Annotated in this window: 104 protein-coding genes and 2 pseudogenes (1 of these 106 cut by a window edge); 50 read left to right on the top strand and 56 right to left on the bottom strand. The window is 68.8% G+C overall.

All coding sequences use genetic code 11. From position 1 onward, the window contains the following. Window positions 1-18: 18 nt before the first annotated feature. Window positions 19-1671, top strand: a complete 1653-nt coding sequence (locus EV648_RS24335; RefSeq protein WP_132296096.1) for a bifunctional 3'-5' exonuclease/DNA polymerase — start codon at window positions 19-21, stop codon at window positions 1669-1671. Here the strand turns inward: EV648_RS24335 and EV648_RS24330 are convergent. Further along, entirely contained in the window at window positions 1653-2642 is a 990-nt protein-coding gene (locus EV648_RS24330) for a sigma-70 family RNA polymerase sigma factor (protein ID WP_241995560.1), read from the bottom strand. The two genes, EV648_RS24335 and EV648_RS24330, sit on opposite strands and share 19 nt — an antisense overlap. Then, window positions 2642-3127 carry a hypothetical protein gene (locus EV648_RS24325; RefSeq protein WP_132296093.1) on the bottom strand — a complete coding sequence of 162 codons (486 nt, stop codon included), beginning with the start codon at window positions 3125-3127 and terminating at the stop codon, window positions 2642-2644. The genes EV648_RS24330 and EV648_RS24325 overlap by 1 nt, the downstream gene beginning before the upstream one ends. An 86-nt stretch (window positions 3128-3213) precedes the next feature. On the opposite strand from EV648_RS24325, the gene EV648_RS24320 reads away from it, so the two are divergent. Together EV648_RS24320 and EV648_RS24315 are read left to right on the top strand one after the other, a co-directional pair. Further along, entirely contained in the window at window positions 3214-4023 is an 810-nt protein-coding gene (locus EV648_RS24320) for an S-methyl-5'-thioadenosine phosphorylase (protein WP_132296090.1), read from the top strand. Beyond that, entirely contained in the window at window positions 4020-5036 is a 1017-nt protein-coding gene (locus EV648_RS24315; RefSeq protein ID WP_132296088.1) for an NAD(P)-dependent oxidoreductase, read from the top strand. Before EV648_RS24320 ends, EV648_RS24315 begins: the two co-directional genes overlap by 4 nt. Window positions 5037-5039: 3 nt before the next feature. Here the strand turns inward: EV648_RS24315 and EV648_RS24310 are convergent, their stop codons facing one another. Both EV648_RS24310 and EV648_RS24305 read right to left on the bottom strand, forming a co-directional pair. Then, on the bottom strand, window positions 5040-6206 hold the full coding sequence (locus tag EV648_RS24310; RefSeq protein ID WP_132296086.1) for a cell wall metabolism sensor histidine kinase WalK: 1167 nt from the start codon (window positions 6204-6206) through the stop codon (window positions 5040-5042). After that, window positions 6203-6901 carry a response regulator transcription factor gene (locus EV648_RS24305; protein ID WP_199234789.1) on the bottom strand — a complete coding sequence of 233 codons (699 nt, stop codon included), beginning with the start codon at window positions 6899-6901 and terminating at the stop codon, window positions 6203-6205. Before EV648_RS24305 ends, EV648_RS24310 begins: the two co-directional genes overlap by 4 nt. A 122-nt stretch (window positions 6902-7023) precedes the next feature. Here EV648_RS24305 and EV648_RS24300 point away from each other — a divergent pair, with 122 nt between their 5' ends. The 4 genes from EV648_RS24300 (at window position 7024) to EV648_RS24285 (ending at window position 11216) form a co-directional block, all read left to right on the top strand. Beyond that, complete coding sequence (locus tag EV648_RS24300; RefSeq protein WP_132296083.1) at window positions 7024-7683, top strand: glycosyltransferase family 2 protein; 660 nt, start codon at window positions 7024-7026, stop codon at window positions 7681-7683. Then, complete coding sequence (locus tag EV648_RS24295) at window positions 7680-8960, top strand: DUF2064 domain-containing protein (RefSeq protein ID WP_132296080.1); 1281 nt, start codon at window positions 7680-7682, stop codon at window positions 8958-8960. The genes EV648_RS24300 and EV648_RS24295 overlap by 4 nt, the downstream gene beginning before the upstream one ends. A 68-nt stretch (window positions 8961-9028) precedes the next feature. Beyond that, window positions 9029-10393: a glycosyltransferase family 87 protein gene (locus tag EV648_RS24290; RefSeq protein ID WP_158294057.1), complete on the top strand. Its 1365-nt coding sequence runs from the start codon at window positions 9029-9031 to the stop codon at window positions 10391-10393. Beyond that, window positions 10359-11216 (top strand): RimK family alpha-L-glutamate ligase, encoded by an 858-nt coding sequence (locus EV648_RS24285; protein ID WP_132296074.1) that lies wholly within the window; start codon window positions 10359-10361, stop codon window positions 11214-11216. Before EV648_RS24290 ends, EV648_RS24285 begins: the two co-directional genes overlap by 35 nt. On the opposite strand, the gene EV648_RS24280 is transcribed toward EV648_RS24285, so the two are convergent. After that, window positions 11144-11794 (bottom strand): DUF998 domain-containing protein, encoded by a 651-nt coding sequence (locus tag EV648_RS24280; RefSeq protein ID WP_132296071.1) that lies wholly within the window; start codon window positions 11792-11794, stop codon window positions 11144-11146. The two genes, EV648_RS24285 and EV648_RS24280, sit on opposite strands and share 73 nt — an antisense overlap. Before the next feature lie 157 nt (window positions 11795-11951). On the opposite strand from EV648_RS24280, the gene EV648_RS24275 reads away from it, so the two are divergent. Both EV648_RS24275 and EV648_RS24270 read left to right on the top strand, forming a co-directional pair. Then, window positions 11952-12227, top strand: a complete 276-nt coding sequence (locus EV648_RS24275) for a WhiB family transcriptional regulator (RefSeq protein WP_132296068.1) — start codon at window positions 11952-11954, stop codon at window positions 12225-12227. Window positions 12228-12288: 61 nt separating this feature from the next. Beyond that, the gene (locus tag EV648_RS24270; RefSeq protein WP_132296065.1) at window positions 12289-12903 is read left to right on the top strand and encodes a substrate-binding domain-containing protein; all 615 of its coding nucleotides are present in this window, start codon (window positions 12289-12291) and stop codon (window positions 12901-12903) included. A gap of 15 nt (window positions 12904-12918) precedes the next feature. On the opposite strand, the gene EV648_RS24265 is transcribed toward EV648_RS24270, so the two are convergent. Beyond that, on the bottom strand, window positions 12919-14124 hold the full coding sequence (locus tag EV648_RS24265) for an MFS transporter (protein ID WP_241995559.1): 1206 nt from the start codon (window positions 14122-14124) through the stop codon (window positions 12919-12921). A gap of 70 nt (window positions 14125-14194) precedes the next feature. Between EV648_RS24265 and EV648_RS24260 the strand changes: the two genes are divergently transcribed. The 4 genes from EV648_RS24260 (at window position 14195) to EV648_RS24245 (ending at window position 18450) form a co-directional block, all read left to right on the top strand. Then, window positions 14195-15172, top strand: a complete 978-nt coding sequence (locus EV648_RS24260) for a DUF5937 family protein (RefSeq protein WP_199234788.1) — start codon at window positions 14195-14197, stop codon at window positions 15170-15172. Window positions 15173-15182: 10 nt separating this feature from the next. Next, window positions 15183-15845, top strand: coding sequence for a DUF1345 domain-containing protein (locus EV648_RS24255; protein WP_199234787.1), 663 nt, complete (start codon window positions 15183-15185; stop codon window positions 15843-15845). A 120-nt stretch (window positions 15846-15965) separates the two neighbouring features. Then, a complete protein-coding gene (locus EV648_RS24250; protein ID WP_132296059.1) occupies window positions 15966-16967 on the top strand; it encodes a DMT family transporter in 1002 nt (333 codons plus the stop codon). 10 nt (window positions 16968-16977) lie between these two features. Further along, window positions 16978-18450, top strand: coding sequence for a carboxylesterase/lipase family protein (locus EV648_RS24245; RefSeq protein WP_132296056.1), 1473 nt, complete (start codon window positions 16978-16980; stop codon window positions 18448-18450). Here the strand turns inward: EV648_RS24245 and EV648_RS24240 are convergent. The 7 genes from EV648_RS24240 to EV648_RS24210 all read right to left on the bottom strand — a co-directional run bounded on the left by EV648_RS24240 (window position 18447) and on the right by EV648_RS24210 (window position 26799). Then, complete coding sequence (locus EV648_RS24240) at window positions 18447-19601, bottom strand: alanine--tRNA ligase-related protein (protein WP_132296053.1); 1155 nt, start codon at window positions 19599-19601, stop codon at window positions 18447-18449. The two genes, EV648_RS24245 and EV648_RS24240, sit on opposite strands and share 4 nt — an antisense overlap. A gap of 215 nt (window positions 19602-19816) precedes the next feature. Beyond that, on the bottom strand, window positions 19817-20938 hold the full coding sequence (locus EV648_RS24235; protein WP_132296050.1) for a glycosyltransferase family 4 protein: 1122 nt from the start codon (window positions 20936-20938) through the stop codon (window positions 19817-19819). Then, window positions 20935-22179, bottom strand: coding sequence for a M48 family metalloprotease (locus EV648_RS24230; protein ID WP_132296047.1), 1245 nt, complete (start codon window positions 22177-22179; stop codon window positions 20935-20937). The genes EV648_RS24235 and EV648_RS24230 overlap by 4 nt, the downstream gene beginning before the upstream one ends. Next, a complete protein-coding gene (locus EV648_RS24225; protein ID WP_132296044.1) occupies window positions 22172-23704 on the bottom strand; it encodes a hypothetical protein in 1533 nt (510 codons plus the stop codon). Before EV648_RS24225 ends, EV648_RS24230 begins: the two co-directional genes overlap by 8 nt. 105 nt (window positions 23705-23809) lie before the next feature. Next, window positions 23810-24862 (bottom strand): NlpC/P60 family protein, encoded by a 1053-nt coding sequence (locus EV648_RS24220; RefSeq protein WP_132296041.1) that lies wholly within the window; start codon window positions 24860-24862, stop codon window positions 23810-23812. A gap of 251 nt (window positions 24863-25113) precedes the next feature. Then, window positions 25114-25353, bottom strand: a complete 240-nt coding sequence (locus EV648_RS24215; RefSeq protein WP_132296038.1) for a hypothetical protein — start codon at window positions 25351-25353, stop codon at window positions 25114-25116. Window positions 25354-25491: 138 nt separating this feature from the next. Then, window positions 25492-26799 carry an NYN domain-containing protein gene (locus tag EV648_RS24210; protein WP_132296035.1) on the bottom strand — a complete coding sequence of 436 codons (1308 nt, stop codon included), beginning with the start codon at window positions 26797-26799 and terminating at the stop codon, window positions 25492-25494. 216 nt (window positions 26800-27015) lie between these two features. Here EV648_RS24210 and EV648_RS24205 point away from each other — a divergent pair, with 216 nt between their 5' ends. The 4 genes from EV648_RS24205 to EV648_RS24190 all read left to right on the top strand — a co-directional run bounded on the left by EV648_RS24205 (window position 27016) and on the right by EV648_RS24190 (window position 33123). After that, a complete protein-coding gene (locus EV648_RS24205) occupies window positions 27016-28824 on the top strand; it encodes a DEDD exonuclease domain-containing protein (RefSeq protein WP_132296031.1) in 1809 nt (602 codons plus the stop codon). Window positions 28825-28889: 65 nt separating this feature from the next. Then, a complete protein-coding gene (locus tag EV648_RS24200) occupies window positions 28890-29177 on the top strand; it encodes an Lrp/AsnC family transcriptional regulator (protein WP_132187909.1) in 288 nt (95 codons plus the stop codon). 51 nt (window positions 29178-29228) lie between these two features. Continuing rightward, window positions 29229-31169, top strand: coding sequence for a DUF2510 domain-containing protein (locus EV648_RS43350; protein ID WP_199234786.1), 1941 nt, complete (start codon window positions 29229-29231; stop codon window positions 31167-31169). A gap of 1261 nt (window positions 31170-32430) precedes the next feature. Beyond that, window positions 32431-33123 carry a hypothetical protein gene (locus tag EV648_RS24190; protein ID WP_132296711.1) on the top strand — a complete coding sequence of 231 codons (693 nt, stop codon included), beginning with the start codon at window positions 32431-32433 and terminating at the stop codon, window positions 33121-33123. Between the two features lie 110 nt (window positions 33124-33233). Here EV648_RS24190 and trpD read toward each other — a convergent pair whose 3' ends face one another. The 3 genes from trpD to EV648_RS24175 are packed head-to-tail and all read right to left on the bottom strand — an operon-like array spanning window position 33234 to window position 35687. Further along, complete coding sequence (trpD, locus tag EV648_RS24185; RefSeq protein ID WP_199234807.1) at window positions 33234-34292, bottom strand: anthranilate phosphoribosyltransferase; 1059 nt, start codon at window positions 34290-34292, stop codon at window positions 33234-33236. 13 nt (window positions 34293-34305) lie between these two features. Continuing rightward, a complete protein-coding gene (locus tag EV648_RS24180; protein ID WP_132296025.1) occupies window positions 34306-34722 on the bottom strand; it encodes a response regulator transcription factor in 417 nt (138 codons plus the stop codon). Between the two features lie 47 nt (window positions 34723-34769). Continuing rightward, window positions 34770-35687, bottom strand: coding sequence for a cytochrome c oxidase assembly protein (locus EV648_RS24175; RefSeq protein WP_132296021.1), 918 nt, complete (start codon window positions 35685-35687; stop codon window positions 34770-34772). A gap of 82 nt (window positions 35688-35769) precedes the next feature. Between EV648_RS24175 and EV648_RS24170 the strand changes: the two genes are divergently transcribed. The 4 genes from EV648_RS24170 to EV648_RS24155 are packed head-to-tail and all read left to right on the top strand — an operon-like array spanning window position 35770 to window position 40044. Further along, window positions 35770-36432, top strand: coding sequence for a heme-copper oxidase subunit III (locus tag EV648_RS24170; RefSeq protein WP_132296018.1), 663 nt, complete (start codon window positions 35770-35772; stop codon window positions 36430-36432). After that, a complete protein-coding gene (locus tag EV648_RS24165) occupies window positions 36429-37295 on the top strand; it encodes a c-type cytochrome (RefSeq protein WP_132296015.1) in 867 nt (288 codons plus the stop codon). The genes EV648_RS24170 and EV648_RS24165 overlap by 4 nt, the downstream gene beginning before the upstream one ends. Continuing rightward, window positions 37292-38347 (top strand): ubiquinol-cytochrome c reductase iron-sulfur subunit, encoded by a 1056-nt coding sequence (locus tag EV648_RS24160; RefSeq protein WP_132296012.1) that lies wholly within the window; start codon window positions 37292-37294, stop codon window positions 38345-38347. Before EV648_RS24165 ends, EV648_RS24160 begins: the two co-directional genes overlap by 4 nt. Window positions 38348-38352: 5 nt before the next feature. Further along, entirely contained in the window at window positions 38353-40044 is a 1692-nt protein-coding gene (locus tag EV648_RS24155) for a cytochrome bc complex cytochrome b subunit (protein ID WP_241995556.1), read from the top strand. Between the two features lie 84 nt (window positions 40045-40128). Here the strand turns inward: EV648_RS24155 and EV648_RS24150 are convergent, their stop codons facing one another. Next, window positions 40129-40611, bottom strand: a complete 483-nt coding sequence (locus EV648_RS24150) for a MarR family winged helix-turn-helix transcriptional regulator (RefSeq protein ID WP_158294056.1) — start codon at window positions 40609-40611, stop codon at window positions 40129-40131. A 40-nt stretch (window positions 40612-40651) separates the two neighbouring features. Between EV648_RS24150 and EV648_RS24145 the strand changes: the two genes are divergently transcribed. After that, window positions 40652-41482 (top strand): alpha/beta fold hydrolase, encoded by an 831-nt coding sequence (locus EV648_RS24145; RefSeq protein WP_132296003.1) that lies wholly within the window; start codon window positions 40652-40654, stop codon window positions 41480-41482. Between the two features lie 72 nt (window positions 41483-41554). Here EV648_RS24145 and EV648_RS24140 read toward each other — a convergent pair whose 3' ends face one another. The 5 genes from EV648_RS24140 to coxB all read right to left on the bottom strand — a co-directional run bounded on the left by EV648_RS24140 (window position 41555) and on the right by coxB (window position 47046). Further along, window positions 41555-42448, bottom strand: coding sequence for an alpha/beta fold hydrolase (locus EV648_RS24140; RefSeq protein ID WP_132296000.1), 894 nt, complete (start codon window positions 42446-42448; stop codon window positions 41555-41557). Between the two features lie 67 nt (window positions 42449-42515). Beyond that, the gene (locus EV648_RS24135) at window positions 42516-43757 is read right to left on the bottom strand and encodes an Ig-like domain-containing protein (protein WP_241995555.1); all 1242 of its coding nucleotides are present in this window, start codon (window positions 43755-43757) and stop codon (window positions 42516-42518) included. A 225-nt stretch (window positions 43758-43982) separates the two neighbouring features. Beyond that, a complete protein-coding gene (locus tag EV648_RS24130; RefSeq protein WP_132295997.1) occupies window positions 43983-44378 on the bottom strand; it encodes a cytochrome c oxidase subunit 4 in 396 nt (131 codons plus the stop codon). Beyond that, on the bottom strand, window positions 44375-46153 hold the full coding sequence (gene ctaD / locus EV648_RS24125) for a cytochrome c oxidase subunit I (RefSeq protein WP_132295994.1): 1779 nt from the start codon (window positions 46151-46153) through the stop codon (window positions 44375-44377). The genes EV648_RS24130 and ctaD overlap by 4 nt, the downstream gene beginning before the upstream one ends. Continuing rightward, a complete protein-coding gene (gene coxB / locus EV648_RS24120) occupies window positions 46150-47046 on the bottom strand; it encodes a cytochrome c oxidase subunit II (RefSeq protein WP_132295991.1) in 897 nt (298 codons plus the stop codon). The genes ctaD and coxB overlap by 4 nt, the downstream gene beginning before the upstream one ends. A 151-nt stretch (window positions 47047-47197) precedes the next feature. Between coxB and EV648_RS24115 the strand changes: the two genes are divergently transcribed. The 6 genes from EV648_RS24115 (at window position 47198) to pulA (ending at window position 57062) form a co-directional block, all read left to right on the top strand. Next, window positions 47198-48325: a cysteine desulfurase family protein gene (locus EV648_RS24115; RefSeq protein WP_132295988.1), complete on the top strand. Its 1128-nt coding sequence runs from the start codon at window positions 47198-47200 to the stop codon at window positions 48323-48325. Beyond that, window positions 48322-48534, top strand: a complete 213-nt coding sequence (locus tag EV648_RS24110) for a sulfurtransferase TusA family protein (RefSeq protein ID WP_132295985.1) — start codon at window positions 48322-48324, stop codon at window positions 48532-48534. Before EV648_RS24115 ends, EV648_RS24110 begins: the two co-directional genes overlap by 4 nt. Window positions 48535-48577: 43 nt before the next feature. After that, window positions 48578-49141, top strand: coding sequence for a GNAT family N-acetyltransferase (locus EV648_RS24105; RefSeq protein ID WP_132295982.1), 564 nt, complete (start codon window positions 48578-48580; stop codon window positions 49139-49141). After that, window positions 49138-49878 (top strand): Sir2 family NAD-dependent protein deacetylase, encoded by a 741-nt coding sequence (locus EV648_RS24100; RefSeq protein ID WP_132295979.1) that lies wholly within the window; start codon window positions 49138-49140, stop codon window positions 49876-49878. Before EV648_RS24105 ends, EV648_RS24100 begins: the two co-directional genes overlap by 4 nt. 127 nt (window positions 49879-50005) lie before the next feature. After that, a complete protein-coding gene (locus EV648_RS24095) occupies window positions 50006-51247 on the top strand; it encodes an ATP-binding protein (RefSeq protein ID WP_132295976.1) in 1242 nt (413 codons plus the stop codon). 82 nt (window positions 51248-51329) lie between these two features. After that, window positions 51330-57062 carry a pullulanase-type alpha-1,6-glucosidase gene (pulA, locus tag EV648_RS24090; RefSeq protein ID WP_132295973.1) on the top strand — a complete coding sequence of 1911 codons (5733 nt, stop codon included), beginning with the start codon at window positions 51330-51332 and terminating at the stop codon, window positions 57060-57062. Between the two features lie 107 nt (window positions 57063-57169). Here pulA and EV648_RS24085 read toward each other — a convergent pair whose 3' ends face one another. After that, entirely contained in the window at window positions 57170-57541 is a 372-nt protein-coding gene (locus EV648_RS24085) for a DoxX family protein (RefSeq protein ID WP_132295970.1), read from the bottom strand. A gap of 54 nt (window positions 57542-57595) precedes the next feature. Here EV648_RS24085 and EV648_RS24080 point away from each other — a divergent pair, with 54 nt between their 5' ends. Next, a complete protein-coding gene (locus tag EV648_RS24080) occupies window positions 57596-58537 on the top strand; it encodes an RNA polymerase sigma-70 factor (RefSeq protein ID WP_241995553.1) in 942 nt (313 codons plus the stop codon). Here the strand turns inward: EV648_RS24080 and EV648_RS24075 are convergent. Beyond that, window positions 58511-59407 (bottom strand): diacylglycerol kinase family protein, encoded by an 897-nt coding sequence (locus EV648_RS24075; RefSeq protein WP_132295967.1) that lies wholly within the window; start codon window positions 59405-59407, stop codon window positions 58511-58513. The genes EV648_RS24080 and EV648_RS24075 overlap by 27 nt on opposite strands. A gap of 37 nt (window positions 59408-59444) precedes the next feature. On the opposite strand from EV648_RS24075, the gene EV648_RS24070 reads away from it, so the two are divergent. The 4 genes from EV648_RS24070 (at window position 59445) to EV648_RS44235 (ending at window position 62319) form a co-directional block, all read left to right on the top strand. Next, a complete protein-coding gene (locus EV648_RS24070) occupies window positions 59445-60839 on the top strand; it encodes a serine hydrolase (protein ID WP_241995552.1) in 1395 nt (464 codons plus the stop codon). 76 nt (window positions 60840-60915) lie between these two features. After that, window positions 60916-61854 (top strand): NAD(P)-dependent oxidoreductase, encoded by a 939-nt coding sequence (locus EV648_RS24065; RefSeq protein ID WP_132295961.1) that lies wholly within the window; start codon window positions 60916-60918, stop codon window positions 61852-61854. 46 nt (window positions 61855-61900) lie between these two features. Then, window positions 61901-62101, top strand: a complete 201-nt coding sequence (locus EV648_RS44240) for a class I SAM-dependent methyltransferase (protein WP_241995551.1) — start codon at window positions 61901-61903, stop codon at window positions 62099-62101. After that, complete coding sequence (locus EV648_RS44235; protein ID WP_241995550.1) at window positions 62098-62319, top strand: hypothetical protein; 222 nt, start codon at window positions 62098-62100, stop codon at window positions 62317-62319. The genes EV648_RS44240 and EV648_RS44235 overlap by 4 nt, the downstream gene beginning before the upstream one ends. A gap of 255 nt (window positions 62320-62574) precedes the next feature. On the opposite strand, the gene EV648_RS44230 is transcribed toward EV648_RS44235, so the two are convergent. After that, the gene (locus EV648_RS44230; protein ID WP_370452740.1) at window positions 62575-62769 is read right to left on the bottom strand and encodes an NAD(P)-dependent oxidoreductase; all 195 of its coding nucleotides are present in this window, start codon (window positions 62767-62769) and stop codon (window positions 62575-62577) included. Between EV648_RS44230 and EV648_RS24045 the strand changes: the two genes are divergently transcribed. The 3 genes from EV648_RS24045 to EV648_RS24035 all read left to right on the top strand — a co-directional run bounded on the left by EV648_RS24045 (window position 62752) and on the right by EV648_RS24035 (window position 64692). After that, window positions 62752-62925: a hypothetical protein gene (locus tag EV648_RS24045; protein ID WP_199234818.1), complete on the top strand. Its 174-nt coding sequence runs from the start codon at window positions 62752-62754 to the stop codon at window positions 62923-62925. The genes EV648_RS44230 and EV648_RS24045 overlap by 18 nt on opposite strands. Before the next feature lie 149 nt (window positions 62926-63074). Continuing rightward, window positions 63075-63503 carry a hypothetical protein gene (locus EV648_RS24040; RefSeq protein WP_132295958.1) on the top strand — a complete coding sequence of 143 codons (429 nt, stop codon included), beginning with the start codon at window positions 63075-63077 and terminating at the stop codon, window positions 63501-63503. A gap of 10 nt (window positions 63504-63513) precedes the next feature. Further along, window positions 63514-64692: a M20 family metallopeptidase gene (locus EV648_RS24035; protein ID WP_132295955.1), complete on the top strand. Its 1179-nt coding sequence runs from the start codon at window positions 63514-63516 to the stop codon at window positions 64690-64692. A gap of 26 nt (window positions 64693-64718) precedes the next feature. On the opposite strand, the gene EV648_RS24030 is transcribed toward EV648_RS24035, so the two are convergent. After that, complete coding sequence (locus tag EV648_RS24030) at window positions 64719-68789, bottom strand: patatin-like protein (protein WP_132295952.1); 4071 nt, start codon at window positions 68787-68789, stop codon at window positions 64719-64721. A 117-nt stretch (window positions 68790-68906) separates the two neighbouring features. Then, a pseudogene (locus EV648_RS24025) lies at window positions 68907-71723 on the bottom strand (FAD-binding and (Fe-S)-binding domain-containing protein). 137 nt (window positions 71724-71860) lie between these two features. Here EV648_RS24025 and EV648_RS45265 point away from each other — a divergent pair. Then, window positions 71861-72088, top strand: a pseudogene (locus EV648_RS45265) (maleate cis-trans isomerase); the annotation flags it as partial. Window positions 72089-72138: 50 nt separating this feature from the next. Beyond that, window positions 72139-72282, top strand: a complete 144-nt coding sequence (locus EV648_RS45260) for an FCD domain-containing protein (protein WP_370452739.1) — start codon at window positions 72139-72141, stop codon at window positions 72280-72282. Window positions 72283-72319: 37 nt separating this feature from the next. Here the strand turns inward: EV648_RS45260 and EV648_RS24010 are convergent, their stop codons facing one another. Further along, the gene (locus EV648_RS24010) at window positions 72320-72754 is read right to left on the bottom strand and encodes a VOC family protein (RefSeq protein WP_132295945.1); all 435 of its coding nucleotides are present in this window, start codon (window positions 72752-72754) and stop codon (window positions 72320-72322) included. Window positions 72755-72779: 25 nt separating this feature from the next. After that, window positions 72780-73370, bottom strand: coding sequence for a TetR/AcrR family transcriptional regulator (locus tag EV648_RS24005; protein ID WP_241995545.1), 591 nt, complete (start codon window positions 73368-73370; stop codon window positions 72780-72782). Window positions 73371-73617: 247 nt separating this feature from the next. Between EV648_RS24005 and EV648_RS24000 the strand changes: the two genes are divergently transcribed. After that, complete coding sequence (locus EV648_RS24000) at window positions 73618-73854, top strand: aminotransferase class III-fold pyridoxal phosphate-dependent enzyme (protein WP_255512866.1); 237 nt, start codon at window positions 73618-73620, stop codon at window positions 73852-73854. A gap of 40 nt (window positions 73855-73894) precedes the next feature. Continuing rightward, window positions 73895-74836 (top strand): N-acetyltransferase, encoded by a 942-nt coding sequence (locus EV648_RS23995; RefSeq protein ID WP_132295942.1) that lies wholly within the window; start codon window positions 73895-73897, stop codon window positions 74834-74836. Here EV648_RS23995 and EV648_RS23990 read toward each other — a convergent pair. From EV648_RS23990 to EV648_RS23980, 3 genes are read right to left on the bottom strand one after another with little or no spacing between them, the layout of a single operon-like run. Then, window positions 74799-75680 (bottom strand): SDR family oxidoreductase, encoded by an 882-nt coding sequence (locus EV648_RS23990; RefSeq protein ID WP_132295939.1) that lies wholly within the window; start codon window positions 75678-75680, stop codon window positions 74799-74801. The two genes, EV648_RS23995 and EV648_RS23990, sit on opposite strands and share 38 nt — an antisense overlap. 17 nt (window positions 75681-75697) lie before the next feature. After that, window positions 75698-76687 (bottom strand): NAD(P)-dependent alcohol dehydrogenase, encoded by a 990-nt coding sequence (locus EV648_RS23985; protein ID WP_132295936.1) that lies wholly within the window; start codon window positions 76685-76687, stop codon window positions 75698-75700. A 45-nt stretch (window positions 76688-76732) separates the two neighbouring features. After that, window positions 76733-77392: a TetR/AcrR family transcriptional regulator gene (locus EV648_RS23980; RefSeq protein ID WP_132295933.1), complete on the bottom strand. Its 660-nt coding sequence runs from the start codon at window positions 77390-77392 to the stop codon at window positions 76733-76735. Window positions 77393-77521: 129 nt separating this feature from the next. Here EV648_RS23980 and EV648_RS23975 point away from each other — a divergent pair, with 129 nt between their 5' ends. From EV648_RS23975 to EV648_RS23960, 4 genes are all read left to right on the top strand, one after another. Continuing rightward, window positions 77522-78418, top strand: coding sequence for an ATP-binding cassette domain-containing protein (locus tag EV648_RS23975; RefSeq protein WP_132295930.1), 897 nt, complete (start codon window positions 77522-77524; stop codon window positions 78416-78418). Window positions 78419-78493: 75 nt separating this feature from the next. Further along, window positions 78494-79321, top strand: a complete 828-nt coding sequence (locus tag EV648_RS23970; RefSeq protein WP_132295927.1) for an ABC transporter permease subunit — start codon at window positions 78494-78496, stop codon at window positions 79319-79321. Between the two features lie 99 nt (window positions 79322-79420). Beyond that, window positions 79421-80779: an amidase family protein gene (locus EV648_RS23965; protein ID WP_132295924.1), complete on the top strand. Its 1359-nt coding sequence runs from the start codon at window positions 79421-79423 to the stop codon at window positions 80777-80779. Window positions 80780-80806: 27 nt separating this feature from the next. After that, complete coding sequence (locus EV648_RS23960) at window positions 80807-81616, top strand: MerR family transcriptional regulator (protein WP_132295921.1); 810 nt, start codon at window positions 80807-80809, stop codon at window positions 81614-81616. 90 nt (window positions 81617-81706) lie between these two features. On the opposite strand, the gene EV648_RS23950 is transcribed toward EV648_RS23960, so the two are convergent. Beyond that, the gene (locus tag EV648_RS23950) at window positions 81707-82426 is read right to left on the bottom strand and encodes a TetR/AcrR family transcriptional regulator (RefSeq protein WP_132295918.1); all 720 of its coding nucleotides are present in this window, start codon (window positions 82424-82426) and stop codon (window positions 81707-81709) included. 103 nt (window positions 82427-82529) lie between these two features. Between EV648_RS23950 and EV648_RS23945 the strand changes: the two genes are divergently transcribed. Beyond that, window positions 82530-83981, top strand: a complete 1452-nt coding sequence (locus EV648_RS23945; protein WP_199234784.1) for a DHA2 family efflux MFS transporter permease subunit — start codon at window positions 82530-82532, stop codon at window positions 83979-83981. A gap of 526 nt (window positions 83982-84507) precedes the next feature. Here EV648_RS23945 and EV648_RS23940 read toward each other — a convergent pair. The 9 genes from EV648_RS23940 to EV648_RS23900 form a co-directional block, all read right to left on the bottom strand. Next, on the bottom strand, window positions 84508-84870 hold the full coding sequence (locus EV648_RS23940) for an iron-sulfur cluster assembly accessory protein (RefSeq protein WP_132187864.1): 363 nt from the start codon (window positions 84868-84870) through the stop codon (window positions 84508-84510). A 228-nt stretch (window positions 84871-85098) separates the two neighbouring features. After that, a complete protein-coding gene (locus EV648_RS23935; protein WP_132295915.1) occupies window positions 85099-86193 on the bottom strand; it encodes a glycerate kinase in 1095 nt (364 codons plus the stop codon). Window positions 86194-86267: 74 nt separating this feature from the next. Further along, window positions 86268-86948: an SRPBCC family protein gene (locus EV648_RS23930; protein ID WP_132295912.1), complete on the bottom strand. Its 681-nt coding sequence runs from the start codon at window positions 86946-86948 to the stop codon at window positions 86268-86270. Continuing rightward, on the bottom strand, window positions 86945-87799 hold the full coding sequence (locus tag EV648_RS23925) for a xanthine dehydrogenase family protein subunit M (RefSeq protein ID WP_132295909.1): 855 nt from the start codon (window positions 87797-87799) through the stop codon (window positions 86945-86947). Before EV648_RS23925 ends, EV648_RS23930 begins: the two co-directional genes overlap by 4 nt. Next, window positions 87796-90180 (bottom strand): xanthine dehydrogenase family protein molybdopterin-binding subunit, encoded by a 2385-nt coding sequence (locus EV648_RS23920; RefSeq protein WP_132295906.1) that lies wholly within the window; start codon window positions 90178-90180, stop codon window positions 87796-87798. The genes EV648_RS23925 and EV648_RS23920 overlap by 4 nt, the downstream gene beginning before the upstream one ends. Continuing rightward, window positions 90177-90647, bottom strand: coding sequence for a (2Fe-2S)-binding protein (locus tag EV648_RS23915; RefSeq protein ID WP_132295903.1), 471 nt, complete (start codon window positions 90645-90647; stop codon window positions 90177-90179). Before EV648_RS23915 ends, EV648_RS23920 begins: the two co-directional genes overlap by 4 nt. An 83-nt stretch (window positions 90648-90730) precedes the next feature. Next, window positions 90731-91852, bottom strand: coding sequence for an XdhC/CoxI family protein (locus tag EV648_RS23910; protein ID WP_132295900.1), 1122 nt, complete (start codon window positions 91850-91852; stop codon window positions 90731-90733). Further along, window positions 91845-92954 (bottom strand): VWA domain-containing protein, encoded by a 1110-nt coding sequence (locus tag EV648_RS23905; RefSeq protein ID WP_132295897.1) that lies wholly within the window; start codon window positions 92952-92954, stop codon window positions 91845-91847. Before EV648_RS23905 ends, EV648_RS23910 begins: the two co-directional genes overlap by 8 nt. Window positions 92955-92959: 5 nt before the next feature. Continuing rightward, window positions 92960-93835, bottom strand: a complete 876-nt coding sequence (locus EV648_RS23900; protein WP_132187856.1) for a MoxR family ATPase — start codon at window positions 93833-93835, stop codon at window positions 92960-92962. 123 nt (window positions 93836-93958) lie between these two features. On the opposite strand from EV648_RS23900, the gene nadA reads away from it, so the two are divergent. Next, window positions 93959-95140 carry a quinolinate synthase NadA gene (gene nadA / locus EV648_RS23895; RefSeq protein ID WP_132295894.1) on the top strand — a complete coding sequence of 394 codons (1182 nt, stop codon included), beginning with the start codon at window positions 93959-93961 and terminating at the stop codon, window positions 95138-95140. Window positions 95141-95239: 99 nt separating this feature from the next. On the opposite strand, the gene EV648_RS23890 is transcribed toward nadA, so the two are convergent. The 5 genes from EV648_RS23890 to EV648_RS23870 form a co-directional block, all read right to left on the bottom strand. Then, entirely contained in the window at window positions 95240-96433 is a 1194-nt protein-coding gene (locus EV648_RS23890) for a glycosyltransferase (RefSeq protein WP_132295891.1), read from the bottom strand. Further along, window positions 96430-96843 (bottom strand): adenylyltransferase/cytidyltransferase family protein, encoded by a 414-nt coding sequence (locus tag EV648_RS23885; protein WP_132295888.1) that lies wholly within the window; start codon window positions 96841-96843, stop codon window positions 96430-96432. Before EV648_RS23885 ends, EV648_RS23890 begins: the two co-directional genes overlap by 4 nt. Beyond that, on the bottom strand, window positions 96843-97589 hold the full coding sequence (locus EV648_RS23880) for a CDP-alcohol phosphatidyltransferase family protein (RefSeq protein ID WP_132295885.1): 747 nt from the start codon (window positions 97587-97589) through the stop codon (window positions 96843-96845). Before EV648_RS23880 ends, EV648_RS23885 begins: the two co-directional genes overlap by 1 nt. Beyond that, window positions 97586-98014 (bottom strand): adenylyltransferase/cytidyltransferase family protein, encoded by a 429-nt coding sequence (locus EV648_RS23875; RefSeq protein ID WP_132295882.1) that lies wholly within the window; start codon window positions 98012-98014, stop codon window positions 97586-97588. Before EV648_RS23875 ends, EV648_RS23880 begins: the two co-directional genes overlap by 4 nt. Window positions 98015-98174: 160 nt before the next feature. Beyond that, a complete protein-coding gene (locus tag EV648_RS23870) occupies window positions 98175-99353 on the bottom strand; it encodes a glycosyltransferase family 4 protein (RefSeq protein WP_241995591.1) in 1179 nt (392 codons plus the stop codon). A 138-nt stretch (window positions 99354-99491) separates the two neighbouring features. Here EV648_RS23870 and EV648_RS23865 point away from each other — a divergent pair, with 138 nt between their 5' ends. Then, a complete protein-coding gene (locus tag EV648_RS23865; protein WP_241995542.1) occupies window positions 99492-101150 on the top strand; it encodes a right-handed parallel beta-helix repeat-containing protein in 1659 nt (552 codons plus the stop codon). 320 nt (window positions 101151-101470) lie between these two features. After that, window positions 101471-103174, top strand: coding sequence for a right-handed parallel beta-helix repeat-containing protein (locus tag EV648_RS23860; protein WP_132295876.1), 1704 nt, complete (start codon window positions 101471-101473; stop codon window positions 103172-103174). On the opposite strand, the gene EV648_RS23855 is transcribed toward EV648_RS23860, so the two are convergent. The 7 genes from EV648_RS23855 to EV648_RS23825 are packed head-to-tail and all read right to left on the bottom strand — an operon-like array spanning window position 103175 to window position 110918. Further along, complete coding sequence (locus EV648_RS23855; protein ID WP_132295873.1) at window positions 103175-104611, bottom strand: mannitol dehydrogenase family protein; 1437 nt, start codon at window positions 104609-104611, stop codon at window positions 103175-103177. Next, window positions 104605-105831 carry a D-mannonate dehydratase ManD gene (manD, locus tag EV648_RS23850; RefSeq protein WP_132295870.1) on the bottom strand — a complete coding sequence of 409 codons (1227 nt, stop codon included), beginning with the start codon at window positions 105829-105831 and terminating at the stop codon, window positions 104605-104607. Before manD ends, EV648_RS23855 begins: the two co-directional genes overlap by 7 nt. Then, a complete protein-coding gene (locus EV648_RS23845; RefSeq protein WP_132295867.1) occupies window positions 105828-106691 on the bottom strand; it encodes an ABC transporter permease in 864 nt (287 codons plus the stop codon). Before EV648_RS23845 ends, manD begins: the two co-directional genes overlap by 4 nt. Next, entirely contained in the window at window positions 106688-107590 is a 903-nt protein-coding gene (locus tag EV648_RS23840) for an ABC transporter permease (RefSeq protein ID WP_132295864.1), read from the bottom strand. The genes EV648_RS23845 and EV648_RS23840 overlap by 4 nt, the downstream gene beginning before the upstream one ends. After that, a complete protein-coding gene (locus tag EV648_RS23835) occupies window positions 107587-108696 on the bottom strand; it encodes an ABC transporter ATP-binding protein (protein ID WP_132295861.1) in 1110 nt (369 codons plus the stop codon). The genes EV648_RS23840 and EV648_RS23835 overlap by 4 nt, the downstream gene beginning before the upstream one ends. Further along, window positions 108693-109898: an ABC transporter substrate-binding protein gene (locus tag EV648_RS23830; protein WP_199234783.1), complete on the bottom strand. Its 1206-nt coding sequence runs from the start codon at window positions 109896-109898 to the stop codon at window positions 108693-108695. Before EV648_RS23830 ends, EV648_RS23835 begins: the two co-directional genes overlap by 4 nt. Before the next feature lie 15 nt (window positions 109899-109913). After that, on the bottom strand, window positions 109914-110918 hold the full coding sequence (locus EV648_RS23825) for a LacI family DNA-binding transcriptional regulator (RefSeq protein ID WP_132295858.1): 1005 nt from the start codon (window positions 110916-110918) through the stop codon (window positions 109914-109916). 178 nt (window positions 110919-111096) lie between these two features. Between EV648_RS23825 and uxaC the strand changes: the two genes are divergently transcribed. After that, window positions 111097-112503, top strand: coding sequence for a glucuronate isomerase (gene uxaC / locus EV648_RS23820; protein WP_132295855.1), 1407 nt, complete (start codon window positions 111097-111099; stop codon window positions 112501-112503). Here the strand turns inward: uxaC and EV648_RS23815 are convergent. Further along, the gene (locus EV648_RS23815) at window positions 112491-112901 is read right to left on the bottom strand and encodes a hypothetical protein (RefSeq protein WP_199234782.1); all 411 of its coding nucleotides are present in this window, start codon (window positions 112899-112901) and stop codon (window positions 112491-112493) included. The two genes, uxaC and EV648_RS23815, sit on opposite strands and share 13 nt — an antisense overlap. Window positions 112902-113012: 111 nt before the next feature. On the opposite strand from EV648_RS23815, the gene EV648_RS23810 reads away from it, so the two are divergent. Further along, window positions 113013-114551 (top strand): right-handed parallel beta-helix repeat-containing protein, encoded by a 1539-nt coding sequence (locus EV648_RS23810; protein ID WP_241995541.1) that lies wholly within the window; start codon window positions 113013-113015, stop codon window positions 114549-114551. Window positions 114552-114598: 47 nt separating this feature from the next. Here EV648_RS23810 and EV648_RS23805 read toward each other — a convergent pair whose 3' ends face one another. Beyond that, window positions 114599-114981: the 3' end of an O-antigen ligase gene (locus tag EV648_RS23805; RefSeq protein ID WP_132295852.1), read on the bottom strand. 919 nt of this gene lie beyond the right edge of the window; only the last 383 of its 1302 coding nucleotides appear in the window; the start codon falls outside the window, past its right edge — the gene reads right to left on this strand; its stop codon occupies window positions 114599-114601.

Raw genomic sequence — 114981 nt, 5'->3', positions numbered from 1 at the left:
AAGTGTGAGGATTCAGCCATGGACGAGCGGTGGGCGATCGCGCCGGCGGAGGGTGGTGGGGCGCTGCTCGTCGCCCTGCACCCGGACGGTCAGCCGGCCGGCGAGATCCTCCGCGAGCCCGATCTCGCGGCCGCGGTGGGATCACGCCCGCACGTCACCCGCTGGGTGTGGCGGTGGACCCCGGAGATCTACCCGCGCCTGCTCGCGTCCGGCGTACGGGTGGAGCGGTGCTTCGACATCGAGTGCGCCGAGGTGCTGCTCCTCGGGCATGAGGGGCGGCTCGGCGAGCCACGGTCGGCCGCGGCCGCCTGGGCCCGGCTGACGAACAAGCCGGTGCCGGCCGATCCACCCCTGCGCGCGGCGAACCCGGGCGAGCAGTCGTCGCTGTTCGAGATCCAGGACGAGCCGATCTCCTTCGAGGCGCTGCTCCGGGTCTATGCCGACCAACTGCGAAGGCACCAGGAAGCGGAGTACCCGGAGCGCATGCGGTTGCTCACGGCATCGGAATCCTCCGGGATGCTGGTGGCCGCCGAGATGGACCGCGCCGGGTTGCCGTGGAGTGCAGAGACGCATCGCGCCCTGCTGACCGAATTGCTCGGCGAACGCTTCGCGGGCTCCGGCGAGCCGCGACGGCTGACCGAGCTGGCCGATCAGGTGTCGGAGGCGTTCGGTCGACGCGTGCGGCCGGACCTGCCGGCGGATGTCCTCAAGGCCTTCAAGCAGGCGGGACATCAGGTCACCTCGACCAGGAAGTGGGAGCTCGAGCATGTCGACCATCCGGCAGTGGCGCCCCTGCTCGAGTACAAGACGCTCTACCGGATCTACACGGCCAACGGCTGGGCGTGGCTGAACGACTGGGTCCACGACGGCCGCTTCCGCCCCGGCTTCATCCCTGGCGGCACGGTCTCCGGGCGCTGGGTGACTAATGGTGGCGGCGGCCTGCAGATCCCGAAGGTGATCCGCCGCGCCGTGGTCGCCGATCCGGGTTGGCGCCTGGTGGTCGCCGACGCCTCGCAACTGGAGCCCAGGGTGCTGGCCGCGATCTCGCGGGATCCTGGGCTGATGGAGGTCGCGGGCGACGCGGGTGACCTCTACAAGGCCGTTTCGGACAAGGCGTTCTCCGGCGATCGCGCGATGGCCAAACTCGCAGTACTGGGCGCTGTCTACGGGCAGACGTCAGGTGACGGGCTGAAGAATCTGGCGGCGCTGCGGAAGCGGTTCCCCAAGGCTGTCGCGTATGTGGACGATGCGGCGAGGGCCGGCGAGGAAGGCCGGCTGGTTCGCACCTGGCTCGGCCGGACCTGTCCGCCGTCGGGCTCGCCGATGGACGAGGCGATGCTGGAAGGCCCGTCCGAGGAGCCGAAGACCGACGCGCGGCACGCCCGGGCCCGAGGCCGCTTCACCAGGAACTTCGTCGTCCAGGGCAGCGCCGCCGACTGGGCTCTGCTGATGATGGCCGCGCTGCGTCAGTCGATCACGAACCTGAAGGCCGAGCTCGTGTTCTTCCAGCACGACGAGGTGATCGTGCACTGCCCGGCCGAGGAGGCCGACGAGGTCGCCGCCGCGATCCAGACCGCCGGCGACCTGGCCGGCCGGATCACCTTCGGCGACACCCCGACTCGGTTCCCGTTCACCACCGCGATCGTGGAGTGCTATGCCGACGCCAAGTGATCCGGGAGTCCGTAGAGCGGGAAGTCGGTGATCTCGAAGGCGACCATCTCGGCGACCAGGCCGTCCTCGATCCGGAAGACGTCGAAGCCGAACGGGCGGTAGATCGTGTCGCCCGGCACCCGGAGGTAGGCGGCCAGCGCGGGCTGCCGGTTGACGCCCGCGACCAGGAACTGCCACTCCCCTCGGTACGCCGCGCCGTCGGGGTGCAGGTTCGCCCCGAGGATCTCCTCGGCGGCATCCCGGCCGGAGAACCAGAACGGGTACGGCGGCATGGTGATCCGCACGTCCTCGTGCATCAGCGCGGCCAGCCCGGCGGCATCGGCCCGCTCGAACGCCTCCATGTACTTCGCGAGCAACTCCTGCTCGGCCGCGGTCGGATCACCCGACGGGGTCCACTCAGTACGCCGGGGCGGCAGGTGCTCGCGCAGTACCGGCCGGGCTCGTTGCAGGGCGCTGTTGACCGAGGCGACGGTCAGGTCCATCACCGCGGCGGTCTCCTTGGCGGACCAGCCGAGCACGTCGCGGAAGATCAACACAGCGCGTTGCCGGGCGGGCAGGTGCTGGATCGCGATGAGGAAGGCGAGCTCGATCGTCTCGCGCCGGACCACCTGGGCGTCGGGCTCCTCGGCGCGGTCGAGCAGCACGTCCGGGAACGGCTGCAGCCACGGCACGTCGTCCCGCGCCGGAATCGCCTCGGTCGGGAACGACGCGGGCTCCAACTGGTGCGGCAATACCCGCTGCGGCCGGCGGACGTCGTCGATGCAGGCGTTGGTCGCGATCCGGTACAGCCAGGCCCGGAAGCTGGACCTGCCCTCGAAGTCCTCGCGCCGGCGCCAGGCCCGCAGGAAGGTCTCCTGCACCAGGTCCTCGGCGTCGTCGTACGAGCCGAGCATCCGGTAGCAGTGCACGCGCAGCTCGTGCCGGTACTTCTCGACCTCGGCGGTGAAGGTCGCCTCGTCGGTCACGGTCATCAGCTGCCGTCCTCCAGTTCGATCGTGCCCGGCATCGGCGCGTGCCCGGCCAGCCGGAACCAGGTCACCAGACGCCGCCGGCGCAACTCCCGCGTCGACACCACGATGTCGTTGTGGAACCGCCGGGCCAACTGCACCCGCCGTACCGCGAGTCCCAGCTCCCCTGCCCACGGTTCCACATCGGTCGAGGTGGCGCCGATCGCGCGAGTCAGGGCCGACTCGCGCTTCTCCCGCTCGTCCGGGGTCGCCGTACGGGCGCGGTGAGCCGCGTCCAGCAGCAGTAAAGACGACGCGGGGTCCAGTACGCCGCTGCTCGCGAGCTCGGCCACCAGCGCCGAGCGGCGGGCCAGCTCCGTCTCGAGGGACGCCCGGGCGGTCGCGACGCGGTGGTGGAGGCGGTCCAGCCGACCGGCGGTCCAGCTGCAGTAGGCGCCGAGCAGGAGCACCAGCACGGCCACGACGGCCAGCACCCACGGAAGCGTCACGGGGCCATTCGACCACCGATTACGGAGCGCTGACGGTCCGGGCAGATCGGGTAGTCGGCGGCGGCCGCGCTTCTAGGGTCGAGTACATGGCTGAAATCGGCGTGATCGGTGGATCCGGCTTCTACTCCTTCCTCTCCGATGCCCGCGTGGTCGAGGTGGAGACTCCGTTCGGGCCACCGAGCGAACCACCCGTGGTCGGCGAGGTGAGCGGGCGCGAGGTCGCCTTCATCCCGCGTCACGGTGCCGACCACCGCTTCCCGCCACACCGGGTCGACTACCGCGCCAACCTGTGGGCACTGCGTCACCTCGGTGTGCGCCAGGTGCTCGGCCCGTGCGCGGTCGGGTCACTCAAACCCGAGCTGACCCCTGGCACGTTCGTCGTCCCCGACCAGTTCGTCGACCGCACCTGGGGCCGCGAGCACACCGTGTACGACGGAGCGCCGGTCGTCCACGTCTCCTCCGCCGACCCGTACTGCGCCGCCGGCCGCGCGACCGTGCTTGCCGCAGGCAACAGCTTCCACGACGAGCAGGACGGCCAGGTGGTCGACGGGGGAACCATGGTGGTGATCAACGGGCCGCGATTCTCCACCAGAGCAGAGTCCCGGTGGCATGCGGCCCAGGGGTGGTCGATCGTCGGCATGACCGGCGCGCCGGAAGCCTCGATCGCCCGGGAACTCGCGCTCTGCTACACCTCCGTTGCCGTCGTCACCGATCACGACGCCGGTGTCGACGCCGGTGAGGGCGTCACCCAGGCCGAGGTGCTCGCAGTCTTCGGCCGCAGCATCGATCGTCTGAAAGGCCTGTTGACCGAGGTGATCGGCCAGCTCCCGAAACCGGACGCCGACTGCGGCTGCCGGCATGCGTTGGACGGCACCGCCGGAGAGGGCCACTGGTGAAGATCCTGCTCACCGGTGGAGCCGGTTTCATCGGGCGGCACGTGCACGCCCAGTTGCTCGCAGATGGTCACGAGGTCAGGGTTCTCGACTCCCTGAGACCAGATGTCCATCAGACGATGCCGGCCGTCGACAACCTGATCGTCGCCGACATCCGCGACGGCGAGGCGGTCGATCGGGCGTTGGTTGGCATCGACGCGGTCGTCCATCTGGCCGCCAAGGTCGGGCTGGGTGTCGACCTCGATGACATGGATGACTATGTCAGCAGCAATAGCCTCGGCACCGCCGTCCTGCTTCGCCAGCTTGGCCGACGGAAGGTGCGACGGCTGGTTTATGCAAGCTCGATGGTGATCTACGGCGAAGGCCACTACGAGTGCGACCGGCATGGCGAGGTCGCGCCTGGTCCGCGCAGGATCGAGGACCTCGACGCCGGACAGTTCGAGCCACCCTGCCCGATCTGTAGCGAGCCATTGCGCCCGGGGCTGGTCACCGAGGACGCCGCTGCCGATCCGCGCAACATCTACGCCGCCAGCAAGCTGAACGGCGAACACCTGGCCACCGCCTGGGTCAGGGAGACCGGCGGCCGGGTGGCGGCGATGCGCTTCCACAACGTCTACGGACCAGGCATGCCCCGCAATACGCCGTACGCGGGAGTGGCGGCGATCTTCCGGTCGGCGCTGGAACGCGGTGAGGCGCCGAAGGTGTTCGAGGACGGGCGGCAGCGCCGCGACTTCGTCCACGTGAGCGACGTCGCCGCAGCGGTTTCCACCGCGGCCGTTGCCGACCACCCGCAGTTCGCGGCGTACAACGTGGGCAGCGGGACCGTCCGCACCATCGGCGACCTCGCCGGCGAACTCTCCCGCGCCTACGGCGGCCCGGACCCAGTCATCACCGGCGACTACCGGCTCGGCGACGTCCGCCACATCACCGCCTCCTCCGACCGCCTCCGCGCAGACCTCGGCTGGGAACCCGACTACGACCTCACCACCGGAATCGCCGACCTCCTGAGGAACTAGGACTCAAGAACTGGAGCCGGTCGGGACGGGTGGGAGGTCGATCTCGAAGGCGCAGCCGCCGTCGATGTTGGTGACGCCGATGGTGCCTTCGTGGGACTCGACGACGCCGCGGGCGATCGCGAGACCGAGGCCGCCGCCGCTGCTGGTGGAGGAGGAACCGCTGGTGGGGGTGCGTTGTTCGTCGCCGCGCCAGCCGATGTCGAAGACTCGTTCCAGGTCGTTGTCCGGGATCCCGCCGCAGCCATCGGTCACGGCCAGGCGGACGCGTCCGTCGGTATCGCGGTCCACCGTCAGCTTCACCGTTCCGCCGGGCTCGGTATGACGGATCGCGTTGCCGACCAGGTTGGTCACCGCGCGAGTGAGCTCGTCCGCGTCGCCGTGCACCGCGAGCCGGTCGTCGTCCGGCGGCGTCGACACCTTCAACGAGACACCTTCGGACCGGGCGTGCTCGCACGTCTCCCCCGCCACGTCCTCGGCGAGCTCCCGCAGGCTGACGGCCGTCCGCCGCCGGGGAGGCGGAGCCGCCGACAGCCGCGACAGCTCGAACAGGTCGTCCACCAGCCCGGTCATCCGATCCACTGTCGTCCGCATCTGCCGCAGCGCCCCGGGGACGTCATCGATCACCCCGTCCTCCAGTCCTTCCGAGACCGCCCGCAGACCGGCGAGCGGCGTACGGAGGTCGTGGGACATGAAGGCGACCAGTTCGCGCCGGCTGGCTTCGAGTGCACGCTCGCGGTCGTGGGACGCGGCCAGCCGCTTCCGCGTCATCTCCAGCTCGTCGGTGATCGCGGCCAGCTCCGCCGGCACGTTGCCGTTGCTGCCACCCGCCACCGGCTCGTACGACGTACCGAGGTGGCGCAGGCGGCGTCCGACGTCGCGGGAGCTGGTGGTGATCCACTGACCGAGCAGGACCGAGATCGCCAGGCCGAGCAGGCCCGAGAACGCCAGGGTCCACAGCACGACGAGCGAGTCGTGCGCGGAGATGAACATCGCCCGGACGCTCTGGGTCACGGCGGCCAGGGCTGCGAGCATCGGCACCAGGCTCGCCACGATCATCGTGGTCCGCAGCGAGCGCCGGCGGAACCGCCACAGGACGGCCACCCCGATCGCGGCGACCACGAGGGTCCAGACAGCCGTCAGGCCGAGGATCGTGAGCTGGTCGCGGTTCATTCGGCCTCACCTGCGAAGCGGTAGCCGGTCCGCGGCACGGTGAGCACCAGCTGTGGATCGGACGGATCGACCTCGATCTTCTCCCGCAACCGGCGGACGTGCACGGTCACCGTCGAGGAGTCCCCGAAGTCCCAGCCCCAGACCCGGCGGAGCAGTTCGGCCTTCGTGTAGGCCTTGCCCGGATGCGCGACGAAGAAGGCGAGCAAATCGAACTCCCGATGCGTGAGCGACAGCTCGGCGCCGTCCAGGAAGGCCGTGTGGGCGGCGGTGTCGACGGTGACCGGGCCCGCGGTGAGCTTGGTCGGGGTGAGGTCCAGCCCGGCCAACCGCTCCTCGCGCCGGAGCATCGCCTGCACCCGCAGGGTGAGCTCACGCGGGCTGAACGGCTTCACCACGTAGTCGTCCGCGCCGAACTCGAGCCCGACCAGCCGGTCCTCCTCCTCGCCGCGGGCCGACAGCATGATCACCGCGGCACCGTCGTCGGCCGCGCGCATCCGGCGCAGTACCTCCAGCCCCGACAGGCCGGGCAGCATCACGTCCAGCACCACGACCGAGGGCTTCCACTGCTGCCACACCTCGACGGCCGTCGCACCGTCGGCGACCACCCGAGCGTCGTACCCGGCCTTGGTCAGGTACGCCGAGACGACGTTCGACACGGTCGGGTCGTCGTCCACCACGAGCACACGAGTAGCCACGGGTCGAGCGTAGATCTTCCGGTGACCCCGGACCGCCTTCCGCTGCGGTCCGGGGTGGGACGTAAGCGAGCCGTATCCGCGTTCGGTCCCGCTCGGCATGGGAATCTCCCTACGGTCGAAAGGTGCCTCCTGCTGAAGTCGATCTCGTCCTCCCGTGCCTCAACGAGGCCGCGGCCCTGCCGTGGGTGCTCGGCCGGTTGCCCGCCGGGGTGCGTGCCGTTGTCGTCGACAACGGCTCGACCGACGACTCAGCCGAGCTCGCCGCCCGTCTCGGCGCTCTGGTGGTTCCTTGCGAGGTTCGTGGGTACGGCGCCGCCTGCCATGCCGGGCTCGAGGCCTCGACGGCGCCGGTGGTCGCCTTCCTCGATGCGGACGCGTCGCTGGATCCGCGACAGCTCTTGCGCGTCACCGCCCCCGTGCTGGCGGACGAGTTCGACCTGATGCTCGGCCGACGACGCCCGATCTCGCGGGAGGCCTGGCCGTGGCACCTGCGCCTGGCCAATGCGGAACTCTCGCGCCGGATCCGTCGGCGTACCGGGGTTCGGCTGCACGATCTCGGGCCGATGCGTGCCGCACGACGCGAAGCCCTGCTGGCGTTGGCCTTGGCCGACCGGCGATCGGGCTATCCGTTGGAGACCGTGGTGAAGGCTGCCGAAGCTGGCTGGCGGATCGCCGAGGTCGACGTCGACTACCTGCCGCGCTCGGGGCGCTCGAAGGTGACCGGTACTCCGCTCGGCGCTGCTCGTGCCGTCAAGGACATGACGAAGGTGCTCTCCGCATGACGACTGCCGAGACTCTGATCGTCATTGCCAAGGAGCCTGTGCCGGGCCGGGTCAAGACGCGGCTGCAGTCCGAGTTCACCCCCGCCGAGGCCGCCGCGCTTGCCCGCGCTTCGCTGACCGACACCCTCGCCGCCGTCCGCTCCACCCCGGTACGCCGGTACGTCCTCGCGTTGGAAGGTGGGCCCGGGTCCTGGCTGCCACCGGGATTCGACGTCGTTCCCCAGCGCGGCGACGGCCTCGACGAGAGGCTCGCGGCCGCCTTCGAGGACGCCTACTCCGGTACTCCGATGTTGCTCGTGGGCATGGATACTCCGCAGCTGACGAGTGACCTGCTGAGGGTGGACTGGTCCGGGCATGACGCAGTACTGGGGTTGACCGAGGATGGCGGGTATTGGTGTCTGGGGTTGCGTGAGCCGGACCGGCGCGTGCTCATCGGCGTACCGATGTCGACGGACCACACCGGGGTGGATCAGTTGGCGCGGCTGCGGTTGCTCGGCTACCAGGTGTTGCTGCTGCCGACCCTGCGGGACATGGATACCTCGGCGGATGCAGCGGCATTGGCGCAGCGGTTCCCGGCGCTGCGGATGTCTCGATTGCACCGGAGATTGCAGCATTCGGCGCATCCGGGACTGCTGTTCGAGAAGGCGCTGCAGGGTGCGCGGGTGGTTGCCACGGGCATCGATGGGCGAGTCGTGCCGTCGATCGCCGAGGTCGATCGCTGGCGGGCGCCGGCAGACGCGGTGGACCGGTTGGCGCTGAGCCGCTGTGAAGGCCCGGTGCTCGACATCGGTTGTGGGCCGGGGCGGATCGTGACGGCGCTGGCGGAGCGCGGCATTCCGGCGCTGGGCGTGGACATCTCCGCGCAGGCGGTCCTGCAGACCACGAAGCGCGGTGCGCCGGCCTTGCGTCGGCCGGTCCAGGAGCCGTTGCCGGGCGAGGGACGGTGGGGCAGCGTGCTCCTGATGGACGGCAACATCGGCATCGGCGGTGCGCCCGACGTCCTGCTCCGGCGCTGCGCCGAACTGGTCCGCCCTGACGGTCTGGTCCTCGTCGAGGTAGACCCCGACGACAACCTGGACGACTCCGCGCCGATCGTCCTGCACAGCGACGGCGGCCGCCGCTCCAGGCCGTTGCCCTGGGCAAGGGTGGGTGCGCGCGCCGTACTCCGTCACGCCCTCGGCACGGACCTCGTCGCCACCGAGGAGTGGCGAGCCGACAGTCGAGCCTTCCTGACCTTCCGCCGCATCGCCACTCCTGCCCGCCTGGCCCGGGCATGATGCTCGGCCGAGGGCTTCCAGTGGTGGTTGGCGGGGCGATTGCTGCCGCGGCCTGTGGCGGGGTCATCGTGGCGGAGGCGGCTCAATGGTGGCCGAACCTGACCTTGCTGGGCGCCTGTCTGGTGGTGGCGGGTCTCGGTTGGTTGGTGGTGCGGCGGCCGGTGGGGTCTCGGGCTGGGTGGACGGTGGTTGCGTGTGCGGTGCTGTGTCAGTTGCCGGGGCTGGTCAGTGCGCCGATCACCAGTACGGATGCCTATCGGTATGTGTGGGACGGGCGGGTGCAACTGTCGGGGAGTTCGCCGTACTCGCATGTGCCGCTCGATGATGCGCTTGCTCGCTTGCGGGATCCGCTGCTCTTCCCAGGTCTGTCGGCGGAGGATCGCTCGGGAGTTGCCGGGCCGCCGCGGGTGCCTCACGATCCAGCCACCGTCGCGGCGCTGAGCGCGGACGACCCTCGGACACTGATCAACCGGCCGCGCGTGCCGACCATCTATCCGCCGGTGGCCCAGGCCTATTTCACCGTGGTCGCCTTCTTCACGCCCTGGTCAGCGGGGACTTTCGGACTCCAGGTAGCCGGCGCCGCACTCGCTGTGGCGTTGACCGGCTTGCTTGTGGTCGAACTCCGGCGCCGCGGCCGCGATCCCCGGTGGGCCTTGCTGTGGGGTTGGTCACCGATCGTGGCGCTGGAGGCCGGCAACGCAGCCCATGTCGACGTGCTCGCGGCACTCCTGATCGTCGCCGCCGTGGTCCTCGCCGCGCGCCGCCGACCGGTCTGGGCCGGCGTCCTCCTCGGAGCCGCCGCCTCGGTCAAACTCCTTCCCCTGCTGCTCCTCCCCGCCTTCATCGCGATCCGCCGTCGCGACCTCCGTACGCCGCTGGCCGCCGTCGCCACCTTCGCCGGGTCCTACCTGCCGCACGTGCTTGCCGCAGGCACCTTGGTGATCGGCTTCCTGCCCGGCTACCTGACCCAGGAGGGGTTCTCCGACGGGAGCTCCCGCTCGGCGATTCTCGCGCTGGTGTTGCCTCCTGAGGCCCGGCAACTCGCCGCCGGCCTCCTCGCGGTCGGGCTCGCGCTGCTGGCGATCCACCGGCACGGACGAGAGCCGATCGCCGTCACCTGCTGCTGGTTGTACGGCGCCGCGCTGCTCGTCACCACCCCGACCTACCCGTGGTACGGGCTCCCGCTGATCGCGCTCGCAGTACTGGCCGGGCGGTTCGAGTGGCTCGCCGTACCGGTCGCCGCTTACCTGGCCTACGCGAGCTTCGGGCACGACGTCCGGCAGGGGCTGATCCACCTGACCGCCGCTGTCATCGTTGTCATCGCGATCACCGTACGTCACCGTCCGATCCTGGGAAGCCGTTTGACGAACGGGTCGAGGCGTGCCAACACTGATCCGCGTGTCTCCTCGTATCGCACTGGCAACCTCCGCTGACCACGCGGAACTGCACCCGCACGACCTGCCGCTGGCCGACGCCCTGCGCGTCGCCGGTCTCGACCCGGTGGCCGAGGTCTGGACCGACCCGTCGGTCGACTGGTCCTCGTACGACGCCGTCCTGCTCCGCTCGGTCTGGGACTACCACGTCCGGTACCTCGAGTTCACCGAGTGGCTCGGGCAGCTCGACAAGGCCGGGGTGCCGGTGCTCAACGAGACCGACCTGGTCCGCTGGAACGCCGACAAGCAGTACCTGATGGAACTGCGCGAGCGCGGTGTCGCGATCGTGCCGTCCCAGGTGGCGGCCGGACCCTGCCTGCGGGACGTGGTCAACGGGCTGAACGGCCAGGAAGTCGTGATCAAGCCGACCGTCAGCGCGACCGCCCACCTCACGATCCGTGGGACCGCGGGCTCCGAGGAGCTGAGCCGGGCGATCGACGACCTGCCGGACATCGTGTACCTGGTGCAGCCGTTCCAGCCGGAGATCCAGTCCGAGGGCGAGTGGTCGCTGATCTTCATCGACGGCGAGTTCACCCACGCGGTGCTGAAGCGCCCGGCCGACGGCGACTACCGGGTCCAGGACGACTTCGGCGGAACCGCCGAGCTGCTGGAGGCGCCGGCCGCAGTACTGGAAGGTGCGGCCGCGGCGCTCGCCGCAGCCGACACCCGCCGCTCCCCCGTGTACGCCCGCGTCGACGGCATCCTGGCCAACGGCCGCTTCCTGCTGATGGAGCTCGAACTCATCGAGCCCTACCTCTTCCTCCCCCAGTCCCCCGAAGCCACCACCAAACTCGCCTCCGCAGTAGCCACCCGCCTCGGCTGACAGGTCCGGCACAGGACCGCCACGAAGGCGAACTGGATGGCGGAGGCGATCACCAGGCGGATGCTCAGGCTGTCGAGATCAGGCCAGGCGGCTACGGCCAGTGCGGCCGCGATGGTGCCGACTGTTGCCCAGCGGGCTCGGCCCTTGAACCGCCGCGCGAAGACAATCGCCGCTGCCGTCCAGGCGAGTTGAGCGATACCGAAGCCGACCTCGTGCAGCACCCCGTGCCAGCTCAGCTCCCCCGCCCCCTCGGGCGCGCCTTCCGGGAACCCGGCGCCAGGGTCGGTGACGAACACCCCAGCCACGATCAGCCCGACCCCGAAGGCGCCGATGAGCCGTGGCCCCCAAGTACCTTGGCCTGCCCGCTTCAGCCCGACCGCGGCCGCGACGTACAGGCTTCCGGTCAGGACGAAGTTCGCGATCTGCACCCAGCCCGCGCCGCCCAACGCGAGCAGGCTGATCGGATGCCTGCCCGGGTCGAATCCTTCCCGGGTGAATGCCTGCACCGCCCAGACCGCCAGGAACAACGGTCCAGCCACCACCCCACCCGCCACCAGTCGATCAGTGGTCACCTTCATGATCCCGCACCTCTCTGCTGATTGGCCTTCTCAGCAGAGACGTCGCACCCGTCGGCAAGAACCGGACAGGGCGCTTAAATGCAGTAGTCCAGTCAACTAACTCTCATATAGCAAGACGCGCCACGAAGTATGTGTGAGGGCGCATACCGTCAGCGTTATGAGGCCGACCCTGACAGTGATCGCAGACCCCGCGGACCGCTGGATGAGCAAGGCAGCCTGCATCGGACACGCACCCGCCTACGACGAGACCGCGACGGCTTGGGAACAACGCAAGGCGCGCGAGCTCTGCCTGACCAGTTGCCCCGTCATCGCCGAGTGCCACGAGTGGGCGCAGCGCGAGAAGTACACCGGTACCGCGGCCGGCCAGCGCCTGACCCGCTGCAGCGACAAGGCCTCGTACTCCGCATCACCGACGCGGAGTACGAGGCATTGACTCGCCAGACGGGCCATGAGCGCGGTGGCAGGTAGTCCCGGCGCATGGAACGCCTTTCGAAGTGGTGGCACCGGCCGGCGAGTTCTGTCCGTTCGCTCTCCGGATCGCGGGTGTCAGTGCGTCGACCGTCAGGCCCGGTACGACGAGCGACAACCTCATCGTCACCGGCGCGGTGACCGCGACGGTGACGAACCTCGAGACCGACGAGTCGCGTCGCTACAACATCTCGGGGCCCACCTTCATCGATGCCGAGACTGGCCGACTGGTCCTGACCGGTACCGCGCTCGTCGGACAGCCCGCGAACCAGAACGTCGGCAGCACCGTCCTGATCGTGACCCGAGGCCGCGTCACCTTCACCGCCGCCAACACCATCGAGTCCAACCACGGCACCATCGCCCGCAACGTCTGTGTTCGTCGCCGACAACGACGCCTTCGCCGTGGTGGCGATGCGCACCTGCAACGGCACGGGGTGAAGGTCGGGCAGGACATCGCGGTCACCGGGTTCAACGACTTTCCGTTCGCGAGCATGCTGGACACCCCGCTGACGACGGCGCGGATCCCGCTGCGGGACATCGCCGTCTGTCTGTTCGACCGGGCGCTGCGCGAGATCAGCGGCGACCCCGACCAGCCCAGCCGCCTTGTCACCGCTCCCCTGGTCGTCCGCGCCAGCGCCTAGTCCCACAAGCAGCTTCTACGATGCCGAGAGCTCGACCTCTGTTTCTTGGGGAGTGAGCGCTCTCCGGGCCAGGACCATAGTGACGATCGTGCCGAGGACACCGGCCAGGCAGATGGTGAGGCTGGGGCGAAGCAACGTGCCAATGGCACCGGCCAGCGCGATGCTCACGCCCTGCACCGCCATCAGCCCACTGGTCTGCACCGTGAACAACCTCCCCCGGTACGCCGGGTCGCTGGCGGCCAGGATCATCGGATCGATGCCCTGGTTGAACGCATAGCCGCTGCCCGAAAGCGCCAGCAGCACAGCAGCCAGCGGGATCCCGGGAGTCGCGAGGAACGCGATCGCGGGGACCTGGCTCAGCAGGATGAGCGGAACCACCAGGCGTCGCCGGGTGGCCGGCGTGAGCCGGGCTGCGGCGATCTCACCGAGCACGGACCCGACCGCGTACCCGGCTAACAGGACGCCGGCGGTCGAGGCTGCGGCGCCGGTCTGCGCGGTGTAGGCCACCGCGAGTCCATCGGGCATCGACGAGAACGCCGGAACGATCCAGGACAACAGGATCAGCCGACGGAGCCGGACGGAGCCGAAGATGTAGCCGAGGCCGCTGAGCGAATCCCGCACCGTGTTACGACCCATCCCCGTGGCCGGGGTGAACGGCGTACCGAAGCCGATCAGGGCGGCCGAGGCGAGGAAGCTCGCGACGTCGAGGGCGAGCAACCAGGTCGGGCCGATCGCGGCGACGGCGACCGCGCCGAGGGCGAACCCGGTCAGCACCGTCAGCTGCCCGATTGCCCTCAGCAACGACCGGCCGATCGGGAACAGGTCGGCGTCGAGCAGGTGAGCCAGGCTGGCGGCGCGGGCGCCCGCGAAGATCGGGGCGACGATGCCGGCCAGCAGGAGCAGTCCGAGCAGACCGCCGACAGGGATACCGGGGATCAGCATCACCGCGATGCAGGCGGCGCTGATCAGGTCGCAGCAGACGAGTACCCGGCGCGCCGGGAAACGGTCCGAGATCGAAGAGAGCGCGATCCCGCCGAGAGCGTAGGGCAGGAAGGAGCAGACCAGCACCAGCGCGGACAGCAGCGGAGACCCGGTCCGCTCGAAGATCAGGATGGAGAGCGCGACCTGCGCCGCCACGGTGCCGATCATGGAGACGGCGTGCGCGACGAACACGTTGCGCAGGCCGGGAACGCGCAGGACAGCTCGATAGCCGTTGGTCACGGGCCGAGGTTGCCTCGGAGCGCCATCGACGCGATAGATTTTCGGTTGTGACCGAAAGTCGGGGATCGGCGTGACGGTACTGCGGTTCACCCAGGCCGACGCGTTGCGCTGCCGGTTCGGCCTGTCGCCGCTGTGGGAGACGATGTCCGCGGTGCGGGTCCTGCACGGCCACAAGCACCGACCGCTCTACTCCCCTTGGATCGCGGCCAAGAGCGAGGCGGCCGCCGGGCTGGATCTGCGGATGCTGCGGGCGGTCCAGCCGCGCGTCGGCTTCACGCCGGACTTCCTGACACCTCCGCCGAAGGCCTCGCGAGCCAGGTTCGCGACCGAGATCGCCCGGGTTCGCAGTACCCCGTTGGACCTCGTCCGGGCGGAACTGATCCGCTCGCGGGACGAGCTGAACAACCCGGCGGCCCCAGAGATCAACCGGATGCTCGCCGATCCGGCCGGCACCCGCGAGCGGATGGCGGACGAGATCGAGAGCGCCTGGATCACGCTGATCCAGCCGGACTGGCCGCTGATCAGCCGGGTCCTCGAGGACGACATCGCCTATCGCGGCGAACAACTCACCTCCGGCGGGCTGGCGAAGCTGTTCGACGATCTCCACCCGACGCTGAGCTGGGAGGACGACCGCCTCATCGCCTCGCGGTACCGCGGGCAGGATCGCGAGCTGACCGGCCAGGGGCTGCTCCTGGTGCCCGGGGTGTTCGCCTGGCCGTTCCTCGTCCTGGTCGTCGACCCTGGCTATCAACCGACCTTGGTGTACCCCGCTCGCGGGGCTGCCCGGCTCTGGTCCGACGCACCCGCGCCGCCCGATCCCCTTGCTCGGTTGCTCGGGCGGACCCGGGCGACACTGCTTGTCGCGTTGGATCCACCCGCCACGACGAGCGCCCTCGCAGCGCAGTACGGGCTGGCTTTGGCGACTGTTGCGGAGCACCTCGCCGCGCTGCACGGAGCGGGGCTCGCCACGCGTCGCCGTACGGGTCACCAGGTCCACTATCGGCGTACGGACGTCGGGCAGGCGGTCGTTGATGCCTCAGTCGGGTGAGAATGCTGGGGTGACCAAAGTGGCAGCGCCTGGCACCGGGCATACCCGTAGGTGGCCGGCCTCGTTGGCGGTGATCGTCGTCCTCGCGCTGCAGGTCGCCGTGCCCGCGCAGATCATGGACGCACCGCGGTGGATCATGCCCGCCCTCGGAGCACTGCTGCTGCTGCCGCTGGTGTGGGCGAACCCCTTCCATCTGAAGCGGGACGAGCCCTGGCTGCGGTGGATCGAACTGGCGCTGCTCGCGGTGCTCGTGCTGGTCAACGCCGTCTATCTGACCGGGTTGATCCTGCTGCTGAGCGACGGTGACGCTTCCGACGGCAAGGTGCTGGTGAAGTCGGCGCTGCTGATCTGGGTGACGAACGTGGTCGCCTTCGCGGTCTGGTACTGGGAGGTCGACCGCGGTGGCCCGTTCGCGCGGATGCCCGAGCACGAGCACCAGGAGGAACGGCCGGACCTGCTCTTTCCGCAGATGACCGTCGACATCCCCGGCTGGCAGGGCTGGATCCCCGGCTTCACCGACTACCTCTTCGTCGCCTTCACCGCCGCGACCGCCTTCAGCCCCACCGACACGATGCCCCTCACCGCCCGGTTGAAGACCCTGATGGGCATCCAGTCCGCGATCTCTCTCCTCACGATCGCCATCGTCGCCGCCCGCGCCATCAACGTTCTCTGATCACCCAACCGACCAGGAAAGGGGCGCGCGGCGTCGGTCTGGATAGGGAGCCACCCGGCTGTCCATCTACTGACATATCCCTATCGACGCCGTTGTAATGAGTGTGAGAGCGTTATGCCCATGTACAAGCAGGTAGAGCAGGACGCCGCCCGGACCAAGTCCGTCGGGCTCGGATTCGCGGTGTTCTCGGCGATCACGTTCGGTGGATCGGGTCCGTTCGCGAAGGCGCTGATCGGGGCCGGGATCTCGCCCGAGCAGGCGGCCTGGATCCGGATCCTCGGCGCCGCCGCCCTGCTCGTCCCGCTCGTGCTGATCTTCCGCGGCAGCGCCGGCCTGCGTGCGGCCCGCGCATCGTGGCCGCCGCTCGTGCTCTACGGACTCACCGGGATCGCCGGCTGCCAGACGCTGTTCTTCATCGCCGCGAGCCGGCTCCCCGTCGGCGTGGCGATCCTGCTGGAGTTCTCCGGACCGGTCCTCGTGGTCGCCTGGCTCAAGTTCGGGCGCAAGGTCGCCGTGCCGCGGTCGGCCGCGCTGGGGGTGGCGATCGCACTGGTCGGGCTGGCGACAGTGGTCGAGATCTGGTCGGGCCTGCAACTCGATCTGATCGGGCTGCTCGCGGGCCTCGGCGCGGCGGCCTGCCAGGCGACGTACTTCATCCTGATCGACAAGCTCACCGGCGTTGCCGACCCGCTCGTGATGACGGCGGCGGGCAGCGTGGTCGGGGCAGTCGTGCTGACGGCCGTGTCCGCGCCCTGGGCCATTCCGTGGAACGCGCTGACGGACACCATCGCGATCGGTGAGCGGTCCGCGCCGGGCTGGGTGTTCGCCGCCTGGCTGATCGTGATCAGCACCGTGGTCGCCTACCTCGCCGGAGCGGCCGCGGTACAGCGGCTCTCCGCTGCGATCGGTGGAGCGGTCGCGTACGTCGAGGTCGTGGCAGCGAGCCTGTTCGCCTGGATCCTGCTGAACGAGACACTCTCGACGAACCAGGTGATCGGCGGCGTGATCGTGCTGCTCGGCGCCTTCGTGGCCCAGTCCTCGGTCGGCAAGGTGGCGCCGCCGGAGATCCCCGACGCCGATCCCCCGGCGCGCGACCTCGACCTGGACACCGCCGGCATCTGAAGATAGGCGCATGGATCCGATCGCGGTGACGTCGAGTGGACAGCTGAGAGGCCGGACGACCGAAGGGATCACCGCCTTCCTCGGGATCCCCTATGCGGGGGATCCCGTCGGACCGGCCGCGTTCGAGGCACCCGCGGTGGTGAAGCCCTGGGACGGAGTACGGGAGGCGACCACGCTTGGGCCGACCGCGCCGCAACCGCCGTACGAGCCGCCGATGGACGTGCTGCTGACCAACCCGATCGAGCTCGGGCCCGACTTCCTCAACCTCAACGTCTGGACACCGGGAGGGACAGGGCTCCCGGTGCTCGTGTGGTTCCCCGGCGGGGCCTTCCGCAACGGTTCCAACGCGATCCCGGCGTACGACGGGAGCGCGTTCGCCCGGGACGGCGTGGTCACCGTCGGGGTGAACTACCGGCTGGGGGTGCAGGGGTTCGGCGTGATCGCGGACGGACCGAGCAACCGTGGCCTGCTCGACCAGGTGGCCGCGCTTCGGTGGGTGCAGGAGAACATCGCCGCGTTCGGCGGCGACCCGAGTCGCGTGACGATCGCGGGCCAGTCGGCGGGCGGGATGAGCGTCGCGACGCTGATGTCGATCCCGGCCGCGCAAGGGCTCTTCCAGCGCGCGATCGTGCAGAGCGGATCGGCCGAGGCCACCGCGCTGGCTAGTGACGGCGCCCTGGTCACCGCCGAGCTCGCCAAGCGCCTGGATGTCCCGCCAACCGCGGCCGGGCTCGGCTCGGTCGAGATCCCCGAACTGATCGCCGCCCAACGAGCGGTGGCGATAGAGCTGCGGCAGTTCCCGGACCCGCAGCGCTGGGGCGTCACGACGGTCAAAGCCGGCGGCGGCATCATGCCGTTCTTCCCGATCATCGATGGTGAGCTGATCCACGAACGACCGCTCGACGCGATCGCGGCCGGTGCCGCGCGAGGTGTCGAGCTGCTGATGGGGGTCACCAGCGACGAGTTCCGGCTGTTCTCGGTCCCCAGCGGCCAATCGGCGGCCGTCACCGCGGAAGCACTCCCGCTCCTCCTTCGGGGCCAGGGCATCGACCCCGCGATCGCGGACACCTACGCGACCAACCGCCCGGGCGAGTCCCCCGGTGAGGTGCTCAGCGCGATCATCAGCGACGGCTTCTTCGTGCTCCCGACGATCCGCCTGCTCGAGGCGCAGTCGGCCCACGCGGCGACGTACCGGTACGAGTTCTGCTGGCGGTCGCCGCTCGCCGGACTGGGCTCGTGCCACGCGCTGGAGCTGCCGTTCGTGTTCGACACCCTCGGTACGGCGACGTCCCCGCTGTTCCAGCCGGATCCGCCGCAGGAACTGGCCGACCGGATGCACGCCGCCTGGGTGAGCTTCGTGACCACCGGGAGCCCGGGCTGGTCGCAGTACGACGCGACCGCCCGGCCGGTGATGACGTTCGGACATCCGGAGTCCCGGGTGCTGGAGAACCCGCGGGCCGACGAACTCGCCCTCTGGGGTTAGCCGACCAGCGACAGGACGAGCTCGCGCGGGAGGCCGTGGGTCTCGTGCAGGTACTCGAAGTCGTTCTGGTCGAGCGTCTTCTGGAAGCGTTCGTGGCTGAGGATCCGCCGGCCCCGTTCGAGCAGGTTGGTGAACCGGATCTCCTCGTCGATCAGCATCCGCCGCACCAGCGTGACGACCTCACCCTGGTGGAAGTGGTGCAGCGTGTGCTCGAACAGCTCCAGCGGCAGGTCCGACAGCGTCCTCGAGTCGTCGGTCCGCCACAGCAGGGTCAGCACCCGGCGGATCAGCCGGCGCAGCACGTAGCCGCGACCGGTGTTCGACGGGTGGACGCCGTCGCCGATGATGACCATGCTCGAGCGGAGGTGGTCGATCACGATCCGCTCGGACTCCTCGTCCAGCTTCCACAGCTCGGGGATGATCCGCATCCACGGCTCGAACAACTCGGTCTCGTAGACGGACTTCTTGCCCTCGAGCAGCATGCTCAGCCGCTCGAGACCGAGGCCGGTGTCGATGTTGCGCTGCTGTAGGGGTTCCAGCGAACCGTCGTCGTACCGGCGGTAGCGCATCATCACGTGGTTCCACACCTCGACCCAGCGGTCGTCGGTGGTCGGCGTGCCCTCCGGTGAGCCGTCGCCGGTCCACAGGAAGATCTCCGAGTCCGGGCCGCACGGACCGGTCGGGCCGTTGGACCACCAGTTGTCGTCGGTGGTCAGCTCGACCGGCACGCCGAGGGACTGCCAGGTGCGCAGCGACTCCCGGTCCAGCTCGACCTGGTCGTCACCACCGAAGACGGTGACGTACATCCGGCCGGGGTCGATGCCGAACCCGTCGCGGAGCAGCTCGAACCCCCACCGCAGGGTCTGCTCGCTGCCGTAGTCGCCCAGCGACCAGGAGCCGAGCATCTCGAACACTGTCAGGTGGGTCGGATCACCGACCTCGTCCAGATCGGTGGTGCGCAGGCATCGCTGCACCCCGACCAGCCGGCGGCCGAGTGGATGGGGTTCGCCCTCCAGATAGGGCGTCAGCGGATGCATGCCCGAGGTGGTGAAGAGGACGGGGTCGCCTGGTCGTGGGATCAGCGAGGATCCCGTGGTGGGGATGTGACCGCGCTGGACGAAGAAGTCGATGAAGGTCTTGTCGAGGCTCATGGGAGTGGTCCTTTCGGAGGAAGACCGGAAAGGGACCGCTGGCCAGGCTGAACAGCAAAACACCGGCGGACCGTTTCCGGTCGCCGGTGTGGGAGAAGAAGATGTCAGGCAGCGGCAGCCGGAGAGCGGAAAGCTCGTACGGCTGCTGCAAGTCGGGACATCTGATGCATGTCGTCAACAGTACATGATCTGTCACGGCCTTTTCAGACACCCGGTCAGCGGATGTCCAGCAGTTGTCGCAACACCGCACCGGACCGCGACCAGGTCCACTCCTCGCTGACCCAGGCCCGCCCCGCCGCGCCCATCGCCCGAGCCTTGCCGGGATCCGTCAGCAACTCGACCAGCCGTACTGCGGTCGCGACCGGGTTGTAGGGATCGACCAGGTACCCCGTCTCGCCGTGCCGCACGGTGTCGCCGGCCCCGCCGGAATCGCCGACCACCACCGGTTTCCCCGTCGCCGAGGCCTCGAGTGTGACGATGCCGAGCGCCTCCGGCTCCAGGCCGAATCGCCTTGTTCTGCAGGGCATCGCGAACACGTCCGCGGCATCGACGTACGGCGGGATCTCCTCCCACGGCATCGCGCCGGTGAAATGGACCGACCGGGCGACACCGATGTCTGCGGCGAGTCGTTCGAGCCGATCGCGATCCGGTCCGCCGCCCACGATCAGCAGGACCGCCTGGGGGACGGCGGCGAGCACCCGCGGCCAGGCCCGGATCAAGGTGTCCTGCCCCTTGCGGGCGACCAGCCGCGACACGCACGCCACCACTGGCACGCCTTCGAGTCCGAGGCCCTTGCGCACCTGCTCTCCCCCGCACTCCGGGAAGAACCGCGATGTGTCGACTCCCGGCGTGAGCCGCCGCATGCGCTCGGCCGCGGCCGTCGACAGGGCCGGGGCGATCTGCTCCGCGCACCACGAGGACACCGTCGTCATCGTGTCCGCCGCCTCGCCGATCCGCCGCAGCGCCTGGCGTGCTCCCGGAGTTCCGGCCCACCACGTCTCGTGCCCGTGCGTCAGCGCGACGATCCGCCTTGCTCCCGCCTTGCGCAGCGCGGGTCCCATCAGCCCGAGCGGAGCGGCCGCACCGAAGACAACCCGGTCAGCGCCGTACCGCCTCATCACCTGTACGGCGTACCGGGTGACCCGGGGCGTCGGCAGGAGCATCGTCGTACGGTCGCGTTCGACCGGGAAGGACAACCCCGCGTCGTACTGCGCGTCGCCGGGCATCCGGGCGGTCAGCACCACCAGATCGGGGAGCTCGTCGCACAGGGAGCGCACGAACGTCTCGATGCCGCCCTGGCGGGGTGGGAAGTCGTTCGTGACGACCAGGACGGTCATCGGTGGACCAGTGGCGGGATCGTCTGGCCGTGGGCCTCGGCCCAGGCCCGGCCCATCGCGATCCGCTCGGGTGTCGTCGGATGGGTCGCGAACAACCAGTACCGCCAGCGGCTCGGCGTCAGGCCGGAGAGATTCGTCACCGCCAGCTGATGCTGCATCGCGACGAAGGTCGTCGGATCGTTCGTCAGCCGCAGCGAGTGGTAGTCCGCGCGGGCCTCGATCTTGCGGCTGACCAGGTTCTGCACCGGTGATGCCAGGAACGTCCCGGCCACGATCAGCGCGAGCAGCAACGCGGTCCGGCGCGGATCGGCCAACCGGGCGCCGAGCAACAACTTCAGCAGGACGACGGCGAAGGCGGCGCCCAGTGCTCCGATCAGCGTGCCGTGCAGGACGTCGTTCTCAGCGGCATGGCCGAGCTCGTGCGCGACCACCAGCCGGACCTGGCCGGGTGGCGCGGTCTTCAGCAACGTGTCGTAGACGACCAGCCGGCGGGTCGAGCCGAATCCGGAGACGTAGGCGTTCAGCGTGGTCGTCCGCTTCGACGCGTCCGCGACGAGAACGTCCTTGACCGGCACCCCGTCCTCGCGGGCGAGCTGCATGAACTCGTCGCGCTGCGGACCGGGCGCCATAGAGGTGAAGTCGTTGAATCGCGGCTCGACCAGCACTGGATACGCGAACGAGACGCCAAGCACCAGCACCGCCGCGGCGATCGCCGCCGGCACCCACCACCACGTCCGCCACTTCTTGGCCAAGGCGATCAACCCGACGGCCACGGCGATCAGCGCGACCGACGTCAGCACCCAGCTCACCAGCCGGTCCCGGAACCACAGGTCCCACGCCTCGGTCGAGAGACCGTACTTCCGGGTGACCCGCTCGGCCATGATGTCCGTCGGCAAGGTGATCACGCTGGTCAGCAGGCCGATCTCGGCCACCAGCACCGGGACCGCGAGGTACCAGCGGCGCAGCTTGATCGCGTCGTACAGGCGCCGGCCGAGCGGGCTGAAGCCGATCACCAGCGGGACCAGCAGCGACAACACCCAGGAGGTCGTTGACCATGGCAACAACTCGCGCCGGAACTGCTCCTGCCGGGCGATCTCGGCCGCGGTGAAGTCCAGCGCCGGGTCCGGTTTCGGCAGGTCGATCAGGTGCCACGGCGTCGTGGTGACGATGACGACGACCAGAGCGGCGGCGAGCACGAGAGCGGCACCCCGGGGCGCCCACTTCTCGGCCCGCTCAGACACCGGCGAGCCTCTTGAGGTACTTCTGCCAGTCGGCGGTGAACTCCGCCTCGGTGGTGCCGAGCACGGTCCGGAAGGCGTCGGCCAGGCCGGTCGGACTCTTCGACGCGTGCACGGCCCGGTAGAACTTCACCAACTTGCTCTGCCCTTCCCGCTCGCTGATCAGCCGGCAGGCCAGCCAGCCCGACTCGTAGGCCTGGGGCAGGTCCGCCGACGACGCGGCGAACGCCTCCGGCGGGGGCAGCGTCTTCGGCACCTTGCCTGCGCGGACCGCCTTGAACAGCTCCTTCGCCGCCGATTCGTCCTGCACGGACACGGCGGTGAAGGCGACGTAGTCGGCGAAACCCTCGGCCAGCCACAACGGTACCGGCGAGGCGGTAGCGGTCGATGCGACGTGGGTGGTCTCGTGCGTCAGGACGATCCGGCGGCCCTGCTTGCCGAGTTCCTCGAATAGCTTCGGGTTGGCCACGATCCGCACCGGCGCCCCGACCTGCGGGCTGTCCAGCTCGGCCATCGTGACCGCGGCGATCTGGGTGTAGGTGTTCGGCTGGGCGCCGAGCACGTACTCCATCTCGGACTGCTTGGCAGGCAGGTAGACGACCGCCTTCTGCTTCCAGTTCTTGCCCCACACCCTGCTGACAGAGTCGACCGCGCGATCGGCCACCACGGCGTAGTCGTCCGCGTCCTTCTGCGAGTCGAGGCTGATCACCAGGCTGTCGTCGCCCTTGGCCACGTCGATGCTGCCCAGCGCCCAGATCGGCCGCCGCTGCCCCACCACGAACCGCTCCGAGAAGGACGCCGCGTACGTCATACCGTCGCGGGTGACAAACGTCACGGGCAGGGTCTCCCGGGCCGGCTTGGTGTCGTAGCCGGTGAGCTGCCAGGACACCTCGACCTGGGCGAGCCAGGACTCCGTGCCACCCAGCTGGGCCTGCCGGTCCGGCGCCAGCGCGCCTGTGTCGTCGCTCACGTAGCGCAGCTGAAACGTGGCCAACGGCAACTTGCCGAGGTTCGTGTAGATGATGCGCGCCTGCTCGTCGAACGCCTTCGCCTCCGGGTCGACGGTGCTGAGGAAGCTGCCGCGGCTCTCGTTCAGGACCGCGTCCGCCATCTTCTGCAGCACCGACTGGCCGGCCGCGGCCCGGCGTACTCCCTCGGCGGCCTCGTCCGGGGTCGAGGACGTCTGCGGCTGCGCGGTGTTGCCCGGGGCACCCGGCTCGGCGGGCGCGTCGGCGAGCTTCTGCAGACCGACGTACCCGGTGACGGCGACCACGCTGATCGCGACGCCCAGGGCCACCCGGCGGAGCAACGTGCCGTGAGCAAGCGTCCAGGTGCCGAGCGCCTCGAACGTCGGCGGCCGCTTGGGCGCGTCCGCCGCGGCGTGCTGGGCGGGGATCTGGATCGTGGTCTGCTCGGACGGCGAGGCCTGCTCCGGGAAACCATCCACCGGGGAATGAGACCGCGCGCCGCTCTGCTCGTCGATCACCTCGGCCCCTCGCTGCTCACCTGCCCCAGTCAGGGGAGTCACGTCAGGTGCCTCCTCAGACAAGTCAAACACAAGTTGGCGGGGGAAACGACTCGGCTCCGGGGAAAGGATCCCCGGAGCCGTCGAGCATGTCTGAACGGGCGTGCTTCAGCCCGGGCGGACCGCGGTGTTGTACGGCATCAGGTCGATCGGGTCGGTCTTGACCGGCTTGCCCGGGCGGCTCGCGTGCACGATCCGGCCGTTGCCGATGTACATCCCGACGTGGCTGATCGGCGAGTAGTAGAAGACCAGGTCGCCGGGCATCAGATCACCCTTGCTGACCCGGCGGCCCTCGCTGGCCTGCGCCTTGGAGGAGTGCGACAGCGAGACGCCCGCCTTGCCCCAGGCGTACATCATCAGGCCGGAGCAGTCGAACGAGTCGGGTCCGTCGGCGCCCCAGACGTAGCTGTCACCCAGCTGTGCCATCGCGGCCTGGACCGCGGTGCCCGCGCGGCCGTTGGCCGGCACCGGCAGGTTGTCGTCCATCCGGTCGCCGTCGCGGCTCGGGCGCTCGGCCCGGGCCTCCTGCGCTTCCTTCTCGTTCTCGGCCTCGATCTTGGCCCGCTCGGCGTCACTCAGCTTGTCGAGGACCTTCTCGGCGGCGTTGAGGTTCGTCTGGATCTGCTTCTTCAGCGCGTCCTGCTGGGCCTGCACGGACTGCAGTGCGGCGAGTTCGGTCTGCTCGCTGGCCTGCAGGTCGGTGAGCTTGCCCTGCGCCGACTGGAAGCGGCGGAGCGCCGAGTTCTGCTGGCCGGCGAAGGCCTGCGCGGTGGAGGCCTGGCTGAGGAACTGGTCGGGGTTCGTCGACAGCAGCAACTGCGCCGTCGTCGTCATCCCGGAGGTCTGGTAGCCGGCCACCGCGAGGGAGCCGATCTGCCGCTTCACCACGTCCACCTGGGACTGCTGCTTGGCTATGCCGGCCTTCAGCGCGTTCACCCGGGCGTTGGAGGCCTGGATCTTGCCGCGCAGGTCGTTGGCCGCTTCACCGGCGGTCTCGGCCTTGTGCTGCAGGTCCTGGACCTGGGCCCTCGCCTGAGCCAGCGTCGGCTTGGGGTCCGCGTCCGCGGATGCCTGGATGAAAATCACCCCCGTCGCAACGGCGGTGGTGGTGATGGCGGCGAGGGCAATCCCTTTGAAGCGGTTCGTGCGGCCGATGGACACAGCCCGGTCGGTCCCTTCCTCTGCTCGACGCCGTCCCCGTCAACTCGCCCGGCGATGCCCGGAGTACCAGGTACTCCTGCACGCCCGGCGGGTCACACCTCGGCTTGAATCGGTGCTGCCCGGGCCGGTCTGGTCAACCGGCGCTCCGTGGCAACGAGAGGTAACAGTAGTAACCGATTCGTGACCGGTGCAATCCGCCCCTCTGGTTTGATCCAAACTTAACGTCGGGAAAGGCCTTGCAGGACTCGGGATCAGACCGCGTCGGCCGCGGGTCCGTGGTCACCAGCTGTGTTCGGCTCGACACTGCTGACGGCGTGCACCAGCCGCAGCGGCGGCACCAGACCGGACTGGGCCAGTACGTCGAGCGCGGCCAGCTCCTCGTCGTCGACCCGCAGCGAACTCTGCTCGGGCGGCATCCCGAGCACCACGCTGACCACGCAGTCCGGGCAGCCCGGCCCTCTCATCACACACGCGTCGCAGTCGATCAGCACAACGTCCTCCAAAGTGGGGAAGCACCCGGACTTGCATCCGGCTGAGAAGGACGCTAAAGACTCCCACCGACAGTTTCCGCCGACCATGTGTCACCGACCCCGTACGGCGAGCCGCCGCGCCGCGGACCGCAGTACCGTTCAGGCGCGGGCGATGCGGGCGATCAGGCTGGCCGCGGACAGGGCCCGGCCACCCATCGCGATGATGCTCTCGGCAACTTCGCGGTCGGTGGAGACGACCACCACCGGACGCCCCGGCGGCTCCGCGCGGACAAGTTGCCGGATCACCTCATCGGCGATCACGCCGGCCGGGCTGAACCGGACCCGGACACCGCGCGGCGGGTTCAGCTGGACCGGACCGGACAGCTCGGCCCCGTCGAACACCACTGTCACCTCGATCCGCCGCTGCGCCACCAACGCGCCGAGTGCGGTGACGAGCCGCTGCCGCTGGGAGTGCAGCGGGGAGTTCGGCCAGGCGGTCTTTGTGACGTTGTAGCCGTCGATGATCAGGTGCACCTGCGGCAGCGCGAGCAGCTCGTCGAACAAGGCCGGATCGTCGTCCGGCGCGGACCGCCCGATCGGCGCGGCGGACGGCTCCACTCCGGCGACGGTATCGGCTGGGCGCAGCTCTCCCCCGGGCGGCAGCGCCAGTTCGCGACGGAGTCCTCCCGCTGCCTCGACCAACGTATCCAGCAGCAGCCTTGTCCTCGTGGACGCCAGCTCGCGCTCCTGCCCCGCAGTACGGCGTGCCGCGTGCTCGACCGCTTCCAGCTCGGTGATGCGGGCGCGGAGCTTGCGCAGCTCGCGTTCGACCTCGGCGCGGGCGGCGTCGACGCGTTCGTCGGCGGTCTCCGCCTCGACGGTGCGCTTCTCGAGATCGGTCTGCAGGCCGGCGATCCGCTGGCGGGCCTCGTTCAGCTTGCGCCGGAGGGTGACGTTCTCGGCCTTGAGTTCGGAGACCTGCTCGCGCAGGCGTTCGCGCACCTGGCGGGTCTCCGTGCGGGCCTGATCAAGCTGATCCGTCAGGCGTCCGAGGGCCTCGTCGTCCACCCGCGGCTTCTCGGGCGGCAACTGGGCGGCGTCGGCGACCCGCTGCTCCCACTCCTCGGGCCGGAGCAGGTAGGCCAGCGCGGCCACCTCGATCGGTTCCGCGGCCGGCACCGGCACTCCCTCGGCCACGGCGTCACCGAGCTCGGGGTGCTCCCGGCGTACCTCGAAGGCGACCAGGCGGCGGAAGTGCTCGTCGGTGTCCAGGATCGGGCCGAGCACCGACGCCGAGAGCTTCGCACGCTTGCCGGGCGCGAAGCTGGCGAACCGCCGCAGCGGGGCTGGGATGTCGGTCGCGGGCAGCTGCCCCAGAGCCTGGGCGGCCAGGTTCAGAACTCTTTGCCGCACGGGTTCGGGCAAGGTGGTAGCAGCAGAGCCGGCGGCGGTGCCTGCCTCAGTCACCGGTCCGCAGTCCGGCCGGAACGGTGGTCTGGCTCAGCCAGTGACGCAGACCACAGCGACCGGGCGCGGGGCCCGGATTCGCGGTGATCGCTTGTGTACGCATACACAGAGACTAGTCGGTAGCGCCCCGTTAGCCATGTTGTTTCAGCGTGGGCGAGACGCCGGCGGCCGCGTGTCAGCCACGAATTGTCGGTGCGGGCTTCTAGCGTCGTGGGCATGAGCAGTTCATTGCCGGATCCCGCCGCTGCCCCGGCGTCCGGACCGGTGACGCCGATCCGCGGCGTGCAGCCGAGTTTCGACGACCTCGGTACGCCGCTGCGCGATGTCACCTTCTGCGTGGTCGACCTCGAGACCACCGGCGGCGCGCCCGGCGATTCCGGCATCACCGAGATCGGCGCGGTCAAGGTGCGCGGCGGCGAACTGCTCGGCGAGTTCCAGACCCTGGTCAATCCGGCCGAGCCGATCCCGCCGTTCATCGCCGTGCTGACCGGGATCACCGACCGGATGGTTGCCTCGTCACCCCGGATCGACTCGGTGCTGCCGGCCTTCCTCGAGTTCGCCCGCGGCTGCGTGCTGGTGGCGCACAACGCCCCCTTCGACGTGGGATTCCTCAAGCACGACAGCCAGGTGCACGGCTACGACTGGCCCGACTTCGCCGTCGTCGACACCGCGCTGCTGGCCCGCCGGGTGCTGACCCCGGACGAGACGCCGAACTGCAAGCTCGGCACGCTGGCGAAGTTGTTCCGCACCACGACGACGCCGAACCACCGCGCGTTGTCCGACGCGCGCGCCACGGTCGACGTACTGCACGGGCTTTTCGAGCGGGTCGGATCGCTCGGGGTGCAGACGCTCGAGGACCTGCAGACGTACTCCTCTCGGGTCGCACCACAGGTGCGGGCGAAGCGGCATCTGGCCGAGTCGTTGCCTCACGCACCTGGCGTCTATCTGTTCACCGACGACCGCGGCGAAGTGCTCTACGTCGGCAAGTCGAAGGACCTGCGCAACCGGGTCCGGTCGTACTTCACCGCCTCCGAGACCCGCACTCGGATCGGCGAGATGATCGGCATCGCGTCCGGCGTCCGCGGCATCGAGTGCGGCACGTCGCTGGAGGCCGAGGTACGGGAACTGCGGCTGATCGCCGAGCACAAACCGCGGTACAACCGGCGCTCCAAGTTCCCCGAACGCCAGCACTGGTTGAAGGTCACGGTCGAGCCCTTTCCACGGCTCTCGCTGGTGAAACAGGTCCGCGACGACGACGCGGGATACCTCGGGCCCTTCACCTCGCGCAAGACGGCGGAGCGGGCGATGGCCGCGCTGCACGAGGCGTTCCCGATTCGGCAGTGCACGGACCGGATGTCGCGTACGCCGCGGATGTCGCCCTGCGTGCTCGCCGAGATGGGCAAGTGCGTCGCGCCCTGCGACGGGCGGATTGCCCCGGAGACCTACGGCGAATTCGTCACCGCGCTGCGATCGGCGCTGACGGTGGATCCGGCGCCGGTCGTCAAGGCACTGGACCGGCGGATCGACCTGTTGTCCGCGGACGAGCGGTTCGAGGACGCGGCGGTACATCGTGATCGGCTGAGCGCCTTCGTCCGGAGCAGCGCGAAGATGCAGCGGATGGCCTCGGTCACCGGGTGCGCGGAGATCTGTGCCGCCCGGCGGACCGAGGACGGCGGCTGGGAGTTGCACGTGATCCGGCGCGGTCGGCTCGCCGCGGCCGGGATCAGCCCACGCGGGACGGATCCCCGCAAGTACCTGGAGATGCTGCGCGCCTCCGCCGAGACCGTTCTGCCCGGAATCGGACCGGTCGCGTCCGCGTCGCCGGAGGAGATCGAGTTGGTCCTCCGCTGGCTCGACTCCCCCGGCATCCGGCTGGTCGAGATGGAGGGCACCTGGACCTGCCCGGTGAGCGGGGCGGGCCGCCACATCAGCCGCCTGGACAACGCGCACGCCTCCGAGGACCACCGAGCCCCGAGCGAACGCCGCCGCCGGCTCCGGCCGCTCGGAGCCACCCGCGCCAGCTGACTCGTCAGGCACGGCCCGGCACTATGCTTCAGCGGGTAGGCGCTGATATTCGAGGAGAGGACGACATGGTCACCGCGATCGTGTTCATCAAGGCCGACGTCGCACGCATCCCGGAGGTCGCCGAACAGGTGGCGGCGATCGACGGCGTCAGCGAGGTGTACTCCGTGACCGGCGCGCTCGACCTGATCGCGATGGTCCGGGTGGCCCACCACGACGACCTCGCCCGGGTGATTCCCGACCACGTGAACCGCGTGCCGGGAGTGGTCAGCACCGAGACCCACATCGCCTTCCGCGCCTACTCCACGCACGACCTAGAGGCGGCCTTCAGCCTCGGTCAGGACGAGGGTGTCTGAAGGCCGGAATTCGAAGGCCTGACTGACACGCGCTGAAGTTACGGTGAACGCATGAGCAACCCTCCGGTCGGCTGGTATCCGGATCCCACCGGACAGCCGAACACCCTGCGGTGGTGGAACGGGACCCAGTGGACCAACAAGACCGAGAAGGAAGACGTCACTCCGGACGCGGCTGAGGCGGAAACCGAGGCTGCCGCGATCAGTGCCGCGGAGAAGGCGAAGTCGACCTGGATGGAGCCGGCCACGATCCCGTCGGCCGCGAACCACTGGACCCAGCAACCTGCACCGGACGAGCCGGACACCGCTCCGGAGCCGGTCATTGAGCCCGTCACTGAACCTGTTCAGACTGGCTGGACCCTCAAGCTCGCTGACGCTGGTGCTGCTGGATCGGATGCAGGGGCTCAGGGTAAGGACGGGCAAGAGAACTCCTGGACAGAGCCGATCAGCGCTGCCCAGCAGGCGGAAGGCTGGGGACCTACGAGCTGGACGCAGCAGCCCAGCCAGCCTGTGAGCCAGGAGCCGACGCAGGCAACCAACAGCCAGACGCCAGCCAACACCTGGGGCCTACCCGACGAGCAGCAGACGACCGCCGCTACTACCTGGGGTATCCCGGACGAGCAGCAGACGGCCGCCGCCAATACCTGGGGTCTGCCCGACGAGCAGGCGAATGCCGCGAACACCCAGGCTGTCCCCGACGAGGAGCAGACGGCAGTCAACACCTGGGGCTTGCCTGACGAGCAGGCGGTTCCGGACCACGGCGACCTGCAAACTCCACCGCCGCCGTGGCGGCCGACTCCCAACCAATGGGAGGTTTCGGGCGACCAGCAGACCGCGCCCAACCAATGGGAGGTCTCGGCCGACCAGCAGCAGACCGCCGGCAACCAGTGGCAAGCCTCCGGCGAGCAGGCGGCGCCTAACCAGTGGGAGGCGTCGGCGGGACAGCAGACAGCTCCGACTCAGTGGGAGGCGGCTGTTGCGCAGCAGCAGCACGGCGGGAACCAGTGGCAGGGCTCCGGAGACGGGCAGGCTGCTGCCGATCCGTGGCAGGTCAACCAGGCTGGTGCGGGACCGTGGCAGGCCGGCGGTGGTGGTCAGACTGCGACCGAGCCTTGGCAGGGCGGTCAGCAGGGCGGGGGTCAGCAGCAGGGCGTTGGTCAGGAGCAGGGTGCTGGGCAGTGGCAGTCCGGTGGGGCCGGTCAGTGGCCGGTGGAGCAGGGCGGCGGGCCTGGAAGGATCAAGCCGGACAACGGTGGCAAGGAAGGCAAGGGCGGCGGGAGCAAGCTGCCGCTGATCGTCGCGGCGGTGGTGGCGTTCGTACTGATCGTCGCGGCGGGTGTGTTCTTCCTCTCGCAACGCGACGACAAGACGGCCGGCCCGGACCCGACACCTCCGCCCACCTCCGCACCGCCGTCGCCGACCAACGCTCCGACGACGCCCGGCAACCAGACCACCGGCGCGCCCGGCCAGTCGAAGAACCCCAAGCTGCACGAGGCTCCGCGCGTCGCCTCCGAGGCGATCTCCTTCCCGCGCCAGGGTCAGCCGTGGTCCGAACGCAAGCGGCTGATCGCGCAACTGATCAACTCCAGCGGGCAGTACGTCCGGTTGCAGGAGAACTTCGACGGCGAGAACGACTGGTACGCGGACATGTTCGTCGGCGCGCTCGGTACCGGCACGCCGTTCAACGGCAACCCGCAGGCGACCGCGTCGGACCTGATGCTGCAGGCCCGCAGTTCGATGTACGGCGACATCCCGGTCACGTTCAAGCCGCGGGCGAACGGCCCGGTGAAGCGTTCGGGCAAGGCGGGCTGGTTCTACCAGCAGACCGTGACGGTGAACTCGACGAAAGTGACATCACGGGTACTGACGTTGACCGTTGCGGTCTTCGACCTGGGCGACGGCATCGCGGTCGCCTACATCAGTGACATCCCCGTGAACCGGCCGGATCTGAGGACGGCCGAGGCCCAGGTCTACAAGGGAATCAACGTTGGCTGAGAACGAGAACCCCCACCCGCCCCGCCCCCCGGCCCGGCACAGCGCCCCCCCGCGCCAACCGCAGCCCCAACCCCAGTCCACCCAAACACCATCCGCTGAAGACCCCCTGTCGAGTCGCCCAGCGGAAGCGCGGTCAGACCAGCCTTCGGGCCCCCTGTCGGGTGGCCAGGGCCCGTTGTCTTCCGGGGATCCCCTGTTCGGCGATTTCCGCGCGCCGGCACCACCGCCTCCTCCCCCGCCGCGGGCACAGCACTCCGCCCGGCCAGTCGTCGACGCACAGCCTGCGAGCGAGCAGCCGGGAAGGCAGCCGGCCGGCCAGTCGTGGTTCGAGCAAGAGCAGCAACCACCGCAGCCAGCCGAAGCAGGGTGGTGGCCGCAGCCCGAACCCCGTGCCCCGGCGGCCCAACAGCCCAGGAGGCAGCCACCAGCGGAGCCACGTCCCCAAGCACAACAACCACAAGCCCCCCAGCGGCCGGCTCCCCAGGGACCAACTGCTCAGAGACCAGTTGCTCAGGGGCCGGCTACTCACGGGCCAACTGCTCAGGGGCCAGGTCCTCACGTATCCGCTGCTCCTGGCGCTGCTGGCGGACCTCCGCAGGGACCCCGGCCGCAGACGCCCGGGACTCAACCGCAAGGTCCAGGTGCGCCGGGTCCATGGCAGCAGGCCCCGCAGCACGCTGGCCAGCAGCCGTATGGCCGACCCCAGGTGGGTGGTCCTCAGGGGCCGCGGCCGCACGGGGAGCCGCAGGCGAGTGGCCCCCACGGCTCGCAGCCGTATGGGCAGCATCAGGCCGGCCCGTCTCAGGGACAGCAGCCATACGGCCGATCCCAGGCGGGCGGACCCCACGCGCCGCAGTCGTACGGGCAAGGCCAGCCTGGACAGCAGCCGTATGGGCAAACGCCGGGCGCGCAGTCTCAGCCCGGGCAGCAGTGGGCCGGGCAGCCGGGACCATACGGGCAGCCTGGGCAGCCGTTTGGAGCCGGGCCGCAGGGTGGGGCGCAGCAGCAAGGGCTGCCGGAGTACGCGCGACCTCAGCACGGCGGACCCCAGCAAAGCGCACCGCGGCACGGGGCACCTCAGCACGGTGGACCCGGGCATGGTGGACCCGCGCACGGTGGGGCGGAGTACGGGGCGTATGGGCAGGCTCCGCACGGTGGGGGGCAGCCGTATGGGGTTACTGATGCTGGGCCGTATGAGGAGGCGGAGCACGCGGTTCGTGGGGGTGGCGGGGATCAGGGGCAGCGGGCTCGGTTGATCGGAGTGGTCGGGCTGGTGGCGGCTGCTCTGCTGACTACCGGGTTGAGCGCGAACTGGATCTGGGACAAGGCAAACGCGGTGACGCCGATCGCCCTGCCGTCGGCCAACCCCGAGCCGTTGACGACGATCAGCCCGTCTATGAAGCCGACGCCGACCCCGCCGCCGATGGGCAAGGTGGTCGGCTCCAACTTGGTTGCCTCCAACAACGACATGATGCCGTTGATGGGTTCGGCCTGGTCGGACAACGGCGAGAACTCGGGCCTGTACGGCGGTGCGGCGATCTGGTTGACCGTGCACAGGAACTACGACGGCAAGACCGCGAGCTGGGGCAACTACGTCGCGTTCGGCGGCCTGGCCAAGAACATCCCGTACGCGAACACCCCGGCCGGCCGGAAGGAGGCGACGATCCAGGCCGCGTCCCGGGCGATCATCCGGCTGTACGACGAGAACGTGAAGTTCATCGGCAAGGCGGTGCACAAGCCGATCACGGTCGACGGCCACCCGGGCCACGAGCTCAGCATCAAGGTCGTGGTGAGCCAGCCGAAGCTGAAGGAGACGTTCTCCACCGTCATGGTCGCGGTGATCGACCGCGGCGACGGTACTGCGGACGTGGCGGTCGGCGACATCGCCGGCTCGACTCCGCAATGGATCCCGATCTGGCGCGCCAAGGTCTCCGAGATCAAGATCGGCCAGTGAGCTAGCCGACAAAAACCCGCCCCGAACCGGGGCGGGTTTTGCACGTTCGGCAGAACCAGACGTCGAGGGGCAAGCGGACACTCGCTCACTGGCCGTGGACGGCCAGTGAGCTAGGCGCGGACCTCGACGCAGGCTGCGACCCAGCGGTCCAGCACGTCCTTGGCGGCGCCGGAGTCGATGGCCTCGGCCGCACGATCCATCCCGGCCCGGATCCGCGCGACCAGCGGCCCGGTGCTCGCGTCATGCGCGGCCAGCGCAGCGCCCGCGTTCAGCAGCACGACATCCCGCACCGCCCCGGACTCCCCGTCCAGCAGCGTCCGGACGACTTTCGCGTTGTACGTCGCGTCCGCACCGCGCAGCGAATCCGCCGGAACCGGGGTGATCCCCAGCTCCCGCGGATCCAGCGTCTCGGGACCCTCGACGAGGCCGCGCCCCACCGTCCACACCTGCGACGTGGTCATCGTGGTCAGCTCGTCCAGCCCGTCGTCGCCGTGGAACACCAGCGCGTCGATCCCCCGCCGCGCCAGTACTCCGGCCATCAGCCCGGCGATCCGCCCATCCCCCACACCAACCGCCTGCGCGGAAGGATTGCCCGGATTCGCCAACGGCCCGAGGAAGTTGAAGGTGGTCGGCACGCCCAGCTCGCGGCGCGGTACGGCGGCATGCCGCAGCGCAGGGTGGAACGCGGGGGCGAAGCAGAAGGTGATCCCGGCCAGCTCCCCCACCGCGGCGACCTGGTCCGCGCGCAGGTCGAGCGGAATGCCCAGCTCCTCGAGCACGTCGGCCGCACCACAGGCAGAGGAGGCCGCGCGGTTGCCGTGCTTGAGCACCTTCGCACCGGCGCCCGCGGCAACGATCGCCGACATCGTGGAGATGTTGACGGTGTGCGCTTGGTCACCTCCGGTACCGACGACGTCCAGGGTGCGGCCGGGAACCTCGATCCGGGTGGCGAAGTCGCGCATGGTGGCGACCAGCCCCTCGACCTCGGTCACCGTCTCGCCCTTGGAACGCAGCGCGATCACGAACCCGGCCAGCTGCGCCGGAGACGCCGCTCCGGACAGGATCTGCTCCATCGCCCACGCGGTCGCCGACGCGTCCAGGTCCTCGTGGCGCAGCAACGGGTTGAGTACCTGTGACCAGGTCAGCTCGCGCGCCGGGTCACCCGACAAGCCGGTCACGGGATCAGGTGGTCGCGGGCAGCGAGGCGACCCGCTGCCGGAGGAGTCCGGCGGTGGCCTCGGCCAGCCGGATCGGGTCGATCGGGTGCGAGACGGCTGCCTCGGCCCGGGACCAGGTGGCCAGCCACGCGTCCTGCGGACGACCGGTGATCACCAGCACCGGAGGGCACTGGAAGATCTCGTCCTTCAACTGCCGGGCGATCCCGAGTCCACCGGCGGGCACGGCCTCGCCGTCCAGGATGGCCAGGTCGACGTCACCCTTGTCCATGGTCTTGATCACGGCCGGCTCGGTGGCGCACTCGACGTACTCGAGTTCGGGCAGATCGGCGGCGGGCCGCTTCCCCAGCGACAGCCGGACGGACTCCCGCGTGGTGCGGTCGTCGCTGTAGACCAGCACCTTCAGAGGACGCTCTGAACTCATCGATTCATCCCAAGCTGTATGTCTGTGACGAGTGGACATCGCGAATGCTACCGGGGAGCCCGCCCGGCTCTGCGCGCCTGTTCCTCCAACCGGTCCAGCCGGCGGTCCTCGCGCCGGGCCTCGCGCTGCGACTGCTTCACCCACTGGACGAACAGGACGGCGAAGAAGACCAGGCCGACGATGTCACCGGATCCCCAGAGCAAGCCACCGGCGATGTACTGGTCGTGCAGGGGCGAGGGCGGCCAGGACCGGCCGAAGCTGGTGTACCAGTCCTCCGCGATCAGCTTGTTCGCGGACATGATCGTGATGCCGAGGAACGCGTGGAACGGCAGCGTCAGGAAGACCAGCATCAGCCGGAACGGGTAGATCACCCGGCCCGGGACCGGGTCCAGCCCGAGCAGCGGCCAGAAGAACAACGCGCCGACGGCGATGAAGTGGACGTGAAGAAGATCATGCAGCGGCGCCGAGCGCAGCGTCGCGTCGTACCAGCCGCTGAAGTAGAGCGCCCAGGGGCTCAGCACGAACAGCGTGAAGCCGATCATCGGGAAGCAGATGACCTTGGCGAACCGCGAATGCAACACGGAGAGCAACCAGTGCCGCGGCCGACCCGGGAGGGTGCGCAGGGCAAGGGTCACCGGCGCGCCGAGGGCCATTGCCAACGGGGTCATCATCGACAGGATCATGTGCTGGGCCATGTGCACGCTCAGAAGCACGGTGTCATAGGTTCCCAGAGCCGACTGGGTGGCGATCACCGCGCTGCCGAGACCCAGTCCGACGAAGGAGAAAGTCCTGCCGCGGGACCACTTGTCACCCCGCGCGCGGAGCTTGTGCACGCCGTACAGATAGACGGCTCCGACGACCACGATCACAGTCAGTAACACCGGCTCGAAGGTCCACGCGGTCAGCAGACGCGACGGCGTGAAGGGCTCGATCTGGTCGCCGGGTCCGGCGTGAAGGGGAAGCACGCTTCCACAGTAGAAAGCATTGGTCGCCGACATGCATGGGGGTGGGCGTGCTGTCTGATCCCGGGACCGACATAATGACCGCGTGGCCACTGCAACCGCGCTCCCAGCGTCTCGTGAACACGGACACCACGACCGTCCCAGCATGGTCAGTGTCGGCACGATCGTCTGGCTCTCGAGCGAACTGATGTTCTTCGCCGCCCTCTTCGCGGCCTACTTCACGATCCGGTCGGTGACGACCGCCGCGGCGGCACCTGGGGCGGATTCGCTCTGGGCGACCTCCACGGAGATGCTGAACGTGCCGTTCGCCTCGGTGAACACGTTCATCCTGGTCGCGTCGTCGTTCACCTGCCAGGCCGGCGTCTTCGCCGCGGAGCACGGCAAGGTCGGACGGTCCGGCTCGCTGGCGAACGTCCGCGCCTGGGGCATGCGCGAGTGGTTCATCCTGACCTACCTGATGGGCGCGGTGTTCATCGCCGGCCAGGTGACGGAGTACGCCGCCCTGGTCCACGAGGGCATGACGATCTCGTCGTCGCCGTACGGATCGGTCTTCTTCCTGACCACCGGGTTCCACGGTCTGCACGTGACCGGCGGTCTCATCGCTTTCGTGTTCGTCCTCGCCAGGACGTTCATGGCTCGCAAGTTCACCCACGAACAGGCCGTCTCCGCGATCGTCGTGTCCTACTACTGGCACTTCGTCGATGTGGTCTGGATCGCCCTGTTCGCGACCATCTACCTGCTCCAATGAGTGAGAAGAGACTTTCCTTGTCACCGGCGCGTTTCCTTTCCGCGCGACGACGGCATCGGTCAGCCGGCCTCGTCGTGCTTCTTTTCGGCCTCCTGGCGGTGGGCTCCGCGTACGCCGCGTTCGCCCCTGACAACGCGGTGGCGGACACCTCGGCCCAGTCCCAGCAGATCGAAGAGGGCAAGAAGCTCTTCGCGGTCGGCTGTGCCAGCTGCCACGGCCTGAACGCCGAAGGCGGCGGCAACGGCGAAGGCAAGATGGCCGGACCCTCGCTGATCGGCGTCGGCGCGGCCGCGGTCGACTTCCAGGTCGGCACCGGCCGGATGCCCGCGATGCAGCCCGGCGCGCAGATCCCGCGCAAGACCCCGTCGTACACGCCGGCGGAGATCGAGGCGCTGGCCGCGTACGTCGCGTCGCTGGCCCCCGGCCCGGCCGTCCCGGCCGAGGAGTCGTACGACATCAGCAAGGCCACCGACAAGCAGGTCACCCGCGGTGGCGAGCTGTTCCGGACGAACTGCACGGCGTGCCACAACTTCGCCGGCAAGGGCGGTGCGCTGCCGAACGGCCGCTACGCCCCGTCCCTGATGGGTGTCGACCCCAAGCACATCTACGAGGCGATGCTCACCGGTCCGCAGCAGATGCCGGTCTTCTCCGACCAGGTGCTGCAGCCTGAGGACAAGCGCGACATCATCGCGTACCTGAACGCGTTGCAGGAGCAGAAGGACCCCGGTGGCTTCGGCCTCGGCCGGCTCGGCCCGGTCTCCGAGGGTCTGTGGGGCTGGCTGGTCGGTATCGGCCTGCTGGTGTGCGTAGCGGTCTGGATCGGCGCCAAGGGCGTCAAGGCCAAGGGAGTGAGGGCCGAATGAGCGACGAGAAGGCGAACCTTCCCGCCGTGACGGCGGAAGAGGACCACGGTCAGGTCCAGGTGGCTGAGCCGATCCCGGACCCGGGCATCGAGCCGCACGAGAACCGGATCACCGACATCGACCCGAAGGCGGCCGACCGGGTCGAGCGCCAGGTGGCCACCATGTTCAGCCTCGCGGGCCTGCTCGCGGTGCTCGCCTGCGTCGGGTACTTCGCGATCCCCCGCGACAGCGAGGTCACCGTCGGGCCGCTCACCGGCAACGCGAACAACCTCACCCTGGGCCTGTGCCTCGGGTTCGGGCTGTTCTTGATCGGTGCCGGCGCGATCCAGTGGGCGAAGAAGCTGATGGTCGACGTCGAGATCTCCGAGGACCGGCACCCGGCGTACTCCTCGCCGGAGCAGAAGACCGAGATCACGGAGGCCTTCCAGGTCGGGGTCGAGGAGTCGGGCTTCACCCGCCGCAAGCTGATCCGCCGCTCGCTGATCGGCGCGATGGCGCTGCTCGGCCTGCCGGCCATCGTCCTGCTGCGCGACCTCGGCCCGGCGCCCGGCCGCAAGCTCTTCGGCACCATCTGGGCCGAGGGCATCCGGGTCGTCAACGACGTCACGCTGCGCCCGATCAAGCCCTCCGACCTGGTCGTCGGCCAGCTGGTCAACGGGGCGCCGGCGAACCTGGCCGCGATGCAGGAGGACAGCCCGGTCGAGTACCAGAACGCCAAGGCCAAGGCCGCGGTGATCATGGTCCGGATCCCACCGGCCGAGATCCAGGTGCCTCCCGGCCGGGAGAACTGGGGCATCGACGGGATCCTGTGCTACTCGAAGATCTGCACCCATGTCGGTTGCCCGATCTCGCTGTACGAGCAGACCACGCACCACGTCCTCTGCCCGTGCCACCAGTCGACCTTCGACCTGGCCGACGGCGCCAAGGTCATTTTCGGGCCGGCTGCCCGTCCGCTGCCCCAGCTACCCTTGGCAGTGGATGCGGAAGGCTACATCGTCGCGCAGAGCGGCTTCCATGAGCCGGTCGGCCCGAGCTTCTTCGAACGAGGGTGACACCAGTGGCTACGAAAGAGTTCCCCCCACCGGTCAAGTGGGCCGATGACCGCCTCGGCATCGGCAAGATCGGCAAGAACAACCTCCGCAAGGTCTTCCCGGACCACTGGTCCTTCATGCTCGGTGAGATCGCCCTCTACAGCTTCATCATCCTGCTCCTGACCGGCGTCTTCCTGACGTTCTGGTTCAAGCCGTCGATGGCCGAGGTCGAGTACCAGGGCTCGTACAGCCTGCTCAAGGGCCTGCACATGTCCGAGGCCTACGCCTCGACGCTGGACATCTCGTTCGACGTCCGCGGCGGTCTGCTGATGCGGCAAATCCACCACTGGGCGGCGATCCTGTTCGTCGCCTCGATGATGGTCCACCTGCTCCGGACCTTCTTCACCGGCGCGTTTCGCAAGCCGCGTGAGCTGAACTGGGTGATCGGCTTCGCGATGCTGTTCCTCGGCATCATCGAGGGCTTCATCGGCTACGGCCTCCCCGACGACCTGCTGTCCGGTACCGGTCTGCGGATCACCCAGGGCATGATCCAGGCGTCACCGGTGATCGGTACCTGGCTGAGCTTCTTCATCTTCGGTGGCGAGTTCCCGGGTGACGACATGGTCTCCCGCTTCTTCACCATCCATGTGCTACTCATCCCGGGTTTGATCCTGGCGCTGGTCACGGCCCACTTGTTCCTGGTCGTGTACCACAAGCACACCCAGTACCCGGGCCCCGGCCGCACCCAGAAGAACGTCATCGGCTACCCGCTGTGGCCGGTCTACACGGCCAAGGCCGGTGGCTTCTTCTTCGTCGTGTTCGGCATCACCGCGCTGATGGGCGCGCTGCTCCAGATCAACCCGGTCTGGCTGTACGGCCCGTACAACCCGGCCGAGGTGACAGCCGGCTCACAGCCCGACTGGTACATGGGCTGGCTGGAGGGCTCCGTGCGCCTGATGCCGGGGTTTGAGTCCACCTTCTGGGGCATCACGCTCAGCTGGAACCTGATCATCCCGGCCCTGCTGATACCGCCCGCGTTCGTCACGCTGGTCGCGGCGTACCCGTTCATCGAGCAATGGATCACCGGCGACCACCGCGACCACCACCTGCTCGACCGGCCGCGCAACATGCCGACCCGGACGGGTATCGGCGCCGCGTTCATCACGTTCTACGGCCTGCTCTGGATCGGCGGTGGCAACGACCTGATCGCCACCCACTTCGGGATCTCGCTGAACAACGTGACGTGGTTCCTGCGGTTCGCGGTCTTCCTCGGCCCGGTGCTCGCCTTCTGGGTCACCCGGCGGATCGCGATCTCGCTGCAGCGCGCCGACAACGAGCGGCTCCTGCACGGGCTGGAATCCGGCATCATCGTGCGGTCTCCCGACGGCGAGTACTACGAGAAGCACAGCCCGATCTCGAAGTACGAGGCCTACTCGCTCACTGCCCGCGACCGCACCCTGCCGCTCGAGATCGGTCCCGAGACCGACGACAACGGCGTCCGGGCACCCCGCCGGGCACTCAAGAAGGTCCGCGCGAGCCTGTCGCGGTTCTACTTCGCCGACGCGGTCCAGAAGCCCACGGCCGCCGAGATCGAAGAAGCCCACGCCCACGCCCACGCCGCCCACGGCCACGAGGACGACCACCACGAGGCAGTCGAAGGCGTCACCGGCACCGTCGAGGTAGACGACGCCACGGCCCACAAGGTCGTAGAGCACTAACCACGGCACCACCCGAAAGGCCCCGGCTACCAAGCCGGGGCCTTTCGCTTGTACTCCGCCCCACGCGGCTCCTCGTTTTGGGGGTCAGGTGGAGGTGGGGTTTGTGGCGGCGGTTATGGCGGTTAGGTAGGTGGTGATGGTGCTGCGGGCTGTGGGGGTGAGGGGGGTGGTGACGGTGATCAGGCGGTCTAGGAGGGGGCCGAAAAAGTCCCAGCCGAGGGCTATTGCGGACTCGGTGACGGCTAGGTGGGTGCTGCGGGCGTCTGTCGGGCTTTTGCGGCGTTCTACGTGGCCGGCGACCTCCAGGCGGTGGATTACTGCTGTGGTCGCCTGAGAGGTCATTCCAAGCTGTTGGGAGAGCCATGTGGGCGTCGCCTCCACCCCGGCTCTCTCGGCGTCCAGGAGCCTGATCAGCGCCCGTACGTCGGTCGCATGCAGCCCGGTACTCCGTGCGAACTCCCCCGCGGCCAACTCCAGCCGTACGACGACCTCCCGCAACTGGTGGATCAGCTCGAGCGCCGCCTTGCGCTCGGGATCCGACGGGGTGACTCCTTCACGGGTATCCACAGACTGCAGATTACCTCACTCAGTGAGGTAATCTGCCAGCATGGACCCAGCCTTCCGCGCCGCGTACGCCGAACTCCTCCACCACTGGACGCTCCCGGTGGAGTCGCTGACGCTGGAGTCCGAGTTCGGCTCCACCCACGTGAACGCCTGCGGCCCACCGGATGCCCCTCCTCTGGTCCTGCTGGCCGGGCATGGCGCGACCTCCGCGGTCTGGTTCGGCCTGGCCAACCACCTCGGGCAGAACCATCGGATCTACGCGATCGACCTGATCATCGATGCCGGGCTGAGCGTGAATTCCGGGCGCAAGATCACCAAGCCCGAAGACCTCCACCAGTGGCTGACCGCAGTACTCGACGGCCTGCAACTCCCCCGGACTCACCTGTGCGGCCATTCGTACGGCTCCTGGCTGGCACTCAGCTACGCGCTCCACGCCCCGGACCGGGTCGACAAGCTCGCCCTGATCGACCCCACCGACTGCTTCACCCCACTGCGAACTTCCTACGTGCTGCGAGCGCTCCCGTCCCTCCTCAAACCCACCAGAGCGCGCACCAAGTCCTTCCTCCTGTGGGAAACCCAGGGCGTCCCCATCAACCCCGCCTGGCTCGAGTTAGCCGGCCTGGCCGCCGAGTTCCCCAAGCCCCGCCCGGTCCGCCCCAAGCGCCCCACCGACGAGGCCCTCCGCACCCTCCACCCAGACCTCCTCGTAGTCATCGCCGACCACAGCAAGTCCCAGAACCCAGCTCGCCTCGCGACCCGAGTCCAGACCCTCATCCCCACAGCCACCATCGCCCACCTCCCAACCACCCACCACTCCCTTCCCGCAGCCCAAACCGAAGAACTAGCAGCAGCCCTCGAGAAGCACCTCAGTTGACCAACGCCCGTACGTCGCGACGCCGACCGCGGGTGATGCCGTTGGGCTCGGCGTCGTCGTCCCACCAGGGGGTCAGCGGGTTACCTGATCTCGGAGGGTGGTGAGCATGTCGTCCCAGTACTCGAAGAGGGTGCTGCCGTGGCCGATACCAGACCGGGTGACGAGGGTGGCGTTCGGGATTCGCTCGGCGTACCAACGGCCGTGCGACGGCGGCACCATCAGATCCAGATCTCCGAACCAGAGCCAGGTGGGCACCTCGAGACGGGCCGGATCGATGTCCCACTCGCCGCCCCAGGCGACGTTGTCGCGGGCGTAGCCGTCGAGAGTCCGCAGGGTGTCGCGAAGATCCAGGCCGAAGAGCCGCTTGTTCTCCGCAGTGAGCCAGATGGCGTCGTTCTCGGGCACGCCGTCGAAGAACTCCTCCGTCATCGCAGGATCCGGCAGCGCTAGGAGCTTCTCGTACCTACCGCCCGCCTCCGCCCGGAAACCCCTCAACGCGCCCTCGATGTCGCCGGCATCCGCGAGGGCGAGGATGGGTAGATCGGGATCCAGAGGGTCGGGCGGCTCGACCAGCCGCCACGGGCCGACCCCACCGGCGATCCCGACCGCCCGCACCCTCGCCTGGTCGGCAAGCCCCGTGGCCAGCGCGTACGGACCGCCTCCCGAGGCACCCAGTACGGCGAACTCTCCGATGCCCAGGGCATCAGCCACTGCGAGCGTGTCGACGCCGACGGAGGCCAGACTCGGCGGCGTGTCAGTCGAACGCCCATAGCCCGGCCGATTGAACGAGACCAGCCGCACACCCGACCGCCGCGCAGCCTCCTCGCCAAGCCGCGCCTGAAGCCGCCCCGACGGCGTCCCATGATGAAACACCACCGGTACGCCGTCCGCGTCCCCGCCCTCCCACACCTCAACCGCCCGGCCCCCGGCCAGCCCGATCAGGCGACTCCCCACCTCATCCGCCATCCCACGAACATAGACCTGGAGCCTGCCTCCCTACGAGCCCTCGTGGGGAGGCAGCGCCAGGAGTGGGTCAGGCGAGGGCTGAGCCGGCCTTGTAGGCGGCCCAGGGCTGGTTCCAGTCGGTCCAGCCGTTGCCGGTCTCCATCTTGCGGGCGGTGCCGGTGACGACGACCGGGTCGCCACGGAGGGTCTGGGAGAAGTACCAGGCGCCGTCCTTGAGGCTCATGCCGACGCAGCCGTGGCTGACGTTGTCACGCCCCTGCGCACCACCGGACCAGGGAGCGCCGTGGATGAACTCGCCGGAGCTCGTCACCCGTTGGGCCCACTTGACGTCGTGGATGTCGTAGTACTCCGGGTCGCCCGGCTTGATGCCGACGGTCCGGGCGTCCATCCGCTTGGTGGCGTACTTCTCCATGATCACCTTCACGCCGCTGCGGGTGGTGAAGCCGTCCTTGCCGGCGGTGATCGGGATGGTGCGGGCCAACTTGCCGTTGATCGCGACCGTCATCACGTGGCGCTTCACGTCGATATTGGTGACGACGGACTTGCCGATGGTGAAGTCGATCTTGCGGCTGGCGGCGCCCCAGACGTTGGCGCCGGCGTTGACGCCCTGGGTGTCGATGCTGACGGACACCTTGGTGCCGGCCGGCCAATAGGTCTTCGGGCGGTAGTTGACCTGCCTGCTGTTCAACCAGTGCCAGGTGCCCTCGACCGGGACCGAGGTCTTCACCGACAGCCGCTTCTCGACCGCGGCGCGGTCCTTCACGGTGTGGTTCCAGAAGATCTGGATCGGCATCGCGACGCCGACGGTCTCACCGTTCAGCGGGGCGACCGAGGCCTTCAGGTTGCTCGCGGCGGCCAGCGTCCGGAAGGTCGAGCTGATCGGCACGTCGTGGCCGTCGCTGCCCTTGGCGGTGCCGGAGAGGGTGTACTTCTCGCCGGGCTTGAGCCCCTGCTCGGAGGTCCACTGGGACTTCTGGTCGTTGAGGCTGCCGTCGACCTTGTCGCCGTCGGAGTCCTTCAACGTTACGTTCTCGATCGTTCCGGAAGAGGTCGCGACGGTGACCGGCTTGTCCGGACGGACCGCGGAGGCACCCTTGGCCGGGACGATCTGGAGGTTCGCGGCGGCCGGGTCCTGCGAGGGCGTGCTGCCGGGACTGCTGGACGCGCCAGGCGTGGAGTTGCTCTGCGTCGTACTCGCCGAGGGCGCCGGATCCGCCGCTTCCGAGTCACTGCAGGCGGCGCCGACCAGCAGCATCGCGCAAACCCCAGCCACGGCAAGGCCGTGCTTCCGCACCGAACTACTCAACACCTGAGCTCCCCTGAGAAACGATCTGCCGCCCGGGCAACGGTACCCCGCCCGGCCGGTCGTACCTGCGCACTGCACAAAATCACCAGTACGGCGAGGCCCCCACGGGCCCGCAGTACTGGTGACGTTCGATCACACGTTTTAGTTGACGTCGCGCCGGCCGAAAACGTTACGGCCGGCGCGACAAGGATCACATCCGATCGGTGAAACCGATCGGTTTCAAGCAGCTCAGTGGGCGTGGTCCCCGCGGTAGTACTCGAAGACGAAACCGGACAGCGCGATGATGCCCAGGCCACTGCCGACGATGAACAGCCACCAGCCGAACACCAGGCCGAGCACGATCACCGACAGGGTCAGCCCGCACCACAGCGGCCACCACGAGTACGGCGGGAAGAAGCCGAGCTCACCGGCGCCCTCCACGATCTCGGCTTCCTTGCGATCCTCCGGCCGGGTGTCCATCCGCCGGCCGGTGACGCTCAGGTAGAACGCCACCAGCAGCGACAGGAAGAACGTCATCACCAGCGCGGTGGTGCCGGTGGGATCCTCGGACATGATCCAGTAGATCGGCGTGACGATCAGAACGAACAGCGTCAGGATGCCGAAGATCCAGGCTTCGACCTTCATGCCTTGTCCTCCGTGTCCACACCGGTGCCGGCGTTCAGGTTGCGCTCCAGGTTCTCCACCCGGCCCTTGTCCTCACCCGCGTCGAGCAGGTTGTCCCGGGGTGCACCGGAGTCCGGGTACTCCGACATCGCGATGTCCGGATGGTGCAGGTCGAACGCGGGGCTTTCGGACCGGATCCGCGGCAGGCTGACGAAGTTGTGCCGCGGCGGCGGGGACGAAGTGGCCCACTCCAGCGACCGGCCCCAGCCCCACGGGTCATCGACCCCGACCAGCGGCGACTTACGCGACTTGTAGACGTTGTAGAAGAACGGCAACATCGACAGCCCGAGGATGAACGCCCCGATGCTGGACACCTGGTTGAGGGTAGTGAAGCCCTCGTTGGCCCCGTACGACGCGTAGCGGCGCGGCATACCCTCGACACCCAGCCAGTGCTGCACCAGGAACGTCGTGTGGAAGCCGATGAACAGCAACCAGAAGTGCAGCTTGCCCAGTCGCTCGTCGAGCATCCGGCCGGTCATCTTCGGCCACCAGAAGTAGAAGCCCGCGAACATCGCGAACACCACGGTCCCGAAGACGACGTAGTGGAAGTGCGCGACCACGAAGTACGAGTCGGACAGCTGGTAGTCCAGCGCCGGCGAGGCCAGGATGACGCCGGTCAGACCGCCGAAGAGGAAGGTGGTCAAGAAGCCCACCGCCCACAGCATGGGGGTGTCGAACGACACCGAGCCGCCCCACATCGTGCCGATCCAGTTGAAGAACTTCACCCCGGTCGGCACCGCGATCAGGAACGTCATGAACGAGAAGAACGGCAGGTTGACCGCTCCCGTGACGAACATGTGGTGCGCCCACACCGCCACCGAGAGGACCGCGATGGACAGCGTCGCGGCGACCAGGCCGATGTAGCCGAAGATCGGTTTGCGGCTGAAGACCGGCAGGATCTCGGTGATGATGCCGAAGAACGGCAGCGCGATGATGTAGACCTCGGGATGCCCGAAGAACCAGAACAGGTGTTGCCACAGCAATGGCCCGCCGTTCGCGGCGTCGAAGACGTGAGCCCCTAGAGCTCGATCCGCCTCCAGCATCAGCAGCGCGCCGGCCAGGATCGGGAACGCGATCAGCACGAGCAGCGACGTGATCAGGATGTTCCACACGAAGATCGGCATCCGGAACATCGTCATCCCCGGCGCGCGCATGGTGATGATCGTGGTGACGAAGTTGACCGCACCCAGGATCGTGCCCAGGCCGGCCATCCACAGACCCATGATCCACAGGTCGCCGCCGATACCCGGGGAGCGGACCGCGTTGGACAGCGGGGCGTAGGCGAACCAGCCGAAGTCGGCCGCGCCGCCCGGGGTGAAGAAGCCGCTGAGGGTGATCAGACCACCGAACAGGAACAGCCAGAAGCTGAACATGTTGAGCCGCGGGAACGCCACATCGGGGGCGCCGATCTGCACCGGCATGATCACGTTGGCGAACCCGACGAACAGCGGCGTCGCGAACAGCAGCAGCATGATCGTGCCGTGCATGGTGAACAGCTGGTTGTAGACCTCTTCGTTCACGATCTGCAAGCCCGGCTTGGCGAGCTCGGCGCGGATCAGCAGCGCCATCACACCGCCGATCAGGAAGAACACGAACGAGGTGATCAGATACAGGTGGCCGATCAGCTTGTGGTCGGTGGTGGTGAGCCACTTGACCGCGATCTGGCCCTTGCTGCGCCGCCTGGGCAGCGCCGTCGTCGCACCGACTGTGCCGGTGCGCTCGGCGTACTCCGTCACTTCTCGCCCTCCTGCTCACCGTGACCGGGGATGGTGGTCGCGTCCTGGCCACCGGTGGCGGCGCCGGTCTGGCCCTTGGCGGCCAGATCCCTGAGGTGCGCCTGGTACTCGTCGGGGGTGACCACCTTGACGGTGAACACCATCCGGCTGTGGTACAGGCCGCACAGCTCCGCGCACTTGCCGGCGAAGGTGCCGGTCTTGGTCGGGGTCAGCTCGAACTTGTTGGTCCGGCCCGGGATGACGTCGAGCTTGAAGTAGAACGAGGGCACCCAGAAGGAGTGGATGACGTCCGGCGAGGTCAGGTCGAACTGCACCGACTCGTTCATCGGCAGCCAGAGCTCGGCCGGCTTCTCGAGGGTGCCGGTCTCCCAGACCCCCTCCTGCCCGTCGACCGTCTCCTTGTAGTTGAAGGTCCACTGCCACTGCTGACCGACCACATTGATGGTGTGGGACGGGTCGTCCGACATGTGAGTGATCTCGTTGCCGTGCTCGATCGTGTAGAAGAAGAGCACCCCGATGATCGCGAACGGTGCCAGCGTGTAGAGCACCTCGAGCGGCAGGTTGTACCTCGTCTGCCGCGGGGCGTCCTCGTTGCGCTTGAGATACCGCACGGACACCCACAGGATCAGTCCCCAGACGAGCACGCCGACGAGCAGCGCGGCGATCCAGGCGCCGATCCAGAGACTCTCCATCGCCTCGGTCCGGTCAGATGCCCCCACGGGCAGGCCGAGTCGTTTCCACTGCTCTTTGTTCGCCTGCGAACAGCCGGTCAGCAACAATGTGCCGACCACCACTGCCGCCGGAACCAGCAGGCGTCGCTTCGCCGGACGTGCTCCCGCACCGGTCCTCTTCAGACCTGCTGCGCGCACTCCGGGCGTGCCGTTCGAACCCACGGGGCGCCTTTCCCTTCCCAGGTGAGACTGACGACAGAACACTACTGGACACCTTCCTCGGTTCTGCGCATAGGTAGGGCTAGAGCATGTCCGCCCATCCGCTGCGTGCTGCGCGGCACCGGATGGGCGGACATGCTCTAGCGTTTCCCCTGTGAGCGAGCGTGCGTATCTGGATGCGGCATCGGCCGAATCGTTGCATCCGGCAGCGCGGGAGATCCTGCTGTCGGCACTGGATTCCGGCTGGGCCGATCCGGCCCGGCTGCACCATGAAGGACGCAACGCCAGACTGCTGCTGGACAACGCTCGCGCGGTGCTCGCGGACGCCCTCGGAGTACGGCCTGACGAGGTCTATCTGACCTCCTCCGGCACCGCCGCGATCCACTCCGGACTACCCGCTGTAGCGGCCGCCCGCCGCCGGGTCGGCTCGACGATCGTGCACTCCGCGGTGGAGCACTCGGCAGTCCTGCACGCCGCGGCAGCAACCGGTACCGCGGCCGAGGTGGGCGTCGACTCCCTGGGACGGATCGACCAGGACGCATTCTCCGCCCAGGTCACCCAGCCAGGAGTCGCCCTGGCAGCAATCCAGGCGGCGAACCACGAAGTAGGGACGCGGCAACCAATCGCCTGGGCGGCCGAGATCTGCGCCCAGGCAGGCGTCCCCCTCTTCGTCGACGCGGCCGCCTCGATCGGGCGCGACGCAGTACCCGGTGGGTGGTCAGTGCTGGCAGCCAGTGCGCACAAGTGGGGTGGACCGGCCGGCGTGGGCCTGCTCGCAGTGCGGAAGGGGACGCGGCTGTCTCCTGCCTGGCCGGTGGATGAGCGGGAGGACGGCCTCTCCCCCGGGCATCCCAACGTCCCGGCGGCCCTGGCCGCGGCGGCCGCCTTGCAGGCGCGGCTCCAGGAGGCCGAGGCGCTGGACAAGCAGCACCGCGCCTGGATCGACGAACTGCGCCGGCGCGTGGCGGCGGACATCGCCGACGTCGAGGTGGTCGGCGATCCGGACGACCGGCTGCCGCACGTGCTGACCTTCTCCTGCCTGTACGTCGACGGCGAGGCGCTGGTCACCGCGCTCGACGCCGAGGGCTTCTCCGTCTCCAGCGGTTCGGCCTGTACTGCGAGCACGCTGCGGCCGTCGCACGTCCTGGCGGCGATGGGGGTTCTCACGCATGGCAACGTTCGGGTCTCCCTCGGCCGGACCACGACGTACGAAGAGATCGACCGGTTCGCCCAGGTGCTGCCCGGGCTGGTCCGGCGGATCCGTGCTGAAGTGGGGATGTGAACCTCGACCTGGACTGCCGCGGCCTGCTCTGCCCACTCCCGGTGATCAAACTGGCCCAGGCGCTACCCGCGGTGGCGGTCGGGGACACCATCACCATCCTGGCCGACGACCCGGCCGCCGCCACCGACATCCCCGCCTGGTGCCGGATGCGCGCCCAGGAACTCGTCTCCGCCCTCGACCACCAGTACGTCGTACGCCGGCTGACCTAAATCCGTTGGCCGGGCGGGGTGGTTCGTTGGGAGACTCCGGGGCGTGAGCGACTTCTCGGACAAGCCGACGTTGGTCGGTGAGCTGGTGATCCTTCGGCCGTTGGACGAAGGCGACTACGACGCGTTGATGGCGGCGATGCTGGATCCGGACGTCACCCGGTTCACCGGGTCGCGCGGAGAGATCACGGAGCCGGAGTACCGCGAGTGGCTGCGGACCCGCAAGGACCAGATCGACCGGCTGGATCTGGCCATCGTCGACAAGGCGACCGGTGAGACCGTCGGCGAGGCCGTGCTGAACGAGTGGAGCAAGGACGACGAGTCCTGCAGCTTCCGGATCCTGATCGGCCCGGCCGGTCAGGGCCGCGGGCTCGGCAGCGAAGCGACCAGGCTGATCGTCGGCTACGGCATCGAGGAGCTCGGCCTGCACCGGATCGAGCTCGGCGTCTTCAGTTTCAACCCGCGGGCCCGGCGTGCCTACGAGAAGGCGGGATTCGTCGTCGAAGGCGTCCGGCGCGAGGCGCTGCTGTGGGAGGGCGAGCGCTACGACGACATCGTGATGGCCGTCTTGGCCCCGGACTGGGAGGCTGCGTTACGTTCGGAGGCGTGACCCTCGAACTCGTGGCCAAGGCCGAGCGGATCGCTGTCCTGACCGGTGCGGGGATCTCCACCGCGTCGGGCATCCCGGACTTCCGCGGTCCAGAGGGAGTGTGGACGAAGAACCCAGCGGCTCAGGTGATGTTCGACATCGACGAGTACGTCGCGTCGGCCGCGGTACGGATCGAGGCCTGGAAGTTCCGTCTGGCCGCACCGACCTGGACCGCCGAGCCGAACGCCGGCCACCGAGCCCTGGTCGACCTCGAGCGCCAGGGCCGCCTGACCGGGCTGATCACCCAGAACATCGACGGTCTCCACCAGAAGGCCGGCTCCTCTCCCGCACTCGTGCACGAACTCCACGGCACCGTCTGGTACGTCGACTGCCTGAACTGCGCCCGCCGGATCCCGATGGCCGACGTACTCCCCCGTCTCGATGCAGGCGACGAAGATCCGGCCTGCGAGGTCTGCGGCGGCATCCTCAAGTCCGCGACGGTCTCCTTCGGCCAGTCCCTCGACCAGGCGGTCCTGGACGCCGCAGTCGCCGCCACCGAGCAAGCCGACCTCTTCATCGCGATCGGCACGTCTCTCCAGGTCCACCCGGCCGCCGGCCTCTGCGACGTCGCCTTGTCAGCCGGCGCAGACCTCCTCATCCTGAATGCCGAGCCGACGCCGTACGACGAGCAAGCGGCCGCCGTCCTCAGGACTCCCATCGAACAGAGCCTCCCCGCCCTCGTCACCTCGCCCGACTGATCACCCGCAGCAGATCCACGATGGATCAACCGGACGAATCCTCCCTGAACGATGGGACGATTCCGCAGCAGCTCGTGGGACGAATCGGCGACGCACCTTGGGACAAATCCGCAATACAATCCGTCTCATGACTCTTCTGGACCGGTCGGCCGCCACGGTTGCCCAAGCTGCGCTCGCCGATACGCCGGTCGTCGTCGTCAACGGTCCGCGTCAAGTCGGCAAGACCACTCTGACGCGAAACCTCCGCTACCCGGGCACGGTGGAGTTCGCGAATCTCGACGAGGAGATCAGCAGACAGGCCGCGCGGCACGACCCGCGAAACTTCGTCACCCGCTCGGTCGACACCTTCGTGATCGACGAAGCGCAGTTGGAGTCCGGGCTCTTCCGGGCGGTGAAAGCGGAGATCGACCGGGACCGGCGGCCGGGGCGATTCCTGCTGACCGGCTCATCCCGACTGCTGTCAGCGCACGACATGGCGCCGTCGCTTGTGGGGAGGGTCGAAACGATCGACCTGTGGCCGTTCTCCCAGGGCGAGATGGCCGGTGTCACGGAGACATTCGTCGACCGGCTCTTCGATGCGCCCGTCGATCTGATCCGCAACAGCTCCGTCACCCGAGCCGACGTCGTGGACCGGATCGTCGCCGGCGGGTACCCCGAGGTCGTCAACCGGCAGCCCGGCCGTCGCAGGGCCTGGTTCGACAGCTACGTGAAGACGATCACCCAGTCGGTGATCCGGGACCTCTCCTCAATCGAGCGGCTCGCAGAGATTCCCCGCCTTCTCCAGCTCTGTGCTGCCCGAACCGGCAACGAACTCAACGTGAGCGCGATCGCCAGCGACCTGGGCTTTCCGGCGCGCACTGTGGACGGATACCTCGGCTTGCTGACCGAAGCCTTCTTGATCGACCGCATTCCGGCGTGGTCCACGAATCTGAGCAGCAAGGTGGTGAGACGACCGAAGCTCGTGGTCACCGATACCGGGCTAGCGGCACATCTCGTCGGCGCGACCAGTGCGACGGTCGATCGCAACGGTGGGCCTTTCGGTCAACTGCTCGAGACCTTCGTCGCCAACGAGATCCGCAAGCAGCTGACCTGGTCTGCCTCCCGTCCGACGTTGTGGCATTTCCGCGATCGCAGCGGCGCCGAGGTCGACCTTGTGCTGGAGCACCCCGATGGGCGGGTGATCGGTATCGAGGTCAAGGCGACCAGTACTCCGTCTTCGGATGACCTGCGCGGACTTCGGTTCCTGGCTGACCGGCTGGGAGATCGCTTCGCCTTCGGTCTGCTGCTGCACACCGCCCCCGAGGCAACCCGGTTCGGGCCCAGGCTCGCGGCGTTGCCGGTCGACGTCTTGTGGACCGCAGTGACCTGACCGCGACCTTCGAGGCCTTCCGCTGGATGGGTGCGCGGGTTAGCGTCCCCGCAGGTTGTCCTGCCTTGGGAGGGGTCCCGTGATGTTCAGATTGCGCCATGCCCATGCACGTCTGACCGCAGCGGTGACGGCGGTGGCCGTGGTCGCGCTCGGCCTCGGTACGCCGGTCGCCGCGCCCGCGGACGTCGCCGCCGACCGGGTGATCACCGTCGCCGGGTCTCTGCAGAGCGAGCTCGGTTGCCCCGGCGACTGGACTCCGTCCTGCTCCCAGAGCGAGCTCACCAAGAGCACCACGGGCACGCAGTACAGCAAGGTCTTCGACGTGCCCGCGGGTGGCTATGAGTACAAGGTCACCGTCAACGGCAGTTGGGATGAGAACTACGGCGCAGGTGGAGTCCTGAACGGGCCCAACATCCCGCTGCGGCTCGAAGGACCGGCCAAGGTGCAGTTCAGCTACGACGACACCAGCCACGTGGTGTCGGTGAAGCCGGTCGACCTGGCCGGCGGGCTGGCCCCGGCCGACAAGGCGCTGGCGAGCCCGAGTCTGCGCCAGGACCTCACCAAGGAGCGGTTCTACTTCCTGATGGCGGACCGGTTCGCCAACGGTGACAAGTCCAACGACGCGGGCGGCCTGACCGGCGACCGGCTCACCACCGGCCTCGACCCGACCGACAAGGGCTTCTACCACGGTGGGGACCTGGCCGGCGTGATGCAGAAGCTCGACTACATCAAGTCGCTCGGGACCACGTCCATCTGGCTGACGCCGTCGTTCAAGAACCGGCCGGTGCAGGGTGAGGGCGCGAACGTCAGCGCCGGGTACCACGGCTACTGGATCACCGACTTCACCCAGATCGACCCGCACCTGGGCACCAACGCGGACATGCAGCAGTTGATCGACCTCGCCCACCAGAAGGGCATGAAGGTCTTCTTCGACATCATCACCAACCACACCGCGGACGTGATCGCCTACCAGTCCGGCCAGTACGGCTACATCCCGAAGTCGACGAGTCCCTACAAGGACGCGAACGGCAACGTCTTCGACGACAAGCAGTACGCCGGTGGCGACACCTTCCCGCCGCTGGACCGCAACACCTCGTTCCCGAACGTGCCGGTCTTCAAGACTCCGGCCGACGAGACGGTGAAGCAGCCGGCCTGGCTGAACGACCCGACGCTCTACCACAACCGCGGCGACTCGACCTTCGCCGGCGAATCGGCCGAGTACGGCGACTTCGTCGGGCTGGACGACCTGTTCACCGAGCAGCCGAAGGTGCGCGACGGGATGATCGACGTCTACAAGACGTGGGCCGAGCTGGGCATCGACGGGTTCCGGATCGACACCGTCAAGCACGTGAACATGGAGTTCTGGCAGAAGTTCTCGCCGAAGATCCTGGAAGCCGCCAAGGCCACGGGCAAGAAGGACTTCTTCATGTTCGGCGAGGTATTCGACGCCGACCCGAAGTTCATGTCGACCTACACGACCCAGGGCGCGCTGCAGGCGACGCTGGACTTCGGCTTCCAGCAGAACGCGGTCGCGTTCGCGCAGGGCAAGCCGAGCACCCAGCTCCGCGACTTCTACGCGAACGACGACTACTACACCGACGCCGACTCGAACGCGTACCAGCTGCCGACCTTCCTCGGCAACCACGACATGGGCCGCATCGGCCTGTTCCTCAAGCAGGGCGGCGCGGCCGGGCAAGAACTCCTGGCCCGGGACAAGCTCGCGCACTCGCTGATGTTCCTGACCCGCGGCCAGCCGGTGATCTACTACGGCGACGAGCAGGGCTTCACCGGTCCGGGTGGTGACAAGGACGCCCGGCAGGACATGTTCGCGACGAAGACCGCCGACTACACCGACGACGAGGTGGTCGACGGCACCGGCACGACCACGATCGGCAGCCAGGACCGCTTCGACGTCAACGCGCCGATGTACAAGCACATCGCCGCGCTGCAGAAGCTGCGGGCGCAGTACCCGACGCTTGCCGACGGCACCCAGGTGCACCGCTACTCGTCGAACGCGGGAGGACTGTACGCGTTCAGCCGCTTCGGGAACGACAAGACGGAGTACGTGGTCGTCGCCAACAACGCGACCACCGCGAAGTCGGCGACCATCCCGACGTACCTGAAGAACAGCCGGTTCAAGCCGATCTACGGCGGTGGCGGTGACCTCAGGACTGATCGCGAGGGACGCGTGTCGGTTACGGCAGATCCGCTGTCCGTGACTGTCTACCGTGCGACGTCGACGCTGCCGCACCGCTCGGAGGCACCCGCTGTCTACATGAGCTCGCCCGAGGCCGGCGCGACGGTCGGCGGCCGTGCGGAGATCGCCGCGGCCGTGCCGGAGAACACCCCCGTCACCGTCACCTTCGGCTACCGCCCGGTCGGTACGACGGCGTGGCAGCGGCTCGGGGCGGACGACAACGCGCCGTACCGGGTGTTCCACGACGTGAGCGGCCTGCCGAAGGGGACGCTGCTCGAGTACCGGGCGGTCCTGAAGGATGCGTCCGGCAACTACTCGGTCTCCGGTTCGTACGGGATCGTCGGTGACGCTCCGACACCCGGCGGCGGTGGCGGCGGCGGCACGGACCCGGTCACCCAGCCCGCGAACGTGAGCGTGCCCGGCGACCACAACAGTGAGATGGGCTGTCCCGCGGACTGGTCCCCGGACTGCGACCAGGCCCAGTTGACGCTCGACCCGAAGGACAACGTCTGGAAGGGCACCTTCACCGGGCTGCAGGGCGAGCACGCCTACAAGGCCGCGATCAACAAGACCTGGGACGAGAACTACGGAGCCGGCGGCGCCGCGAACGGCGCCAACATCTCCTACACCGGACCCACGGGACCGGTGACGTTCTACTACGAGCACGGCCGGCACTTCGTCACGTCGACCGCGCAGGGACCGATCGTCACCGTGCCGGGCTCGTTCCAGTCCGAGCTGGGCTGTCCGGCCGACTGGTCACCCGACTGCATGCGACCCTGGTTGACCGACCAGGACGGAGACGGCACGTTCACCTGGTCGACGAGCAAGATCGGAGCGGGCAGCTATGAGGCGAAGGTCGCGCACGGCCTGTCCTGGGACGAGAGCTACGGCGCCGGCGGCAGCCCGACCGGCGGCAACATCCCCATCACCGTGCCCGGAGACGGACTCGTCGTCACCTTCTCCTACGTCCTGGCGACGCACGTGCTGACGGTGACGACGGCCAAGCCGGGCGCACAACCAGACCTCAAGCAGGCCAAGGCGCACTGGCTCGGCAAGGACCTCCTCGCAGTACCGGCCGTCGCTCATCCCGAGCGGTCCCGCTGGCGGCTGCACTGGTCGGCGACGGGCTCGCTGGCGGTGGATGCCGACGACATCGGTGGATCCTCTGCCGGGCTGCGGGTCGACCCGGCCGGGATCCCACCGAAGGTGCTCGCCAAGTTCCCCGCGTTGAAGGGATACACGGCGCTCCGGCTCGATCATGGCGACGCCCGGAAGATCCTCACGGGACAGCTCGGGCTCGCGCAGTACGACGATTCGGGGCGGTTGCTCGACGCGACCGGGGTACAGATCCCTGGCGTCCTGGACGACCTGTACGGCGCGTCGGCCGCCGGGCGCTCGTACGGCGTGGCGTGGCGTGGGGGTGCTCCGACCTTCACGCTCTGGGCGCCTACCGCACAGAAGGTCACGTTGCTCGTCGGGTCGCAGCGGGTGCCGATGCAGGCCACCGACGACGGCTCGTGGTATGTGAACGGGTCGCGGTCCTGGAAGAACGCGACCTACCGCTATGAGGTGGTGGTCTTCGCGCCGAGCACCGGCAAGGTGGAGACCAACGTCGTCACCGATCCGTACTCGCTCGCGCTCGCCACGGACTCGGCGTACTCGGTGGCGGTGGATCTCAACGATCCGGCCGGTATGCCGTCGCAGTGGTCGCGCACGCCGTCGCCGAAGCTGGCTCGGGCGGTGGACTCGACGATCTACGAGTTGCACGTGCGGGACTTCTCGATCAGCGACTCCACCGTCCCGGCCGCACACCGCGGGACGTATCTGGCGTTCGCGGACGAGGGCAACGGTACGAAGCACCTGCGCAAGCTCGCGGCTGCCGGGTTGAACACGGTGCATCTGCTGCCGACGTTCGACATCGCCTCGATCCCGGAGACCGGGCAGCAGACTCCCGCGTGTGATCTCAAGTCGTTCCCGCCAGACTCCGAGCAACAGCAGGCGTGCGTCACCGCGGTGGCGGCGAAGGACGGCTTCAACTGGGGCTACGACCCGTACCACTGGCTCGTGCCGGAGGGTTCCTACGCGACGGCCAAGGACGGCCTGGCGCGGGTGGCCGAGTTCCGCACGATGGTCGGCGGGCTGCACAAGTCCGGCCTGCGGGTCGTGCTCGACCAGGTCTACAACCACACGCCGGCGGCCGGGCAGACACCGACCTCCGTGCTCGACAAGGTCGTGCCCGGCTACTACCAGCGGCTGAACTCGACCGGTGGCGTCGAGACCTCGACCTGCTGCAGCAACATCGCGACCGAGCACGCGATGGCGGAGAAGATCATGGTCGACAGCACCGTGTCGTGGGCGAAGAACTACCGCGTCGACGGCTTCCGGTTCGACCTGATGGGCCACCACAGCAAGGCGAACATGCTCAAGGTGCGCGCCGCGCTCGACAAGCTCACACTGGCGCGCGACGGGGTGGACGGTCAGAAGATCTACCTGTACGGCGAGGGCTGGAACTTCGGCGAGGTCGCCAACAACGCGCTGTTCGTCCAGGCAACTCAGGGCCAGCTCGGCGGCACCGGGATCGGCACCTTCTCCGACCGGCTCCGCGACGCGGTGCGCGGCGGCGGGCCGTTCGACGAGGACCCGCGGGTGCAGGGCTTCGGCTCCGGCGCGGCCAGCGACCCGAACGGTGCCCCGGTCAACGGTTCGCCGGAGGACCGGGCGAAGCGGCTCGCGCACGACACGGATCTGGTCCAGCTCGGGCTGGCGGGGAATCTGCGGGCGTTCTCGTTCAGGTCCGCGGAGACCGGAGCCGTCGTACGAGGTGACGGCGTGGACTACAACGGATCACCCGCCGGGTACGCCGATCAGCCGGTCGAGGTGATCACCTATGTGGATGCCCACGACAACGAGACGCTCTGGGACTCGCTCACCTTCAAGCTGCCGGCGAATCTGCCGATGGCTGATCGGGTCCGGATGAACACGTTGTCGCTGGCAACCACCGCGCTGGCGCAGACGCCGTCGTTCTGGCACGCCGGCGCGGACCTGCTGCGGAGCAAGTCGCTCGACCGGAACTCGTACGACTCGGGCGACTGGTTCAACACGCTGGACTGGACCGGCGCGGACAACGGGTTCGGCCACGGCCTGCCGCCGAAGCCGGACAACGAGGCGAAGTGGTCGTTCATGAAGCCGCTCCTCGGCAACGCGGCGCTGAAGCCGTCTGCCGCGGACGTGGCGACGGCGAACAACCAGGCCGTCGATCTGCTGAAGCTGCGGTTCTCCACTCCGCTCTTCCGGCTTGGCTCGGCCGACCTGATCAACCAGAAGGTCTCCTACCCGTTGAGCGGTACGCCGGCCGCCGTGCCCGGCGTTGTCGTGATGCGGATCGACGACACCATCGGCCCGAACGTCGACCCCGCCCTCAAGGGCGCCCTGGTCGTCTTCAACTCCACCGGCGCTCCGGTCACCCAGCAGGTCCAGGCCCTGACCGGCGCCAACCTGTCCTTGTCCCCCATCCAAGCCGCCGGCTCGGACCCGGTCGTCAAGCAGACCACCTGGACCGCGTCAACCGGCACAGTGTCAGTCCCGGCCCGCACGGTCGCAGTACTGGTCCAGAAGTAGTCGGCGCGACCTGCTCGTCAGGCGAACACCCTGGCGAGCAGGTCATCCACCTCGACCTCGTCGGCCCCCGCTGCTGTGGGACAACGTGACCTGCGATGGTCTCTTGGTCAGTTCAGGGCGGCGAAGCGTTGGGCTGCTACGAAGGCGCAGGCCGAGAGGAGTAGGACGTTCGCCGCCACCGGCCCCGGCTCCTTCAGGGATGCGTGGGACGTGGCGGCGCCCATCATGACGATGCCGAGACCGACTGCTGCTGCTGGTGTCAGGAAGCGGGCGGTGTCCGTCAGCCAGGGCGCGAGCAGGCCCACGACGGCCATGAGTTCGCAGAGTGCGACCACGCGGACGAGCGGCATCGGGAAGGGGGCGATACCGGTCTGTCCGGTGGCGATCAGGCGGTCGCGGGACATCGTCGACTTGGCCACGCCGGACACCGTGAACACGGCCACGAGCAGTCCGGTGACGATCCAGGCTGCGACATTCATCTTCAGTCCTCCAACTCTTCGGTTACGGTCGGAGACGAACGACGACGGTCTCCCGTGACTGTCACAGGAAGCTGTCACAAGCAGGGGGCCTCGATCGTCCTAGAGGACGTGATGGAGCACACCAGCAACACGCTCAGGCCGCTGCTGCTGTCGATCGCGTACCGGATGCTCGGCAGCTTCGGCGACGCGGAGGACGTCGTGCAGGAGGCGTACCTGCGCCTGCACCGCGAGCCCGAGGTGGAATCGGACAAGGCCTTCCTCACCACGGTCACCACCCGGCTCGCGATCGACCAACTCCGGTCGGCCAGGCGTCAACGCGAGACCTACATCGGCCCCTGGCTGCCCGATCCGGCCGTCGACGAGTACGTCGATCTCGCCGACCGGGCGGCTCTGTCGGACTCCCTGTCCACGGCGTTCCTCGTCGTACTCGAAAGGCTGTCGCCGGACCAGCGGGCCGTGTTCCTGCTGCACGACGTGTTCGGCTACTCCTACGAGGAGGTCGCCGCCATCGTCCTGAAGAGCCAGGCGGCCTGCCGGCAACTCACGGTACGGGCTCGCCGGCAGCTGGCGGACGGCAGGCCCAGGTACGACGCTTCGCCGCGCGAGCGGGACGAGCTCGCCGAGCGGTTCCTGGCGGCGTGCCGTGAGGGCGAGCTCGAGGGACTCCTCGAGCTGCTCGCACCGGATGCGACGTTCACCGGCGATGGCGGCGGCAAGGCGGACGCCTTCCCTCGGCCGATCCTCGGCGCCGACCGGGTGGCCCGGACGCTGATCGGGGCGTTCGGAAGACTCGCTCGGCTCGGTCTGCGGATCGAGCCGGTGCACGTCGGCGGGCAACCGGCCCTCAGGATGTGCGGCGCCGAGGACCGGACCCTGGCGGTCTGGTCACTGCTGGTCGCCGAGGGGGTCGTCGTCGCGATCCACGGCGTGGTGAACCCCGACAAGCTCACCCATCTGCAGCCCCTGGGTTCAGGGAATGCGGACCAGCAGGGCTGACGGGTCCACCGTCGCGGTGAGAGTCCGGCCGTCCGCGATCTCGTCGCCGTCGAGCTGCCGGCGGACGGTCTTGCTCGCCTTGACCTGGATGCGCTTGCCGGTGAACCGCTCGATGTTGCGGCCCTCCTGCATGGACTTGATCACCAGGCTGAGCGCGAGCCGGGGCCAGTGGCTGATCCGGCGCGGAGCCAGCACGACCGCGTCGATCATGCCGTCGTCGGGCACGGCGTCCGGCAGCAACGGGATGTTCGCCTGCAGGGTGCCGACGTTCCCGATCACCACCGTGCGCGCCCGGCGGACCAGCGGCGGCCGGTCGTCCACGATGATCTCGACCCGCACGAACGGGTGGTTGAGGTTCTTCAGCGTCGACACCACGTACGCCGCCCAGCCGACGCGTTTCTTCAGCTCGTCGGGGGCGTCGGCGATGATCGCGGCGTCCAGCCCGAGCCCGGCCATCACCACGAATCGGTCGGCGTCGAGCCCATCGCCTTCCACCTGGACGCTGTCGATCCGCTGCTCGTTGCCGCCGAGCAGTTCGGTCAGCGCGATGTCGAGATCGAGGTTGATGCCGAGGTTGCGGGCGAGCAGGTTGCCGGTGCCGGCGGGCAGCACCGCGACCGGGATGTTCGACTGGGCCACTTCCGCGCAGGCGACCCGGACGGTGCCGTCGCCGCCGGCCACCACGACCAGGTCGACGGACTCCTCGATCGCCTGTCTCGCCATCGCCGAGCCAGGGTCCTCCTCGGTCGTCTCGAGCCAGAGGGCGTCTTCGTAGCCACGCTCTGTCAGAGCCGTGTCGACCTTCTTGCGGAATTCGTCCGGGTCGGGAACCTTGATCGGGTTCATGATCACGGCGGCACGAGGGCTCACGTCAGTTTTGTCCGTTCGAGGGGATAGCGTGCATGAGGTGAGCAGCCTTCCACGGAGTACGCCAGAAGCCCAGAACTTGTCCGCTATCGCATTGGAGTCCTTCGTCGCCGCGCTTGACGCCTCCGACCAGGAGATCCAGACCCTGATGCTGCTCCGGCACGGTCACGTCGTGCTGCAGGAGGAGTGGGCGCCGTACCGGTCGCGGGACCGGCACCTGCTGTTCTCGGTGTCGAAGTCCTTCACCTCGATGGGCATCGGCCTGCTGGTCGAGGACGGCAAGCTGTCGGTCGACGACAAGGTGGTGTCATTCTTCGACGCCGACGACCTGCCCGACAAGATCAGCGACAACCTGGCCGCGATGGAGATCCGCCATCTGCTCACGATGACGACCGGGCACTCGCAGGACACCGTCGAGGCGCTGTCGCGGGACCGCCGGATGGTGCGGATCTTCCTCGACCTGGAGGTGGAGCACGAGCCGGGCACGGTGTTCGTCTACAACACCGGCGCGACGTACCTGCTCTCCGCCATCCTGCAGAAGATCACCGGCGAGACCCTGCTCGACTACCTCCGCCCGCGGCTGTTCGAGCCGCTCGGTGCGAGCGAGGCGACCTGGGAGATCTCCCGCGAGGGCATCACCAAGGGCGGCTGGGGTCTGAGCCTCAACACCGAGTCGCTGGCCCGCTTCGGGCAGCTCCTGCTGCAGCGTGGGTCGTGGGAGGGGCAGCAGCTCGTGCCGGCGAGCTGGATCGACGCGGCCACCTCGAAGCAGGTGCCGAACAACGAGGACAACCCCGACTGGCAGCAGGGCTACGGATACCAGTTCTGGCGGTCGCGGCACGACACCTACCGCGGCGACGGCGCCTTCGGGCAGTACTGCCTGATCTTCCCGGAGCACGACGCCGCCCTCATCATCACCAGCGCCTCACCCGACATGCAGGCCACCCTGGACGTCGTCTGGGAGCACCTTCTCCCTGTACTACAAGGGAAGTCGGGAGCCGACCTGGCTCGGCCCGCGAAGCTCGAGATCCCGGCTCCCGTGGGCAAGGCTCCGAGTGGCGACGGCCGCACCTACCGATTCGACCCGAGCGTCGCGTCACTGTCGGCGGTGCGGCTGGACCCGGACGGCACCGGCACCTTCACGTTCGAGGTCAGCTCCCACGACTTCGACACCACGGTTCCAGCCGGCACGACGCAGGACGTCGTCTGCGCTCCCGGCGACTGGCGCGAACTGACCGACGACCTGGTGGACCCACCTCAGCGAATGGTCACCAACGCGTCGACCGGCAACGACGCCTTCGTAGCTACCTTCCGCTACCTGGAAACCCCCTACGTGGCGACGTTCACCTGCCGGCCGGACGGCGACTCCCTGACGATCGACGTCCGGTACAACGTCTCCTTCGGCCCGACGGAGTTCACCCTGCACTCGCTGTGATGTGAGCTAGGTCACTGTCACACCGGCGGCGTTCGCCGTGTCCCCTGGGTCGACTGAAGGTGACATGGAGGATGAGATGAAGGTTCTAGTGGCAGGCGCGACCGGCGGGCTCGGACGTTCGCTGGTGCCGAAACTGATCGCGGCAGGACACGACGTCACCGGCATGGTGCGGTCCGAGTCGAGTGCGGCCGATCTCCGGGCGCAGGGCGCTGAGGTGGTGCTCGCGGACGGGCTGAACGCCGGTGCGGTGAAGGCCGCTGTCGCTGCCGCCCAGCCCGAGGTCGTCGTACATCAGATGACCGCGTTGAAGGGCGGCATCGACTTCAAGAAGTTCGACCAGAGCTTCGCGCTGACGAACCGGCTGCGGACCGAAGGCACGGACAACCTGCTCGCCGCCTCCCAGGCAGCCGGCGTACGGCGGTTCGTCATCCAGAGCTATGCCGGCTGGAACCTGGAGCGCGGTGGCTCCGAGATCAAGAGCGAGCGGATCCCGATGGACCCCGACCCGGTGCCGGCGACGAGCAAGACGATGGCCGGGCTGCGTTATCTGGAGTCGGCCGTGACCGGTGCCGAGGGCATCGAAGGCGTCGTACTGCGGTACGCGGGCTTCTACGGTCCGACCGGTTTCATCGGCAAGGGCGGCGAGATCGTCAAGCTGATCGAGCAGCGCAAGTTGCCGGTGGTCGGCGACGGCTCGGGCGTCTGGTCGTTCATCCACTACGACGACGCCGCCGACGCCACCGTCAAGGCGGTCGAAAGCAGCGCCACCGGGATCTACCAGATCGCCGACGACGACCCGGCGCCCGCCTCGGTCTGGCTGCCGGAGTTCGCCAAGATCCTCGGCGCCAAACCACCGCGGCACATCCCCGTCTGGCTGGCCCGCCTGGCCGTCGGCGAGGTCGGTGTCTCCGCCTTCACCAAGATCCGCGGCGCCGACAACTCCCTCGCCAAAGCGACCTTCGACTGGGAACCCACCTACACCTCCTGGCGCCAGGGCTTCCGCCACGGCCTCTAGGGGACTAGAACTCTGAGGGGAGCTGAGTGCTCCCCGAGGAGGGCAGATGGCGACCGTTCCCGATCGGATCCGGTGGGCTGTGGAAGAGGTGGATCCCCAGCCCGGTGAGCAGATCCTCGAGATCGGCTGCGGACCGGGGGCGGCCGCGCAGCTGGTCTGCGAGCGGCTCACCACCGGTCACCTGCTGGCCACGGATCGGTCGGCAGTGGCGGTGAATCGCACGGCGGGGCGTTCTGCGTCAACGTGAACCTCTTCTGGGTCAGCCACGCCGAGGCCGAGCTCGCCGTACTCCGGCAAGGTCTGCGCTCGGGTGCTCCGCTGTTCATCCTCTACGGCGCGGAGGGGCCGACCGGCGGCGACCGGGTCACCGCGTTGGTCGCGGAGGCGGTGAAGACGGCCGGTTTCCACACCGTCACGATCGTCACCGCCGACCACGGCCTGGGCGTCATCTCCCACGCCCCTTGACCGACGCCTAGTCGCGACGGGTGAATGCCACCGGGCCTCCGACTCCTTCGCGGCGGCCAGGGCACCCTCGGCATCCACGAGCACGAAGGCGTTCACCCGGTCGTCGTACGGCTTGATCGCGTCCAGCGCGGCCCGGGGCGCCTCGACCGGGGAGAGCGCGCCGGTCCGGTAGCCCTCGACCAGTTCCACTGCCTGCTGAGTCATCGCTCTCCCGAGAGGTAGCCGAGTTTCTTGTCCACCACGTTCAGCAGGGGTTCACCCGCGAGCCAGCGTCGGACGCTGGCGGCGAACTACCGCGCCAGGGGGCGCCGCCTCGTCGACAATCGGGCCACGGGCAACGTCGACGAGGTGCGCATCGGGTTTCATTGCCGACAGCACTTGATCGTTCACCAGACCACACGTCGCCGGCGTCAGCGGCGCCGCGAGCACTAGGTGATCGGCCCATCCCACGTGCTCGGCCAACTCGCCGCGGGGATGGCGTTCCACGTGATCCTCGAGCTGTGGATGGACGGCTGGGGTTACGAGCTGTCCGAGCCCGCCGTGGTCACCCCCACCGGTGTGGAACGCCTGACCGACCTACCCCAGGAACTGACGATCCGGAGGTAACACCCCATGACCACGCTCAGAACCGTCCCGTACGCCGATCGCGCGACCGGGCCGGTCGGTTCGGTGATCCGGTCGCCTTTCCCGGTCCTGCTCGGGCCGACGGGCTGCCCTTCGGGATCCAGTTACTCGCACCGGCCGGTCACGACGACGTGGTCATCGACCTGGCCGCCGTCTGGTGCGGTGAACCCACGCGTTCGTCCGAGGTGTTGCTCGCCCTCGCGGGTGCGCATCTGTCCGGCCAGCCGCTGAACCACGAGTTGGTACGACGTGGCGGGCGGTTGGCGTTCGGCGCGCGGACGGCACCGGAGTACCGGATGTACTTGCTGGAAGGTCCTCGGCCCGGCCTGACTCGGACAGTCGCGCCTTTGGCCGGCGGACCTGGGATCGAGGTGGAGGTCTGGAGTCTGCCGGCCGGTGAGTTCGCTGGGTTCGCGGCGACTGTCGAGCCGCCGTTGGCGCTCGAACCCCTGGAGCTGTCCGACGGGCGGCGGGTCCTCGGCTTCGTCTGCACGGCCGACGGAGCCGATCCCGACCGCGAGATCACGGAGCACGGCAGTTGGCGCGGCTATCTGGCCTAGCATGCCGTGCATGACGATCACGCCCGCGGAACAGCAGGTCCTCGACCGGATCGACGAGGAACTCCTCGTCCGGATCACCCGGAGTCTGCTGCAGGCGACCGGGCAGAACCCGCCCGGTGACGAGGCGGCGACGGTCGGGGCGTTGAGTGCCGCCGGGATCGAGCTCGGCCTGGACGTGGTCGCCACCCGGGTCGAACCCGGCCGGGACAACCTGAGCATCATCCTTGCCGGCGGCAACGGTCCCGGCCTGCTCCTGCTCGGCCACACCGACGTCGTACCGGTCGGGGAAGGCTGGACGAAGGACCCGTTCGGTGGGGAGGTCGCCGACGGCCGGATCTACGGCCGCGGCGCCTCCGACATGAAGGGCGGCCTCGCTTCCGCACTGGTCGCGCTCGCAGCCCTGCGCGGCGCCGGGCTCAGCGGCCCGGTCGAACTGGCCGCACTCGTGGACGAGGAGGAGACCGGCAAAGGCATCCGCTCGTACGTCGGTACTGCGTCCCGCTCGTGGCTCGGGTGCATCACCGCGGAGCCGACGGACCTGCAGACGATCATCGGTGCGCGCGGTGACTCGTACCTGCGGGTCGAGATCCATGGGCGTGCGAGCCACGCGGGTAACCCGGCCGACGGCGCCAACGCGATCTACGGAGCGGCCGCGGTGGTCGCCGAGATCGAACGCCTGCACGTGGAACTCGCCGCCGCCCCGCATCCTCTGCTCGGCTCGGCCACCTGGAGCGTCGGCCAGATCAACGGCGGCACCGGCGGCTCGATCGTCCCGGCCGAATGCGTCATCGTCGCCGACCGGCGGCTGCTGCCCGGGGAGTCCCCGGCGGCCGTGCTCGACGATCTCCGCGCTCGGGTGGCGGGGTTGAAGCTCGAAGAACGTGGCCTGTCGGTCGACCTCGAGATGCCGATGGAAATGCCTGCTTTCGAGACACCTGCGGATGCCGAGCTGGTGAGGATCACCAACGCTGCTCTGGCCGACGCCGGTGGTCCCGGTCTTCCGCTGGGCGGATGGACCGCCGCTTGCGACGGCGGATTCGTCGCCCGCGACCTCGACGTACCAGTGGTCGTCCTCGGCCCCGGATCGGTCACCTCACAGGCCCACCGCGCCGACGAGTCGGTAGCGATCTCCGAGCTCACGACCGCCGCGCGGGCCTACGCCCTCACAGCGTTGCGCCTACTCGGCTGATCAACCTCGGCCGGGAAAGCCAGGCTCTAGGGAGTGGTCGCGAGAGTCTTGGTCACTCGCTTCTTGAGCCGAATTCCTGCTCCGGTCAAGGTGAGAGTCGTCGCCGCGCGTGTTGTCGGCTTGAGAAGACAGCGGTAGCGCATGTCTTGCTTCCACAGCAGGTTGATGACGTTGCTGAGGTCTGCCTCAGGTGGAGGCCAGACGATCGCGGCGCACCTTGCGTCCTTGACCAACCGATGGAGCACAGACCGGACCGACCCGAGAAGTACGACGACAGGCACCACGTATAGCAGCAGAAGGGCGAAAACCAGTGCGGTAACAAGCGCGGCTTGCCATACGAGCCCCGGCTGGGCCGGCCATCGCCAGACGATTCCGCCCGCGACGAGAGCGAACACTGTGCCGTAGACGACGGACCAGGTTGCTGCAACGCCGCTCGAATGGTCGACGCCGCGGATCCGGTAGACGGAGCCCGAGCCGTCGCCGACCTCGGTCCAGGACCGCAACCGCCAGCCCGCCCAATAGCCGACCATCCAGCCGATCAGTACTGCTACCGAAGCGATCGCGATGACCCGGCCAGGATGTTTCTTCCACTGTGGCGGCTGGTCGACGACCCACGGGACAAGGAGAACCAGACCATAGGCGATCGCGGCCATCACTGCGAGCAGGAGGACCGAGAAGGCTATCCAAATCCCTGCGGCGGCGAGCCTTCGCCCGAATCGCTGGCCGGCCGACATCTGCGCCAAGTCCGTCTTTGGTGGGAAGTAGAGAGCCCCGATCCGATCCAATGCGCGGTAAAGGGTCGCGATGGGACTGACCACCTGGGAGGGCAGGCTACCCAGCAACATCAAGGCGAGCGCCAACGCCAGGATCGTCCCGGTGGCGCCCAGAGCGAGAGCCAGGCCCCCGTCTCCTCGATGCTCGTCCCAGCGATCTGCCGCGTACACGACCAGCGGAATGACAGGCGTCAGCAGAACCACGCTGTGCAGCAAGGTGCCGGTGCGCATCGCGGCGAAGCCGAAGGCGGTAAGGACCGCCCCGAGCCCGATCGCCGCGGCTGGTCCGGCCGCCCACCCATGAATGACCCCGAGCAGGGACAGCGAAAGCAGGAGTGCACCAGAAGCCAGCGTCATCAGCGCCAGGAAGCGAGCGATGGCGCCGCCGGCGGTGAGGCCAAGGACGGTCCAGTACGGCACCAGCATGCCGCCGCGAAGAGTCCGGGTGACCGGTTTGATCGCTCCCAGGCCCGACCGGCCGCTGTCGGCCAGAGTCACCGCGACGCTCGCCGCCGTCGCCGCCGTACGGATCATCTGATCACTGCGAGCCTCTTCGTCGAGTGGTTCGCGGCCGATGCCTGCTCGGTCGAATGCCCGCAATGCCCTCAGACCCAGTCTCATCTCTTCTTGCGACAGTGGATCCGAACCCGTCGAGTCAGGTCTGTCATCCAGACTGCTCAGCAGAGATGCGTTCTGGGTCAGGAACAGCTCACCGTTGGAGGACGGATTCGCCCGGTCGCTCCGATCGGCCGCGACCGAGGCAGCGATCGTCGGCAGCTCCTCGACCGCGGCCCGCATGTGGACAGCCCAGGCCGCGATTGCGGCGAGGTTGGGCAGGCTGGACGGCAGGTCCTGCTCATCGGGCGAGTAGACCGGCTCGAGTTCGCTGACCGCGGCGGCCCACAGTTCCGCCACCTCCACCGGTACCGGTGTGGTGAACAGTTCGCCGATGAGTGTGTCGACGAAGCCGCTCGCTGTCTCCGGGCTGTCGCTCTGTCTCCGCTGGATCGCGCGTCGACGCAATCGTTCCGGCGACAGGATGATCTGGCACAGCATGGTCGCCGCGTCCATCCGTCCCCAGGTCCAGTCGTTCATACGCCAGGACCGTTTGAGGAAACCTCCGAAGCGGTTGAGCGACATGCCGCCGACCTTGTCGTCCAGGGTGGTCGACTGCACCGCAAAGTCGTTCTGCGTCTGCAGCGAGATCTGGACCAGGTCCATCGCGTGGCTGCTGCCGGTGCCCGAGTCGTCGGCGAGGGTCCACGCGGCGACATGGAGCCACAGCAGCCGTGCATGAACCCTGTTGTGATCAGCCATGGCATGGGCCGATCCGAGTCCGGCCGACCCGACTTCCGTCGGCAGATCCCTGAACACCATCTTCCAGTGCCGCAGCCCGGCTGAGTCGGCGACCGCATCGTGCACAGATTTCAACGGTGCCAGCGCGCTGACGACCGAGTCGACGATGTGGCGAACCGCGGAGGTGGCCCGCAGGCCGAATTTGGCCGTCGGCATGTGGTTACGCAGCCCGATCAAGGCATTGGTGATGCCGGCAGCTCGTTCCTCGAGCTGGGAATCGGTCAATCGCCTTTTGATGTAGTCCCGCCTGAGCTCGTCCCTGAGCTTGGCCTCGGCCAGGTCGACCATGCTCTCATCGTTGGTCATCGCGCGGGCGTAGTGCGCCAGCCACACGGTCCAGAAGTTCTTGCTGGGAGGCAGCGTGGTGAGGACGGAGTCGGCGGTCCAGGCCTCGTCGAGTTCATCGCGAATCCTGAGGAGTTCGGCTCGCGCCTGGCTGACGTCGCGCCGCCCTTCGGCGAGCAAGTTGCAGGTTTCCGGATCAGACGTGACGCTGATCAGTCGATGAAGCAGGTCCAGCGCAGTGTCCGCCAGGTCGAGCGCTGCTGTGATACCCCAGTTCCAGTAGGCCGCGGGCGGGTCATCGTCCCGAGGCAACGCGTGGGGGACATAAGGCAGGTCCGTCGGCCGCGCTGGGTTCTGCGGATCGTCACGCATCCAGTCGCGTTCTGCCGACTCGATGGCTTTGCGGATTCGCTGGTACGACCAGTCCGCCGGCGGCTGGACCCTACTGACGAGCTCGTGGGCAGCCCGCCGCACCCGCTGGTTGCGATACTGCTGGAAAACACATTCGGCCAGACTCTTGAGACCGTCGGGGTCTCTGAGGCCCTCCATGATGTCCAGCCGCGTTCCGCGCCGGGCTGCCGCGGCCTGATTGTGCGTTTCGATCTCATCAACGAAGGTCCGGTTGCCCTGGCTCAGCAAGGCACCAAGTAGTCCTCCCATGGCTGCGGTCACAGTGGGAGGTTCGTCGGAGCGATCTGCCGGGTCCGGCTGGTTGGTTGGCGCATGAGGATAGACGAGCAGCATGACGCGCTGGACCAGGCCGCTTGCGGGCATTCGACCGATGGCCTCCAGGGCAGCCTTCGTGGGGGTGTTGGCAAGCAGCCCGCCGTCGACGGCGAACCGCGACCTGTCATCAGGCAGCGCCTCTGCCGGACCGGCCGTCCGCCACGACACGTGGCTGCCGAGGTCCGGCCGCCGGCCCGGGTCGGTCAGGTCGACGATCGCCTGACCGTCCGATGCCAGGACCTTGCCCAGACGGCCCTTGGCAGGCACGAAACAAGGTTCGAAGGCGACGGGGAAGCTGGCGGTGCACCGCGAGGCGATCGCCAATCCGGCAGTGATGTCGTCGTCCGCTCCCGGTCCGAAGTCGTTCCGCTCTCCGATCATCGGATCGTCGCGTTTGAACGTGAAGTGTCCCTGGTGCAACATCTGAGGAAGCTGCTGGCCCAGCGAATCGACTGTCACGGTCCGGGCTCCGTGCAGCAAGGTCGTGGTGATGATCAGTTCCAGCGGCCTGTCGGCCGCAGTACTGCCCTCCCAGTTCTTACTCAGCTGCTTCATCGCCTCGTGGATCTTGGGCAGGAAGTAGTCGTCACCACGCAGCAGCGATGCCGGCGATCCCCGGAACGGACGCTGCAGAAGGGAGTCCATCCGGCCCTGCTCCGACCATAGGTCTCGCATCAGCCCGACGTCAGCGTTCTTGTTGGCCTGCGCCAGCGCAAGGGCGGCGCCGTTGATCCCCCCGGCCGAAGTGCCGGCGATGACGTCGGCACGTGCTTTGGCATTGAGCAGATTCAAGAGCCTGCCGTACGGACCGTATTGCCGGGTGACGCGGTCGATCTCACGCACCACCCCACCCATCCAGACCGCGAGACTCACTCCACCGTTGAGTACGACTGCGAACCTGATCTCCTCTTTCGGAGCACTCTGGCCGCTGTAGCTCGGATTTCCTGGCACGTTCATCGAAGCCCCCTGGCCGGTGCCGCGGTCCACCCCCTGGGACCGCGACCAGCCTTGAGCCGGATGCTACGCCCAACATCACGCTCCGTCACCCCTTCGCTCGTAAAACAGGCGAGTATTTCAATGCCCGTCACGGAGCGCGGCTGCGAGTAGTTCGGCCAGGTGGAGCGGGCGGCGATCGGTGCCCTGAGCTATTTGGATTCGGCAACTGAAGCCGTCGGCGAGGATGGTGGTGTCGTCGCCTGCTGCGCGGACTGCGGGTAGTAGGGCGCGCTCTCCTACGGCTTTGGAGACTTGATAGTGGGTGCGTTCGAAGCCGAAGTTGCCGGCTAGGCCGCAGCAGCCGGCGTCGGGGATGGTGGCGGTGATGCCGGCGGCTGCCATCAGGGCTTTGTCGGCGTCGAAGCCTAGGACGGCGTGTTGGTGGCAGTGCGGCTGGACCAAGGCCTCTCCCCCGACCTGTGGCGGGATCCAGTCGGACTTCGTCAGGAACTCGGCCAGGGTGACGGTTGACTTGGCGGCTGCGTGGGCCAGCGGGTTGTCGCTCAGCAGGTCGGGGGCGTCCTGGCGGAAGGCGGCTGTGCAGCTTGGCTCGAGGCCGATGATCGGCGTACCCGCTGCCAGGTGCGGGGCGAGGATCGCGAGAGAGCGCTTCACGACTCGCTGGGCGACGCCGAGCTGACCGGTGGAGATCCAGGTGAGCCCGCAACAGACCCGCTTGTCCGGCAGCAGCACCTCGAACCCCGCCGCCTCCAGCACCTCGACGGCCGCGCGCCCGATCTCCGGCGACAGATGGTCGGTGAACGTATCCGGCCAGAGCACCACTCTCCCGCGCTCACCCGGACCATGCTTGCCCCGGGCAAGGAACCAGTCCGTGAAGGTCTGGTGGGTGAACTGGGGGACCTCGCGTTCGGGAGCGATCCCGCCGAGGCGCTTCACCAAACCGAGAGCGGCGAACCTGTTGGCGAGGCGTGGGGCGCGGGCGGCCAGGCGCGCCCAGAGTGGTAGCCAGCCCATCGACCAGTGCGACAGTGGCCGGGCCCACGGCCTTCTTGCGTAGTGGTGGTGGGTGAACTCGGCCTTGTAGGTCGCCATGTCCACGTTCACCGGGCAGTCGGAGAGGCAGCCCTTGCAGGACAGGCAGAGGTCGAGCGCGTCGCGTACTTCGGTCGACCGCCAGCCGTCCGTGATCACATCCCCTTGGAGCATCTCCCAGAGCAGGTGTGCGCGCCCCCGCGTCGAGTGCAACTCCTCCCGGGTGACCTGATAGCTGGGGCACATCACCCCGCCGGAGGTCTGCCGGCACTTGCCGATCCCGACACACCGCCGCTGCGCCTGGGCGAAGTCGTGGTCGTCGTCGTGATAGGCGAACACCGTCAGCAGTTCGCGGTCCTTGGCCGGCCCGTCGTGCCGGATATTCGCGTCCAACAGCGGCGGATCGACGATCATCCCGGGATTCATCACCCCGGCCGGATCCCAGATCTCCTTCACCTCGCGGAACAGCCGCACGCCGTCCGCGCCGTACATCCGGGCGAGCAACTCCGACCGCGCCCGCCCGTCGCCGTGTTCACCGGATACCGATCCACCCAACTCGACGACGAGATCGGTCGCCTGCTCGACGAAATCCCGGTACGTCGCGAGGCCGCGCGCGCTGAACAGGTCGAAGTCGATCCGCATGTGCATGCAGCCCTCACCGAAATGCCCGTACGACGCGCCGGACAACCCGTGGCGAGCGAGCACTTCGTCGAGGCCACGCAAATAGGCGCCGAGTCGTTCGGGTGGGACGGCAGCGTCCTCCCAACCACCCCAGGCTTCGGCACCATCGGCCCGGCGGGTCGCGAGTCCGGCGGCATCAGTGCGGCAGCGCCAGAGGACGCCCTGCGCGCGAGGATCGGTCACCAGCGAAGCGGTCGCCGGCGAACCCGAATCGCGAAGCTCCTCGAGCATCTTCTCCGCGGCGATCGTGGCAGCGGCCTGATCGCCGCCGCCCAGCTCCACGAGCAGCCAGGCTCGCCCGGCCGGTAGCCCTGCGTGGACCGCCGCGTCCCGGACCTCCGCGGGCAACCGCTCGACGAGATCGCTGTTGATCGACTCCATCGTCAGCGGACCGTGCCGCAGCACCACCGGCGCACAGTCGGCCGAGGTGATCGAGTCGCCGAACCCGAGCACACAAAGCACCTTTGCCGCAGGCAACGGCGTCAGCCGCACGGTGGCTTGCAGCGTCGCCGCAAAGCCGCCTTCGCTCCCGGCGAGCAACCGCGCCACGTCATAGCCGTGCTGAGGCAACAACCTGTGCAGCGCGTACCCGGAGATCTGCCGGCTGAACTGGCCGAATCTCCTGCTGATCAACAGCTCATGCCGGTCCACGAACGCCTGCAGCGCCCGGTGGAGCTCCCCTTCGCGGCCGGGCCGGGCGGCGTAGTACTCGCGTCCTTTGGTGCCGGGGGCATCGACGGTGAGTCTGGTGCCGTCGGCAAGCACCAGGTCGAGGTCGACCAGGCTGTCCGCGGTGGTGCCCCAGGCAACAGAGTGGGCGCCGCAGGCATTGTTCGCGATCATGCCGCCGAGCGTCGCCCGGCTGCCCGAAGAGGGGTCCGCGCCGAAAGCCAGCCCGTGGGGTTTCGCAGCGGCCAGCAGGTGGGTCAGGATCACTCCGGGCTCGACCACGGCGGTCTGCGACTCCGCGTCGATGGCCAGGATCCGGTTCACGTGCCGCGACGCGTCGATGACGACCCCGCCGATCGCGTTCCCCGCCATCGACGTGCCGCCACCGCGCAACGTCACCGGTGCACCCGCCGCCGCGGTCAGCGCCACCGCGGCGGCCAGATCCTCCCGATCAGCCGGTACGACGACCAGATCCGGCACGGCCCGGTAGTTCGACCCGTCCGCCGCATAGAGCGCCCGGCTCCTCGCGTCAGCGCCGACGGACCCGCGCAGTTGCCCCCCGAGTTCCCGGGCGAGCCGCGGTACGTCGTACTGGCTCATCGGCGGGAACTCCTCACTGATCGCTGGGTAGACTGCGCCGGGGTTAGCATTGTCGACAATCTACCCATTCCGGTGCGGGTCAGCCCGCGGTGGCGGCGTCGTACCCCGACGACGTGGCGCGGCACTTCGTCCGGTTCCGGACCGCTGGTGGCGCCGAGGTGGTGGCGATGGGAAGCCACGGGATCTTCACGGCGGCCGAGGTCGGCACCCTCGACACCGACGAGGTGGTCGCGATGGTCCGGGCCGCCGATCACCCGGAGGCCGAGGCGATCCTGGTGCCGGACACCGCGATGCACACGCACGCGATCATCGAGGAGCTCGAGGCGGCCGTCGACAAACCGGTGCCCACCGCGAACCAGGTGACCGTCTGGAGACCTACTCGGCCTCCGAGGTCCGGGTCGAGGAACACCGAGCTCTGGCCGAAGCCATCAAGACCGGCGACCCGGACCTCGTCGACCGCCTCGTCACCGCACACATGGACGACGCCATCACCCGCCTGACGAATCGCTGACGCTCGCGCCAGGTCGCAGTACAGGTCGCTCCCGCAGCTACTGCTGCGCCGGTGCGAAGAGTTCGAGCTGGATGTTGTCCCGGTCGCGGAAGACCAGGACCGAGGCGTACGGCTCGTCGGTGATCGGCGACTGGGTCAGCGGCTTGTCGGCCTGGTCGCTGCGGACGACGCCGTGAGCTTCGAGATGGTCCTGCCACTGCTCGAGGTCGGTGCGGCTGGGCACGGTGAAGCCGGCATGGTCGAGCCCGGTCCTCGTCTCCGCGCAGAGCTCGCCGCCGTTGGTCTCGTGCCGGTGCAGCGCGATCATCAGCTGGTGGTCGGCATCGGCGAGGATCCGCCCGACGCCGCCGGGGTGCGGGACGTCCATCACCGGGTGGACGTCGAACACCTGCCCGTACCACTCGACGCTGCTCTCCAGATCGGTGACGGTCAGCGCCAGATGATGAAGACTTGCTCGACTGACTGTGGACATGACTTGCCCCCTTTGGTTCAGCGGCTCAGTTCTTCGAGAACTGGGCCAGGAACATCTGCACGACGTCGTCGGCGAGCCGGCTCCACCGGTCACCGCCCGGGTCGTTGGAGACCTGCTGATCGACCAGGCCGGTCGTGACAGCGGTCCAGATGTCGAGGTACCGCGGATCGTGCACGCCGTTGCGTGCGAGGAGCTCGCGAGTGACCCCCAGGGCACTGACCGCGAGCTCGTAGGACTCCGGCGACGGCTCGAAGCCGGGCACCGAGTGCTGGAACAGGAGCTGGTAGCGGGGCACGTCCGACACACAGAAGTCGACGAAAGCCCTCGTCTCGGTCAGCAGGTCCCGGCGCGGATCGTCGGTGACGGGAAGCGACGCCTTGAGGTCGACGAAGGTCTGCGCCGCCTCGGCGAACATCGCGTCGAAGATCGCGTTCTTCGACTCGTAGTACGCGTAGACCGTCGGGGTGGTGATCCCCGCCCGCCGCGCCAACTCCCGCAGCGACAGGGCGGCGAGCCCGTCCTCCCGCACCAGGTCCCACGCGGCCGCCAGCACGGCCGCCCGGGCGTTCTCCCGCCGAGCCTCCCGCCACCCACTCGCCACCGAGGTCTTTACCACAGTTCGAAGTATTTGCACACTGTCTAAATCTTGTCAACGCCTCGCCCGGATCCCCCGTCAGACAGAAGGCGGTCGGGGTGACGCCGCTGTAGCCGAGCGCGCGTGCCCCGGCGCTGCGCACGTCGTCAGAAGTTGGTTTACATGGGACCGACAGCCGGCGTGCGGGATCAGGCCAACGCGATTCCGATGTACATGGTCTCGAGGAACTCGTCGATCCCGATCGGCCGCCCTCGCGACCGAGACCGGATTGTTCACCGACGTACGCAGCCTCGGCCTGATGATCGGGAACGAGTTCCGCGACGCCGACGGCAAGCCGGATCCCAATATGGCCGCCGCCGCGCAGCAGGAAGCAGCCCGCCGAGGACTACCCCTCCTCACCTGCGGCCCCTGGAACCAGGTCGTCCGCTTCATCCCAGCCCTGGTGGTCAACGCCGACGAGATCGACGAGGCCGCCACCCCCTGCGCCGACGCAGTCACCAATTAACCGCACGGGGTTCAACCCTCCGCGCAGTAGCTTTGCGGCCATGACGCTGGCTGCTGGGTTCTCGACCCGACCACTGCACCTGAACGACGCCGAGGACATGGCGGAGCTCATCTCGGCGTACAGCGTGCGTCTGCTCGGCAGAGTGGGCAGGCCGCTGGCGAACATCGCCAACCAGCTCAGCTCACCCGGCTTCGATCCAGCCCTCGACGGCTGGGTCGCGCACGACGGGGCGGGTCGGCTGATCGGCTACGCGACCACCAGCAAGCAAGTTGCAGGCGACCGCTTCGACATCGATCTCGTGACGGAGTCGCGGGAGGTCGCCACCTGGCTGCTGACCCAAGCGGTCGACCGGTCCAGGCAGCTCGGCCGCGAGCAGGACCACGCCGAGGTGACGGTGGGACTCGGCCTGCTCCGCGCCGACCAGCAACTGCTGGAGGTCGTCGCCGAGCAAGGGTTCGCCCAGAGCACCACCTTCCAGCGGCTGCGCATCGACCATGACAGCCCGGTCACCGCTCCCACGTTGCCCGCAGGTGTTGTCCAGCGAACCGGCAAGGACATCAGCCGCGCCGCTCACCAGGTCATGGTCGAATCGTTCGAGGGCCAGGACGGCGCGACGCCGCTCCCGTACGACGACTGGGTCGAAACCCGGGAGAAGCGGACGACCTTCGACTGGTCCCAGCTCACCATGCTCGAAATCGACGGCCGCGCGGTGGCAGCGATGGAGTGCCGGGACGACTTCCTGGACAGTGATGACTGTGGCTACGTGGGGCGCGTCGGCGTACTGCCAGACGCACGTGGCCGCGGCCTGGCGAAGTACCTGCTTCAGAACGCCTTCGCCGTCGACGCGGCCGCCGGTCGAGCCGGCACGATCCTTCATGTGGACAGCGCCAACCCGACCCCGGCCCTCGGCCTCTACCGAGGGGTCGGCATGCGACCGATCCTTGTCATCGACGTGTGGAACCGCGTGGTCTCGACGGGCTGACCAGCTCATCGCTGACCTTCCAGAGCCGGGCGGCTGCGGAGAGGTCGTAACTACGCTCGGAAGACTTCTTGGCCTTGCTGTTCACGAAGTAGAGACCGGTGACGTTCTCCAGCTCGGGCGAGGAAGCCAGGTGGATCGACGTCGCGGCCCCCTGCTCAGGCGTCTTCATGAAGGGCCGGAAGAAGGGCACGAACAGCCGCTGGATCCGGCCGGGATCCTCAGCACCGAAGGAAGTGCTGACGACCCCGGGATGCAGGGCGTTCGCGGTGACGCCATCACCCTCCAGCCGCCGGGCCAGCTCGTAGCTGAACAGCAGATTGGCCAGCTTCGACTGATCGTAAGCCCGCGACCCGGAGTACGACTTCTCCCCTTGCAGGTCGTCGAAATCAATCCGGCCGATCCGTTGCGCGTTGGAGGAGACCGTGACCACCCGCGCCGGGGCGCTCTGTTTCAGCCTGTCCAGCAACAGTTTCGTGAGCAGGAACGGTGCGAGATGGTTCAGAGCGAAGGTCAGTTCGAGCCCGTCCGCGGTGACGTGCCGGTTGTCCCAGTAGCCGCCCACGTTGTTGATGAGTACGTCGAGCCGAGGCAACCTCTGCAGCACCTCGTCGGCCAGCCTCCGCACCTCCGCCTGGGACGACAGGTCCGCGACGAACACATCCACGTCCCCGCCGCCTACGGCCCGAATCTCGCGCGCCGCGCGCTCGGTGCGTTCACGATCCCTGCCGGTGATGGCAACGTGCGCGCCCATCCCAGCCAAACCCAATGCGGTCGCCTTGCCGATGCCACTGGTGGCGCCGGTGATGAGAACCGTCGTACTGCGCAGCGGCCCGCTGTCGTCCATGTCCGGGTCCCTGCCCGTCAGACGGTGATGGCGATCTTGCCGCGGACCTGGCCGGCTTCAAGTTGGCGCATGGCTTCGGCGGCTTCGGCCAGCGGGTAGCTCTTGTCGATGGCCGGCTTGAGCTTGCCCGCCTCGATCAGGGCGGTGAGGCGTTCGAGTTCGGCGCCGCGTTCGTTGCCGATGAAGCTGGCGATTCGTTGGCGGGAGAACCACGAGGTGACCAGGGCGCGGAGCTGACGGCCCATGCCGCCGGTCACGCTGTCGCCGCCCTCGCCGCCGGTGAGGACGGCCGTTCCGGTCGGGGTGAGCGCGCGACGCAACCGCGAGAGCTTCGGGTTGCCGGCGATGTCGATGATCAGGTCGTAGTGGGTCACGCCGTCGGCGAAGTCTTCCTTGGTGTAGTCGATGACGTGGTCGGCACCGAGTGACCGCACCAGGTCGAGCTTCGCGGTACTGGCCACGCCGGTGACCTCGGCGCCGAGGGCCTTCGCCAACTGGACCGCGTAGCTGCCGACGCCCCCGGATGCCCCGGTGATCAACACCTTCTGGCCGGCCTGCACCTTGCCGACATCGGTCAGCGCCTGCTGCGCGGTATGCCCGGAGATCGGAACCACCGCGGCCCCTTCGAAGGAGGTGTTGGCCGGCTTGCGAGCCAGCTTGCTCTCCGGCGCAGCGCAGTACTGCGCGAAGGATCCGTGGCCGACGCCGTAGACCTCATCGCCGGCGGAGAACCTGGTCACGGCCGGCCCCACGGCGACAACCGTCCCGGCGAGGGCTCTCCCGAGCACCGGGTTCCTCGGTTTGCGCAGGCCGAAGACGAGACGCAGCAGGTACGGCTTGCCCGTCATGATGTGCCACGTGCCCCGGTCGAGCCCGGCGGCGCCGACCCGGACGAGCACCTCGTTGTCCTTGATCTCCGGCACAGCGAGCTGCCCGAGTCGCAGTACATCAGCTGACCCGTAGGCCGCTTGCGTGATCGCTTGGTTGGTGGTGATGGCAGTAGCCATGATTTGCCTTCTTTGCAAGGGATGCATCGCTGCAAGGAACCGCGGTCACGGATGAGCCGCGGCTTCGAGACTGTCGATCAGAAGAGCGAGGCCGTACTCGAACTCGGCGCCGAACTTGTAACCCGGTTGCAGGATGTACTCCGTGGTGAACTCGGTCAGGTACGGGTAGTCCTCGGGTGAGTAGGGCAGCATCATCGACTCGACCACTTCCGGGATCACCGCCGATTCGTCGAACGGCAGGTTCACCTCCTGCAGCACGAAGCCGAAGATGTAGCTGTCGAGCAGTGAGAACGCGTGTGCCGCCATCTGGACCGAGAAGCCGGCCCGGCGACAGGCGCCGATCACCGCGTTGTGGTGCCGCAGGGTCGCCGGGCCCGGCGCGGCACGGGAGTCCATGATGCTGATCGCCCAGGGGTGACGGGTCAGGGCCGCCCGGGCCGAGCGTGCCCGGTCCCGCATCGCGGGCTTCCACTCGTCACCCTCGACCGGCAGCTCGATCTCGGCGAAGACATGGTCGACCATCCCGTCCAGGATGTCCTCCTTGTTCTTCACGTGGTGATAGAGCGACATCGCCTCGACACCGAGCTCCTGCGCGAGCTTGCGCATCGAGAGTGACCCCAACCCTTCCTTGTCGGCCAGCGCCACGGCGGTCTGCAGAGCTCGCTCCCGGGTCACCGGGACTCGCGCTGCCGTCTTCTTCGGCACGGATGATCTCTTTCCTTCGTTCGGCTGCTTCCTTGACAACCTTACACCGTAAGTCTAGGGTCAGGACCAACCTTACAGCGTAAGGTCGCCTTCTCGGAAGGCCCCTGCAAAAGGCATGGAGTGCAGCGCATGATCACCGTCTCCGGACTCACCAAGCACTACGGCAAGCGCCTCGCCGTTCACGACATGACGTTCGAGGTAGCCCCTGGCCGCGTGACGGGATTCGTCGGCCCGAACGGCGCCGGCAAGTCGACGACCATGCGGATGATGGTCGGTCTGACCCGGCCGGACAGCGGCGACGTCAGCTACCACGGCATCGGCTACACCAGCCTGAAGAACCCCGCGCGCATCGTCGGATCGGTTCTCGACGCCCGCTGCATGCGCCCCGGGCGCACCGCCCGGAATCACCTGCGGGCCACGGCGGCGCTCAGCGGAGTACCGGCGAAGCGGGCCGAGGAGGTACTGGCCGAGGTCGGGCTGGAGACGGCCGCGGATCAGCGGGTCGGTGGGTTCTCCCTGGGCATGCGTCAGCGTTTGGCCCTTGCCGGCGCACTCCTCGGTGATCCCGAGATCCTACTGCTCGATGAGCCGTCGAACGGTCTGGACCCGAACGGTATCCGCTGGTTGCGGACGTATCTGCGGAACTTCGCCGACCGCGGTGGCACGGTCTTCGTGTCGAGCCACCTGATCGCCGAGCTCAGCATGTTCGCCGATGACCTCGTGGTGGTCGGCGGTGGGCGGTTGCTCGCAGCGGAGTCAGTCGACGCGATCAGCGCCCGGAGCGCCGGCACCGTGATTGCCGAGACACCTCAGGCCGCGGCGCTGGCCGCAGTACTGGCTTCGCCTGATGTCCAGGTCGAGATCGAGGGCGACCGGCTGGAGGTGCGCGGGACGACGAAGGCCGCGGTCTCGCAGATCGCCTTCGACCACGGCATCCGCCTGGTCGAGCTCACCGAGACCTCGCGGTCGCTCGAGGACAGCCTGCTCGACCTGACCCGCGCGTCAGCGGAGTTCGCGTCCGCCTGAGCTCCACCGTTCCTGCCGCAGGTCCGCCCACTGCGTTTCCGACATTCAGCCCGACTGTTCAGTGAAGGACCAGCGATGACTGCCATTCTCTCCACCCCGACCACCACCATCAGCCAGCCCGACCAGCGCCTCGCCGAACGTAGCCGCGCCGACGACTTCACGGCCTTCCCGGCCGTGCTCAAGAGCGAGTGGATCAAGCTGTCCACCCTGCGGGCGAACCGGGCCATCCTCGCCCTGACCATCCTGGCCGGCGGCTTCACCTCCTGGGCGGTGGCGACACTGATCACCGACGAGGTTCTGGTGGTCTCCGTCGTCTACATCTACTCGACCGTGCTCACCGCGGTGTTCGCCGCGGTCGCCGGGATCCTGCTCTTCACCTCCGAGGCCCAGCACGGCACCCTGGCCGGGACCTTGACCGCGCAACCCGCGCGATGGGTGATCGCCGCCGCCAAGACCGTCACCGCCAGCACGATCGGACTGGTGCTCGGCGCAGGCGGGATGGCTGCCGGGTACGTCGGCGCCGTGGCCGGTGGCCTCGAACTGGGCGACACGTCCGGCATGGCTGCGACAACCCTGTGGGCGCTGCTGTTCACCACGCTGGCCGCGCTCTTCGGCCTGGGCGTCGGGATGGTCATCCGCCACGGCTCCGGCGCCATCTCGAGCCTGCTGGTCTGTTGGCTCGTCGTCGAGAACCTGCTCACTCTGTTCCTCCCCGCGACCGTGGCCCGCTTCCTCCCGTTCTTCGCCGGCAACGGTCTGCTGGCCATCCAGTCCGACACGGCCACCGCCGACTCGATCGCCGTCGCCCTCACTCGCCCGGAGAACGCCCTGCTCTTCGGCGGCTACACCTTCGCACTTCTGATCATCGGCACCGTCCTGCTCTACCGCCGCGACACCAACTGAACCGAGGCAGAGAACCGGCGCTTTGTGAGGGTGCGACATCCTCGCAAGGCGCAGGTTCTTGTTGACCCTGACACCGTGTCAGGTCGTAGACCTGCTGCTATGACTGAGATGGAGTTCTGGACGGCTGGGGAGATCGCGTCGAGGATCCGGGATGGGGCGGTGTCGTCTCGTGAGGTGACGGCGCGGCTGCTGGAGCGGATCGCGGCGGATTCCACGGTGAACGCGGTGGTGGAGACGCGAGCGGAGTTCGCCCTGGAGGCGGCGGCCGCAGCTGATGAAGCCGTTGCGGCAGGCCGTGAGGTGGGTCCGCTGCACGGCGTGCCGATGACGGTGAAGGACAGCTTCAACGTGACCGGACTGCACACTACTTGGGGCAATCCGGCCTTCGCGGAGTACGTCGCCGACTGGGATGCCACTGTGGTCGAGCGCCTCGCCGCGGCCGGCGCGATCATCGTCGGCAAGAGCAACGTGCCCAGGATGCTCGCCGACTTCGGGCAGACCTCAAACGAGGTCTACGGGCGGACGAACAACCCGCACGACCCGAGCCGTACGCCGGGAGGCTCGAGCGGAGGTGGCGCCGCGGCGTTGGCGGCAGGGATGACCTATCTGGAGTACGGATCGGACCTTGTCGGATCCATCCGTCTGCCCGCGAGCTATTGCGGTGTCTACGGGCTCAGGCCTACGGCTGGCGTTGCGCCTATGCACGGCTTCCAACCTCCAGGACCTCCAGCGATCCCGACCGAGTTCCCTGATCTGTCGAGTCTCGGCCCGCTCGCAAGAACCGCGGCCGATCTTCGGATCGCTCTGCAGGTCACCGGCGGGCCGACTGTTCCCTACTCCCCTGAACTTCCCTACTCATGGAAGCTGCTCCCGCCGCGACACAAGGTGCTCGCCGACTACCGCGTCGGTGTCGTGCTCGATCACGAGCAGGCACCCGTGACGAGCGGGGTCGGCGCCGCGCTGTCCGACGCTGTGGACGCCCTCAGCAAGAACGGCGTGGAGATCGTCGAGGGCTGGCCGACAGAGGTCGACCCGATCGGGCAGGCGGAGGCTCTGGGCTTCCAGCTCGGCTTGTTCTTCGCCGTGAACGGCGAGAATCCGGACTTCGCGAGCCTGGCCGATGTACTCGAGCAGGAGCATCAGCGGATCGCGGCGCGAGTCGCCTGGCAGCGGTACTTCGCGGACGTCGACGTGTTCCTCTGCCCGACCAGTTTCACCACGGCCTTCCCCCACGACGAGCGGCCCTTCGAGGAGCGGGCGATCGACGGTACGCCGTACGACGCGCAGGCGTTCTGGATCTCCCAGGCTTCCTTGACCGGTCTTCCCGCGCTGAGCATGCCGGTGGCAACGAGCGGGCTGCCGGTCGGAGTACAGGTGATCGGTCCGTGGCATGGGGACGACACCGTGATCACCTTCGCCGAGCTCGCCGCCGACGTCATCGGGCCGGTTGCTGGTTGACTCTGACGAGACAGACGGGAGCAGGAGTTGTTCGCGATCGGAGACTTCGCCAGGCACGGGCGGGTGTCGGTGCGAATGTTGCGCCACTACGACGCCATCGGCCTGCTGCGCCCGGCGCACGTGGACGAGGCGACGGGATACCGCAGCTACGAGGCCGCGCAACTCGCCGAGCTGAACCGGCTCGTCGCGCTGAAGGACCTCGGCTTCACCCTGGAGCAGGTCCGCACGATGCTCGCCGACGAGGTCAGCCTGGTGGAGGTGCGGGCGATGCTCACGCTGCGACGGGCCGAGCTCGAGTCCGAGGTCGCCGAGGGCGCCGCCAGGCTCGCCCAGGTCGAGTCCCGCCTGCGCAGCATCGAACTCGGCGACGAAGTACCGGCTGTTGTGCTGAAGGATCTTCCGGCCACCCGGCTGGTCGCGTTGTCGAGCACCGCGGCCAGTTTCACGCCGGAGGACATCGGCCCGGTGGTCAACCCGCTGTGTGCCGAGCTCGGCCGACGCTTGCCTGAGGCAACGGCTGTGAAGCCGACCGGAAGGCTGACCTGCTGGTATGCGGCCGCCGGCGACGAGGTCCTCGTCCACGCAGGAGTGCCCGCGGCGGTCGAGGCCGAGGGTGAGCTCAACGGGCTGCTCGTGGTGGACCTGGCGGCCACCCGCGCCGCGACGATCGTGCACCGCGGCCGGATCGACGCCGTACTACCCACCTGGCAGGCGCTGGCCCGCTGGATCGACGACAACGGTCATCGTTCCAGCGGGCCGGCGCGCGAGCTCTACCTGGACTGCCCGGACGACCCCTCGCTGTGGGTCACCGAACTGCAGGAACCGATCAGGCCTTAGCCGGTTCCAGCTCGACCGGCGGCAGCGCCTCCTCGGTCCCCGGGGTCGCCGTACCGTTCAGCGGGCACCGCGTGGTCTCGGGCACCTTGATCAACGCGATCGCGCGGGATCGGCGAAAGAGGCCAGGCCGGCGGTGATGACCTGGATGCCGAACTCGAAGCGTTCGTCGCCGTTCGCGCCAGATGTCATCGAGGCGGCCAGGGCGACGGTGAAGGGGAACTTCTCGGCCGGCAGCGACTGGAAGAACTGCCGGAGTTCGCCGACGAACTTGGCGATGTCGTCCTCGGTCCACTCCCAGGCCCGCTGCACGCTCTCCTCGAACGCGGTCGCCGTGACGTAGAGCGGGATCAGGTCGACGGCCCAGGCAGCGGCCTGGTCGGGAACGTTGCCCGCCTTGAGGATCGCGAGCATCTTCTCCGTGCTCTGCATCGCCCGTTCACCGAGCGGGACCTGCCCGATGGCGGCTCGCGCGACCCCAGGATAGGCGCGCATCACCTTGAGCATCGACCGCATGCAGTCCTTGAGCTGCTCCTGCCAGTGCTCCGGATCCGGCTCGGCCGGGAACTCCATCCCCTGGGCCGCGCGGTCGACCAGCAGTTGATCCAGCTCCTTCTTGTTCGCGACGTGCGCGTAGAGCGAGGCCGGACCGGTGTTCAGCGCCTGGGCTACCTTCCGCATCGAGACCGCCTCGTACCCCTGGTCGACGAGCAACTCCATCGCCGCGTCGACGATCCGGTCGCGGGTCAACGGTTCACGGACCGGGCGGGCCGGCTTCTCGGGGCTGATGGGCTGCCACCGCGACTGGTTCATGGCCCCACTGTAGCGAACACCGTACTTGACAGGAACACTGTTCGTGAGTAGAACAGTGTTCGTCAACGAACACCGTTCGCTTCCTTCGAAAGGGGCGCCACCGATGAGCACCTCAACCACTTCCCCGGCGCAGGTCGATCCACCGGCGCCCGCCGGCGCGCCGGCGTACAAGTGGCGCTGGATCGTGCTCGGCACCGTGCTGGTCGCCGAGATCATGGACCTGGTCGACGCCACCATCGTGAACATCGCGGCACCGTCGATCCGCGCCGAACTGGGTGGCTCCGAGGCCGCGCTGCAGTGGATGCTGGCCGGCTACACGCTCGCGTTCGCGATCGGCCTGATCAGCTTCGGCCGGCTCGGCGACCTGGTCGGGCGGCGCCGGCTGTTCGTGATCGGCGCGGTCGGCTTCACCGTCGCCTCCGCGATCTGCGGGCTCGCCACCTCACCGGAGATGCTGATCGGCAGCCGGGTCGCGCAAGGGCTGCTCGGCGCGGTGATGATCCCGCAGGGCTTCGCGATCCTGAAGGCGGTCTTCCCACCCGCCGAGATCGGCAAGGCGTTCGCGCTGTTCGGTCCGGTGATGGGGCTGTCCGCGGTGGCCGGTCCGATCATCGCCGGTGCGCTGATCGACGCGAACTGGTTCGACGCCGGCTGGCGGATGATCTTCTGGATCAACGTGCCGATCGGTGCGCTCGCCCTCTTCGGCGCGCTGCGGTACATGCCCGAGGTTAAGACGCCGGGCGCGTCCCGGCTCGACACCACCGGCGTGATCCTGGTCAGCCTGGCGTGCGGTCTGCTGATCTACCCGCTGGTGCAGGGTCGCGAGCTCGACTGGCCGGTGTGGTCGATCGCGATGATGGTCGCCGCCGTGCCGGTGTTCGCGCTGTTCGGCTGGCGGGAGCGCCGCTCGGGCAACCCGGTGATCGACCCGTCGCTGTTCCGCAGCCGCGGGTACGTCGCGGGGCTCGGCGTGATCACCACGTTCTTCCTGGCGATGTCGGGGTTCATGCTGGTCTTCAACCTGTTCACCCAGCTCGGTCTGCACTACAGCCCGCTGAAGGCCGGACTCGCGATGGTGCCGTTCTCGCTCGGCATCGCGATCGGCGCGCCGCTGTCCGGCGGGCTGCTCGCACCGAAGCTCGGCCGGAAGGCGCTGCAGCTCGGGATCCTGGTGATGGCGGTCTCGATGGTGGGCGTGTGGTTCACCCTGCACGTCTACGGCGACCAGACCACGATCTGGAAACTGGTACCGGCCACGTTGGCGAGCGGGATCGGCGCGGGCATGGTGTTCGCCCCGCTCTTCGACATCATCCTGGCCTCGATCGACGACCAGGCCGCGGGCTCGGCGTCCGGAGTACTGACCGCGATGCAGCAGTTCGGCGGCGCGATCGGAGTAGCCGTCATCGGCACCATCTTCTTCGAGCTCCTGCCCGACCAAGCCTTCCTGGGCGCCACCAAGTCAGCCACCCTGGTCGCCGTCGCCCTCTTCGCCGTCAGCCTGCTCGTCACCTACCTACTCCCGAAGCGAGCCCGCGAGGGCGCTTCAGCGCACTGAACCCCCAGACCCGAGCAACAACACAGCACCTGACCGGCTACCCCCCAACTGACGGCGACCTACAGCCTGGCGATGGCTTTCACCGATTCCGGGGCGCGGCTGGCGGTCTGTTCGCCGGCTGGCGGCTTATGAGGCGCCAGCCGGCGAACAACCAGCCATTGGCCCGGATCTGGGAGAGGCCATCGGCCCGGCCTGATGCCTGAGGCCCGATGCGGCAGCCCGAGGACCCGACGCGGCGGCCGAGGTCCCGATGTGGTGGCCGAGGACCCGACGCGGCGGCCGAGGTCCCGATGTGGTGGCCGAGGACCCGACGCGGCGGCCGAGGTCCCGATGTGGTGGCCGAGGACCCGACGCGGTGGCCGAGGTCCCGATGTGGTGGCCGAAGGCGGACTTTGTGCACCGCTCCCTCTTCGAGCGTTTCTTGCGCCAGGATCTGCTCAGGTGCTGCACAACGTGCCGCTTTGGGGCGAGGGCATGACAAAGCCCCGCTCGCCCTGGTTTGGGGAGAGCGGGGCTTTGGGTTAGGTCAGTTGAACGAGTCGCCGCAGGCGCAGGAGCCGGTGGCGTTCGGGTTGTCGATCGTGAAGCCCTGCTTCTCGATCGTGTCCACGAAGTCGATCGACGCGCCCTTGAGGTACGGCGCGCTCATCCGATCCGTGACGACGCTCACACCACCGAAGTCGGCCACCACGTCACCGTCGAGCTGACGCTCGTCGAAGAACAGCTGGTACCGCAGACCGGAGCAACCGCCCGGCTGTACGGCGACCCGCAGGGCGAGGTCGTCGCGACCTTCCTGGTCCAGCAGCGCCTTCACCTTGGCGGCAGCCCCGTCGGTCAACAGGATGCCGGTGGCCGTGGTTGCGGCCTGCTCGGTCTGCGCTTCAGTCATTCCTGACTCCAGTCATCTCTTGAGCGCCCGGCCGCTCTGGGCAGGCGGCCATGCGCGGAAAGTCCGCTGTCATTCGGGCCAACACACGCCGATCCCGAACCATTCCCATGGTCGCACACCATTTTCCCCGATCAAGCAGTCGGCTCACCGGCTGACCACGGCACGGCGCACGGCGGGTGGTCGCGGCACGGAACCCGGACACCGCGTACGGCGTACGCAGGAGGTGGTTCAGCGGGCCCAGGTGCGGGCCACTCGCTCGGCGACGGCGGCCAGGGAGCCGTGGGGGTCGGCGAAGGCGCGCTCCTCGCCGACGGCGTCGACCAGGGAGTAGGCGGACTCGACGCCCATCGTGCGCATCTCGCGGGCGCCGATCTGCACCTTGCCGGCGAGCACCACGCAGGGCCGCATCGCGTCGTTCGCCACCTTCGCGACGCCGGAGATCACCTTGCCGTCGCGGGACTGGAAGTCGAAGGCGCCTTCGCCGGTGAGCACGATGTCCACCTGCGCGGCCTTCACCTGCAGCCCGGTCAGCTCCGCCACCAGGTCGATCCCGGAGACGCGTTCGGCGCCGAGCAGCAGCAGCGCGTACCCGAGTCCCCCGGCGGCACCCGCACCCTTGGCGTCGGCCGTCTTCCGCCCGGCGAGCTCGGCGAACTTGGTCAGCCAGAGGTCAACCTCCGGCTTCCGGTCGTCGGTGATGCCCTTCTGGCTGCCGAACACATTGGTCGCGCCCCGCAGTCCGAGCATCGGGTTCTCGACGTCGCTCGCCGCCACGAACTCGACCCCGGCCAGCTTGCTCCGGGCCGGCTCCAGGTCCACCTCGGTGAGCGTCGCCAGCCCGGTCGCACCCGCGTCGAGGGTGCCGCCGACCGCGGTGGCACCGAGGGCCGCGAGCAGCCCGGCGCCGGCGTCGTTCGTGCCGGAGCCGCCGAGGCCGAGGATGATCCGTTTCGCCCCGGCGTCGACCGCCGCCGCGATCAACTGGCCCACGCCGTACGTGGTTGCATCCTCCGGCCGGCGATCCTTCGGCTCGACCAGATGCAACCCGCACGCCTGGGCGGTTTCGACGTACGCGGTCTCCCCCGCGACCAGCACCGTCGCCGGAACCTCCTCGCCGAGCGGCCCACGCACGGTCACCGACAACAAGGTGCCGTCAACAACCGCCGTCAGCACGTCGATGAACCCGGGCCCGCCATCCGCCATCGGCGCCACCAGCACCTCAGCCTGCGGATCCCGCCGCCGCCACCCTTCCTCGATAGCAGCCGCGGCCTCGACAGCGGTCAACGTCCCAGCGAACTTGTCCGGAGCAATCAGCACGCGCATAGCCGACATCCTCTCCTACGCCCACTCCCCCGCGCTGCACCGCGGCCATCCCCCGGACAGTTCCCGAGGCGATGTCAGCGGCGCAGGAGCCGACGGAGAAGGAGAGCCACGGCGGCGCCGATCAAGTAGGGGGCGACGCGTTTGGCCACGGCCGGGAGCAGGGTGGAGGCGAGGTTCAGGGAGGCCTCGGAAGAAGGCGCGGGACCGGGCGAGGGCGTCGGCGGCCTGGGTGGCGTGGGTGGCGTGGGCGCGGCCGGACTCACCGGTTCGGCAGGGCTCGCTGATTCGGCCGGGCTCGCCGGCTCGATCGGAGTTGCCAGCTGGACGGTCAGGTAGTCGACGAACTGGTCCAGGAGCTTGTCGGAGACCTCCTGGATCAGGCCGCGGCCGAACTGGGCCGGGCGGCCGGTGATGACCAGGTCGGTGTCGACCGTCACCTCGGTGGCCGCGTCACCGGTCGGCGTCAGTTGCGCGGTCACCCGGGCGGTCGCGGTGCCGTTGCCGCGCCGATCCTTGCCCTTGGCCTCGAGTACGGCGCTGTGGTTCGCCGGGTCGCGCTCGACGAAGGTGCCGGTCCCGGTGTACTGCAACGCCACCGGGCCGAGCTTCACCTTGCACGACCCGGCGAACGCGACATCGTCGCACGACGTCAGGGTGGCGCCGGGGAAACACGGCACCACCCGTTCGAGGTCGTTGAACGCGACCCAGGCCTGCTCGACCGGCACCGGTACGACGAAGCGGTGCTCGAGCTTCATCCAGCGCCTGCCGCGCTCAGGACCGCCCGCCGGGTGAGCACCGAGGCGAGGTGCCTGCGGTACTCCGCATCGCCGTTGAGATCCGTCGGCGGCGAGGTCCCGTCGGCGGCGCGGGCCGCGGCCGCCCGGACCGCCTCGGCCGTAGCCGGCTGACCGACGAGTGCCTGCTCGACCGCCGTCGCCCGGATCGGGATCGACCCCATGTTGGACAGCCCCACCCGCGCCTCCGCGATCGTCCCTCCGTCCAGCCGTACGGCGGCCGCGACCGCCACGATCGGCCACTGCTGCGCGACCCGGCTGAACTTCTCGTAGTGCGCGCCCCAGCCGGTGTACTTCGGGACGCGGATCTCGACGAGCAACTCGTCCTCGCTGAGGGTCGTGGTGAACACGCCCTCGAAGAAGTCCGCGGCACCGACCGTACGGCGACCGTCCGGACCCTGGATCACCATCTCCGCGTCGAGCGCGACCACCACCGCCGGCAGGTCGGCCGCCGGATCGGCATGCGCCAGCGATCCCCCGAAGGTGCCGCGGTGACGCACCTGCGGATCGCCGATCGCGGCGGCCGCGAGCGAGATCAGCTTCGCGTGCTCGGCGATCGACGGGTCGGCCTGGACCACGCTGTGCGGCGTCATCGCGCCGATCACCAGTGCCTCGCCGTCGTCGCGGATCCCGCGCAGCGCCTCGATCCGCCCGAGGTCGACGATCACCTCGGGCGCCGCCAGGCGCAACCGCAGTACCGGCATCAGGCTCTGGCCGCCGGCCAGCACCTTGGCGTCGTCATGCTCGCGCAGCAGGGCGAGCGCCTCGTCCACCGACGTGGGCGCGTAGTAGTCGAACGCTGCCGGAATCATGATTTCGCCCCTTCCTGCAAGGCTTTCCAGACCCGGTACGGCGTACAGGGCATCTCGACGTCGGACACCCCGAGATGGCGGACCGCGTCGACGACCGCGTTGACCACGGCCGGGGTGGAGGCGATCGTGCCCGCCTCGCCGACACCCTTCACGCCGAGCTGGTTCGTCGTCGCCGGGGTCTCGGTGCGCGCCGTCACGAACGACGGCAGATCCGGTGCCGCCGCCACCAGATACGCGTCGAACGAGCCGGTCACCAAGGTGCCGGATTCGTCGTGCACCGCTTCCTCGAACAGCGCCTGCCCGATGCCCTGCGCGACACCGCCGTGCACCTGCCCTTCGACGATCACCGGGTTGATCACGTTGCCCACGTCGTCGACGCTCACGTACGAGCGGATCGTCACCGCGCCCGTCTCGGTGTCGACCTCCGCCGCGCACAGATGGGTGCCGTGCGGGAAGGAGAAGTCGTCCGGTTCGAGGGTGGCGTCGGCGTCGAGCGAGCGCTCCGCGCCGCCGTCCAGCTTGTGTCCCTGGAACACCGCGAAAGCGAGTTCGGCAAGGCTCATCCCCGCTTCGGTACCCCGGACTCCGAACCGCCCGCCGGTGTACTCGAGGTCGTCGGCGTTGGCCTCGAGCAACTGGGCCGCGATCGGTTTGGCCTTCTCGATCACCTTGTCGGCCGCCGCGAGCACCGCCATCCCGCCGATGGCCAGCGATCTCGACCCGTAGGTGTCCAGGCCCCGGGCCGAGACCTGCGTGTCCCCGTGCAGCACTTCGACATCCTCGAAGGGAACGCCCAGCCGGTCGGCCACGATCTGGCTCCACGCGGTCTCGTGTCCCTGACCGTGCGGGCTGGTGCCGGTGATCACCTCGACCTTGCCTGTCGGCAGCATCCGGATCGACGCGTGCTCCCAGCCGCCACCGACGTAGCCCATCGAGCCGAGCCAGCGCGATGGGGCCAGCCCACACATCTCCGTGTACGTCGAGATGCCGATCCCGAGCTGGACCGGGTCCCCCGACTCGCGGCGTCTCTGCTGCTCGGCGCGCAGGTCGTCGTACCCGAAAAGGCCCTTGGCTTTCGCGGTCGCCGCCTCGTAGTTGCCCGAGTCGTAGTGCATGCCCGACACCGTCGTGAACGGGAACTCCTCGTGCTTGATCCAGTTCCGCTCGCGGATCTCCAGCGGATCGACCCCGACCTCGGCCGCGAGCTCGTCCATCAGCCGCTCGACCGCGAAGGTCGCCTCCGGCCGGCCGGCGCCGCGGTACGCGTCGGTCCAGGTCTTGTTGGTGAAGACGTTGGTGCAAGTCAGCCGGTAGGCCGGGAACTTGTAGATGCCGTTGTACATGAACGCACCGAGGATCGGGATGCCCGCCGACACGAGGCCGAGGTAGGCCCCCATGTTCGCGAGCAGCTCGACCTTGAGTCCCCTGACGGTGCCGTCGCGGTCCGCCGCGAGGGTGAGTTTCTGCCACTGGTCCCGGCCGTGGTGGGCGGCCTGCAGCGACTCCGAACGGGTCTCGGAGTACTTGCAGGGCTTGCCGGTGCGCCGGGCCGCGATCACGGTCAGCACCTCTTCGGGGGTGAACTGCAGCTTGCCGCCGAAGCCGCCGCCGACGTCGGGGGCGATCACCCGGATCTTGTGCTCGGGGATGCCGAGCACCAGCGCGATGAAGATCTTGACGAAGTGCGGGACCTGGGTCGAGGACCACACCGTCAGCTGCTCACCGGTCGGATCGGCCACGATCGACCGCGGCTCCATGAACGCCGGGATCAACCGCTGCTGGCGGTACTCGCGCTCGATCACGATGCCGCCGTCCCGGGCCGCCGCGATCGCGGCGTCGACATCCCCGCCGGTGCCCGCCTCGGCGGAGTCGAAGTTGAACCGGGCCGACACGTTGGTGCCCAGATCGGGATGCGCGAGCACCTCGTCGGCGGCCGCCGCCTTCAAGTCCAGTGCCGCCGGGAGCTCCTCGTAGTCGACGTCGACGAGATCTGCCGCGTCGTTGGCCTCGGCGGCCGACCGGGCCACCACCACGGCCACGATCTCGGCGGCGAAGTTCACCGTGTCGACCGCGATGGACGGGTGGGCCGGCGCCTTCTGCTCCGGCGTGGCCGTCCAGGCGAACGGCAGCCCGCCCTGCTCCTCGGCCAGGTCGGCCCCGGTCAGTACCGCGACGACTCCGGACGACGACCTCGCCGCCTCGGTGTCGATCCCGGTGATCCGGGCGTGCGCGAACGGGCTGCGGACCATTGCCAGATGCAACATGCCGGGTAGGACCACGTTGTCGGTCCAGCGGGTCCGGCCGGTGATCAGGCGGGCGTCCTCCTTGCGCCGGCGCGGATTGCCGACCTCGGCGGCCGGCCGCTCCTGGGTGGTGGTCATCGCGCACCTCCCGCGGCGGCGGCCGCGCGGACCGCCCGGACGATGTTCTGGTAGCCCGTGCACCGGCAGAGGTTGCCCTCCAGCCCGAGCCGGACCTCGTCGTCGGTCGGGTCGGGATTGTCGGCCAGCAGGTCGATCGACTGCATGATCATGCCGGGCGTGCAGTAGCCGCACTGCAACGCGTGGTTCTCGTGGAAGGCCTGCTGCATCGGGTGCAACTGCCCGTCGGTCGCGAGCCCCTCGATCGTGGTGATCTCGTGTCCGTCGGCCTGGACCGCGAACATCGAGCAGGACTTCACGCTCCGCCCGTCGAGAAGCACCGTGCAGGCGCCGCAGTTGCCGGTGTCACAGCCGACCACGGTGCCGGTCTTTCCCAGCTGTTCGCGCAGATAGTGCACGAGCAGCGTGCGAGGCTCCACGTCGTCCGTGTAGCCGCCTCCGTCGACCTTCACTGTGATCCGGGACATCCCAGCCTCCAGACAATGACAATGAGCAGTGCCGATGTCCTCCGATCGTGCGCCTGGTGTGACGCGCACCACAAGGGAGGGAATCAGTGGTGGATGGACCCGGCCTGCGCTGACAACCGGTCGCCGGCCCCACCCCAGCGCAGCGCGATGATCTCGGCCGCGATGCTGACCGCCGTCTCCTCCGGGGTCCGGGCGCCCAGGTCCAGCCCGATCGGGCTCGCGAGCCGGGCCAGTTCGGGCTCGGTCAGCCCGGCCTCGCGGAGCCGTTTCAGCCGGTCGTCGTGGGTTCTGCGCGAGCCCATCGCCCCGACGTACGCGAGATCGGGCAGCCGGAGCGCCACCTCCAGCAGCGGTACGTCGAACTTCGGGTCGTGGGTGAGCACGCAGACGACGGTCCGGGAGTCGACCCGCCCGGCGGCCACCTCGGCGGTCAGGTATCGGTGCGGCCAGTCGACCACCACCTCGTCGGCCGACGGGAACCTCGACGCCGTCGCGAAGACACCGCGCGCGTCGCAGACGGTCACCCGGTAGCCGAGGAACGAGCCGAGCTTCGCCACCGCCGCCGCGAAGTCGATCGCCCCGAAGACCAGCAGCCGCGGCACCGGGGCGTACGACGCGACGAAGACCCGCATCCCCTCACCCCGGCGCTGCCCGTCCGGCCCGTACTCCAGCGTCTCCGTCCGGCCGGTCGCGAGCAGCCCGCGCCCGTCGTCGGCCACCGCGGCGTCGGACCGCTCCGACCCGAGGCTGCCGGCCGTCGGCTGCCCCTGCGGTCGCACCACCAACCGGCGGCCGACCCGGGACGCGTCGGGGTGTGCGACCACGGTCGCCACCGCGACCGGGCGGCCGGCGGCGATGTCGGCGGCCACCTCGCCCAGTTCCGGGAACGACGCCTGATCGACCCGCTCGACGAAGATGTCCAGGATCCCGCCGCAGGTGAGCCCGACGGCGAAGGCCGACTCGTCGCTCACGCCGTACCGTTGCAGCACCGGCTCGCCCGCCGCCAGGATCTCCTCGCCGAGCTGGTAGACCGCGCCCTCGACGCAGCCGCCCGACACGCTGCCGACAGCCTCGCCACCCGGGCCGACCAACATCATCGCGCCCGGTGGCCGCGGCGCGGACTCGAACGTCGCGACAACGGTGCCGACGGCAACCGGATGGCCGGCGCTCCACCACCTCACCAGCTGATCCAGAACGTCACGCATCCGCCACCACCTCCAGAAGATCCGCGAAGCTGGCCAGGCTGTGCCCCGCGATCAGGTCGTCCAGATAGGGCAGCACAGCCACGATCCCCGCCTGGACAGGCAGATAGCCGGGCTTGCCGCGATGAGGGTTGAGCCAGACCACCCGGTGCGCCAGTCCCGCCAGTCTGCGCAGCTGCTCCCCCAGCAACGCGGTGTCGCCGCGTTCCCACCCGTCGCTGCACACCACCACGACGGCCCGGCGGGCGGTTCCACGCTGACCCCAGCGATCCAGGAACACCTTCAGCACCTCACCGAGCCGAGTGCCTCCCGACCAGTCCGGTACGACGTCGCCTGCCAGCCTCAGCGCGTACTCCGGGTCGCGGTGCCGCAGCGCGGGCGTCACGCGGGTGAGCCGGGTGCCGACGGTGAACACCTCCACCTGGCGCGGGGCCACCCGGACCAGCGAGTGAGCCAACCGGAGCAGGCTGTCGGCGTACGGGCGCATCGAGCCGGACACGTCGATGAGCAGGACGACCCGGCGAGGTCTGGTGCCGCGGCGCCGGTAGAGCACGCGAGCAGGTTCGCCGACCTGGCGGAGCTGGGCCCGCAGGGTGCGTCGCGGGTCGATCTCGCCCCGGTTGGACGGCCGTCGCCGGGCTCCACGCCGTACCGGGGCTCGCGGTCTCAGGGTCGCGAACTGCCGGACGAGTTCGGCGCGGTCGGCGGCGGAGAGCTCGGCGACGTCGCGGTGCCGGAGGATCTCGGTCTGGCTCGCGGCCACCGCGATCGACCGGTCGTTGCCATCGGCATCGGTATCCGGTGACTCGAGCCCGGCCTGCAAGGTGGTCGCGGCGGGGCGCGGCCGCTGCGCGGTCCGCGGGAGATCGCCGGAGAACCAGGCGGCGAACACCTCGTCGTACCGGGCGGTGTCGTCCGGACCACTGCACAGGGCGGCCCGGCCGGCCCAGTAGACGTCGGCGGCGACGCCCGCATCGAGTGCGGCCACGGCGCGCAGGAAGACCTGCACCCGGTCGGCCGTCACCGCCAGGCCCGCGTGCCGCAGCGCGGAACCGAAGCCGACCAGCAGGTGGTCGGGAGATGGGTCCGGGCCGCGGATCGTCATGGCAGTCAGCTCGCCAGCAGCCGGTCCAGTGATTCCCGGACCCGGTCGGTGTCCTCCCGGTACTTGAGCACCGCCCCGAGCGTCGCCGCCGCGGCCTGGACGTCGAGGGTGTCCGTGCCGAGCGCGTCGAGCGCCCGGGCCCAGTCGAGCGTCTCCGCGACGCCGGGCGGCTTGAGCAGGTCCAGTTCGCGCATCCGCTGGACCGACCGCGCGACCTGCTCGGCCAGCCGTGCGGACACCTCCGGCAGCCTGGTCCGGACGATCTCGACCTCGCGCTCCAGACCGGGGTGGTCGATCCAGTGGTACAGGCAGCGGCGCTTCAGCGCGTCGTGCACCTCGCGGGTCCGGTTGGAGGTGAGCACGACGATCGGCGGCACCTTCGCGGCGACCGTGCCGAGTTCGGGGATCGTCACCTCGTGGGTCGAGAGGACCTCCAGCAGGAACGCCTCGAACTCGTCGTCGGAGCGGTCGATCTCGTCCACCAGGAGGACGGCCGGGCTTTCGCGGAGGGCACGCAGTACGGGCCGGGCGAGCAGGAAGCGCTCGTCGAAGAGGGACTTCTCGACGTCCTCGACCTTCGCGCCCTTCCCGGTCGCCTCGACTGTGCGCAGGTGCAGGATCTGCCGCGGGAAGTCCCAGTCGTACAGCGCCTGCGAGGCGTCGATGCCCTCGTAGCACTGGAGCCGGATCAGCGGCAGCCCGAGCGCAAGGGCGATGGCCTCGGCGAGGGAGGTCTTGCCGGTGCCCGGCTCGCCCTCCAGCAGCAGCGGCCGGTCCAGCACGAGCGCCAGGTAGCCGACCGTGGCCAGGCCGTCATCGGCGAGGTACCCGGTTCCGCGCAATCGCTCGGCGAGCTCTGCCGCGGAGCCGACGACGTTCATCTGATCAGAATCACCCCGGTTCGGTGCCGTTGCCAAGGATCCGGCCGTGGCCGGGAGTTTCGCATCGTGGGCAGTGACGTGCACCACGAGGGGTGAAGGGGTCTCCATGGCACGATGGTTGGCGTGACGACCACCGCTGAGGGTTCGAAGTCTCTCCCGCTGTTGTTTCTCGGCCGGGACACCGACCCCCACTCGGAGCGCGGGGTTGAGTGCCCCGGCGCGCTCCCGCCCGCCTCTGACCCGAATCTGGTCGAGCGGGCGCTCAAGGCCAAGGCCGCGCTCGGGGACCAGGTGTTCGTGCTGGGCCACCACTACCAGCGCGACGAGGTGATCCAGTTCGCCGATGTCACCGGTGACTCGTTCAAGCTCGCCCGTGACGCGGCGGCCCGCCCCGACTCGCCGTACATCGTGTTCTGCGGTGTGCACTTCATGGCCGAGTCCGCGGACATCCTGACCAGCGACAACCAGACGGTGATCCTGCCCGACCTCGCGGCCGGCTGCTCGATGGCCGACATGGCCCGGATCCAGCAGGTCGAGGCGGCCTGGGACGCGCTCGCCGACGCGGGTGTCGCCGACGTGACCGTGCCCGTCACGTACATGAACTCCAGCGCCGACATCAAGGCGTTCTGCGGCCGCAACGGCGGCGCTGTCTGTACTTCGAGCAACGCCGACGTCGCGCTCGACTGGGCCTTCCAGCAGGGCGAGAAGGTGCTCTTCCTGCCCGACCAGCACCTCGGCCGCAACACCGCCGTACTGAAGATGGGCATCAGCCTGGACGAGTGCGTGGTGTACGACCCGCACAAGCCGGGCGGCGGTCTCACCCGCGAGCAGTTGGCCGCGGCGAAGATGATCCTGTGGCGCGGGCACTGCTCGGTCCACGGCCGGTTCACCGCCGCATCGGTGGACGACGTGCGCTCGCGCGTTCCCGGCGTCAACGTGATCGTGCACCCCGAGTGCCAGCACGAGGTCGTCATCAAGGCGGACCTGGTCGGATCCACGGAGTACATCATCGACACCCTGGCCAAAGCCGAGCCTGGTACGTCGTGGGCGGTCGGCACCGAGCTCAACCTGGTGCAGCGATTGGCGAAGCAGCACGCCGACAAGAACATCGTGTTCCTCGACAAGACGGTCTGCTACTGCGCCACGATGAACCGCATCGACCTCCCCCACTTCGTCTGGACCCTGGAGAACCTGGTCGCCGGCACGGTCGTCAACCCGATCACCGTCGACGCCGACACCGAGAAGTACGCCAAGATCGCCCTGGACCGCATGCTCGCGCTCCCTGGCAAGACAGCTCGGGACTAGCCGGACCGCCACACCATCAAACGGCCCATCCTCGGGTGGTCCGTAGGCGCAGCGCGCGGTCGTCGCCCGGCCAATGATGGGCTGGCGGTTCGGAGCCCCTCACTTGGCGACGCGGGTTGGCGCGTAGAAGGTGGCGAGGACCTCGGGGAGGCGTTCCGGGGACCAGCGGTTGACGGGCTCGATGCGGCCGTGGAGACCGGCGAGGCCCTTGGCCAGTTCGCCGACTACGTCACCGCGCCAGGAGACGACGGCTCCGTCTTCGGGGCCGACGATCACCGAGGGGCCGCCTCGGTCGAGGCAGACCACCGGGCAACCGCTGGCGAGAGCCTCGGCGACAGCCCAGCCGGCTGCTTCGCGCATGGCGGGTGCCAGGAGAGCGTCCGCGCGCAGGAGAGCGTCCAGGACCTCTTCGCGCGGGAGTTGGCCGACGAACTCGACGCGATCGCGGATGCCGAGGTTCTCGGCGAGGCGTTCGGCGCGGCGCCAGTCGGGACCGTCGCCGATCACCCGGAGCTCCCACCCCGCGGCTTCCGGGCGGGCCAGGGCGCTGATCGCCATCAGCAACCCCTTCCACGGGATCAGCCGGCCGACGAACAGCGCGGTCTTGACGCCCGGGGCACCATAGGGTTCACGCGGCCCACTGGCGGTGGCGAAGCGGCTGATCGCCACGTTCGGCTCGACGACCACCTCCGCCGCGGAGTCCTTGAACTCCTCGGCGACATCCTTGTTCTGGGCAACCACCAGATCGGCGCTCTGGGCAAGCTTCCGGCCGATCACCTTGCGGAGCATCCCGGTGTAGGCCCGGCGTACCAGCTCTGCCGACACACCGCGCGGGCCGAGCCAGTGCGCCATCGGCAGCGGCGCCGAGGTCGATCCCCCGACCGGACCCCAGATCACCTTCGCCGAGGAGGGCCGGACCACGCCCGCGGACATCCAGTCGACCGCGAAGGTCAGGTGGTGGATCACGTCGAACGAGTACTGCGCGTGCAGCCGCCGGGCCGTGCGCCCGGCGAGTCGCTGCCACAACGGGTAGTACCAGTACACGTCGGCCGGTCGGCGCCGCAGCTTCAGCACCCACTTCGGCAGCTCGAGCGGCACCACCGTCAACGACGGCACCGGGCGGATCGCGAGTTCCTCGGCGATCTCGTGCGCGAACTTGCCGCGGGTCAGCAGCCAGACGTCGTGGTCGCGCGCGGCGGCCTTCGCCCAGGCCCAGCCGGCACCCGGCTCGGACCCACCCTTCGGGCGGCAGGCGTAGGCGCTGAGCAGGATCTTCGGCCGGGTCACCGTCACGTTCCCTCCAGCAGCCTGCGCAGATCGGTGCTCGAGGTGGAGGCCGTGTACGGAAAGTAGTGCACGCCGGCACCGACCTCGCCGAGCAGCTTCTCCAGCCGGGTCCCCTTCTCGGTGCCCTTCCAGTCATCGCCCTTGAAGAGCACGTCGTAGCGCAACTGCTTCCACATCTCGAACTTGTCGCTGGACCAGTCGCTGACCACCTGGTCGACCAGGCCGATCGCCTGGACGACCTCCATCCGCTCGTGGTGCGGCACCACCGGCGGCCGGCCCTTGATCCGGGTCACCACGTCGTCCTCGACCACACCTGCGATCAGGAAGTCGCAATGCTCGCTTGCCCTCCGCAGGATGTTCAGGTGGCCGATATGGAACATGTCGTACACCCCGGGGGCGTAGCCGACGACGCCCATCAGCCCTGTACCTCGACGCGGGCGGCGGGCTGCAGCGCGGCCATCTCGCGGTACCACTTGGCGATCGCGGCGAGCAGGAAGACCAGGTTCGCCGCCAGCATCGCGGCGTACAGGACGATGAACAGCGAGGGCCGGCCGAAGGCGAGGAAGACCAGGCAGAGGATGCCGTAGTCGGTCGGTGCGATCAGCAACGACTTGACGACGGAGTCCCCGCGCACGTTGGGCTTCGCGCCACCGTGCCGGCGGCGGAGCTGGTCGATCAGGATCAGCCCGAAGAACATCACCGTGGACACGCACAGGTAGGCCAGCGGGATGAGCAGCACCAGCTCGTTGCTCAGGGCATCGAAGCGGTAGAGCGAGATCAGCACCGCGCTGTGCAGCAGCGCGACCTTCACGCAGTCGATCATGTGGTCGAGCCACTCCCCCAGCGGCGACCCGCCACCGCGCAACCGGGCCAGCTGCCCGTCAGCGGAGTCCAGGGCGTAGCCCAGTACCAGCAGGGCCGTCACCACCAGCGCGAGCGGCAGGCTGGGCTCGACCAGCGCGATCAGCACGATGCCGATCAGCGAGCAGAACCCGCTGGCCAGGCTGACCTGGTTCGGCGTACGGCCGGCCAGGAACGCGGCGGCGGCCAGGTACCGGCCGATCCGCCGGTTGACGAACCGTGAGTACGCCGGCGTGCCGGCCGAAGACTTCTGGGCTCGGGCCAGCTCGGCGACGACGTCGCCGAGGGAGCGGCGCGTCATGCGACGGAGCTGCGCGACTGTCGCTGGTCGATCGCAGCGCGCAGGATCTGGCTGCTGGAACCCCGGCCGGCCGGCAAGGTGCTGACCAGCCCGGCGGGGATCCCGTCGAGCTCGTCGGCGCCCAGCACGCCGTCGGTACCACTGGCAGCGAACACGGTCCGTACCCCCAGTACGCCGATCAGCCACTCGGGCTGGACGCCTTCCACCACAACCACCTCGTCGACACAGCGCAACTGCTCGAGGATCTGCGCCCGCTCGACCAGCGGCACGAACGGCCGCGCTCCCCAGGCGTCCACGGCCCAGTCGTCGGTCAGCACACCCACCACCAGCCGGTCGCATTTCTCCCTGGCCCGTTCCAGCACGTCGAGATGACCGACGTGGAACAGATCGAAGACCCCGGTCAGGTATCCGATGCGTTGCGGCACCTTCTGCTCCCCCTGTGAGTCCTCGCGGACCCTTCGGCGCCCCCAGGGCGACTCTTTGCGTGACGAACTGCCGGTGAACACCCGGACAACCGGCCCCCACCAACGACCGACGTGACCCCCCACGTCAGCGCTGACCTTATACCGCGCGCTCACAGCCCGCCTAGCGCGACCGGCCGTAGGCCGCTCGGCGGGCGATCGCATCGGTGTAGATCCTCTCCGTGGCCTCCAGGTCTCGCTCCGGGGTGAAGCGGTCGAGATAGACCTGTCGGGCTCGCTGCCCGCAGGCTATCGAAGTGGCGGGGTCTACCAGCCACCCGAGGGCCTTCCGCAGCCCGTCCGGATCCCCCGGCTCGGTCAGCGCGCCGGTCTCTCCGTCGTCCACCAGTTCCGCCAGCGCTCCGATCCTGGACGCGACCACCGGTACTCCGTGCGCGAACGCCTCCACCACCACGAGACCGAACGTCTCATAGGAACGAGCAGGTACGACGACGACGCGCGCGGAGCGGAGCACCTCCATACAGTCGGCCCAGGGAAGTTGCCCGAGCACCCGGACCGACGGGTCCCGCTGGGCCAGCGCCTCGGCCTCGCCGCGGAGCGGGCCGTCGCCGACCACCACCAACTCCCCCAGCGACGAGTCCCACGCCTGGAGGAGGTCGGCGAACCCCTTGTCCTCCTGCAGTCGGCCGAGGAACACCACGGAGTCACCCGCACCCTCCCGTACTGCGCCCGTCTGCGGGACCGCGTGCGGCTTGACCACGATCTGCTCGGGGTCGAACCCGCCCGCGACGTACCGGGAGCGGACGAACTCCGACGGCGCCACCAGGGTGGTGACGTAGCGCCGCCAGGTGTGCAGTGAGTTGTGCACGCTGATGCCGGTCGCCAGCGGCAGGCTCTGCACCTTCGAGTCGCGGTAGCACCCGTGCAGGACGCCCCGCCAGGCGATCCGGCCGACGCAGTCCTCGCACGGACCACCGTCGCGCTGCAGGACCGCGTTGGCGCACATCAGCCGGAAGTTGTGGAGCGTGGCCACCACCGGGAGATCCAGCCGGTGCGCGGCCCGCAGTACCGAGGGACTGAACAGCGGGAAGGTGTTGTGCACGTGCACGACGTCAGGACGTCGCGCCTGCAATCGGAATGTTAAATCGCGTTCGGCGGAGTATGACCATACGGAGCGAAGCGGTAACAGCGCGCGATCTTTCCGGCCCATTTGCGCGATTCCGTCGCTGTTCTGCGAGTAGAGGTCAACGACATGTCCTGAGGCACGCAAAAAATCAGCCGTTTGATCGACGACCGTGTTCTCGCCACTGGGTTGACCCGAACGGTAACGGTTGTGCAACATGGCGACCCGCATGGCACTACCTTAAGTCTCGCGGTGGTGACACCTGGTTCGTGGGACCGCCCCTGCGGCGCAGACATGCGGGCGCCGCCACACCCGGAGGGTGATTTGAGGAAGTTGTGGTTCGCAGCGGTTATCGCGATGGCGGTGGTCGGCGTTACAGCGGCTTATCCAGTCATCTCTCACCTGAAGAACGCGGCATCCGCAGGCAAGTCACGCGACATCGAGCAAAAGTCCGCTGCCGGCTCAGGAATTCCCCTCACCAAGCCGACCACCAAGCCTCCAGCCGCCATCTCGAGCAAGCCGCCGACGGCCCGCCCGACGAAGAAGCCGGTCCCGTCCACCACCGCCAAAGCCCCGAAGCCGAAGCAGACCGCCACCTCCGCCGGACCTGCCCAGCCGGTCGTGGGTGAGGGCAACGCGGGTCCGGCTGTCGCGGGCTCCTGCAGCGGTGTGGTGATCAAGCCCGGCCAGGACGCGCAGTCGGTGATCAACGCGCGCCCGGCCGGCTCCACCTTCTGCTTCGCCGCCGGTCTGCACCGGATCAGCCAGACGATCCGGCCGAAGGCCGACATGACGATCGCCAGCGCCTCCCGCGCGGTCCTGTCCGGCTCGGTCCCCCTCACCGGCTGGAGCAAGACCGGCACCCATTGGGTCACCCGCGGCGCGCTGCCGGCGGCGTACGGGAAGAGCGGGCAGTGCGAGGACGACACGGCGAACATCTGCAGCCTGCGGGAGCAGGTCTTTGTGGACGGCACCCATCTCACCCGGGTCGCCTCCCTCGCAGCGGTGAAGTCCGGCACCTTCTACGCCGACTACGCCGCCGACGCGATCTACCTCGGCAGCAACCCGGCCGGGCACACCGTGGAGATGTCGAAGACGCCGACCGCGATCGAGTCGAACGCGCCGGGCGTCACGGTCCGCGGCCTGACCATCGAGCACTTCGCCAGCCCGGCCCAGGCCGGCGCCCTGGTCTCCGGTCCGGGCTGGACCGTCACGGCCAACGAGGTGCGCTGGAACAAGTCGGTCGGTCTGATGCTGGTCAAGGCGAACAAAGCCCGGATCGACCGCAACCTGGTGCACCACAACGGCCAACTCGGTCTCGGGCAGTACAACTCGCTCAAGGCGAACCTGACCCGCAACGTGATCACCTACAACAACACCGACGGCTTCTGGATCGCCGACTGGGAGTCCGGCGGGATCAAGTCGACCCGCTCCTCCGGCACCGTCAGCGGCAACGTGATCCGGGCCAACAAGGGCATCGGGATGTGGGCGGACGTGGCCGACGACGGCCGGGTGATCAGCTCGAACAAGATCGCGAACAACGCCGCCGACGGCATCCGCTTCGAGATCAGCCGCAACGGCGTGATCGAGCACAACACGATCACCGGCAACGGCTTCGGCACCGGACGTGGTTCCGGCACCTCGCTGTGGGACGGCGGCGGCATCAACGTCAACACCTCCTCGAATGTGCAGGTCCGGAACAACACCGTGACCGGCAACGTGAACGGCGTGTCGATCCAGTCCCGGAACCGGGGCGACGGACCGTGGGGCCACTACCTGCTCCGCAACGTGCGCGTCACCGGCAACACGATCGGGATGACGGGTGGCACCCAGTCCACCGGCATGGTGCAGAACAGCGGGGCCGAGGTGCCCGCCGGGCAACTCACCTTCAGCGGCAACCGGTACCTGCTGGACAAGGCCTCCGCGCAGCGGTTCGCCAGGTTCGGCGCCAAGCTCAACGCCACCGGCTGGCAACGCGCCGGCCTCGACACCGCGGGGAGCTTCCTGACGAGCTGAACCGCACCGACCTCCAGCCCGATGCCCCGGGCAAGTATCACGGTCCGCACGGAACACCGAGCGCACGTGTCACGCAGCGCGATGTCGATGACTGAGCGCGACCGCAATTGATGCACCCGACCACGACCTTGTGCAATACACGCCTGGGGCAACGACTCGGAGAATGCCGATATCCCTTCAGCAGGGAGGTCTGATCGGCATTCGGGGGGCAAGCGCAACCACTCTGCGCATTGTCACGACTACGTGAAGTAGTAGTCTTCTGGGGAAGGCCGCACCAGGGGGGTGCACAAAGGAGTACCCGAACCCCCGGAGGGCCCTACGTGAAGAAGTCAGTGACCATCATCTCTGTCGCGGCAGCCGGTGCGGTCGCCATCACCGGGATCGTCGCCGGCACCCGTTCCAACATGGCCTCGGCCTTCGGGCCCGAGGACAAGGTAGTCGGCTCCGGCGTGCTGCCCGGCGACCGGCCGCACAAGCCGCGCCCCCGGACCACGCCGACCATCAGCGTGCCCAGCGTGCCGCCGGTCCCGACCCGGCCGCCCACCACCCCGACCGCGCAGCCCACCACGGAGTCCCCGACGCCGACCAAGCCCCCGGCGAGCACGCCGAAGCCGACCACGCCCGCCCCCGGCAGCTTCCCCGCCGGTCCGTCCCAGGCGCCCGCGTGCACAGGGGTGACGATCACGCCGGACCAGGACGCCGCCGACGTGGTGGACAAGGGCCAGGCTGGTACGACGTACTGCTTCGCAGCGGGCGTGCACCGGATCAGCCGCACCATCCACCCGAAGACGAACTCGACGCTCGGCAGCGACCATGGCGCCGTACTGACCGGGTCCGTGCCGCTGACCGGCTGGACCGCGAGCAACGGCGACTGGGTGATCAAGGGCGTGCTGCCGGCCGCCTACGGGCAGACCGGCCAGTGCGAGGACAACGTCGCGAACGTCTGCTACCTGCGCGAGCAGGTCTTCTTCAACGGCAAGCACCTGAAGCGGGTGAACAGCCAGGACAAGGTTGCTCCGGGCACCTTCTACGCCGACTATGCCGGGAACGCGGTCTTCCTGGGTGACAACCCGCAGGGCCAGGCCGTGGAGATGTCGAAGACGCAGACCGCGATCGAATCCGACGCGGGTGGCGTGACGGTGCGCGGCCTGACCGTGGAGCACTTCGCCACTGCCCCGCAGTCCGGCGCCGTCGTGCTCGCCTCGGGCTGGAAGGTCCTCGCCAACGACATCCGCTGGAACCACGCGGTCGGCGCGATGCTCGTCAACGCCGACGGCGCCACTCTGGAGAAGAACCTGATCCAGTACAACGGACAGCTCGGCGTCGGGCAGTACAGCACGCTGAACGGCACCATCAAGGACAACCAGGTCAGCAACAACAACACCGACGGCTTCTGGATCGCCGACTGGGAGTCCGGCGGGATCAAGACGACCTGGTCCACCAACGGCTCGGTGGCGGGCAACCTGATCAAGAACAACACCGGCGTCGGCCTGTGGAGCGACGCGTACGACGACGGCCGGGTGTTCAGCGGCAACCAGATCGTCGACAACGCCGCCGACGGGATCCGCTACGAGATCGGCCGCAACGGCGTGATCGAGAACAACGTCATCACCGGCAACGGCCTGGGCACCGGACGCGGCTCGGGCCGGTCGCTGTGGGACGGCGGCGGCATCAACGTGAACACCTCGTCGAACGTCCAGGTCCGCAACAACACGGTCGAGGACAACGTGAACGGCATCTCGATCCAGTCCCGCACCCGGGGCAATGGACCGTGGGGCCTGAACGTGCTCCGCGACGTCGTCGTCACCGGCAACAAGGTGACCATGAAGGGCGGCACCACCGCGACCGGCATGGTGCAGAACTCCGGCGCCGTGATCCCGAGCGGAGAGGTGGTGCTGAAGGACAACACCTATGTGCTCGACAGCCTGAGCGCCGAACGGTTCCAGAAGTTCGGCCAGTGGTTCAGCGCCGGCGAGTGGCAGCAGGCCGGCCTCGACGCCGGCAGCCGGTTCACCACCGGGTAACTACTTGGTCAGGCTCGCGACCTGGTCGGTGAGCAGGGCGCGGAAGACCTTGTCGTCGGGGAGGTCGTCGCCGAAGACCGAGCGAACCCCGAGCAGCGCGTCGACGACGGCGAGAGGCTGTGAGTCGGCTCCATCGAGAGCGGCTCGCAGCTTCCCTGCCTGGGGGTCGTCGAGGTGCAACTCGTTGCCCTTGGCGTCCACTCCACTGCTGACGTAGACCATCCAGGCGGCGACCGCGAGCGAGGCCAGCCGCGGCTCGGCGTTGGCGGCCAGGCGATCCCGCACGGTGCCGAGCAGGCGGACCGGCAGCTTCACCGAGCCGTCCATCGCGACCTGAGCCGTGCGGTGCTTCAGCGCGGGATTCGCGAACCTTTCCAGCACGCTCGCTCCGTACGCCGCCAGATCGAGCCCGTCCGGCGGCGTGAGGGTGGGAACCACGTCAGCCGTCATCAGCTCGGTGGCGTACCTGGCGAGCTCGTCGTCGCGCACCGCCTCGGCGATCGTCTCGTAACCACGCAGGCCGCCTAGGTAGGCCAGCATCGAGTGCGTCGCGTTCAGCATCCTGAGCTTGGCCTGCTCCCACGGAGCCACGTCCGCGGTCAGTACTGCGCCCGCCTTGTCCCAGGCCGGCCTGGCTCCGGCGAAGTCGTCCTCGATCACCCACTGCAGGAACGGTTCGGCGACCACCACAGCCTCATCCCGTACGCCGAGGAGCCGCGCGGCCTCGTCCCGATCGGCCTCGGTGGTCGCCGGCACGATCCGGTCCACCATGCTCGCGGGGAACCTGGCGGCCTCGAGCTGCTCTGCCAAGCCCGCGGTTGAGCCCGCGGCTGAGTAGTCCTCCATCAGGCGGCGGAGGAAGGGGCCGTTGGCCACCAAGTTGTCGCAGGAAACCACAGTCAGAGGGCCTGCGCCGATCCCCGCACGCCGAGCCAGACCTGCCGCCAGCTGTCCCACCACGGTTCGCGGTGGCCGTCCGGTCAGGTCCGCCTGGATCTCCGGATCGATCAGGTCGAGCCCACCGCCGGACGCGGCCCGGTACCCCTTCTCCGTCACGGTCAACGTCACCACGGCGACGTCGGGATCGGCGATCCGCGCGACCACGGCGGCCGGGTCCTCCGGCGCCGTGAGCACGTCACGGATGCTCCCGATCACCTGGATCGACGGATCACCCGCGCCACGGGTCAGTACGGAGTACAGGCCGTCCTGGGGGGCTAGCTGGTCGCGGACGGTTGCGGAGCGCTGGCTGACGCCGCAGATGCCCCAGCGGGTGCCGCCGGTGAGCAGGGCGGCCTGCTCGGTGAAGACGGCCTGGTGAGCACGGTGGAACGCGCCCAGGCCGAGGTGCACGATGCCGACCGTCAGCTCGCGCGGGTCCACCGCGGGCGCGTGGGCGGCGGGGAGGCTGGCCAGGTTCAGTCGTTCGGTCGTCACCATGAATGCATCGTTCCATCCTCCAGGCGGTTCACCGGCAGGTAGGCCGGGCGGTACGGGTAGTTGGCCGCGGCCTCTTCGTCGAGGTCCACGCCCAGGCCCGGCTCGTCGCTCGGCTGCAGGTAGCCGTCGGCGAAGCTGTAGCTGTGCGGGAAGACGGCATCGGTCTCCGGCGAGTGCGGCATGTACTCCTGGAGGCCGAAGTTCGGGATCGAGATGTCCAGTTGCAGCGCCGCCGCCAGACAGATCGGCGACAGGTCCGTCGCGCCGTGCGAGCCGCTGCGGACGTGGTACAGCGCGGCGAGGTCGAAGATCCGGCGCAGGTGGGTGATGCCGCCCGCGTGCACGACGGTGGTGCGGATGAAGTCGATCAGCTGCTCGGAGATCAGCTGCTGGCAGTCCCAGATGCTGTTGAACACCTCGCCGACCGCGATCGGCGTGGTGGTGTGCTGCCGGATCAGCCGGAAGCCCTCCTGCAGCTCGGCCCGGACCGGGTCCTCGATCCAGAACGGCGTGTACGGCTCGAGGCTCTTGCCCAGCCGGGCGGCCTCGATCGGAGTCAGCCGGTGGTGCGCGTCGTGCAGCAACCTCAGTGTCGGGCCGAACTCCTCGCGCACCGCCTTGAACACCGACGGCACGTGCGCCAGGTACTTCTCGGTGGACCAGAGACTCTCCTCCGGCAACGCCAGCTCCGCGTTGGCCGGCTCGTACGTCGTCCCCGCCGTCGCGCTGGCATGGCCGACGCCGTACGTCGAGGTGAGTCCGGGGATCCCGGTCTGGATCCGGACCGCCTTGTAGCCGAGGGCAACGTAGTGGTCGACCTCCTTCAGCAGCTCCTCGGTGGTCTCCGCGCTGGCATGCCCGTAGACGGTGACGCCGTCGCGGCTCCGGCCGCCCAGCAGCTGGTAAACCGGTAGCCCTGCGACCTTGCCCTTGATGTCCCACAGCGCGGTGTCGACCGCCGCGATCGCGGACATCGTGACCGGGCCACGACGCCAGTACGCGCCCTGGTAGAGGTATTGCCAGGTGTCCTCGATGCGGGCGGGGTCGCGACCGATGAGCAGTGGCACCACGTGCTCGTTCAGGTAGGCGGCGACGGCCAGTTCCCGGCCGTTGAGGGTGGCGTCGCCAACCCCGTGGACGCCTTCGTCGGTCTCGAGCTTGAGAGTGACGAAGTTGCGTCCGGGGCTGGTGACGACGACCCGGGCGGCGGTGATCCTCATTCCGGCTCCTCCTTGACCCGAGCCACCAACTGGGTCGGGTTGACGAAGCGCAGCGCCACCACGAGCAGCACCAGCATCATCGCCGTGTACATGACGGCCATCGCGTCGACGGACTGCTGGGCCCGGATGCCGGCGGCTGACATCGAGTAGTAAAGAGCCACCACCAGGGTCTGGGAGTCCGGCCCGGCGGTCAGGAAGGTCAGCTCGAACATGCCGACGGTGCGGACCAGGACCAGGATCGCCGAGGCGAGCAGCCCCGGCACCAGCAGCGGCGCGAGGATCTTCAGGAAGACGGCCCGAGTGCCGGCGCCGAGCATCCTGGCCGCGCTCTCGATCCGCGGGTCCACCTGCTCGATGAACGGCGTCATCGTCAGGATCACGAACGGCACCGACGGCACCAGGTTCGCCAGGACCACGCCCGACAGGTGCCCGGCGAAGCCGAACTTGTAGAGCACGGTGGCCAGCGGGATGCCGTAGGTGATCGGCGGCATCAGGATCGGCAGCAGGAAGCTCAAGTAGACCAGCCGCTTGCCCGGGAAGTTCTGCCGGGCCAGGACGTAGGCGGCCGGCGCGCCGATGAGCACAGACAGGACCACCACCAGCGCTGACGCGACCAGGGTCACGGTGATCACCTGGAGCAGGCCGAACTCGCGCCAGGCGTCGCCGTACCAGTGGGTGGTGAAGCCGCTCGGCAGCCAGGTGTCGAACCAGCGCTGGCCGAACGAGCTGACCAGCACCGACCCGACCACGCCGGCCAGGTTGACGAAGAAGAAGATCACGACGGCCCAGATCACCCAGGCGGTCGGGGTCGCCCTGAGGCTGCGCCGGGCCGGCGGTGCTGCTGCGGTCGTGGCGGTCATCCTTTGCCTCCGGTGGATCCGGTGTAGAGCCGCGCCCGCCAGACCAGCACGATCGCCACCACGACGAGCTCCACCGCGCCCATGATCATCGCGATCGCCGAGGCGTAGGAGTAGTCGTACTGCTCATACGCCGCCTGGTACGCCGCGAGGGAGATCACCCGGGTCGAGCCGGCCGGGTTACCCACCAGCACCGCGGACGGGAACACCGAGAAGGCCAGCACGAACGTGAGCAGGAAGGTGGTCGCCAGACCTGGCGCGAGCAGCGGCAGGGTGATCCGGCGGAACCGCTGCGAACGGGACGCGCCGAGGGTCGCGGCGGCGCGTTCGAGGGTCGGGTCGATGCCGCTCAGGTACGACAGCACCAGCAGGAACGCGAACGGGAACCCGGTGATGATGAGCGAGAAGAACACGCCCCAGTAGTTGTTGGTCAGCCGTATCGGGCCGTCGATCAGGTGCAGCCCCATCAGGACCCGGTTGAACCAGCCGGTCGGGCCGAGGAAGTTCAGCAGGCCCTGGGCGGTGAGCACGGTGCCCAGGGTGATCGGGACGACCAGCACGGTCGTCATCAGCCGCTTGCCGCGGAACCGCCCGCGCATCCGGAAGGCGATCGGGACTGCGGCGAACACGTTCAGCAGTGCAGCCGGCAGCGCGATCTTGAGCGTGGTGAAGATGGTGTCGCGCTGGTAGGCGTCGTTGAAGAACCGCTGGTAGTTCGCCAGCACGCTGCCGCCGTTCATCGGCTGGAACGACAGGCTCAGCCCGTAGAGGAACGGGTAGATGAACAGCACCAGCACGAAGATCGTGGCCGGAAGCAACAACCAGAGCTTCCGGTCGACGCCGCGCTCGGCCAGCCGATGCCGCCAGTTCAGCGTCGGCCCGGGTCCGGCAGTAGCACTCATACCGCGAGACCTGCCGACGCCAGCTCGGCCGCGGGACGATCGGCCGGACCCTCGGACGGGTACACCAGGAGCCGTCCGGGAGTGACCGTGATCGTGACGTGCTCGCCGGCCTCGACCTTGCGATCGGTGCGGGCGTGCAGCCGGACGCCGTCCTCGAGCGCCACCTCCACGGCGAGCTCGCGACCCTGGTATTCGACGACCTCGACCCGGCCCTTGAGTCCGGTGACGTCCTCGTTGCCCAGCCGGACATCCTCCGGGCGCACCGCCGCCACGACCTCGTCCCCGGCAACGACCCGCCCTTGGGCCACGCCGTTGACGGTGGTGCCGCCCAGCGGGACGGTCACCGCGTCGCCGTCCACCCGGCTCGCCGACACGGGCAGCAGGTTGCGATAGCCCATGAAGTCCGCGACGTGCCAGGTGGTCGGCTTGGTGTGAACCTCTTCGGGCGTGCCGATCTGCTGGACCCGGCCGAGCCGCATCACGACCAGGCGGTCGGCCATGCTGAGCGCCTCTTCCTGGTCGTGCGTGACGTAGACCGTGGTGAGTCCGAGCGACTGGTGCAGCCGCCGGATCTCCGTCCGCATCTCCAGCCGGAGCTTGGCGTCGAGGTTGCTGAGCGGCTCGTCCATCAGCACCAGCGACGGCTCGAGCACCGTCGCCCGGGCGATCGCGACGCGCTGCTGCTGACCGCCGGACAACTGGCCGGGCAGCTTGCCGGCGTGCTCCTCCAGCCGGACCATGTCGATCGCCGCGTCGGTCCGGCGGCGCACCTCCTCCTTCGGCAGCCGGCGCATCCGCAGCCCGAAGGCGATGTTGTCGCGCACGGTCAGGTGCGGGAAGAGCGCGTAGTTCTGGAAGACCATGCCGAACCCGCGCTTCTCCGGCGGCAGCGTGTCGATCCGCTGGTCGTCCTGCCAGATGCTCCCCGCGGTCAGCGGGAGCAGCCCGGCCAGGCAGTTCAGCGCGGTCGACTTGCCGCAGCCGGACGGCCCGAGCAGGGCGATGAACTCGCCGCGCTCGATCGTCAGGTCCAGGTCGGCCAGCGCGTCCGCGGTACCGAACCTGCGGCCAACGCCGTCGAGGCTGAGCTGGTCGAATCCGCTCACGACGTCTTCACCTTGCTGCCACCGACCTCGCGGTCCCACTTGTCGAAGGCGGCGACCAGACTCTTCGCGTCCAGCGGCACCTCGGTCGGGTTGTCCGCGATGAGCTTGTCGTACTCCGCTCGGCCGAACTCCTTGATCGCGTCCTGGCTCTCCTGCGGCGCCTGGGTGAGCTCGACGCCCTTGATCGCGGGGCCTGGGTAGAAGTAGCCCTTGTCGTAGGCCTTGGCCTGCTGCTCCGGCGTGAGCATGAACTGCAGCAGCTGCAGGACTGCGGCCTGCTTGTCGGTCGAGACACCCTTCGGTACGACGGCGTAGTGCGCGTCGGTGACCCAGTGGAAGCCGTTCAGCGTGCTGATGGCGGCTTCCTTCGGCACCGTGCCCAGCACGCGCGGGTTGATGTCCCAGCCGGTGGTGCTGACGATGATGTTCGACGAGCCGTTGGCCAGCGCCTTCATCGTGTCCGCCGTACCGGACGGGTAGTAGTCGACGTACTGGTTGAGCTCCTTGAGGTAGGCCCAGGTCTTGTCCCAGCCGTTGACCGGGTCCTTCGGGTCCTTGTCACCGAGCACGTACGGCAGGCCCATCAGGAAGGTGCGACCTGGTCCAGAGTTCGAGGGGCGTGCGTACATCACCTTGCCCTTGTTGGCCTTCGCGTAGGCGAGCAGTTCCTCGGCGGACGCCGGCGGCTTCGCCACCTTGGCCGGCAGATACTCCAGCAGCGGGCCGGACGGGTAGTAGGTCACCGTGACGCCGCTGTTGCCGGCCAGCTCCTGCATCTTCTGGGCCGGCGGCAGGTAGTCCTTCATGCCCGGCAGGCGATCGGCGTACTTCGGGAGCAGGTCGTTCCAGATGCCTTGCTGCTGCCCCGCGGACAGGCCGTCGGTGCCGGTCAGCACGAGGTCGATGTCGACGCGGTTCGCGTTCTGCTGGGCCTTGATCTTTCCGGCCAGTTCGGGCGCGGGCGACTTGGAGTAGGTGACCTTGGAGATGACGTCCGAGTGCTGCTTGACGAACTCGTCGATCATGCCCTGGGTCAGCTGCAGGTTGCCGGCCACGTCGAGGATGTTCAGGGTCACGGCCTTCGACGGCTTGTCCGGCACGTCGCCGGCATTGTCGGCCGCGGATTGGTTGGTCGTCGGGGCACCGCAGGCCGCGAGAACGGCGAGGGTGCCGACGGCGGCGATCATCCGGTAGGGGCGCATCGGACTTCTCCTCTGTCAGGGTCGTGCAGGGTCTGAGGCCACTCCCGTGGAGTCCCGCACGATCAGCTCGCCGTGCAACGTGCCGCGGGTCCCGATGATGGTGTCGGGATCCGGGTCGTCGAGGACGGCGAGCAGCAACTCCACGGCGATCTGGCCGGCCTTCTGCTTCGGCAGCCGCACGGTGGTGAGGGCGGGGCGGGTCATCCGGGACATGGCGATGTCGTCGATGCCGACCACGCTGAGGTCGTCGGGCACCGAGATTCCGCGGGCGTGCAAGCGGGCCAGCAGCCCGATCGCGACCAGGTCGTTGTAGGTCACCACCGCGGTGGCTCCGGTGGCGACGGCCTGGTCCGCGGCGGCCATGCCGCCGTCGTACGTCGGTGCGAAGTGACCGACCTCCAGCAGGGCCACGCCGTTGTCGTTGGCGGCCGCGTAGAGGCCGATGATGCGGTGCGCGCTGGACCAGGAGGTCTTGGGTCCGCCGACCCAGGCGATCCGGCGATGGCCGAGCGCGACCAGGTGGGCGATCGCCTGGCGCATGCCGCCCTCGTTGTCGAAGGTGACCGCGGGGACTCCCTCGACCAGGCGGTTGACGAGCACGACGTTGGTCTCCTGCGCGACGGCGACCAGGTCCTCCTCGCTCGCGCGGGGCGAGCACAGGATCAGGCCGTCGACCTGCTTGGCCAGCGCACGGACCAGGACGACCTCCTCGACCGCGTCCTCGTCGGTGTCGGCCAGGAAGACCGCGACGTCGGACTGCCGGGCGCGGGCCTGGACACCCTTCACCACGCTCGGGAAGAACGGGTTGGCGAGGTCCGGCACGACGAGGCCGATGTTCCCGGTCCGGCCGGTGATCAGCCCGCGGGCCGCCCGGTTGGGCTGATAGCCCAGGCGCTCGGCGGCGGCCTGCACCCGGGCCCGGGTGGCCGCGTTGACGACCGCGGGCGTCGACAAGGCCCGGGACACCGTGGACGGCGACACCCCGGCAAGGCGTGCGACATCACGAAGCGTTGCGGGCATCTCCACCTCCAGTGCTGGTCGTCCGCTGAGTCTGCAATCGCTTGCAGTGTTGTGTCAAGAGCTCGATGACCGGATGTGGACAACCGCTTGATCTCCCTTGTTTCATGGACTTGTGTGAGGCTCGGTTGCCTGCAATCCTTTGCACCAGCCGTTGCAGCCGACCCCTCACGGAGGACTCATGCCGAAGGCTCTGCGCCCCCATCCGGACCGTGCCCTGCCCGCCGGCGAGGCCCGCGAGGTGGCCCGCCGGATCCACGAGTCCACCCGTGACCTGCCACTGCTCTGCTTCCACGGGCACGTCGATGTCGCGCTGTTCGCCACCGACGAGGCGTTCGGCAACCCCGCCGAGCTGCTGGTGGTGCCCGACCACTACGTCACCCGGATGCTGATCTCGCAGGGTGTCGCCCCCGACCGCCTCGGACTCCCCCGCCGCGACGGCGCCAGAACCGCCGAGCCCCGCGACATCTGGCGCGAGTTCTGCTCCCACTGGGACCTCTTGCTCGGGACGCCGAGCCGGTACTGGCTGGAGCACGAGTTCGCCGAGGTGCTCGGCGTCGAAGTGGCGCCCTCCGCGGAGACGGCCGACGCCTTGTTCGACCAGATCTCGGCGCGGCTGGCCGAGCCGGAGTTCCGCCCGCGCGCGTTGCTCGACCGGTTCAACATCGAGGTCATCTCGACCACGGATGCCGCGACGGACGACCTCGCGCACCACGCGAAGCTCGCCGCCGATCTGCCCGGCCGGGTGATCCCGACGTTCCGCCCGGACGCGCTCGTCCACCTGGACCGGCCCGGCTGGAGCGACCTGACCCGGCAGCTCGGGGAGCTCGCCGGCGCCGACACCTCGACGTACGCCGGGTATCTGGACGCATTGCGGCAGCGTCGTCACGCGTTCCTGGCCGCCGGCGCACTGGCCACGGACCACGGGCATCTGAGCGCCGCCGCGACTCCGCTCGACGACTCAGCGGCTGCGCGGATCTACGAGAGCGCCTTGCGGGACGAGGTTTCCGCCGAGGACGCGAGCGCCTTCGCCGGGCACATGCTGTTCCAGATGGCGGCGATGTCGGCCGAGGACGGGCTGGTCATGCAGCTCCACCCGGGCGTGCTCCGCGATCACCACCCGGACATCCACGCGGCGTACGGGCCGGACCAGGGGCACGACATCCCGGTGGCGACGGAGTTCACCCGCTCGCTGCGGCCGGTGCTCGAGCGGTTCGGGCACGCCGACGGGTTCCGGATGGTGCTGTTCACCGTGGACGAGACCACCTATTCGCGCGAGCTGGCGCCGATCGCCGGGGTCTACCCGACCGTGCGACTGGGTGCGCCGTGGTGGTTCCTCGACAGCCCGGACGGGATACGGCGGTTCCGCGAGCTCGTCACCGAGACGGCCGGCTTCTACAACACCTCGGGCTTCGTCGACGACACCCGCGCCTTCCTCTCCATCCCCGCCCGGCACGACCTGGCCCGCCGGATCGACGCCGGCTACCTGGCCAACCTCGTCGTCGAGCACCGCCTGGAAGAGGACGACGCCTTCCAGGTCGCCAAGGACCTCGCCTACAACCTCGCCCGAACCACCTACATCCGCTGACCACCCGCCCGCTGACCACCCGCCCGCTGACCACCCGCCCGCTGACCACCCGACTGCTGACCACCCGACTGCGCCGTGAGAGCCCGAGCCTCCACGGCGTCGACTACTGCGGTGTAGGTGGCGCTCACCGGTACGCCGATCCGCAGTACCAGCGCGTCGTCGGCAGGGAGGAAGTCGAAGGTGAAGAAGGAGCAGCAGGCGATCTCGCGGCGGGCTAGATCGCGGGTCTCGGCTTCCGCGGTGGAGGCGATCGTCAGGTCCAGCGTGGCCGGATCGACTCGGCGGACCGACTGCACGGAGCGGGCGAAGAGCTGGTCGAACTCGGCGACCCGGAGCGGTTGCTCGACCGTCGGCAGGGTGCAGGCCGACGGGACCCAGAGGTTCTCAGAAGTGCTCATGACCCGACCGTAAGGCTGTAGCTGGGTACCGATTGCAAGCCCTGAAGTCGAGGACCGGGCGAGGACCTATAGTTTGGGCGACTTCTTGGGGCCGGCGACGTGGGGGAATCGATGAGACGCGGGATCATGTCGGCGGGCGCAGCTCTGCTCGCTGTCTTCGTAGTAGCCGGATGCACCGACGACCCGGCCACGCCGGCGTCGAACCAGACCCCACCGACACCGACGGTCGCGGTCCCGACAGCCGCTCCCCCGGCGGCGAACATCAAGCTCGGCCCGACCGGTCCGTCCACCGCGCCGAAGTGCGACGGTGTACCGATCCCGGTCGGCACGGATCCCCAGCAGGTGATCGGCGCGAACCCCACGGCCAAGATGTTCTGCTTCACCAAGGGACTCCACCGGATCACCCACGCGCTCCGTCCCGAGGCCGGGATCACCCTCGCGAGCAGCGAAGGCGCGGTGCTCAGCGGATCCGTCGAGCTCACCGGCTGGCAGCAGGATCAGCGGCACTGGGTGGTGCGAGGCGCGCTGCCCGCGGCGTACAAGCTCAAGGGCAAGTGCGAGGACGAGAACACCAACCCGTGTCAGCCCGGTGAGCAGGTCTTCCTGGCCGGGAAGCACCTCACGCGGGTGATGGCCCTCGATCAGCTCAAGCCGGGCTCTTTCTTCGGGGATTACAAGGCGAATGCTGTGTACCTCGCGGACGACCCGACCGGCAAGGACGTCGAGATGTCGCGGACGCAGACCGCGATCGAGGCCGCCGCACCGGACGTCACCATCGCCGGACTGACCATCGAGCACTTCGCCGGCAAGCCGCAGGGTGGCGCGCTGCAGGTCGGTCCGGGCTGGAGGGTCACCGCGAACGAGGTCCGCTGGAACCACGCGGTCGGCATCATGGTGATCGACGGCGACCAGGCCGTGGTGAGCGGCAACACCGTCGCCGACAACGGGCAGCTCGGCATCGGCCAGTACAGCTCCGAAGGCGTGAAGCTGACCGGCAACCTGGTCACCCGGAACAACACCGACGGGTTCTGGATCGCCGACTGGGAGTCCGGCGGGATCAAGTCGACCCGGTCGTCCGGCGAGGTGTCCGGCAACGACATCGTGGCGAACCGCGGGATCGGGATGTGGAGCGACATCGCCGAGTTCGACCGGCGGATCACCGGCAACCGGATCCGCGACAACGCCGCGGACGGCATCCGGTACGAGATCAGCTACCAGGCCACCATTGAGCAGAACGTTGTCGAGGGCAACGGGTTCGGCACCGGCCGCGGCTCCGGCCCGAGTCTGTGGGACGGCGGCGGCATCAACGTGAACACCTCGTCCGGTGTCACCGTGGCCGGCAACCTGGTCAAGGACAACCGCAACGGCATCGCGATCCAGTCCCGCACCCGCGGCGACGGACCGCGCGGGAAGTACGTGCTGAAGGACATCGTGATCGAGGCCAACCAGGTGGTGATGGACGCGAAGACGGCCAGCACCGGGGTGGTCGAGAACAAGGAGTCGCCCGCAGGGGACGGCGCGATCAGGTTCAGCCGGAACAGCTACCTGATCGGCGACAAGCAGGCCGAGCGCTTCGCCTACCGGGGGCAGACGATGACCTGGTCCCAGTGGCAGGCCGCCGGCTTCGACCAGGACAGCGTCAGCAGCTAGCCGGCAACAACCACCCTGCAAGCACTAATGAGTGCTTGCAGGTCTGGTCATCGCCATTGGGGCGTGTGCGGCGCTGGTTTCTCGGCCAGCGCCCTGGCTCTGGCGCGTAATCGGTCGGAGTCGCAGACCGCGGCCGCGACCAGCAGGTGCAGCGTCATCGAGCTCAGGTCGGACAGGCCGCTCTCGTTCAGCGAGGCCGCCGAGACATAGCCGAGCAGCAGCGCGCCGCTCGCTTTCACGAACGGCGTCGGCGCGCGCAGTACCGAGACCCAGGCGACGATCATCGCGATGCCTACGATCGTGACGGCGAGCAGACCTGTCTCCCAGTAGAGACTCAGCCAGCTGTTGTCGATCGCCATCACGTCGATGTCGCCCTCACCGCGCCGCAGCAGGACCCGTTTGTTGCCGAGTCCGTGGCCGATGATCGCGG

The organism is Kribbella sp. VKM Ac-2568, from assembly GCF_004345365.1.
Taxonomy (GTDB): Bacteria; Actinomycetota; Actinomycetes; order Propionibacteriales; family Kribbellaceae; genus Kribbella; species Kribbella orskensis.
Note: the sequence above shows the minus strand (reverse complement) of the source record. Positions and strands in the feature narration are given on the sequence as shown.

What these genes read in the sequence shown, in the direction of transcription:
- EV648_RS24335 (WP_132296096.1), top strand. Translation starts at nt 19, where the DNA reads ATGGACGAGCGGTGGGCGATCGCGCCGGCGGAGGGTGGTGGGGCGCTG.
- EV648_RS24330 (WP_241995560.1), bottom strand. Translation starts at nt 2,642, where the DNA reads ATGACCGTGACCGACGAGGCGACCTTCACCGCCGAGGTCGAGAAGTAC.
- EV648_RS24320 (WP_132296090.1), top strand. Translation starts at nt 3,214, where the DNA reads ATGGCTGAAATCGGCGTGATCGGTGGATCCGGCTTCTACTCCTTCCTC.
- EV648_RS24310 (WP_132296086.1), bottom strand. Translation starts at nt 6,206, where the DNA reads ATGAACCGCGACCAGCTCACGATCCTCGGCCTGACGGCTGTCTGGACC.
- EV648_RS24295 (WP_132296080.1), top strand. Translation starts at nt 7,680, where the DNA reads ATGACGACTGCCGAGACTCTGATCGTCATTGCCAAGGAGCCTGTGCCG.
- EV648_RS24280 (WP_132296071.1), bottom strand. Translation starts at nt 11,794, where the DNA reads ATGAAGGTGACCACTGATCGACTGGTGGCGGGTGGGGTGGTGGCTGGA.
- EV648_RS24275 (WP_132296068.1), top strand. Translation starts at nt 11,952, where the DNA reads ATGAGGCCGACCCTGACAGTGATCGCAGACCCCGCGGACCGCTGGATG.
- EV648_RS24250 (WP_132296059.1), top strand. Translation starts at nt 15,966, where the DNA reads ATGTACAAGCAGGTAGAGCAGGACGCCGCCCGGACCAAGTCCGTCGGG.
- EV648_RS24245 (WP_132296056.1), top strand. Translation starts at nt 16,978, where the DNA reads ATGGATCCGATCGCGGTGACGTCGAGTGGACAGCTGAGAGGCCGGACG.
- EV648_RS24240 (WP_132296053.1), bottom strand. Translation starts at nt 19,601, where the DNA reads ATGAGCCTCGACAAGACCTTCATCGACTTCTTCGTCCAGCGCGGTCAC.
- EV648_RS24235 (WP_132296050.1), bottom strand. Translation starts at nt 20,938, where the DNA reads ATGACCGTCCTGGTCGTCACGAACGACTTCCCACCCCGCCAGGGCGGC.
- EV648_RS24205 (WP_132296031.1), top strand. Translation starts at nt 27,016, where the DNA reads ATGAGCAGTTCATTGCCGGATCCCGCCGCTGCCCCGGCGTCCGGACCG.
- EV648_RS24200 (WP_132187909.1), top strand. Translation starts at nt 28,890, where the DNA reads ATGGTCACCGCGATCGTGTTCATCAAGGCCGACGTCGCACGCATCCCG.
- EV648_RS43350 (WP_199234786.1), top strand. Translation starts at nt 29,229, where the DNA reads ATGAGCAACCCTCCGGTCGGCTGGTATCCGGATCCCACCGGACAGCCG.
- EV648_RS24180 (WP_132296025.1), bottom strand. Translation starts at nt 34,722, where the DNA reads ATGAGTTCAGAGCGTCCTCTGAAGGTGCTGGTCTACAGCGACGACCGC.
- EV648_RS24165 (WP_132296015.1), top strand. Translation starts at nt 36,429, where the DNA reads ATGAGTGAGAAGAGACTTTCCTTGTCACCGGCGCGTTTCCTTTCCGCG.
- EV648_RS24160 (WP_132296012.1), top strand. Translation starts at nt 37,292, where the DNA reads ATGAGCGACGAGAAGGCGAACCTTCCCGCCGTGACGGCGGAAGAGGAC.
- EV648_RS24145 (WP_132296003.1), top strand. Translation starts at nt 40,652, where the DNA reads ATGGACCCAGCCTTCCGCGCCGCGTACGCCGAACTCCTCCACCACTGG.
- EV648_RS24140 (WP_132296000.1), bottom strand. Translation starts at nt 42,448, where the DNA reads ATGGCGGATGAGGTGGGGAGTCGCCTGATCGGGCTGGCCGGGGGCCGG.
- EV648_RS24130 (WP_132295997.1), bottom strand. Translation starts at nt 44,378, where the DNA reads ATGAAGGTCGAAGCCTGGATCTTCGGCATCCTGACGCTGTTCGTTCTG.
- EV648_RS24095 (WP_132295976.1), top strand. Translation starts at nt 50,006, where the DNA reads ATGACTCTTCTGGACCGGTCGGCCGCCACGGTTGCCCAAGCTGCGCTC.
- pulA (WP_132295973.1), top strand. Translation starts at nt 51,330, where the DNA reads ATGTTCAGATTGCGCCATGCCCATGCACGTCTGACCGCAGCGGTGACG.
- EV648_RS24085 (WP_132295970.1), bottom strand. Translation starts at nt 57,541, where the DNA reads ATGAATGTCGCAGCCTGGATCGTCACCGGACTGCTCGTGGCCGTGTTC.
- EV648_RS24065 (WP_132295961.1), top strand. Translation starts at nt 60,916, where the DNA reads ATGAAGGTTCTAGTGGCAGGCGCGACCGGCGGGCTCGGACGTTCGCTG.
- EV648_RS44240 (WP_241995551.1), top strand. Translation starts at nt 61,901, where the DNA reads ATGGCGACCGTTCCCGATCGGATCCGGTGGGCTGTGGAAGAGGTGGAT.
- EV648_RS24035 (WP_132295955.1), top strand. Translation starts at nt 63,514, where the DNA reads ATGACGATCACGCCCGCGGAACAGCAGGTCCTCGACCGGATCGACGAG.
- EV648_RS24030 (WP_132295952.1), bottom strand. Translation starts at nt 68,789, where the DNA reads ATGAACGTGCCAGGAAATCCGAGCTACAGCGGCCAGAGTGCTCCGAAA.
- EV648_RS24010 (WP_132295945.1), bottom strand. Translation starts at nt 72,754, where the DNA reads ATGTCCACAGTCAGTCGAGCAAGTCTTCATCATCTGGCGCTGACCGTC.
- EV648_RS23995 (WP_132295942.1), top strand. Translation starts at nt 73,895, where the DNA reads ATGACGCTGGCTGCTGGGTTCTCGACCCGACCACTGCACCTGAACGAC.
- EV648_RS23990 (WP_132295939.1), bottom strand. Translation starts at nt 75,680, where the DNA reads ATGGACGACAGCGGGCCGCTGCGCAGTACGACGGTTCTCATCACCGGC.
- EV648_RS23985 (WP_132295936.1), bottom strand. Translation starts at nt 76,687, where the DNA reads ATGGCTACTGCCATCACCACCAACCAAGCGATCACGCAAGCGGCCTAC.
- EV648_RS23975 (WP_132295930.1), top strand. Translation starts at nt 77,522, where the DNA reads ATGATCACCGTCTCCGGACTCACCAAGCACTACGGCAAGCGCCTCGCC.
- EV648_RS23970 (WP_132295927.1), top strand. Translation starts at nt 78,494, where the DNA reads ATGACTGCCATTCTCTCCACCCCGACCACCACCATCAGCCAGCCCGAC.
- EV648_RS23965 (WP_132295924.1), top strand. Translation starts at nt 79,421, where the DNA reads ATGACTGAGATGGAGTTCTGGACGGCTGGGGAGATCGCGTCGAGGATC.
- EV648_RS23950 (WP_132295918.1), bottom strand. Translation starts at nt 82,426, where the DNA reads ATGAACCAGTCGCGGTGGCAGCCCATCAGCCCCGAGAAGCCGGCCCGC.
- EV648_RS23945 (WP_199234784.1), top strand. Translation starts at nt 82,530, where the DNA reads ATGAGCACCTCAACCACTTCCCCGGCGCAGGTCGATCCACCGGCGCCC.
- EV648_RS23940 (WP_132187864.1), bottom strand. Translation starts at nt 84,870, where the DNA reads ATGACTGAAGCGCAGACCGAGCAGGCCGCAACCACGGCCACCGGCATC.
- EV648_RS23935 (WP_132295915.1), bottom strand. Translation starts at nt 86,193, where the DNA reads ATGCGCGTGCTGATTGCTCCGGACAAGTTCGCTGGGACGTTGACCGCT.
- EV648_RS23930 (WP_132295912.1), bottom strand. Translation starts at nt 86,948, where the DNA reads ATGAAGCTCGAGCACCGCTTCGTCGTACCGGTGCCGGTCGAGCAGGCC.
- EV648_RS23925 (WP_132295909.1), bottom strand. Translation starts at nt 87,799, where the DNA reads ATGATTCCGGCAGCGTTCGACTACTACGCGCCCACGTCGGTGGACGAG.
- EV648_RS23920 (WP_132295906.1), bottom strand. Translation starts at nt 90,180, where the DNA reads ATGACCACCACCCAGGAGCGGCCGGCCGCCGAGGTCGGCAATCCGCGC.
- EV648_RS23915 (WP_132295903.1), bottom strand. Translation starts at nt 90,647, where the DNA reads ATGTCCCGGATCACAGTGAAGGTCGACGGAGGCGGCTACACGGACGAC.
- EV648_RS23910 (WP_132295900.1), bottom strand. Translation starts at nt 91,852, where the DNA reads ATGCGTGACGTTCTGGATCAGCTGGTGAGGTGGTGGAGCGCCGGCCAT.
- EV648_RS23905 (WP_132295897.1), bottom strand. Translation starts at nt 92,954, where the DNA reads ATGACGATCCGCGGCCCGGACCCATCTCCCGACCACCTGCTGGTCGGC.
- EV648_RS23900 (WP_132187856.1), bottom strand. Translation starts at nt 93,835, where the DNA reads ATGAACGTCGTCGGCTCCGCGGCAGAGCTCGCCGAGCGATTGCGCGGA.
- EV648_RS23885 (WP_132295888.1), bottom strand. Translation starts at nt 96,843, where the DNA reads ATGGGCGTCGTCGGCTACGCCCCCGGGGTGTACGACATGTTCCATATC.
- EV648_RS23880 (WP_132295885.1), bottom strand. Translation starts at nt 97,589, where the DNA reads ATGACGCGCCGCTCCCTCGGCGACGTCGTCGCCGAGCTGGCCCGAGCC.
- EV648_RS23870 (WP_241995591.1), bottom strand. Translation starts at nt 99,353, where the DNA reads ATGTTGCACAACCGTTACCGTTCGGGTCAACCCAGTGGCGAGAACACG.
- EV648_RS23865 (WP_241995542.1), top strand. Translation starts at nt 99,492, where the DNA reads ATGGCGGTGGTCGGCGTTACAGCGGCTTATCCAGTCATCTCTCACCTG.
- EV648_RS23855 (WP_132295873.1), bottom strand. Translation starts at nt 104,611, where the DNA reads ATGGTGACGACCGAACGACTGAACCTGGCCAGCCTCCCCGCCGCCCAC.
- manD (WP_132295870.1), bottom strand. Translation starts at nt 105,831, where the DNA reads ATGAGGATCACCGCCGCCCGGGTCGTCGTCACCAGCCCCGGACGCAAC.
- EV648_RS23845 (WP_132295867.1), bottom strand. Translation starts at nt 106,691, where the DNA reads ATGACCGCCACGACCGCAGCAGCACCGCCGGCCCGGCGCAGCCTCAGG.
- EV648_RS23840 (WP_132295864.1), bottom strand. Translation starts at nt 107,590, where the DNA reads ATGAGTGCTACTGCCGGACCCGGGCCGACGCTGAACTGGCGGCATCGG.
- EV648_RS23830 (WP_199234783.1), bottom strand. Translation starts at nt 109,898, where the DNA reads ATGCGCCCCTACCGGATGATCGCCGCCGTCGGCACCCTCGCCGTTCTC.
- EV648_RS23825 (WP_132295858.1), bottom strand. Translation starts at nt 110,918, where the DNA reads ATGCCCGCAACGCTTCGTGATGTCGCACGCCTTGCCGGGGTGTCGCCG.
- uxaC (WP_132295855.1), top strand. Translation starts at nt 111,097, where the DNA reads ATGCCGAAGGCTCTGCGCCCCCATCCGGACCGTGCCCTGCCCGCCGGC.
- EV648_RS23815 (WP_199234782.1), bottom strand. Translation starts at nt 112,901, where the DNA reads ATGAGCACTTCTGAGAACCTCTGGGTCCCGTCGGCCTGCACCCTGCCG.
- EV648_RS23810 (WP_241995541.1), top strand. Translation starts at nt 113,013, where the DNA reads ATGAGACGCGGGATCATGTCGGCGGGCGCAGCTCTGCTCGCTGTCTTC.